This window comes from Novosphingobium sp. ERW19, assembly GCF_012641315.1.
In the GTDB taxonomy this organism is placed as follows: Bacteria; Pseudomonadota; Alphaproteobacteria; order Sphingomonadales; family Sphingomonadaceae; genus Novosphingobium.
In genome coordinates this window covers 114,264-225,030 of record NZ_JABAIC010000001.1, presented here as the reverse complement: position 1 = coordinate 225,030, position 110,767 = coordinate 114,264, and the positions used below count along the sequence as shown (strand labels likewise).

At 64.1% G+C, this 110,767-nt stretch carries 112 protein-coding genes and 1 tRNA gene (2 of these 113 only partly in view); 53 read left to right on the top strand and 60 right to left on the bottom strand.

What is annotated here, in order from left to right:
- A protein-coding gene (locus HGI46_RS01075; protein WP_168903092.1) for a M16 family metallopeptidase crosses the window boundary here: on the top strand, positions 1–1,838 show its 3' portion. 1,054 nt of this gene lie to the left of the window's left edge; only the last 1,838 of its 2,892 coding nucleotides appear in the window; the start codon falls outside the window, past its left edge; the stop codon is at positions 1,836–1,838.
- Positions 1,839–1,858: 20 nt separating this feature from the next.
- Here the strand turns inward: HGI46_RS01075 and HGI46_RS01070 are convergent, their stop codons facing one another.
- The 3 genes from HGI46_RS01070 to HGI46_RS01060 are packed head-to-tail and all read right to left on the bottom strand — an operon-like array spanning position 1,859 to position 5,018.
- Positions 1,859–2,497: a pilus assembly protein TadE gene (locus HGI46_RS01070; protein WP_168902767.1), complete on the bottom strand. Its 639-nt coding sequence runs from the start codon at positions 2,495–2,497 to the stop codon at positions 1,859–1,861.
- On the bottom strand, positions 2,494–3,078 hold the full coding sequence (locus HGI46_RS01065; protein ID WP_118072196.1) for a TadE/TadG family type IV pilus assembly protein: 585 nt from the start codon (positions 3,076–3,078) through the stop codon (positions 2,494–2,496). The genes HGI46_RS01070 and HGI46_RS01065 overlap by 4 nt, the downstream gene beginning before the upstream one ends.
- Entirely contained in the window at positions 3,075–5,018 is a 1,944-nt protein-coding gene (locus HGI46_RS01060; protein WP_168903091.1) for a Tad domain-containing protein, read from the bottom strand. Before HGI46_RS01060 ends, HGI46_RS01065 begins: the two co-directional genes overlap by 4 nt.
- Positions 5,019–5,229: 211 nt before the next feature.
- Here HGI46_RS01060 and HGI46_RS01055 point away from each other — a divergent pair, with 211 nt between their 5' ends.
- On the top strand, positions 5,230–6,603 hold the full coding sequence (locus HGI46_RS01055) for a 3-deoxy-7-phosphoheptulonate synthase class II (protein WP_168902766.1): 1,374 nt from the start codon (positions 5,230–5,232) through the stop codon (positions 6,601–6,603).
- 62 nt (positions 6,604–6,665) lie between these two features.
- Here the strand turns inward: HGI46_RS01055 and HGI46_RS01050 are convergent, their stop codons facing one another.
- From HGI46_RS01050 to HGI46_RS01025, 6 genes are all read right to left on the bottom strand, one after another.
- Positions 6,666–7,055: a reverse transcriptase-like protein gene (locus HGI46_RS01050; RefSeq protein WP_168902765.1), complete on the bottom strand. Its 390-nt coding sequence runs from the start codon at positions 7,053–7,055 to the stop codon at positions 6,666–6,668.
- A 13-nt stretch (positions 7,056–7,068) separates the two neighbouring features.
- The gene (locus HGI46_RS01045; RefSeq protein ID WP_168902764.1) at positions 7,069–8,130 is read right to left on the bottom strand and encodes a phosphotransferase family protein; all 1,062 of its coding nucleotides are present in this window, start codon (positions 8,128–8,130) and stop codon (positions 7,069–7,071) included.
- An 11-nt stretch (positions 8,131–8,141) separates the two neighbouring features.
- Positions 8,142–9,230 carry a Zn-dependent alcohol dehydrogenase gene (locus HGI46_RS01040; protein ID WP_118072192.1) on the bottom strand — a complete coding sequence of 363 codons (1,089 nt, stop codon included), beginning with the start codon at positions 9,228–9,230 and terminating at the stop codon, positions 8,142–8,144.
- An 11-nt stretch (positions 9,231–9,241) separates the two neighbouring features.
- On the bottom strand, positions 9,242–10,534 hold the full coding sequence (locus tag HGI46_RS01035) for an acyl-CoA dehydrogenase family protein (RefSeq protein ID WP_168902763.1): 1,293 nt from the start codon (positions 10,532–10,534) through the stop codon (positions 9,242–9,244).
- A 105-nt stretch (positions 10,535–10,639) separates the two neighbouring features.
- Positions 10,640–12,067, bottom strand: a complete 1,428-nt coding sequence (locus tag HGI46_RS01030; RefSeq protein WP_168902762.1) for an MFS transporter — start codon at positions 12,065–12,067, stop codon at positions 10,640–10,642.
- Positions 12,064–12,912: an SDR family NAD(P)-dependent oxidoreductase gene (locus HGI46_RS01025; protein WP_168902761.1), complete on the bottom strand. Its 849-nt coding sequence runs from the start codon at positions 12,910–12,912 to the stop codon at positions 12,064–12,066. The genes HGI46_RS01030 and HGI46_RS01025 overlap by 4 nt, the downstream gene beginning before the upstream one ends.
- Positions 12,913–13,105: 193 nt before the next feature.
- Here HGI46_RS01025 and HGI46_RS01020 point away from each other — a divergent pair, with 193 nt between their 5' ends.
- From HGI46_RS01020 to HGI46_RS01010, 3 genes are all read left to right on the top strand, one after another.
- Positions 13,106–14,266, top strand: a complete 1,161-nt coding sequence (locus tag HGI46_RS01020) for an acyl-CoA dehydrogenase family protein (protein ID WP_168902760.1) — start codon at positions 13,106–13,108, stop codon at positions 14,264–14,266.
- 3 nt (positions 14,267–14,269) lie between these two features.
- Positions 14,270–15,409 carry an acyl-CoA dehydrogenase family protein gene (locus HGI46_RS01015; RefSeq protein WP_168902759.1) on the top strand — a complete coding sequence of 380 codons (1,140 nt, stop codon included), beginning with the start codon at positions 14,270–14,272 and terminating at the stop codon, positions 15,407–15,409.
- Positions 15,410–15,541: 132 nt separating this feature from the next.
- The gene (locus tag HGI46_RS01010; RefSeq protein WP_168902758.1) at positions 15,542–16,345 is read left to right on the top strand and encodes an SDR family oxidoreductase; all 804 of its coding nucleotides are present in this window, start codon (positions 15,542–15,544) and stop codon (positions 16,343–16,345) included.
- A 51-nt stretch (positions 16,346–16,396) separates the two neighbouring features.
- Here the strand turns inward: HGI46_RS01010 and gmk are convergent, their stop codons facing one another.
- Genes gmk through HGI46_RS00995 form a run of 3 tightly spaced genes read right to left on the bottom strand, consistent with a single transcriptional unit; the run spans position 16,397 to position 18,021 of the window.
- A complete protein-coding gene (gene gmk, locus HGI46_RS01005) occupies positions 16,397–17,047 on the bottom strand; it encodes a guanylate kinase (RefSeq protein ID WP_168902757.1) in 651 nt (216 codons plus the stop codon).
- A gap of 51 nt (positions 17,048–17,098) precedes the next feature.
- Positions 17,099–17,491 (bottom strand): hypothetical protein, encoded by a 393-nt coding sequence (locus HGI46_RS01000; RefSeq protein WP_168902756.1) that lies wholly within the window; start codon positions 17,489–17,491, stop codon positions 17,099–17,101.
- 32 nt (positions 17,492–17,523) lie between these two features.
- Positions 17,524–18,021, bottom strand: a complete 498-nt coding sequence (locus HGI46_RS00995; protein WP_062342268.1) for a ClpXP protease specificity-enhancing factor SspB — start codon at positions 18,019–18,021, stop codon at positions 17,524–17,526.
- Positions 18,022–18,107: 86 nt separating this feature from the next.
- Here HGI46_RS00995 and hisB point away from each other — a divergent pair, with 86 nt between their 5' ends.
- The 16 genes from hisB to HGI46_RS00915 all read left to right on the top strand — a co-directional run bounded on the left by hisB (position 18,108) and on the right by HGI46_RS00915 (position 29,368).
- Entirely contained in the window at positions 18,108–18,701 is a 594-nt protein-coding gene (gene hisB / locus HGI46_RS00990) for an imidazoleglycerol-phosphate dehydratase HisB (RefSeq protein ID WP_118072183.1), read from the top strand.
- Positions 18,694–19,323: an imidazole glycerol phosphate synthase subunit HisH gene (gene hisH, locus HGI46_RS00985; protein WP_346766654.1), complete on the top strand. Its 630-nt coding sequence runs from the start codon at positions 18,694–18,696 to the stop codon at positions 19,321–19,323. The genes hisB and hisH overlap by 8 nt, the downstream gene beginning before the upstream one ends.
- A 68-nt stretch (positions 19,324–19,391) precedes the next feature.
- Entirely contained in the window at positions 19,392–20,531 is a 1,140-nt protein-coding gene (locus tag HGI46_RS00980) for a glycosidase (protein ID WP_168902754.1), read from the top strand.
- Positions 20,532–20,553: 22 nt separating this feature from the next.
- On the top strand, positions 20,554–21,279 hold the full coding sequence (gene hisA / locus HGI46_RS00975) for a 1-(5-phosphoribosyl)-5-[(5-phosphoribosylamino)methylideneamino]imidazole-4-carboxamide isomerase (RefSeq protein ID WP_168902753.1): 726 nt from the start codon (positions 20,554–20,556) through the stop codon (positions 21,277–21,279).
- 141 nt (positions 21,280–21,420) lie between these two features.
- On the top strand, positions 21,421–22,182 hold the full coding sequence (gene hisF, locus HGI46_RS00970; RefSeq protein WP_168902752.1) for an imidazole glycerol phosphate synthase subunit HisF: 762 nt from the start codon (positions 21,421–21,423) through the stop codon (positions 22,180–22,182).
- 108 nt (positions 22,183–22,290) lie between these two features.
- On the top strand, positions 22,291–22,455 hold the full coding sequence (locus HGI46_RS00965) for a hypothetical protein (protein WP_168902751.1): 165 nt from the start codon (positions 22,291–22,293) through the stop codon (positions 22,453–22,455).
- A gap of 33 nt (positions 22,456–22,488) precedes the next feature.
- On the top strand, positions 22,489–22,812 hold the full coding sequence (locus HGI46_RS00960; RefSeq protein WP_168902750.1) for a phosphoribosyl-ATP diphosphatase: 324 nt from the start codon (positions 22,489–22,491) through the stop codon (positions 22,810–22,812).
- 1 nt (position 22,813) lies between these two features.
- Positions 22,814–23,191, top strand: a complete 378-nt coding sequence (locus HGI46_RS00955) for a histidine triad nucleotide-binding protein (protein ID WP_118072178.1) — start codon at positions 22,814–22,816, stop codon at positions 23,189–23,191.
- 75 nt (positions 23,192–23,266) lie between these two features.
- The gene (locus HGI46_RS00950; RefSeq protein WP_118072177.1) at positions 23,267–23,731 is read left to right on the top strand and encodes a YbgC/FadM family acyl-CoA thioesterase; all 465 of its coding nucleotides are present in this window, start codon (positions 23,267–23,269) and stop codon (positions 23,729–23,731) included.
- A complete protein-coding gene (tolQ, locus tag HGI46_RS00945; protein WP_168902749.1) occupies positions 23,728–24,429 on the top strand; it encodes a protein TolQ in 702 nt (233 codons plus the stop codon). Before HGI46_RS00950 ends, tolQ begins: the two co-directional genes overlap by 4 nt.
- A 3-nt stretch (positions 24,430–24,432) precedes the next feature.
- Positions 24,433–24,885 carry an ExbD/TolR family protein gene (locus HGI46_RS00940; protein ID WP_206065463.1) on the top strand — a complete coding sequence of 151 codons (453 nt, stop codon included), beginning with the start codon at positions 24,433–24,435 and terminating at the stop codon, positions 24,883–24,885.
- A 10-nt stretch (positions 24,886–24,895) separates the two neighbouring features.
- The gene (locus tag HGI46_RS00935) at positions 24,896–25,861 is read left to right on the top strand and encodes a hypothetical protein (RefSeq protein ID WP_168902748.1); all 966 of its coding nucleotides are present in this window, start codon (positions 24,896–24,898) and stop codon (positions 25,859–25,861) included.
- On the top strand, positions 25,858–27,237 hold the full coding sequence (gene tolB / locus HGI46_RS00930; protein WP_168902747.1) for a Tol-Pal system beta propeller repeat protein TolB: 1,380 nt from the start codon (positions 25,858–25,860) through the stop codon (positions 27,235–27,237). The genes HGI46_RS00935 and tolB overlap by 4 nt, the downstream gene beginning before the upstream one ends.
- An 82-nt stretch (positions 27,238–27,319) precedes the next feature.
- Positions 27,320–27,838: a peptidoglycan-associated lipoprotein Pal gene (gene pal / locus HGI46_RS00925; protein ID WP_118072175.1), complete on the top strand. Its 519-nt coding sequence runs from the start codon at positions 27,320–27,322 to the stop codon at positions 27,836–27,838.
- A 109-nt stretch (positions 27,839–27,947) separates the two neighbouring features.
- A complete protein-coding gene (locus tag HGI46_RS00920; protein ID WP_168902746.1) occupies positions 27,948–28,481 on the top strand; it encodes a J domain-containing protein in 534 nt (177 codons plus the stop codon).
- Positions 28,469–29,368 carry a phytanoyl-CoA dioxygenase family protein gene (locus tag HGI46_RS00915; RefSeq protein ID WP_168902745.1) on the top strand — a complete coding sequence of 300 codons (900 nt, stop codon included), beginning with the start codon at positions 28,469–28,471 and terminating at the stop codon, positions 29,366–29,368. The genes HGI46_RS00920 and HGI46_RS00915 overlap by 13 nt, the downstream gene beginning before the upstream one ends.
- On the opposite strand, the gene HGI46_RS00910 is transcribed toward HGI46_RS00915, so the two are convergent.
- From HGI46_RS00910 to HGI46_RS00895, 4 genes are read right to left on the bottom strand one after another with little or no spacing between them, the layout of a single operon-like run.
- A complete protein-coding gene (locus HGI46_RS00910; RefSeq protein WP_168902744.1) occupies positions 29,295–30,488 on the bottom strand; it encodes a CCA tRNA nucleotidyltransferase in 1,194 nt (397 codons plus the stop codon). The two genes, HGI46_RS00915 and HGI46_RS00910, sit on opposite strands and share 74 nt — an antisense overlap.
- Positions 30,481–31,083, bottom strand: coding sequence for a CoA pyrophosphatase (locus HGI46_RS00905; RefSeq protein WP_168902743.1), 603 nt, complete (start codon positions 31,081–31,083; stop codon positions 30,481–30,483). Before HGI46_RS00905 ends, HGI46_RS00910 begins: the two co-directional genes overlap by 8 nt.
- Positions 31,080–31,649, bottom strand: a complete 570-nt coding sequence (locus HGI46_RS00900; RefSeq protein WP_168902742.1) for a DUF1285 domain-containing protein — start codon at positions 31,647–31,649, stop codon at positions 31,080–31,082. Before HGI46_RS00900 ends, HGI46_RS00905 begins: the two co-directional genes overlap by 4 nt.
- A gap of 22 nt (positions 31,650–31,671) precedes the next feature.
- Positions 31,672–32,181, bottom strand: coding sequence for an N-acetyltransferase (locus tag HGI46_RS00895; protein ID WP_168902741.1), 510 nt, complete (start codon positions 32,179–32,181; stop codon positions 31,672–31,674).
- A 251-nt stretch (positions 32,182–32,432) separates the two neighbouring features.
- Between HGI46_RS00895 and HGI46_RS00890 the strand changes: the two genes are divergently transcribed.
- Genes HGI46_RS00890 through HGI46_RS00880 form a run of 3 tightly spaced genes read left to right on the top strand, consistent with a single transcriptional unit; the run spans position 32,433 to position 34,988 of the window.
- Entirely contained in the window at positions 32,433–33,845 is a 1,413-nt protein-coding gene (locus tag HGI46_RS00890) for a cytochrome ubiquinol oxidase subunit I (protein ID WP_168903089.1), read from the top strand.
- The gene (gene cydB, locus HGI46_RS00885; RefSeq protein WP_168902740.1) at positions 33,842–34,840 is read left to right on the top strand and encodes a cytochrome d ubiquinol oxidase subunit II; all 999 of its coding nucleotides are present in this window, start codon (positions 33,842–33,844) and stop codon (positions 34,838–34,840) included. Before HGI46_RS00890 ends, cydB begins: the two co-directional genes overlap by 4 nt.
- A complete protein-coding gene (locus tag HGI46_RS00880; protein ID WP_168902739.1) occupies positions 34,827–34,988 on the top strand; it encodes a DUF2474 domain-containing protein in 162 nt (53 codons plus the stop codon). The genes cydB and HGI46_RS00880 overlap by 14 nt, the downstream gene beginning before the upstream one ends.
- On the opposite strand, the gene HGI46_RS00875 is transcribed toward HGI46_RS00880, so the two are convergent.
- Positions 34,969–36,363, bottom strand: coding sequence for a helix-turn-helix transcriptional regulator (locus HGI46_RS00875; RefSeq protein ID WP_168902738.1), 1,395 nt, complete (start codon positions 36,361–36,363; stop codon positions 34,969–34,971). The two genes, HGI46_RS00880 and HGI46_RS00875, sit on opposite strands and share 20 nt — an antisense overlap.
- A gap of 146 nt (positions 36,364–36,509) precedes the next feature.
- Between HGI46_RS00875 and HGI46_RS00870 the strand changes: the two genes are divergently transcribed.
- From HGI46_RS00870 to HGI46_RS00860, 3 genes are all read left to right on the top strand, one after another.
- Positions 36,510–38,105 carry an isocitrate lyase gene (locus tag HGI46_RS00870; RefSeq protein WP_118072169.1) on the top strand — a complete coding sequence of 532 codons (1,596 nt, stop codon included), beginning with the start codon at positions 36,510–36,512 and terminating at the stop codon, positions 38,103–38,105.
- A gap of 64 nt (positions 38,106–38,169) precedes the next feature.
- Complete coding sequence (locus HGI46_RS00865) at positions 38,170–38,328, top strand: hypothetical protein (protein WP_011444689.1); 159 nt, start codon at positions 38,170–38,172, stop codon at positions 38,326–38,328.
- A gap of 155 nt (positions 38,329–38,483) precedes the next feature.
- Positions 38,484–40,847 (top strand): EAL domain-containing protein, encoded by a 2,364-nt coding sequence (locus HGI46_RS00860; protein ID WP_346766653.1) that lies wholly within the window; start codon positions 38,484–38,486, stop codon positions 40,845–40,847.
- Here the strand turns inward: HGI46_RS00860 and purQ are convergent.
- Together purQ and purS are read right to left on the bottom strand one after the other, a co-directional pair.
- Positions 40,844–41,521, bottom strand: coding sequence for a phosphoribosylformylglycinamidine synthase subunit PurQ (gene purQ / locus HGI46_RS00855; protein ID WP_168902737.1), 678 nt, complete (start codon positions 41,519–41,521; stop codon positions 40,844–40,846). The two genes, HGI46_RS00860 and purQ, sit on opposite strands and share 4 nt — an antisense overlap.
- A 17-nt stretch (positions 41,522–41,538) precedes the next feature.
- On the bottom strand, positions 41,539–41,772 hold the full coding sequence (gene purS, locus HGI46_RS00850; protein WP_168902736.1) for a phosphoribosylformylglycinamidine synthase subunit PurS: 234 nt from the start codon (positions 41,770–41,772) through the stop codon (positions 41,539–41,541).
- 385 nt (positions 41,773–42,157) lie between these two features.
- Between purS and HGI46_RS00845 the strand changes: the two genes are divergently transcribed.
- The 4 genes from HGI46_RS00845 to HGI46_RS00830 are packed head-to-tail and all read left to right on the top strand — an operon-like array spanning position 42,158 to position 45,796.
- The gene (locus HGI46_RS00845) at positions 42,158–42,772 is read left to right on the top strand and encodes a TetR/AcrR family transcriptional regulator (protein WP_168902735.1); all 615 of its coding nucleotides are present in this window, start codon (positions 42,158–42,160) and stop codon (positions 42,770–42,772) included.
- Positions 42,769–43,743: an HlyD family secretion protein gene (locus tag HGI46_RS00840; RefSeq protein ID WP_168902734.1), complete on the top strand. Its 975-nt coding sequence runs from the start codon at positions 42,769–42,771 to the stop codon at positions 43,741–43,743. Before HGI46_RS00845 ends, HGI46_RS00840 begins: the two co-directional genes overlap by 4 nt.
- Entirely contained in the window at positions 43,740–44,663 is a 924-nt protein-coding gene (locus HGI46_RS00835; protein WP_168902733.1) for an ABC transporter ATP-binding protein, read from the top strand. Before HGI46_RS00840 ends, HGI46_RS00835 begins: the two co-directional genes overlap by 4 nt.
- Positions 44,660–45,796: an ABC transporter permease gene (locus tag HGI46_RS00830; protein WP_168902732.1), complete on the top strand. Its 1,137-nt coding sequence runs from the start codon at positions 44,660–44,662 to the stop codon at positions 45,794–45,796. The genes HGI46_RS00835 and HGI46_RS00830 overlap by 4 nt, the downstream gene beginning before the upstream one ends.
- Before the next feature lie 128 nt (positions 45,797–45,924).
- Here the strand turns inward: HGI46_RS00830 and HGI46_RS00825 are convergent, their stop codons facing one another.
- Positions 45,925–48,771: an insulinase family protein gene (locus tag HGI46_RS00825; RefSeq protein WP_168902731.1), complete on the bottom strand. Its 2,847-nt coding sequence runs from the start codon at positions 48,769–48,771 to the stop codon at positions 45,925–45,927.
- Positions 48,772–48,942: 171 nt separating this feature from the next.
- Positions 48,943–49,728: a phosphoribosylaminoimidazolesuccinocarboxamide synthase gene (gene purC, locus HGI46_RS00820; RefSeq protein ID WP_039332937.1), complete on the bottom strand. Its 786-nt coding sequence runs from the start codon at positions 49,726–49,728 to the stop codon at positions 48,943–48,945.
- 225 nt (positions 49,729–49,953) lie between these two features.
- On the opposite strand from purC, the gene HGI46_RS00815 reads away from it, so the two are divergent.
- The 6 genes from HGI46_RS00815 to HGI46_RS00790 all read left to right on the top strand — a co-directional run bounded on the left by HGI46_RS00815 (position 49,954) and on the right by HGI46_RS00790 (position 55,883).
- Positions 49,954–50,379: a ketosteroid isomerase-related protein gene (locus HGI46_RS00815; RefSeq protein ID WP_168902730.1), complete on the top strand. Its 426-nt coding sequence runs from the start codon at positions 49,954–49,956 to the stop codon at positions 50,377–50,379.
- Positions 50,376–50,963, top strand: coding sequence for a GNAT family N-acetyltransferase (locus HGI46_RS00810; RefSeq protein ID WP_168902729.1), 588 nt, complete (start codon positions 50,376–50,378; stop codon positions 50,961–50,963). The genes HGI46_RS00815 and HGI46_RS00810 overlap by 4 nt, the downstream gene beginning before the upstream one ends.
- A gap of 64 nt (positions 50,964–51,027) precedes the next feature.
- A complete protein-coding gene (locus HGI46_RS00805; protein WP_168902728.1) occupies positions 51,028–51,924 on the top strand; it encodes a carbon-nitrogen hydrolase family protein in 897 nt (298 codons plus the stop codon).
- A 287-nt stretch (positions 51,925–52,211) separates the two neighbouring features.
- Positions 52,212–54,416, top strand: coding sequence for an alpha-ketoacid dehydrogenase subunit alpha/beta (locus tag HGI46_RS00800; protein ID WP_168902727.1), 2,205 nt, complete (start codon positions 52,212–52,214; stop codon positions 54,414–54,416).
- Positions 54,409–55,422 (top strand): ACP S-malonyltransferase, encoded by a 1,014-nt coding sequence (locus HGI46_RS00795; RefSeq protein WP_346766652.1) that lies wholly within the window; start codon positions 54,409–54,411, stop codon positions 55,420–55,422. The genes HGI46_RS00800 and HGI46_RS00795 overlap by 8 nt, the downstream gene beginning before the upstream one ends.
- Entirely contained in the window at positions 55,419–55,883 is a 465-nt protein-coding gene (locus HGI46_RS00790) for a low molecular weight protein-tyrosine-phosphatase (RefSeq protein WP_118072160.1), read from the top strand. Before HGI46_RS00795 ends, HGI46_RS00790 begins: the two co-directional genes overlap by 4 nt.
- Before the next feature lie 3 nt (positions 55,884–55,886).
- Here HGI46_RS00790 and HGI46_RS00785 read toward each other — a convergent pair whose 3' ends face one another.
- Positions 55,887–56,129, bottom strand: a complete 243-nt coding sequence (locus HGI46_RS00785) for a helix-turn-helix domain-containing protein (RefSeq protein WP_168902725.1) — start codon at positions 56,127–56,129, stop codon at positions 55,887–55,889.
- Positions 56,130–56,189: 60 nt separating this feature from the next.
- Between HGI46_RS00785 and HGI46_RS00780 the strand changes: the two genes are divergently transcribed.
- On the top strand, positions 56,190–56,426 hold the full coding sequence (locus tag HGI46_RS00780; protein WP_168902724.1) for a hypothetical protein: 237 nt from the start codon (positions 56,190–56,192) through the stop codon (positions 56,424–56,426).
- A 136-nt stretch (positions 56,427–56,562) separates the two neighbouring features.
- On the opposite strand, the gene HGI46_RS00775 is transcribed toward HGI46_RS00780, so the two are convergent.
- The 10 genes from HGI46_RS00775 to infA all read right to left on the bottom strand — a co-directional run bounded on the left by HGI46_RS00775 (position 56,563) and on the right by infA (position 64,317).
- Complete coding sequence (locus HGI46_RS00775; RefSeq protein WP_118072157.1) at positions 56,563–57,336, bottom strand: DeoR/GlpR family DNA-binding transcription regulator; 774 nt, start codon at positions 57,334–57,336, stop codon at positions 56,563–56,565.
- Between the two features lie 26 nt (positions 57,337–57,362).
- On the bottom strand, positions 57,363–58,436 hold the full coding sequence (rhaT, locus tag HGI46_RS00770) for an L-rhamnose/proton symporter RhaT (RefSeq protein WP_168902723.1): 1,074 nt from the start codon (positions 58,434–58,436) through the stop codon (positions 57,363–57,365).
- A 19-nt stretch (positions 58,437–58,455) separates the two neighbouring features.
- Entirely contained in the window at positions 58,456–59,601 is a 1,146-nt protein-coding gene (gene lldD / locus HGI46_RS00765; protein WP_168902722.1) for an FMN-dependent L-lactate dehydrogenase LldD, read from the bottom strand.
- Positions 59,598–61,037: an FGGY family carbohydrate kinase gene (locus tag HGI46_RS00760; protein ID WP_240946515.1), complete on the bottom strand. Its 1,440-nt coding sequence runs from the start codon at positions 61,035–61,037 to the stop codon at positions 59,598–59,600. Before HGI46_RS00760 ends, lldD begins: the two co-directional genes overlap by 4 nt.
- Before the next feature lie 44 nt (positions 61,038–61,081).
- Positions 61,082–62,017 carry an NAD(P)H-binding protein gene (locus HGI46_RS00755; protein WP_346766651.1) on the bottom strand — a complete coding sequence of 312 codons (936 nt, stop codon included), beginning with the start codon at positions 62,015–62,017 and terminating at the stop codon, positions 61,082–61,084.
- 109 nt (positions 62,018–62,126) lie between these two features.
- Positions 62,127–62,202, bottom strand: a tRNA-Phe gene (locus HGI46_RS00750).
- 109 nt (positions 62,203–62,311) lie between these two features.
- Entirely contained in the window at positions 62,312–62,488 is a 177-nt protein-coding gene (gene yacG / locus HGI46_RS00745) for a DNA gyrase inhibitor YacG (protein ID WP_168902719.1), read from the bottom strand.
- Positions 62,485–63,477, bottom strand: coding sequence for a ribonuclease E/G (locus tag HGI46_RS00740; RefSeq protein WP_168902718.1), 993 nt, complete (start codon positions 63,475–63,477; stop codon positions 62,485–62,487). The genes yacG and HGI46_RS00740 overlap by 4 nt, the downstream gene beginning before the upstream one ends.
- Positions 63,467–64,072, bottom strand: coding sequence for a Maf family nucleotide pyrophosphatase (locus HGI46_RS00735; RefSeq protein ID WP_168902717.1), 606 nt, complete (start codon positions 64,070–64,072; stop codon positions 63,467–63,469). The genes HGI46_RS00740 and HGI46_RS00735 overlap by 11 nt, the downstream gene beginning before the upstream one ends.
- The gene (gene infA, locus HGI46_RS00730) at positions 64,072–64,317 is read right to left on the bottom strand and encodes a translation initiation factor IF-1 (protein ID WP_039338683.1); all 246 of its coding nucleotides are present in this window, start codon (positions 64,315–64,317) and stop codon (positions 64,072–64,074) included. The genes HGI46_RS00735 and infA overlap by 1 nt, the downstream gene beginning before the upstream one ends.
- A gap of 293 nt (positions 64,318–64,610) precedes the next feature.
- Between infA and HGI46_RS00725 the strand changes: the two genes are divergently transcribed.
- Positions 64,611–67,160, top strand: coding sequence for a TonB-dependent receptor (locus HGI46_RS00725; RefSeq protein ID WP_206065461.1), 2,550 nt, complete (start codon positions 64,611–64,613; stop codon positions 67,158–67,160).
- Between the two features lie 4 nt (positions 67,161–67,164).
- Here HGI46_RS00725 and HGI46_RS00720 read toward each other — a convergent pair whose 3' ends face one another.
- Positions 67,165–67,572, bottom strand: a complete 408-nt coding sequence (locus tag HGI46_RS00720) for a PilZ domain-containing protein (protein ID WP_168902716.1) — start codon at positions 67,570–67,572, stop codon at positions 67,165–67,167.
- Positions 67,573–67,702: 130 nt separating this feature from the next.
- Here HGI46_RS00720 and uvrC point away from each other — a divergent pair, with 130 nt between their 5' ends.
- The 4 genes from uvrC to HGI46_RS00700 all read left to right on the top strand — a co-directional run bounded on the left by uvrC (position 67,703) and on the right by HGI46_RS00700 (position 72,176).
- Complete coding sequence (gene uvrC / locus HGI46_RS00715) at positions 67,703–69,640, top strand: excinuclease ABC subunit UvrC (RefSeq protein WP_168902715.1); 1,938 nt, start codon at positions 67,703–67,705, stop codon at positions 69,638–69,640.
- 15 nt (positions 69,641–69,655) lie between these two features.
- The gene (locus HGI46_RS00710; RefSeq protein ID WP_168902714.1) at positions 69,656–70,714 is read left to right on the top strand and encodes a PLP-dependent cysteine synthase family protein; all 1,059 of its coding nucleotides are present in this window, start codon (positions 69,656–69,658) and stop codon (positions 70,712–70,714) included.
- Between the two features lie 128 nt (positions 70,715–70,842).
- Positions 70,843–71,727, top strand: a complete 885-nt coding sequence (locus HGI46_RS00705) for a hypothetical protein (protein ID WP_168902713.1) — start codon at positions 70,843–70,845, stop codon at positions 71,725–71,727.
- Positions 71,724–72,176 carry a hypothetical protein gene (locus HGI46_RS00700; RefSeq protein WP_118072148.1) on the top strand — a complete coding sequence of 151 codons (453 nt, stop codon included), beginning with the start codon at positions 71,724–71,726 and terminating at the stop codon, positions 72,174–72,176. Before HGI46_RS00705 ends, HGI46_RS00700 begins: the two co-directional genes overlap by 4 nt.
- On the opposite strand, the gene HGI46_RS00695 is transcribed toward HGI46_RS00700, so the two are convergent.
- From HGI46_RS00695 to thiL, 5 genes are all read right to left on the bottom strand, one after another.
- Complete coding sequence (locus HGI46_RS00695) at positions 72,177–73,079, bottom strand: acyl-CoA thioesterase II (protein WP_168902712.1); 903 nt, start codon at positions 73,077–73,079, stop codon at positions 72,177–72,179.
- 45 nt (positions 73,080–73,124) lie between these two features.
- Entirely contained in the window at positions 73,125–74,006 is an 882-nt protein-coding gene (locus tag HGI46_RS00690) for a transcriptional regulator (protein ID WP_168902711.1), read from the bottom strand.
- Positions 74,003–75,136: a GNAT family N-acetyltransferase gene (locus HGI46_RS00685; RefSeq protein ID WP_168903087.1), complete on the bottom strand. Its 1,134-nt coding sequence runs from the start codon at positions 75,134–75,136 to the stop codon at positions 74,003–74,005. Before HGI46_RS00685 ends, HGI46_RS00690 begins: the two co-directional genes overlap by 4 nt.
- Before the next feature lie 163 nt (positions 75,137–75,299).
- The gene (locus HGI46_RS00680) at positions 75,300–77,423 is read right to left on the bottom strand and encodes a sodium-translocating pyrophosphatase (protein WP_168902710.1); all 2,124 of its coding nucleotides are present in this window, start codon (positions 77,421–77,423) and stop codon (positions 75,300–75,302) included.
- 121 nt (positions 77,424–77,544) lie between these two features.
- Entirely contained in the window at positions 77,545–78,420 is an 876-nt protein-coding gene (gene thiL / locus HGI46_RS00675; RefSeq protein ID WP_346766650.1) for a thiamine-phosphate kinase, read from the bottom strand.
- Between the two features lie 106 nt (positions 78,421–78,526).
- Here thiL and HGI46_RS00670 point away from each other — a divergent pair, with 106 nt between their 5' ends.
- From HGI46_RS00670 to HGI46_RS00645, 6 genes are all read left to right on the top strand, one after another.
- A complete protein-coding gene (locus tag HGI46_RS00670) occupies positions 78,527–79,699 on the top strand; it encodes an acetyl-CoA C-acetyltransferase (protein ID WP_118072144.1) in 1,173 nt (390 codons plus the stop codon).
- 31 nt (positions 79,700–79,730) lie between these two features.
- The gene (locus tag HGI46_RS00665; RefSeq protein WP_168902708.1) at positions 79,731–80,516 is read left to right on the top strand and encodes an SDR family NAD(P)-dependent oxidoreductase; all 786 of its coding nucleotides are present in this window, start codon (positions 79,731–79,733) and stop codon (positions 80,514–80,516) included.
- 60 nt (positions 80,517–80,576) lie between these two features.
- Entirely contained in the window at positions 80,577–81,449 is an 873-nt protein-coding gene (locus HGI46_RS00660) for a crotonase/enoyl-CoA hydratase family protein (protein WP_168902707.1), read from the top strand.
- Positions 81,446–82,084, top strand: a complete 639-nt coding sequence (locus HGI46_RS00655) for a TetR family transcriptional regulator (protein ID WP_118072141.1) — start codon at positions 81,446–81,448, stop codon at positions 82,082–82,084. Before HGI46_RS00660 ends, HGI46_RS00655 begins: the two co-directional genes overlap by 4 nt.
- Positions 82,085–82,287: 203 nt before the next feature.
- Positions 82,288–82,746 (top strand): MarR family winged helix-turn-helix transcriptional regulator, encoded by a 459-nt coding sequence (locus tag HGI46_RS00650; RefSeq protein ID WP_118072140.1) that lies wholly within the window; start codon positions 82,288–82,290, stop codon positions 82,744–82,746.
- The gene (locus HGI46_RS00645; protein ID WP_168902706.1) at positions 82,743–83,750 is read left to right on the top strand and encodes a fumarylacetoacetate hydrolase family protein; all 1,008 of its coding nucleotides are present in this window, start codon (positions 82,743–82,745) and stop codon (positions 83,748–83,750) included. Before HGI46_RS00650 ends, HGI46_RS00645 begins: the two co-directional genes overlap by 4 nt.
- Positions 83,751–83,824: 74 nt before the next feature.
- On the opposite strand, the gene HGI46_RS00640 is transcribed toward HGI46_RS00645, so the two are convergent.
- The 7 genes from HGI46_RS00640 to HGI46_RS00610 form a co-directional block, all read right to left on the bottom strand.
- Positions 83,825–84,835 carry a type II secretion system F family protein gene (locus HGI46_RS00640; RefSeq protein ID WP_118072139.1) on the bottom strand — a complete coding sequence of 337 codons (1,011 nt, stop codon included), beginning with the start codon at positions 84,833–84,835 and terminating at the stop codon, positions 83,825–83,827.
- Between the two features lie 16 nt (positions 84,836–84,851).
- Entirely contained in the window at positions 84,852–85,826 is a 975-nt protein-coding gene (locus tag HGI46_RS00635; protein WP_118072138.1) for a type II secretion system F family protein, read from the bottom strand.
- A 39-nt stretch (positions 85,827–85,865) separates the two neighbouring features.
- Positions 85,866–87,131 (bottom strand): pilus assembly protein CpaE, encoded by a 1,266-nt coding sequence (locus tag HGI46_RS00630; RefSeq protein ID WP_168902705.1) that lies wholly within the window; start codon positions 87,129–87,131, stop codon positions 85,866–85,868.
- Position 87,132: 1 nt separating this feature from the next.
- Positions 87,133–87,810, bottom strand: a complete 678-nt coding sequence (locus HGI46_RS00625; protein ID WP_168902704.1) for a CpaD family pilus assembly protein — start codon at positions 87,808–87,810, stop codon at positions 87,133–87,135.
- Between the two features lie 14 nt (positions 87,811–87,824).
- Positions 87,825–89,423, bottom strand: coding sequence for a type II and III secretion system protein family protein (locus tag HGI46_RS00620; protein ID WP_206065493.1), 1,599 nt, complete (start codon positions 89,421–89,423; stop codon positions 87,825–87,827).
- Between the two features lie 59 nt (positions 89,424–89,482).
- Positions 89,483–90,514 carry a Flp pilus assembly protein CpaB gene (gene cpaB / locus HGI46_RS00615; protein WP_168902703.1) on the bottom strand — a complete coding sequence of 344 codons (1,032 nt, stop codon included), beginning with the start codon at positions 90,512–90,514 and terminating at the stop codon, positions 89,483–89,485.
- 72 nt (positions 90,515–90,586) lie between these two features.
- Complete coding sequence (locus tag HGI46_RS00610; RefSeq protein WP_240344745.1) at positions 90,587–91,075, bottom strand: prepilin peptidase; 489 nt, start codon at positions 91,073–91,075, stop codon at positions 90,587–90,589.
- Positions 91,076–91,157: 82 nt separating this feature from the next.
- Here HGI46_RS00610 and HGI46_RS00605 point away from each other — a divergent pair, with 82 nt between their 5' ends.
- On the top strand, positions 91,158–92,147 hold the full coding sequence (locus HGI46_RS00605; RefSeq protein WP_168902702.1) for an alpha/beta hydrolase: 990 nt from the start codon (positions 91,158–91,160) through the stop codon (positions 92,145–92,147).
- A complete protein-coding gene (locus HGI46_RS00600; protein WP_168902701.1) occupies positions 92,144–93,259 on the top strand; it encodes an FAD-binding oxidoreductase in 1,116 nt (371 codons plus the stop codon). The genes HGI46_RS00605 and HGI46_RS00600 overlap by 4 nt, the downstream gene beginning before the upstream one ends.
- On the opposite strand, the gene HGI46_RS00595 is transcribed toward HGI46_RS00600, so the two are convergent.
- Both HGI46_RS00595 and HGI46_RS00590 read right to left on the bottom strand, forming a co-directional pair.
- On the bottom strand, positions 93,250–94,173 hold the full coding sequence (locus HGI46_RS00595) for a sugar phosphate isomerase/epimerase (RefSeq protein ID WP_168902700.1): 924 nt from the start codon (positions 94,171–94,173) through the stop codon (positions 93,250–93,252). The genes HGI46_RS00600 and HGI46_RS00595 overlap by 10 nt on opposite strands.
- Before the next feature lie 18 nt (positions 94,174–94,191).
- Positions 94,192–95,142 carry a sugar phosphate isomerase/epimerase gene (locus tag HGI46_RS00590; protein WP_168902699.1) on the bottom strand — a complete coding sequence of 317 codons (951 nt, stop codon included), beginning with the start codon at positions 95,140–95,142 and terminating at the stop codon, positions 94,192–94,194.
- Positions 95,143–95,517: 375 nt separating this feature from the next.
- Here HGI46_RS00590 and HGI46_RS00585 point away from each other — a divergent pair, with 375 nt between their 5' ends.
- Entirely contained in the window at positions 95,518–95,700 is a 183-nt protein-coding gene (locus HGI46_RS00585; protein WP_118074489.1) for a DUF1508 domain-containing protein, read from the top strand.
- Between the two features lie 23 nt (positions 95,701–95,723).
- Here the strand turns inward: HGI46_RS00585 and HGI46_RS00580 are convergent, their stop codons facing one another.
- From HGI46_RS00580 to HGI46_RS00535, 10 genes are all read right to left on the bottom strand, one after another.
- A complete protein-coding gene (locus HGI46_RS00580; protein ID WP_168902698.1) occupies positions 95,724–97,436 on the bottom strand; it encodes a hypothetical protein in 1,713 nt (570 codons plus the stop codon).
- Positions 97,437–97,439: 3 nt separating this feature from the next.
- The gene (locus HGI46_RS00575) at positions 97,440–98,525 is read right to left on the bottom strand and encodes a chemotaxis response regulator protein-glutamate methylesterase (RefSeq protein WP_206065459.1); all 1,086 of its coding nucleotides are present in this window, start codon (positions 98,523–98,525) and stop codon (positions 97,440–97,442) included.
- Positions 98,525–99,388: a CheR family methyltransferase gene (locus HGI46_RS00570; RefSeq protein ID WP_168902696.1), complete on the bottom strand. Its 864-nt coding sequence runs from the start codon at positions 99,386–99,388 to the stop codon at positions 98,525–98,527. Before HGI46_RS00570 ends, HGI46_RS00575 begins: the two co-directional genes overlap by 1 nt.
- A gap of 41 nt (positions 99,389–99,429) precedes the next feature.
- Positions 99,430–101,349, bottom strand: coding sequence for a methyl-accepting chemotaxis protein (locus tag HGI46_RS00565; protein ID WP_168902695.1), 1,920 nt, complete (start codon positions 101,347–101,349; stop codon positions 99,430–99,432).
- A gap of 71 nt (positions 101,350–101,420) precedes the next feature.
- Positions 101,421–101,909 (bottom strand): chemotaxis protein CheW, encoded by a 489-nt coding sequence (locus HGI46_RS00560; RefSeq protein WP_168902694.1) that lies wholly within the window; start codon positions 101,907–101,909, stop codon positions 101,421–101,423.
- Complete coding sequence (locus HGI46_RS00555) at positions 101,906–103,933, bottom strand: methyl-accepting chemotaxis protein (protein WP_277346237.1); 2,028 nt, start codon at positions 103,931–103,933, stop codon at positions 101,906–101,908. Before HGI46_RS00555 ends, HGI46_RS00560 begins: the two co-directional genes overlap by 4 nt.
- 281 nt (positions 103,934–104,214) lie before the next feature.
- Positions 104,215–104,706, bottom strand: a complete 492-nt coding sequence (locus HGI46_RS00550) for a chemotaxis protein CheW (RefSeq protein ID WP_168902693.1) — start codon at positions 104,704–104,706, stop codon at positions 104,215–104,217.
- Between the two features lie 4 nt (positions 104,707–104,710).
- Complete coding sequence (locus HGI46_RS00545; RefSeq protein WP_168902692.1) at positions 104,711–106,768, bottom strand: chemotaxis protein CheA; 2,058 nt, start codon at positions 106,766–106,768, stop codon at positions 104,711–104,713.
- Positions 106,765–107,130, bottom strand: coding sequence for a response regulator (locus HGI46_RS00540; protein WP_039336573.1), 366 nt, complete (start codon positions 107,128–107,130; stop codon positions 106,765–106,767). The genes HGI46_RS00545 and HGI46_RS00540 overlap by 4 nt, the downstream gene beginning before the upstream one ends.
- Positions 107,127–107,432, bottom strand: a complete 306-nt coding sequence (locus HGI46_RS00535) for an STAS domain-containing protein (protein ID WP_168902691.1) — start codon at positions 107,430–107,432, stop codon at positions 107,127–107,129. Before HGI46_RS00535 ends, HGI46_RS00540 begins: the two co-directional genes overlap by 4 nt.
- Positions 107,433–107,836: 404 nt before the next feature.
- Between HGI46_RS00535 and HGI46_RS00530 the strand changes: the two genes are divergently transcribed.
- The gene (locus HGI46_RS00530) at positions 107,837–108,355 is read left to right on the top strand and encodes a cytochrome c family protein (protein WP_118072126.1); all 519 of its coding nucleotides are present in this window, start codon (positions 107,837–107,839) and stop codon (positions 108,353–108,355) included.
- Positions 108,356–108,462: 107 nt separating this feature from the next.
- Here the strand turns inward: HGI46_RS00530 and hemA are convergent, their stop codons facing one another.
- The 3 genes in view from hemA to acsF are tightly spaced (at most 35 nt apart) and all read right to left on the bottom strand, a layout consistent with a single transcriptional unit that may run on beyond the window.
- Positions 108,463–109,683, bottom strand: coding sequence for a 5-aminolevulinate synthase (gene hemA / locus HGI46_RS00525; protein ID WP_118072125.1), 1,221 nt, complete (start codon positions 109,681–109,683; stop codon positions 108,463–108,465).
- A gap of 35 nt (positions 109,684–109,718) precedes the next feature.
- Complete coding sequence (gene puhE, locus HGI46_RS00520) at positions 109,719–110,498, bottom strand: putative photosynthetic complex assembly protein PuhE (protein ID WP_168902690.1); 780 nt, start codon at positions 110,496–110,498, stop codon at positions 109,719–109,721.
- Positions 110,492–110,767, bottom strand: the 3' end of a protein-coding gene (acsF, locus tag HGI46_RS00515) for a magnesium-protoporphyrin IX monomethyl ester (oxidative) cyclase (protein WP_168902689.1). It continues 813 nt past the right edge of the window; only the last 276 of its 1,089 coding nucleotides appear in the window; the start codon falls outside the window, past its right edge; it ends in the stop codon at positions 110,492–110,494. The genes puhE and acsF overlap by 7 nt, the downstream gene beginning before the upstream one ends.

Sequence of the window (110,767 nt, the reverse complement as noted above, 5' to 3'; positions counted from 1 at the left end):
CGCGCGGTGGCGGGAGCTACTTGGTGGCATCCGTGGACGAGATGAAGCAGGAGCTTTCGCGATCGGCCGACGCCACGATCGTGACGGTCACGCCATTGAGCGAGGACTGGAAATCTGCGGTAACAGACGTGCGTGCAGTCATTGCCGATGCCTTGGCCACGCCGCCGTCCCAGGCAGAGATTGATCGCGAAGTTGCGGAATTTGAAGTCGCCTTCAAGGTCTCGGTCGAAACGCAGTCCACCATTGCCGGGTCCAAGGCGGCTGACGATATCGTCAACGCCGTCGATATTCGCGAGACGGTGGCCAACCCGGACACCGTCTACGACATTTTCAGGCGTTCCATCCCCTTGTTCAAGCCGCAAGCCGTGCTTGATCATACCCGGGCCCTGTTCAAGGGAACCGTGGTCCGCCCGATGATGATCACGCCCAAGGCAGGGGAGGCTGACGAGGCCTCCCTGCGCGCCGCATTGACTGCACCTGTCAAGGCAGCCTCGGAAAGCCGCGTGGCGGCAAATGCCCTCAAGTTTTCGGACCTTCCGCCAGTCGGCACACCCGGAACCGTCGCCAGCGCGCGACCCATCGGGTTGCTCGGCATCGAGCAGGTAGAACTCTCCAACGGTGTCCGCGTTCTGCTGTGGCCCAACGATGCCGAGCCCGGTCGGATCATCATCAAGGCCCGGTTTGGCGGCGGGTACTCCGCGATCCAACCTCAGGATGCGGTTTATGGCCCGATCGGCGAGATGGCGCTGATGGACAGCGGCATTGGCGCGCTCGGGCGGGATGATCTGGACCGTCTGGCAACGGGCCGCAAGCTGAGCCTCGATTTCAACATCGACGACACGGCATTCGTGCTCTCGGCCGACACGCGCCCGGCGGACCTTGCCGATCAGCTCTATCTCATGGCCGCCAAGCTGGGCATGCCGCGTTGGGACGCCAATCCGGTGTTGCGAGCCAAGGCTGCGGCAAAGCTCCAATACGAAAGCTACAATTCGGCTCCCAATGCGGTGCTCAATCGTGATCTCAACTGGCTGTTGCGCGATGGAGACCCGCGCTACGCCACGCCAAACCCGGCCGAACTGGAGAAGGTAACTCCGGAGGGCTTCCGCAAGACATGGGAGCCGCTGCTTTCGGAAGGACCGATCGAGATCGACATGTTCGGCGATTTCACGCGCGAACAGGCATTGGCCGCTCTGGAAAAGACTTTCGGCGCTTTGCCCGTCCGCACTCCGACAGTGGCGCCGACACTTGCTCCGAATATCCCGGCACATAACCCCGAACCGCTGGTTCTGACCCATCGCGGCGATCCCTCGCAGGCCGCAGCCGTGGTGGCATGGCCAACCGGGGGCGGGCAGGCCGGGGTGCGCGAAAGTCGCCAGCTCGAAATCCTGGCGCAGATCTTCAACAACCGCCTGTTCGACGCGATGCGCGAAAAGGTGGGAGCGAGCTATGCGCCACAGGTCGGCTCAAGCTGGCCTCTGGACCTGCCATCGGGCGGGTACGTCTCGGCGATGGTCCAGTTGCGACCGGGAGATTTCGACACCTTCTTTGCGTCTGTCGACAAGATCGCGGCTGAACTTGCTGCCACGCCGCCTTCAGCAGACGAGATCAGCCGGGTCACCGAGCCGCTCAAGCAATTGATTACGCGCGCCAGTACCGGCAACGGCTTCTACATGTTCCAGCTGGAAGGGGCGGCCTACGATCCGCGCAAGATCGCTGCAATCCGCACGATCCTCAACGATTACAGCCAGACAACGCCTGAGCGAATGCAAGCTCTGGCGCAGAAATACCTGCGAGCGGACAAGAGCTGGCGCCTGGAGGTCGTCCCGGAAAAGCGCTGAGGAAAAGTCTCCGGACGGCCTCAGCAATCGATCTTGTTGTTCGTACCGCTGAGGCCAGGGCCGACATTTCGGTCGTCGCGAACGATGATGGCTGCCTGTTCGTGTATCGTGATCGGCTGGACGAACATCGTTCCGAACAGGCCATGGTATTCGTACCAGACTTCGGCTGACATGACTGCGCTATTGCTGGATGACGTGATCTTTCTCCCGCCCAGGGAGATGCCCGATGCTATTTCAGACAAGGCGCTTCCGGTCTGATCGGGCTTTCCATGGGCAGAGGCCTGCTTGCCCTGACCCATGCACTTTTGCCAGTGGATGTATTGTTTGCCAGTCACCGGATGGACTTCAAGGCTCGACAGGATCACCCGGCCGTTCTCGGCGAGACCGATGTCAGAGCCTTCCTCCAGCGCGCCTGTAAGGACCGACTGCACATCGTTGCTGGTAATGGTGGGAGTCACGCCGCTGTTGTCGGTCTGGCCGAGACGCGAAGCATTGTCAGCAAGTGCCAGAGCAACCTGGCTTGCCTCCATCGAGGCGGCGTTGAGCCAAGCAATTTCGGCCCCGTACATTCCCAGAATCATGAATACTGGCACAACCAGAGCGAACTCGATGGTCGATACCCCATCTTGTCGGTTGAGCAGTCTTTCCAGCAGCTTCATGGGCAGCTCCCGGCCGTGGCACCATAGCCCGTCTGGTTGCCGAACGGCTGGTTCTTTGTCACTGCAGTCGCCGAAAGGGTTCGTTCCGACCACAGTTTCGGCATGAAGGGCACCTGGAACACGGGTTTGAATGTTGCTGTCACCTTGTAGACGACGACGTCATTGGCCGAACCGGCGCTTTCCTTCTGCCCGACATCCTGGTCCCACTGACCATTGCGGTTTTCGTCGGTAAATGTCTCGCCGGCGTCGCACACGCCATTGGCATTATTGTCATTCCATTTTTCAGCCCGGCCGACGTCGGCAAAGTCGTAGTAGCTGGTCCGGCTCGTCTTGATGTTTACACCAGGAAGGACTGGGCGGATCGCATCGAGTACCGACGCGTCGGCTTCGCTGGTATTGCGGGTTTCCAACGAGGAATCGCGTGCGGCACGGTGGACGGCGCCGGTGAGGACCGACTTGCCATAGACCATCTGCCCGATGTCCATGATGCCGATGAGCAGCAACAGGAAAAGGGGCACGACAATCGCGAATTCGACGATTGTTGCGCCATCTTCATTTTTGCAGAGCTGCGCGAATGTCATTGCACTACCCGCAGTTCGCCGACCTGCTTGGCGATAGACTGGAAAGCCGCGTCCAACTGGTTTGCGTTGGCTGCCGTGAAGGCACTCGAACTTGAGGCGCATGTCTGGAGTTCGGTCGTCATGGCCTGTGCAAACGCGATGACCCAAATGCGGATGCCTTTCGCCTTCACGGCTTCGCAAAGGGCGAGAAACCGTGAATTATGGCGCGCAGCGTCTTCGTTGTAGCCGTCGTCCGTTACGCGACGATCATGGTATTCGATGCCCCAGGCCGACTGGATGGAGTAGCTGGGAGCCATTTCACCATCGGTCATGAAGATCAGATGGCGAGAGACTTCGCCGCCGTTTGTGGGCGCGTCGCGAACAAGGTTTGACCAGAGACCATCGGGCGAGGCGAGGCGGGCGCCCCAGACCAGACCGATATCGTGATAGGTCGCCCCCTCCGGCACAAGTGAATCGGCGTATTGGGCGAACGCCGCCTTGCTCATCGTGGAGAGGAGCTTTGCAGCGGTCGGACAGTAGGACGACGCCTTCAGACCGGTGGGAGATGGCACCGTGCTGTTCATGTAATCGACGCCGTTGTAGTTCACCGTGCGTATGTAGGCGACATCGGGCCACATGGGCGCCCACTTGGTGGAAGCCGTACTGTCAGGGGCGGAATCGATTTCGAGGTCGAGAGCGCCGGCCGGGTTGAAGCCTCCCAGCGATGACCACGTGAAGCTTGGCTCGGATACGGTTGCGCGTTCCTCGATGCACCCTTTCCACGTTGACGAAACGGACGCGCCGTTCTCGCCAGTTGGTGTGGAGACTGCTTCGAAATACTTGAACCGGCTCGTGTCATAATTCCACGGGCGATATTCCCAATGATCAAAGACTTGCGAGCTTGTATAGATGGGGTCGGCCGTTGTGGTCGTCGTTGTCACGGAGTTGCGTGAGCCCGTGCGTGACTGGATCCTGAAATTCAGGATCTGCCAGGCGCATTGATAGAACGTCGCCGTCTGTGGCTGGGTCACGACGGTCGTCACGACCTGTTGGCCGGATGAGTTCGTGGTCGTCGTCGAGGTGGAGGTGGCACTGCCCGAATTGGTCCAAGCGGTATCAGCCGGCTTGGCGCTGTTGCACGACGTTGACAGCAGATAGACGTTGGAGCCGTAGTTTGCCCATAATGAGTAGGTTGGCAGGGTCGTCGTGGTTGTCGGACTCCCGCTGACCGGCGTGCCGTAGCCGCTCAATGTCTGCACGGTTCGGTAGATCGCCTTGCGAGACTGGATCGTCCAGTTGTCGACGAGATATGACGGGTCCAGGTCGAGTAGCAGCCTTCCGACATTGACTGAAGAACTGTACGGCACAAATCCATAGCGCACGCGAGCGTTTGTGCCTGACAGGGCGTTCTCGACCGTGGCGTAGAAGTTCTTCATTGCAGCGCGCAGCGCTTCGATTCGCGTCTGCGTGCTGCCTGCCAGAAGCGAACTCATGGACCCGGTGGTATCCAGGACCATCATGATGTCGCTGTTGCCCACGCCCATCGAGGCCGTGCAACTGACGCTCAGATCGAAACCCTGAAAGCCGAAGATCTGCATCATCAGGGGCGGAAGTGTAGTTGTCGCCACGGCGTCGATGGTGCCGCCTTTGTCCGCTGACGTTGGTTCGAAGCTCGTGTCCCGCGAACCTTGGTGGGTCTCGTCGAAGTTCGCGAAGAAGTAATTGTCCGCCTGCGCCTTTGCTGTGGCATCGAAACCGTTGGTGGTGACGGCGCGGCGACCGGCCAGCACTCCTGCGTCGCAAGCCGCCTGCAGTCTGGTCTGGGTGCGCCAGGCGCGGCTTATGTCGATGGCGCCGCCGATCAGTGCAGCCACGGCAAAGATTGCCATGGCCGAGAGAGGCAGGATGTTCCCTCCGCGGCTTCGGGCCAGTAGAATCAGAAGGCGGCGAAGGGCAAGCATGGGAAAACGAACGACCTTTGGTGGGATCTGCACGGTTAACCGCCCGTCCACCAAGACATCCTGATGAGGTGACTAAGGTAAATTCCCTATGCGCCTGCCCCTGGCGATGGCCTTGCGCGTGATCGCGATGATCGATTGCTGTGAGAGCAAGCCTTCCTTTGCTTTTCTTGCGCAGGGGGCGTATGGGCGCGCCTCTTGAAAGGAATGGAAAGTGGCACAGAACTGGACTGCGGATTCGTGGCGCGGGTTTGAAGGTCGGCATCTGCCGGTCTATCCCGATGCCGAAAAGCTGAACGAGGTCGAGAAGACCCTGACGAGCTTTCCGCCGCTGGTCTTTGCTGGCGAAGCGCGCGCACTGAAGGCCGACCTCGCGCAAGTGGCCGCAGGCAAGGGTTTCCTGCTGCAGGGCGGCGACTGCGCCGAGAGCTTTGCCGAGTTCCATCCGAACAACATTCGCGACACGTTCCGCGTGCTGCTGCAGATGGCGGTCGTGCTGACTTTCGCCAGCAAGCAGCCGGTGGTGAAGGTCGGTCGCATGGCCGGACAGTTCGCCAAGCCGCGCTCCTCTCCGGTCGAGAAAATCGGTGACGTGGAACTGCCGAGCTACCTTGGCGACAACATCAACGGCATCGACTTCACGCCGGAATCGCGCATTCCCGATCCCGAGCGCATGCTGCGGGCCTACAGCCAGGCGGCGGCAACGCTCAACCTGCTGCGAGCCTTTGCCGGCGGCGGTTACGCCAACCTGCGCCAGGTCCACCAATGGACGTTGGACCACATCGGCAAGAGCCCGTGGGGCACCAAGTTCCGCGAGATGGCCGACAAGATCGGCGAAGCGCTGGACTTCATGGAAGCCTGCGGTGTCGATCCGCGCACCGTGCCCCAGCTTCAGGGCACCAGCTTCTACACCAGCCACGAAGCGCTGCTGCTGGCTTACGAAGAGGCGATGACCCGGCAGGATTCGCTGACTGGCGAATGGTATGACACCAGCGCCCACATGCTGTGGATCGGCGATCGCACGCGTTTCGAAGGTTCGGCTCACGTCGAGTACCTGCGCGGCGTCAACAATCCGATCGGCATGAAGTGCGGTCCTTCGCTCAGCGCCGATGCGCTCCTGCGCATGCTCGATACGCTCAATCCCTCGCGCGAAGCTGGCCGGATGACGCTGATCAGCCGCTTCGGCCACGACAAGGTCGAGGCAGGGCTCGCTCCGTTGGTGCGCGCCGTGAAGCGCGAAGGCCATCCGGTGGTGTGGTCGTGCGATCCGATGCATGGCAACGTCATCAAGGCCGACAACGGCTACAAGACCCGCCCGTTCGACCGCATCCTGACCGAGGTGAAGGGCTTCTTTGCCGTCCACCGCGCCGAAGGCACCCATGCGGGCGGCATCCACATCGAGATGACCGGGCAGGACGTGACCGAGTGCACCGGTGGTGCCGTGGCGATCACGCAGGAAGGCCTTGCCGATCGCTATCACACCCACTGCGATCCGCGTCTGAATGCAGCACAGTCGATCGAACTGGCATTCCTGCTGGCCGAGGCACTGAATGCCGAGCGGGAAGGGGCGAAGGCCGAAGCAGCCTGACGTTCTTGCCAAGCTAGAAGATCACGGCCCCGGAGGTACTGCCTCCGGGGCTTTTTCTTTGCCTAGCGCGGGTGCCTGGCATTCAAGGCGATGCCTGCAAGGTTTTGCTCACGCTTGACCCATCGAACGCGGGCGGGGGGATCCGCTTCAGCCAATTGCCGGAAGCGCTCCAGATGCTTCCGGTCCGCAGGCGACGCCGCTTTCGCGCGGCCATTGGCCTGTTCGATCACCGAACGGCTGTCTCCCAACAGATCAAACGGAGTGTCGCCGCTGGCCTGCGCCACTTCAAGCGCATGGATAAGCGCCAGCCATTCGGCATCGCCATTCGTCCCGCTGCCCAAGTCAGTCCGCACATGGGCCGTTCCGCGCAACACCGCAGCCACCTCGATCGGGCCTGGATTAGGCCGGCATCCGCCATCGAAATAGACCTTGAGACGCTTCTGATCTGCCATGGACGGGCCGGTATCAGGCCCCGGCCTTCACCGCAAAGCTCAAGGCCAGTTCTGCCAGCGGGCGAACTCTTTCCGACATCGCCTTGGCGTGAGCGCTTGAGGCCGTACCGTCGATCACCCGCTTCTTGATTCCCTGGATGATGCCGGCCAGCCTGAAGAAGTTGTAGGCAACATACCAGTCGAGCCCGGGCAAACCGTCACGCCCGGTTTTTTCGCAATACCGTGCCACCACTTCATCAAGTTCGGGTATGCCCAGCGCCTTGCGATCGAGGTCCTGCACGCCCGATCGCCCGCCGTTGTCCTGCACCCAGGCCGTGCAGAAATAGGTGAAGTCGGCGAGCGGATCCCCCAGCGTGGAAAGCTCCCAATCGAGCACCGCGACGACCTTGGCTTGTGTGGGATGGAAGATCATGTTGTCGATGCGGTAATCGCCATGGACAACGCTGGTTCGCGTCTGCTCGGGGAGCGTAGCGGGCAGCCATTCGATCAGCCGCTCCATCTCGGGCATCGTCTCGGTTTCCGAGAGGCGATACTGCTTGGTCCAGCGATCGACTTGCCGACCGAAGTAATTGCCCGGCTTGCCGAAGTCGGAAAGGCCGGCCTTCTCGATATCGACCGAATGCAGTGCGGCAAGCGTATCGACCATGGCGTCGTAAGTCGCGCGCCGGAACTCGGGCGTGGCGCTTGGCATTGCGCCGTCCCAGATCGTCCGTCCGTCAACGCAGCCCATGACATAGAACCACGACCCGATGACGCTGTCGTCAGTGCATAGCCCGTACTGGCGAGCGACCGGGAAGCCGGTTCCTGAAAGTCCCGCCTGAACCTTGTATTCGCGGTCCACCGCATGGGCGGAAGGCAGCAGCTTGCCGAAGGGCTTGCGCCGAAGCACGTAGGGTCCAGAAGGACTGTCGATCTTATAGGTCGGGTTCGATTGCCCGCCCTTGAATTTCGAGACCGTAAGCGGGCCTTGAAAGCCCGCCACGCTTTCCTCGAACCAGCGGGTCAGGCTCGCCTCGTCCAGCTTGTCGGCGCCCTCGGGCACAACCGTCCCCGTAAACGCTGCCTGCGCGTCCATCACCGCCCCGCTCATTGGTCGAACACGATGACCGAGCGGGCGGAATGACCCTGCTTCATCTTCTCGAACCCGTCGTTGATGCCTTCCAGCGGAATGCGTTCGGCAATGATGGTGTCGAGATCGAGAAGCCCGCGCATGTAGAAATCAACAAGACGCGGCAGATCCACCGGGAAGTGATTGCCGCCCATGATGGCGCCCTGCAGCTTCTTATCCGACAGCAGGTCCATCGCCGAAAGGCCGACCTTGTGATTGAGTGGCATCATGCCGAGGATCGTCGCCGTCCCGCCGCGCCGCAACGCCGCAACCGCAAGGTCGCCAGAGGCCGGGCGCCCAACCGCTTCAATCGCATGGTGAACGCCGCCCTTGGTCATCTCGACGATTTCCTTGGCCGCGTCGGGTCCGGCATCGAGCGCGTCCGTCGCGCCGAGCTTTTTCGCCAGCTCGCGCTTCTCCGGCATCGGATCGACCGCAATGATACGCCCGGCACCGGCGATCTTGGCCGCGTTGATGGTGGCCAGACCCACGCCGCCACAGCCGACCACGCAAATCGTCTCGCCCGGCGTGAGCTTTGCCGCATTGAACACCGCGCCAGCCCCAGTCGTCACCGCGCAACCGATTACCGCCGCCCGATCGAGCGGCATCTCCGGGTTGATCGCAACGCAGGCGTGTTCGTGCACCAGCATCTGCTCGGCAAATGCCGAGAGGTTCAGCATCTGGTTCACAGTGCTGCCATCGTCGGTCCGGGTGAGGCGCGGGGGCGCGCCAGCCCCGCGCCGGGTGTCGGCCCCAAGGCACAGCGACATTCGCCCGGTCACGCAGAACTCGCAATGGCCGCAGAAGGCCGAGAGGCAGGTGACGACTGCGTCACCCACCTTCACGGTCCGCACTTCCGAACCGACCGCCTCGACGATGCCCGCCGCCTCATGTCCCGGTACGGCCGGGAGCGGATGCGGATAGGCGCCCTCGATGAAGTGCAGGTCCGAATGACACAGCCCGCAGGCCGCCGTGCGGATCAGCACTTCATGCGGACCCGGCTTGGAAACAGTCAGGTCCTGGATTTCGAGCGGTTTGCCCGGTTCGACGAGTACGGCGGCTTTCATCTTCTCTCTCCTTACCGAGCCACGCCCAGATCGCCCGAGCTGAAGCCTCGGTCGCCTGAGGGCAATTCCGAATGGCGGGCAAACTCGATACGGGCGATGGCGCGGGCATGAACTTCGTCGGGTCCGTCGGCCAGTCGCAAGGTGCGCTGGTGGGCATAGGCTTCTGCAAGACCGAAGTCTTCCGAGACGCCGCCGCCACCATGGGCCTGGATCGCATCGTCAATGATCCGCAATGCCATGTTCGGTGCCTGGACCTTGATCATCGCAATTTCCAGCGCCGCCGACTTGTTGCCGACCTTGTCCATCATGTCCGCCGCCTTGAGGCAGAGCAGGCGGGTCATCTCGATGTCGATGCGAGCCTGCGCGATGCGCCATTCCCAGATCGATTGATCAGCCACGCGCTTGCCGAACGCCACGCGCGATTGCAGGCGCTTGGCCATCTTGGCAATCGCCTCCTCGGCCACGCCGATGGTGCGCATGCAGTGATGGATGCGGCCCGGCCCGAGGCGCCCTTGCGCAATTTCGAAGCCTCGTCCTTCGCCAAGGAGAATGTTGGACGCCGGCACACGCACGTCCTTCATCACCACCTCCATGTGGCCATGCGGCGCGTCGTCATAGCCGAAGACGGGCAGGTGACGAACGATCTCAACGCCGGGCGCATCGAGCGGCATCAAAATCATTGACTGCTGCTGGTGACGCTTGGCCTCGAAGTCGGTCTTCCCCATGACGATCGCGATCTTGCACCGCGGATCGCCCACGCCCGACGACCACCACTTGCGGCCATTGATCACATATTCGTCGCCCTCGCGGCGGATCGAGGTTTCGATATTGGTCGCATCCGACGAGGCCACTGCCGGCTCGGTCATCAGGAAGGCGGAGCGAATCTCGCCGTTCATCAATGGGCGCAGCCACCGCTCCTTCTGCTCCAGCGTGCCGTAGCGATGGAACACTTCCATATTCCCGGTATCGGGTGCCGAGCAGTTGAACACTTCGCTGGCCCAGCCGATGCGGCCCATTTCTTCGGCGCAGAGCGCATATTCAAGGTTGGTCAAGCCCGGGCCTTCGAACTCGAAGCTTTCCTCGACGTGATGGTGACCGCCATTGCGCGGCGGCATGAACAGATTCCAGATTCCGGCAGCCTTGGCCTTGGCCTTCTCCTGCTCGACCGTCTGCAGCACCTTCCAGCGGTCACCCGTCGCCTGTTCGGCCTTGTAGTCTTTATAGCGCGGGCGGACGTTGTCCTCGATGAACTGGCGGACGCGGTCACGCCAGTACTTCTGGCGGTCGGTCGGTTCGAAATCCATGAGCCTCTCCTTGGTTGCCCGGCACTGTCCATCGGGCCATGTGCGAATTCAAGCGAAAATTAAGTGACCGATTAAGTCATGTCGTTGATCAAGGTCATTTCATCGTCAGGGGTGAAGGCCCGCCGCATCGGGGTCGGCCTTTGCCACCTGATCGAGCCGCGCCAGACGCGCCTCATGCGCTGCGCGGTCGATCGGGAAGTGCCGCACGACGAAAGCTGTGAGCCCGGCGAGAGCCGCAATGCTCGCGACATAGGCGAGGCTCAGGCGGTGGGTGACTTCCGGCAGGACGGCATCCGGCGCTGTGTTCGCCTCAAGCCCGGCATAGCTGAGCAATAGGCCGGTGATGAACACGCCCAGTCCGCCCGCACACTTCGAGGCAAGGAACGCGCCCGCCGAAAGCGTCCCTTCGGATCGTCGCCCGGTCTGCTCCTCGGATGCCTCCACCACGTCGGCGACCATCGACCACAAGGTCATCGTGCCGGTCACGGTGAAGGTGTTGGACAGCAAGGTACAGGCGAACATCATGCCAAGCGATGCGGTCGTTCCATCAGGTGCCCAAAGGCCGAGCCAGCGCAACATCAGTGGTCCGGCCCAGAACACCATGCCGATCGGGGCCATCCGCATCACCGTTCCGGCCTTGCCCCAGCGCTTCTGTGCCCGCCCGACCAGCATCGAGGCACCCACGACGCTGGCGAAAAGCAGAAATGGAAATGCCTGCAATGCAGTGGGGGTAAATTTCCAGACGTATAGGTAGAGGTAGTTTGATAGCGCAAAGGTGATGCCTTGCGCTGTAAGTGCAGCGGCAATCCCGGCCATCACGATGAGGCATGCAGGGTGGGAAAAGCTTTCCCGGATCTCCCCCAACGAGGCGAAGGCGCTCTTGCCGCTGGCCTCACGCTCAGGCGGCCACGCTGCCACCGCGCGATGCTGCCCGATTGCCGAGACGAGGACGCAGGTGACCATAAGTCCTGCGCCGAACAGCCCGTAATTGCGGTAGCCCTCCCGAGCCAGCATCGCATCTGGCAGGAATACCCCGTAGGCAAGCAGCAGCATCAGCAGCCCGCCGCCCCACGAGAACAGGAAGCGGAAGCGCGTTAGGCGCGTGCGCTCGTCATAGTCCCGGCTGATCTCCGCCACCAGCGCTGCCGAAGGCACTTCGCACATGGCAACCAGCGCCCGGACCATGATTGCCGAGAGCAGCAGCATCAGGAAGCTCGGCTCGCCAATGGGTGACCACAGGAAGATCCATGCGAACCCGAGAGGGATCGGGGCGATGTAGAGAAACGGAAGGCGACGCCCCCAGGCCGTGCGCGTACGGTCGCTGAAATGCCCGACGATCGGGTCGATCAGTCCGTCGAAGACCAGCGCTATCAGCAGGGCAAGGCTGACCAGCCTCGCATCCATGCCGAGCACTTGGTTATAGAAGAGCAAGAGGAACGTGGCGAAGCCGTTGTCCTTCACGCCATAGGCGACACTGCCCAACCCGTTCGCCAAGGCGAGCCGGGTCGGCACGCGACCTTCGATCGGGATCATGCAGCCTTTCCGCTGTCGACCATCTGCTGAAGCGCGTCGAACAGGCCCGGCATATTCGGGTCCCAGCTATGACGCGGCCCGATGGTGATCCCGCCGTCGACAATCAGCGATGTGCCTGTAACAAATCCCGCCGCCTCACTGGCAAGGAACAGCACGGCCTGCGCAATGTCGTCAGGCTGCCCGCCCCGCGCCACGGGCTGCGCCTGCTGCGACATTGCGGCAATCGCGCCCTTGGCCTGCGCCTCCATCTCGGCCGGCATCTCCAGCGAAGCGGTGAAGATATTGGTGTTGATGAAGCCCGGCTGGACTGCGTTCACCCGGATCTGGTGTTTGGCGAGGTCTGCCGCGGCGACCTTGGTCAGGTGCAGGACGCCAGCCTTGGCGACTGCATAGGCGGTGGGAGAGTAGCCCGGGCCGACCGCGGCCACGCTGGACGTGTTGACGAACGACGCGCCCTTGCGTCCGATCATGTGTGGTACGGCGTAGCGGATGCCGAACGCGACGGAGCGAAGCAGCAGGTCCATCGTCCGGTCCCAGCCTTCGGGCTCGATCTCGTCGATCGGGGCGCGGTCTCCGCCAGCGCCGGCATTATTGAAGACCGAGTCGATGCCGCCAGTTTCTGCGGCAGCACGGTCCATCAGGGCCTTGATGTCCTCGCAACGCGTGACGTCGCAGCGGGCAGTCACGACTTTGCCATTGGATGCGCTCGCCGTCGCCAGGAGGCCGGCCTCGTCGATGTCCGCCGCGTAGACCGTCGCCCCCTCGGCCGCGAAGGCGATGGTGGTCGCCCGTCCGATTCCCGAAGCTGCGCCGGTCACGACGACCGTCTTGCCGTTGAATCGCATCCCTCTCTCCAGCGTTTTTATGTCGTTTTACGTTTACGTCAGCTTAGGCGCGAAAGACCGTCCGTCAATGGCGATGGGGTTTACGCTACGGCATGCACGATTTGCCCCAAAGCGCAGGAAAGGTGCCGCAAATCCGCGCTTGCCAGACCATCGCGACTCGCCTTAACCTTCCGATTAAGAGAGGAGCATAACCATGTCAGACCTTGATGCTTTCCGCGCGGAAATCCGCGCATGGCTTGAAGAGAACTGCCCTGCCGAAATGCGTGAACCCGCCCGTGACGAGGGCGACGTCTGCTGGGGCGGACGCAACTTCAAGTTCAAGAACGAAGCGCAGAAGACCTGGATGGAGCGCTGCGCCGCCAAGGGCTATACCGTGCCCGACTGGCCCAAGCCCTATGGCGGCGCCGGCATGTCTCCGGCCGAAGCGAAGATCTGGCGCGAGGAATGCGCCCGCATCGGCGCGCGTCCGCCGCTGTCCAGCTTCGGCATCTGGATGCTCGGCCCCGCGCTGCTGAAGTTCGGCACGGAAGAGCAGAAGGTTCACTACCTCAACCAGATCGCCCGCGGTGAAATCCGCTGGTGCCAGGGCTACTCCGAACCCGGCTCGGGCTCGGACCTCGTCAGCTTGCAGACTTTCGGCGAGGACAAGGGCGATCACTGGGTCGTCAACGGCCAGAAGATCTGGACGTCCTACGCGGACAAGGCCGACTGGATCTTCTGCCTCGTCCGGACCGACAAGACCAACAAGTACCAGGGCATCAGCTTCCTGCTGTTCGACATGACCACCCCGGGCGTGACGACCAAGCCGATCAAGCTGATCAGCGGCAACTCGCCGTTCTGCGAAACCTTCTTCGATAACGTCGTCGTGCCGAAGAACCAGATTGTCGGCGAGCTGAACCGCGGCTGGGATGTCGCAAAGTATCTGCTCGGTCACGAGCGCGAGATGATCTCGGGCGCCGGCGGCGGTGACCGCCTCAACGCCATTGGCGCTGTCGTTGCCCGCAATGGTCTCGAAGACCCGATCCTGCGCGCAGACCTCGCCATGTTCGACGTCGATGCGCTGGCCTATGCCTGCATGGGCGAGAAGTTCCTCGATGAGGCCAAGGTCGGCCGTGCCCATCCCGCACAGCCCAACATGATGAAGTACGCCGGCACGGAACTGAACAAGCGTCGCCACGAACTGCTGATGTCGGCAGGCGGGGCAACCGCGCTTGAATGGGAGAGCGAGCGTACCAATGGCGGTTCGCCGTCGCGCTCGTGGCTGCGCACCAAGGCCAACTCGATCGAGGGCGGCACCAGCGAAGTCATGCTCAACGTTGTCGCCAAACGCATCCTCGAACTGCCGGGAGCCTGATCTATGCCCCTTTACCACACCGAAGATCAGGCCATGCTGGCCGAGAGCGTCACCGGCTTCATGGCCGATGAAGGCGGCATCAAGAAGCAGCTGCGCCACTATCGCGACATGAACTGCCAGGATGGCTTCGGCCACGCCCTCTGGAAGCAGTTTGCCGAAATGGGCCTCACCGGCATGCTTGCCACCGAGGCTGATGGTGGCCTTGCCATGGGCCACGTCGAGGCGGGCATCGTCCTGCGCGAAATCGGTCGCAACCTTACGCCGTCGCCGTTCCTGACCACCTCGGTCATGGGCGTGACCGCGCTTTCGGGAGGCTCGGAGGAACTGCGCGGCCGCTGGCTCCCCGGTGTGATCGCAGGTGACAGCGTGCTGGCCGTGGCGGTCGATGAAGGCCCGAAGCACCGCCCCGAACGCATTGCCTGCAAGGCCGAGAAGGCCGGCAACGGTTTCCGCCTGCAGGGGCGCAAGGCGTTCGTGGTGCAGGGCGCATCGGCTGACGCAATCATCGTCGCTGCGCGCACCTCGGGCAGCGATACCGACAACGACGGCATCACGCTGTTCGCGGTGCCGAAGGATGCCGCAGGCGTGACTCACGAGAACCTGCGTCTGGTCGACAGCGCGATGGCCAGCAACGTCACGTTCGACAATGTCGAGCTCGACGGCGATTGCGTGATCGGCGAAGTCGATGGTGGGCGCGAATTGCTGAACAAGGTTATCCGCGCCGGCCGCATCGGCGCTGCCGCTGAACTGACCGGCGTAGGGCAGGGCGCATTCGACATCACCACCGCCTACCTCAAGACGCGCAAGCAGTTCGGCCAGCTGATCGGTGAGTTCCAGGCGCTGCAGCACCGCGCCGCGCACCTCTATTCCGAACTGGAGATCGCCGAAGCCGCGGTCATCAAGGCGCAGCAGCTGCTCGATGGCAATTCGGAGAAAGCAGACCTCATGGTTTCCGTCGCCAAGGCGAAGGCTGCCAAGGCCTGCAACCTCTCGGTGCGCGAAGGCGTGCAGATGCACGGCGGCGTAGGCATGACCGACGAATACGACATCGGCCTATACATGAAGCGCGACCGTTCGCTCGCCGAGTTCATGGGCGACCAGTACTACCACGCCGAACGCGTGGCCCAGCTCAGCGGCTATTGATCTGATGTAGTGCGTGATGCTTCGACAAGCTCAGCATGAGCGGAATCGGGTAGAATTCCAGATCCGCTCGTCCTGAGCCTGTCGAAGGACACAGGCAGAACGGCCCCCGAACAGGCCGGAAGGGAACAATACATGGATTTCAGCAAGCTCTTCAGCCTTGAGGGCCGCGTCGCGGTCGTCACCGGTGGTTCGCGCGGGATCGGCGAGATGATTGCCGAAGGCTTCATCGCTGCCGGGTGCGAGCGCGTCTACATCACCGCCCGCAAGGCCGCCGTGGTCGAGGAAACTGCCGCCCGCCTCGGCGAGAAGTGCATCGCGCTTCCCGGTGACATCTCGAATGTCGCCGGCATCGAGCAGCTCGCGGCCGACCTCGCCGCCCGCGAAAGCAAGCTCGACATCCTCGTAAACAACGCCGGTGCTGCGTGGGGCGCGGACTTCGAGGACTTTCCGGAAGTGGGCTGGGACAAGGTCATGGACCTCAACGTCAAGACCCCGTTCTTCCTGACGCAGAAGCTGCACGGTCTGCTCAAGGCTGCCGCCAGCAAGGAGCAGCCAGCGAAAGTCATCAATATCGCCTCAGTCGATGGCCTGCGTGTCAATCCGTGGGAGACCTACAGCTATCAGGCTTCGAAGTCGGCGCTGATCCATCTGACCCGCCGCATGGCCGCCCGCCTGATCAAGGACCAGATCGTCGCGAGCTGCATTTGCCCCGGCGCATTCCCGTCGGAAATGAACAAGGCCGCGGCCAAGAACCCCGAAGCCTCCGCCAAGGGCATTCCCTCCAAACGGATCGGCACGATCGAAGATATGGCAGGTGGCGCAATCTTCCTCGCCAGCCGCGCGGGCGACTATGTCGTTGGAACGCCGCTGCCGATCGATGGCGGCATCGTCAACGGCTGGATCCCGGACAATGCAATCGATCCGTCAGGTCACTGATCGGGCAAATTTCTGGGGTGCCCTCGTACATGCGGGGGCACCGTTACCAGTTCAGCCGCGCATGAGTCCGCGCACAAAGTCGATCAGTCCGGTCTGGCGCGTCCGCTTCATGCGCTCGGCGGCCAGGATCTCGCGGACCTTGTCAAAGCAGCCTTCGACATCGTCGTTGATCACCACGTAGTCGTAACCGTCCCAGTGGCTGATCTCGGCCTGGGCCCGGTCCATCCGCGCCGCGATCACTTCGGCCGTGTCGGTACCGCGCCCGGTCAGGCGGCGGCGCAGCTCTTCAAGGCTCGGCGGCAGGATGAACACGCGCACCACATCTGCTTGCGCCTTCTGGTAAAGCTGCTGGGTGCCTTGCCAGTCGATATCGAACAGCACGTCTCCTCCGGCTTTTAGCCGGTCACGAATATGTGCCTTGGGCGTGCCGTAGCAGTTGCCGAAGACCACCGCCCATTCGTAGAACTCGTTGGCCTCGACCATGCGGTCGAACTCGACCTTGTCGACGAAGTAGTAGTCCTTGCCCTCGACTTCCCCGGGACGCATCGGGCGCGTAGTGACCGAGACCGACGCAGCGATCTCGTTGTCCTCGGCCAGAAGCTTGCGCGCGATCGTCGTCTTGCCGGCGCCGGAGGGCGAGGACAGGATGAGCATGAGGCCCCGGCGGTGCAGGGTGTCGTCGTCTTGGGACTCGTGAACCATGTGCGCTAGTGGCGCATCGCTTCCCGCATGGTCAAGTGGGGATGGTTCCGCTCAGCTCTTCTTGCCGCGCTCGGCCTGTTCCTCGATTGCAGCTTCGCCTGCTGCCTCGGCGGTTCTGCTGCGACGGCGGTCATAGAGGGTCTTGGCCAGCAGGCCGCCACCGACAACGATCGCGCCGGGCACAGAGCGTGTGGCGACGCGGGCAATGGCAGTGCCGACCAGGGTTTGCATCATCGTGCGTCCCTGGATAACGCGGCCCGCTTTTTTCGAACCCATCTTCGTCCCGATCAGGCCTTTCTCGACGCCACGGCGCAGCAGCGAACCACCGGCACGCAGGGCGATATCCGCCAGAATCAGGTTGGTCATCGGGTTGGGGCTGGGAGCAGGCACCTTGTCAGCGGCGTCCTTTGCCGCATCGGCCAGTTTCTTGCCCTTCTTCGCCATGCCCTTGCCCTCTGTCAGCGGGGCAGAGCCCCTTACTTCTTCTTGCCGAAATCCACCGTGACGACGTTCGACCCGTCCTCGGTCCGCTCAACGGCAGGCGTGTCGGCTTGTTCCGGCGAATCATTCTCGGCCGGCTCAACCGGTTCGGCCTCGTCATCGACAACAGCCTGGAATTGCAGGCCGAAATCGACTGCCGGATCAACGAATGCGGTGATGGCCGAGAACGGAATCACCAGGGTCGAAGGAATCTGGTTGAACGAAAGGCCAACGCTGAACTGATCTGCCTCGACCTTGAGGTCCCAGAACTTGTTCTGCAGCACGATCGTCATCTCGTCGGGGAAACGCTCGCGCAGACGCTGCGGAATGTCCACGCCGGGAGCGCCGGTCTTGAAGGTGATGTAGAAGTGGTGGGTGCCCGGCAGCATCCCGCCGCCGGCAGCAACTTCGCCCAGCACCCTGCCGACCACGGCGCGCAGCGCCTCCTGCACGATTTCGTCGTAGGGGATCAGGCTGTCAGGTGCATCGCTCATGCCGCCACAACTGACCTCCCCGGCCGTTCGGGTCAAGTGGGGACGGACATTGATTCTAAACCGGAGCGGCGTATAGGCGCTTTCCCATGCGCACCGGATCGATCACGCGAAAGACCGAGGAAACCGACATTGCCGTGTCGGTGAACCTCGATGGCACCGGCACCTACAAGGTGGAAACGGGCATCGGCTTCCTCGATCACATGATCGAGCAGTTCAGCCGCCACTCGCTGATCGACATCGAATGCCGGGTGAAGGGCGATCTCCACGTCGACCAGCACCACACCACCGAGGACAGCGCCATTGCGCTGGGCCAGGCCATCTCCCAGGCACTGGGCGACAAGAAGGGCATCACCCGCTACGGCCACACTTATTCGCCGATGGACGAGGCACTGAGCCGCGTCGCGCTCGACATTTCGGGCCGTCCGGTGCTGATCTGGAAGGCTGCCTTTACGCAGCCTCGCTTGGGCGAGATGGACACCGAGCTGTTCGAGCACTGGTTCCAGTCGATCAGCCAGGCGGCCGGCATCACGCTGCACATCGAAAGCCTCTACGGCTCGAACAACCACCACATCATCGAAGGCATCTACAAGGGCTTTGCCCGCGCCATGCGCCAGGCGATCACCATCGATCCGCGCAAGGCCGATGCCGTGCCTTCGACCAAGGGCATCCTCGGTGGCTGATACCCTCGCGCTGGTCGATTACGGCGCGGGCAATCTCCGCTCGGTTGCCAATGCGCTGAAGGCTGCGGGTGCAGAAGGCGTCGTGGTGACGTCCGATCCCAGCGTCATCCGCGCTGCGGACCGAATCGTGCTTCCCGGCGTCGGTGCATTCCGTGCCTGTATCTCGGCGTTGTCCTCCGTACCCGGCCTGGTCGAAGCGATGGAAGAGCGCGTCCTCGTCGGCGGCGCCCCCTTCCTCGGCATCTGCGTCGGCATGCAGCTTCTCGCCGATCGCGGCATCGAGTTCGGCACGACCGACGGCCTTGGCTGGATCGGCGGCGAAGTGCGCGTGATCGAGCCGGCCGACCCGTCGATCAAGGTGCCGCACATGGGCTGGAACGACGTCGCTCCGATGGCGCATCAGGGCGGTGCCGAACTGCTCGAACCGGGCGAGGCCTATTTCCTCCACTCCTACCACTTCGTCCCCGAGGAGGGCGCGCACATAGCGGCAATGAGCGATCACGGCGGCGGTATCGTCGCGGCGGTGGCGCGCGACAATATCCTTGGCGTGCAGTTCCACCCGGAAAAGAGCCAGTCCTACGGCCTCTCGCTGCTCGCCCGCTTCCTTGAATGGAAGCCTTGACCGGTTAGCCTGAGGGAACTGTAACGCGCACCCGGGCCTTTTCTTCCTCTGAAGGAGGCTCTTGCCGCATGACCACGTTTCCGTTCGACCGTCTGGTGTTCACGCCCTTCATGGTGGACCTCGCGCAATCCCCCTTGCGCGGTCGCTTCGATGCCGAGACGTATGTACTGGGAGCCTTCAACCCCGGGATGACGGTGCTGCCGAACGGCAACCTGCTCTTCATGGTGCGCATTGCCGAGGCGCTGCGCCAGCCGATCCGCGATGGCAAGGTCCACGCGATTCGCTGGCACGAGGGCGGCTATGTCCTTGATGGCTGGCCGCTGGAGCTCGCCGACACTTCGGACCCGCGCAAGTTCCTGCTCCACGGCGGCGGCTGGAAGATCATGGCGCTGACCTCGCTGTCGTGGCTTCTCCCGGTCGAAATGTCGCCCGACGGTCTGAACGTGGTCGCAATACACTACGACAAGGCGATTGCGCCCCAAGGCTCGTTCCAGTGCTACGGCACCGAGGACGCCCGCATCTCACGCATGGGGGAGGGCGCCTACCTGATGACCACCTGTTCGGTCAGCCCGGAGCGCCATTCGACCACGCTCTATTCGTCCGAGAACGGCCTCGATTGGCACTTCGAAGGCATCGTGCTCGATCACCAGAACAAGGACATGCTTATCTTCGAGGGGCTAGTCCATGGCGAGTACTGGGCGCAGACCCGGCCATTGGGCGATCTGTATTTCGCCTATCCACCGGGCAGCGAGTGGCGCTCCGGTCCCTCGATCAACCTCGCCACATCTCCTGACGCACTGCACTGGAGGCCACGGGTCGAGCCGGGCATTCGCCCTCACGCCGGCACCGCGGCCACCGCTCGCATGGGTGGCGGCACGCCTCCCATCCTGACCGAGGTCGACGGCAAGCGTGGCTGGCTTACTCTCTGGCATGGCGTCGAACCGAAGGAGATCGTCGGCATCTACCGCACCTATTGGACCCTGCTCGATTCGGACGAGCCGTGGCAGACGATCGGCGGGAGTCATACCCCACTTCTCGAACCCAATGCCGAATTGACTCACCCCATGGAAGACCTGCTCTATCTGCGTGACGTGGTCTTCACCACCGGCATCGCCGAGCTTGACGACCGTTACATCGTCGCCTCGGGCGAGGCCGATCTTGCCTGCCGCATCACCCATGTGCCCAAGGAAGCCTTCCGTTCGGCGTAAAGCGCTGCTAGGCGCGCGCTCCATGATCGTCTTTCCCGCCATTGACCTGAAAGCTGGCCAGGTCGTTCGCCTCGCCGAAGGAGACATGGACCGCGCCACGGTCTACGGGGACAACCCCGCCCATCAGGCGAGCCTCTTCGCCGAGGCCGGATCACAGTACCTCCACGTGGTCGACCTCGACGGTTCGTTCGCCGGCCGTGCAGAGAACCGGGAGGCCGTGGAAGGCATCCTCAAGTCGTTCCCCGGCCACGTCCAATTGGGCGGCGGCATCCGCACGCGTGAGGCGGTCTCGGGCTGGTTCGACTTGGGCGTCAGCCGCGTCGTCATGGGCACCGCTGCGCTCAAGGACCCGCAGTTCGTCAAGGACATGGCAAAAGAGTTCCCCGGCGGCATCGTCGTCGCGGTTGACGCGCGCGACGGCATGGTTGCCACCGAGGGCTGGGCCGACGTCTCGGACGTCTCGGTCGTCGATCTCGCCCGCCGCTTCGAGGACGCAGGCGTCGCCAGCCTGTTGTTCACTGACATTGGCCGCGATGGCCTGCTAAAGGGCGTGAACCTCGACGCTACCGTCGAACTCGCCCGCCGCGTCGACATCCCGGTTATCGCCAGCGGCGGTGTCAAGGGCATCGACGACATCCGCATGCTCAAGATCCACGAGGTCGACGGCATCGAAGGCGTCATCACCGGCCGCGCGCTGTTTGAAGGCAAGCTTGATCTGAAAGCCGCGATCGCGATGGCCGAGGCTTAAGGTCTTGCTCTCTCCCCTTCAGGGGAGAGATACGAAGGCTTGTCAGCTTGCTGACTAGCCGAAGTTGAGAGGGGCATGTTGCGCCAGCCCCTCTCCCAACCCTCTCCCCTGAAGGTGAGAGGGCTTACGAAGGATTGAGCCATGACCGTCCGCGTCCGCGTCATCCCCTGCCTCGATGTCCGCGATGGCCGCGTGGTCAAGGGCGTCAACTTCGTCGACTTGCGCGATGCCGGCGATCCGGTCGAGCAGGCCCGTGCGTACGACAAGGCTGGCGCGGACGAGCTGTGTTTTCTCGATATTTCTGCCAGCCACGAAGGTCGCGGCACGCTGCTCGATGTCGTCGCGCGCACGGCTGAAGTCTGCTTCATGCCGCTCACCGTCGGTGGCGGGGTCAGGGCAGTCGAAGACGCCCGCGCCCTCCTCCTCGCCGGGGCGGACAAGGTCGCGGTCAATTCCGCCGCAGTCGCCCGGCCCGAATTGGTGCGCGACATTGCCGAGAAGTTCGGCGCGCAGTGCGTGGTCGGTTCGGTTGATGCGCGGCGGGTGTCTCCCGGCAAGTGGGAGATCTTCACACACGGCGGGCGCAAGGCCACCGGCATCGACGCGCTGGCCCACGCGGTCAACCTCGCCACGCTTGGCGCGGGCGAATTGCTCGTCACCTCGATGGACGGTGACGGCACGCAAAAGGGCTACGACCTCGAACTTACCCGCGCCATCGCCGATGCCGTACCGGTCCCGGTCATCGCCAGCGGCGGCGTCGGCAGCCTCGATCACCTTGTCGAAGGCGTGACCCAAGGCCATGCCAGCGCCGTCTTGGCGGCCTCGATCTTCCACTTCGGCACGCACTCGATTGCAGAGGCGCATGCCGCGCTTCGGGCCGCAGGACTGCCAGCGCGTTCCTGACTCCGGGCGCGAGTCCCAAGATGGGGCATTAACCATCTGAACTAAGGGATTTTACGCAAACCTCCGATCTGGCAAGAGCTTGGCGTTAACAATCAAGGTCGCTTGCTCGTGCTTCGTATCGGAACGTCCCTCCTTGGAGTCCTGCTGTCGGTCGCGCCAGCCATGGCGCAGTCGAGTGGCATCTCGATCCCCGAACCCACTGATGGCGCCCTGTTCGGCATGGGCCTCGTGGGCCTGATCGTCGGCCGCCACATCGCCAAGCGCCGGGGTTGACCGGCACGCCTGTTCCGCGCCATTGCGGGGCTCATGGAACACGGTGAAATCCTTGGGCGGCTCGAAGCCACGATAGCCCAGCGTCGCGCGGGCGACCCTTCCGCCAGCTATGTTGCCAAACTCAACGCCAAAGGTCTGGCCAAGATCGCCCAGAAGGTGGGTGAGGAAGGCACCGAGACCGTAATCGCCGCGCTCACCGGAGACCGCAAGGAACTCATCGGCGAAGCGGCGGACCTCATCTTCCACCTGATGGTGCTGCTCTCTGCCAAGGACGTGCCGATCGCTGAAGTTCTGGCCGAGCTTGAGCGGCGCGAGGGCACCTCGGGGATCGCCGAAAAAGCCAGCCGGAGCAACTGAGATGGCCGTTGACGCAACGCTCCCCTACGATGACCAGAACATCTTCGCCAAGATCCTGCGCGGGGAAATCCCCAATCGCACGGTCTACGAAGATGACTATGCGCTGGCGTTTCACGACATCAACCCGCAGGCACCGACCCACGTCCTCGTGATCCCCAAGGGGGCCTACGTGTGCTGGGACGATTTCTCCGAAAAGGCGTCCGAAGCGGAAATTGCTGGCTTTGTCCGCGCCGTGGGCAAGGTCGCGCGTGATCTCGGCTTGGTGGCTCCGGGCTATCGGCTGCTGGCCAACACCGGCACCAACAGCCATCAGGAAGTGCCGCATCTTCACGTTCACCTCTTCGCCGGGCAGCCGCTTGGCCCGATGCTGGTGCGCTGAACGGGGTGAACACGGGGGTAAGGCGTTAACCACCCCTTGCCCTTCGACTCGTCGCAAGGGTAGGGTTGCCAACGAATGTCCCTGCCGCTTGCCCCCTCTGGCCAGTTCGATGGCTCCCAGCACCTTTACCCGGTCCGCGTCTACTTCGAGGACACGGACCTTTCGGCTGTCGTCTATCACGCCAACTACCTGCGCTGGTTCGAACGCGCCCGGTCAGACATGCTGCGTTTGCTCGGCATAGACCAGCGTGCCGCCCACGAAGCGGGCGAGGGCGCCTACGCCGTCAGCGAAATGAACCTGCGCTACCTGCGGCCTGCCAAGCTCGATGACGAAGTGCTCATCCGCAGCCACGTGGACGAACTTTCTCCTGCCACCTGCTGGATCGTGCAGCGTGCGTTCAGGAACGAGACGCTTCTGTGCGAAGCGAGGGTGCGCGTCGCCTTCGTCGCGCCGAATGGCCGCCCCCGTCGCCAACCGCGCGAATGGATGGCCGCTTTCCAGACAATTGCAACTGCTCCCGAAGGACAGGAAACCGCATGATTCTCCCGATGCTCGCCAATGGCGTTGCCTTCGCGCCGACTTCGCTCAACCCCGTGCAGCTATTCCTCGATGCCGACTATGTCGTGCAGGCGGTGATGATCGGCCTGGTGCTTGCCAGCATCTGGACATGGACCATCATCATCGGCTTTTCGCTGAAGATGGGTAGCGTCCAGCGCGGGTGCGACAAGTATGAGAAGGAGTTCTGGGAAGCGCGCGACATCGATCAGTTCCAGAAGGAGAACAAGGGCCGCGACCTGCCCTCGGCCCGCGTGGTCAACGCGGCGCTGATGGAATGGCGCCGGTCCACGTCGGGCAAGGCCATCGATCGCGAAGGCACGCGCCAGCGCCTGAACACGGCACTTGATGGCGCAGTCATTACAGAGACGGACGCGCTCGCCAGCCGCCTCAACTTCCTGGCGACCGTCGGCTCGGTGGCGCCATTCGTTGGCCTGTTCGGCACGGTGTGGGGCATCATGGACAGCTTCTTCAACATCGGCGCACAGCAGAACTCCTCGCTGGCCGTGGTCGCACCTGGCATTTCCGAAGCGCTGTTCGCCACCGCCATTGGTCTGTTCGCGGCCATTCCGGCGGTCATCGCCTACAACCGCTTTTCACACCGCGTGAACCGCTTCGAAACCCGGCTCTATCGCTTCGCCGACCGCTTCCACGCCTCGCTCAGCCGCGAACTGGAGGCCTGAGGCATGGCGATGTCCATGGGTTCGGGCGGCGGAGGCGGTCGCGGTCGCAGAGGCCGTGGCGGGCGCGCCGCGATGAGCGAGATTAACGTCACCCCGCTTGTCGACGTCATGCTCGTGCTGCTGATCATCTTCATGGTCACCGCACCAATGCTGGCGGCGGGTGTGCCGGTCGACCTGCCCGACAGCAAGGCAGATCCGCTCGACCAGCAGCAGGACCATATCACCGTTACCATTGACGCGCAGGGCGCAGTTTTCCTTGACGACCAGCAGCTTGCTCCCGGCGAACTGACTGACCGCCTTGCCGGCCTGCAGAAAGGCCCGAAGCCCCCGCTCGTCACCTTGCGCGCCGATCGCGTGCTCGATTGGGGCCGCGTCGCCGCCGTGATGGGCGAGTTGAACGCCGCGGGCTTCAAATCGATCTCGCTGGTCACCAACAGTTCATCCGCACCGCAATAGGCCTGAAGCGATGCGCGATCCCACCGCAGGAGGACTTTCGAAGCAGGAAGGGGCAGGGCTGGCCATTGCCGCCTTGGCTCACGCCGGCCTGCTCGGCTTCCTGATGCTCTCCCCGCCGGGCAAGACGGTGAAGCCACCGCCGCAGCGCATGGAAGTGACCTTCTCCGAAGAGATTGCCGATCAGTCGACCTCGCCCGATCCCATGGCCGAGGCCGCGCCCGACGTTGCGCCCGAATTGGGTGAGCCTGAACCCGAACCCGTCGCGCAACCGCAACCCTTGCCCGAGCCGCCCAAGCCGGCTCCTGCGCCCCCGCAGCCCAAGCCGGTGCCCGTACCGCCCAAGCCCGCGCCCAGGCCGCAGCCGCAACCGAAGCCGGTGCCGCCTAAACCGGCCCCTCCCAAACCTGCGCCGCCAAGGCCCGTTCCTCCGAAGCCTGCTCCTGCAAGGGCGACACCGGCCAAGCCCGCGCCCGCGAAACCTGCGGCGAAGCCCGCACCAGCGGCAACCACGCCAAAGTCCGGTTCGGGCGATACCAGCCCGCGCCGCAGGCCGGACGCTCCCGCGGGCGGGTCACGCATTGGCTCCGACTTCCTGAAGGGCATTCCTGGCTCGACCAAGCCCGGCACGGCAAAGGCGGCCCCCGCAGCAACGATAGGACCTGAGGTCCGGTCGTCTCTCGCGGGCGCGATTTCGCGCCAGATCAAGCCGCATTGGGCCGCACCGCAAGGTGTCGACGCCGACAAGCTGGTGACGATCCTGGCCTGGGATCTCAACCCGGACGGTAGCCTCGCCGGTCGCCCTCGCGTCGTCGATCAACAGGGCATCACCCCTGCCAACGAAGCGCAGGCCAAACGACATGCCGAGCAGGCGATTCGCGCTGTGCAATTGGCCGCACCGTTTGATCTGCCCGATACCTACTATTCCGGTTGGAAGCGCGTCACCGCCTTCCGCTTTGACAGGAAGTTGTCCCAATGAAGATGCGTTTCCTCGTTCTTGCCGCAGGGCTTGTCTCGATGCCTGCGCTTGTCGCGGCCCAGCAGGCCACGCTCCCTTCATCGACTGCGGCGCAGACCCCAGCAGATGAAGGGCTGACCGGTTCCGTGTCCGACGAGAACGAGTGGCAGGACCTCGGCATCGCCATCCCGTCCTTCCCCACCAACGCCTCGGTTGCGACCGCAGCCGAGGGCGGCAATACCGAAGCGCTTGGCCGCAACGTCGCCCGCATTGTCTTCAACGACTTGCGCAACAACGGCCTGTTCAAGCCTGTCGGCCCCGACCAACTCCCCGAAGTCGCCTTCCCGCAAGTCGCAGCCCCCACCTTCGATACCTGGCGCGGACGTTCTGCTGAAATGCTGGTGCAGGGCTTCGTCAAGGCCAACGACGATGGCCGCCTGACTGTCGGCTGCTATCTCTATGACGTCGCCCTTGGCAGCGAACTTGCGCGTCAGGGGTACGTCGTGAAGCCCGAGGAATGGCGCCGCGCCGCGCACAAGTGCGCCGACATGGTCTATTCGCGCCTCTCCGGCGAAAGCCCGTTCTTCGACAGCAAGATCGCCTACATTGCCGAGACCGGCCCCAAGGATCGCCGCCGCAAGCAGCTGGCGATCATGGATTCCGATGGCGCCAATCACCGCTTCATCACCAATGGCCAGGCCACCGCGCTGACCCCGCGCTATTCGCCGGATTACAGCCGGATCGTCTACCTCAGCTACCTCAACGGTGCGCCGCGCATCTACGTCTATAACGTCGGCACCGGCCAGCAGACGCTGGTGACGTCCAGCACAAACCCCACCTTCGCCCCGCGCTGGTCGCCCGATGGCAAGTGGATTCTCTATTCGATGGCCATTGCCGGCAACACCGACATCTATCGCGTCCCCGCCACCGGCGGCCAGTCCACCCGCCTCACGGATAGCCCCGGCATCGACGTCGGTGGCTCATACTCGCCAGATGGCAGCAAGATCGTGTTCGAAAGCGACCGCTCGGGTAGCCAGCAACTCTACGTCATGGACGCCGACGGTTCGAACCAGAAACGCATCAGCTTTTTCGGCGGTCGCGCCGCCACGCCCGAATGGTCACCGCGCGGAGACCAGATCGCCTTCACCCACATCGGCGGCAACTTCCGCATTGCCGTGACCGATCCGTACGGCAAGGGCATGCGCTTCCTCACCGATTCGTGGCAGGACGAAGCTCCGACCTGGTCGCCCAACGGCCGCATCGTGCAGTTCTTCCGCACCGAACGCGGCAGCGGAAAGACCGGAATCTGGCAGGTTGACCTGACCGGGCGCAACGAGCGGAAACTCAATACGCCGGTCGATGGTTCAGACCCTGCATGGGGCCCTGTCCTGCCCTGAACAAGGAAGGATCAGCGCCCTTGTCAATTCATCGCCGAAATTGCACCTTGCGTCGCCATCTCTCCCCTCTCTCCAAAGGAGAATGCCCATGAACCGCTCGATCCTGATTGCCGGCGTTGCCGCTGTCACCCTTGGCCTCGGTGCCTGTGCGTCGAAGCCCAAGCAGCTTCCGCCTGAGCCGGGTACCACCACTACCACGCAGACCACCCCTCAGACGACCCAGCCGACCGGACCCGTGCCCGGCAGTCAGGCCGATTTCGTGGCGTCGGTCATCTCAGACACCGTGAACTTCGACACCGACCGCTACAACATCGACGCATCGGATCAGGGCATCCTGCAAAGCCAGGCCTCTTGGCTGGCGCGCTATCCGGCCAAGTCGATCACCATCGAAGGCCACTGCGACGAGCGCGGCACGCGTGATTACAACATCGCGCTGGGCGAACGCCGCGCCAATGCGGCCAAGAACTACCTGGTCAGCCTCGGCGTCGATCCCTCGCGCGTCACCGTCGTCAGCTATGGCAAGGAGCGCCCGCTGGCGCTTGGTTCGGATGAAGATTCGTGGGCACGCAACCGCCGCGCGGTCACCGTCACGGTCAACTGATCCCCTTACAATGCAGGCAAGGCCCGGACCCGAAAGGTTCGGGCCTTTCGCATTCCCGGCACCACACCCATCTTGACCTTTCCTGCGGGTTTGGCTTGGGATTGAGGCAATGGCACGCAACACACGATCGTCTGACTGGGGCTTTCCCCGCTGGCGCGGCTACGGCAGCGCCTTCGAGGCTGCGCCCGTGCGCCTGTGCGATCGTGCCGGATGCGACCAGAAGGGCGATTGCCCGGCCCCCAAATCACCCAACAACCCTGATCGCTGGTATTTCTGCCAGCAGCACGCCGCAGAATACAACCAGGGCTGGAACTACTTCGAAGGGCTCGACAAGGAAGAGGCCGAGCGTCGCGAAGCCGAAGAGCGCGGCGAGGCCTCGGGCTTCAAGCAGGCCGCATGGGCCGAATGGGGCGGTTCCGGCGATGGCACCCGCAGCCGGGACGAACTGCGCGCCCTCGAAACGCTAGGCCTTGATCCGGACGCTGATTTCGATGCGGTGAAGAAGGCTTGGCGTTCCAAGGCGAAGGAAGTCCACCCCGATGTCCGGCCGGGCGACAAGGCCGCGGCGGAGCAGTTCCAGAAGCTGCAGGTCTCCTACGAGGTGCTCCGTGCTGCCGAAGAGCGTCGCGAGTGGAAGGGGTAGCAGTGGATCAGATCGGCCGCTTCGGCCCGCATCAGGCCAGCGAAGCCGCAATCCGCCTTGCCCGCGATGGTGTCATCGTGTTCGAGCGTCTGTTCGATCCGGCTGTCGTCCTGTCCATTGCTGACCATGTTCGCCGCCGCGTTCCCGGCGCCTATGATCCAGACGCACCCCGGCCCGAAGACTATCTCAGCGTCGGCACCAAGCGCATGAACGGTCTGGTTCCGATTGATCGCAGCATGGCCCCAGCCATTGATATGCTGCTCAATCCGGCGCTGGATATCCTGTTCAGCGCAGCGCTGGGCAGAGACTGGGTCTATGAATCGTTCGGCGTGATCAGTTCCTTTCCCGGAGCAACCACGCAAGGGTATCACGCCGACGACGCGCATCTGTTTCCGGGCAGCGCCTTTGCCGGCAGTCTTCCCGCCTATGCGCTGACCATTTCGATCCCCCTGATCGAAGTGAATGGAATCAACGGTGGCACCGAGTTTCTTCTCGGCACCCATCTCTCGAGCACTGGCGAAGGCGCGAATGACACGCCTGTAACCAGCCCGCTGCTCCCCGGCGACTGCATGATCTGGGACTACATGGTCCGCCATCGCGGTCAGGCCAATAACAGCGATAAGGCCCGGCCTATGCTCTATCTCACCGCGTGCCGTTCCTTCTGGTCTGATTCCAAGAACTTCCGTCCGGATGCGCGCAAGCTTGTGATCGAGCGAGACCTCGTTTGGTCCTTGCCCGCTGCAAGTCGCAAGCGGCTCAAGCGGTTCAAGCCGCTTCCCGGCTTAGGCACGGGATTGCGCAGCATCAGTCGCGTTATTGGCTGGTACGCGCCAGGGCTTCATCAAGGATTGCTGAAACTCTTGCGTCGTCCGGGAAGCCTTCGCTGATCCACCGATCCTCAACCGCGCGCAGCAGCCTCGCAACTTCAGGGCCCGCCGTAATACCACGAGCCACGATCGCGCCGCCTTTCAGCGGGAAGATCGGGACTGTCCAGCCCTCCAGCGCGGCAACGGACGAGCCGCCGATCAGCAGCCGGTCGCGCGCTTCCTCGATGCCGAGGCGATAGGCCAGCGCCCGGCCGTCTGCTTCTCCGGCTTTGCGCGCCGCGGCACTGGCGAGCCGCTTGCGCTGTGCCACCGAAAGCCGCAGCCGCGCGGCGACCTGTTCGGCCAGCGGCGGGTCGGGCGGCAGGAGCGCGGCCAAGCGCCGCAACGCCACGGCCTGCACCCCAGCCGCGCGCTCGTTAGCAATTAGCGCGGCAAGAACAGCCAGCCCTTCACTCCCGGCCTCGGGCAGCACTTGCTCCAGCACGCCAAGCTCAGCCATCCGGCGTACTGTCGGGGCCGGATCGGGAAGGCCCAACAGGTTCATCATTTCCCAGCCAACGCGCTCGCGCGAAAGGCCTTTCATCCCGGCGGCGAGTTCTGCCACCGCCTGTTCGGCAGCGGCGTCGGCAGGAAGCGAACCGAACCGTGCCTGAAACCGGAAATAGCGCAGGATGCGCAGGTAATCCTCGCGGATGCGCTCGCGGGCATCGCCGATGAAGCGCACGCGCCGGGCGGCGAGGTCGGCCAGCCCGCCATGGTAATCGAACACCTCCAGCTTGCGAGGATCGGCGTAGAGCGCGTTGATCGTGAAATCGCGTCGCGCCGCATCGTCGCGCCAGTCGGTCGAGAACGCTACGGTCGCATGGCGGCCATCGGTAGACACGTCGCGGCGCAGCGTCGTGATCTCGACCGTGCCCCCTGCAAGGACCGCAGTCACCGTCCCGTGGGCAATGCCGGTCGGCACCGCCTTGATCCCCGCCTGGCTCAGCCGAGCCACGGTTTCCTCCGGCAGAAGCGTCGTCGCCATGTCCACGTCTTTCGGCGAAAGCCCAAGGATCGTGTCTCGCACAACTCCGCCGACCCAGCGGCAATTGCCCTCACCCTGCGGATCGAGCGCAGTGACCAGCGCCGCAAGGTCCTCGCGCCCGGTCCATGCTGCTGGGGGCAGGCGTTCAGTCATGCCAGCTCATCCGCTTTGCCAGATTGGAGATGATCGCCGCCGTCACGCCCCATATGCGATGCTCGTTCCACAGAATCTCGATGAAGCGCCCCTTGCGCCCATTCCATTCTGCCGATTGCCAGACATGCTGCATCGGGTCGAGCAGGAAGCCCAACGGCGGCTCGAACCAGTCCGCCACTTCTGCCGGATTGGGTTGCAGCGGCAGGTCGGGCGGGACCATCGCCAGCACCGGCGTAATGTCATACCCCGTGCCCGTGCGGAACCGGTCGGTTTCGCCGATCACTGACACGTCTTCTGGCCGGATGCCCAGTTCCTCGTTCGCTTCGCGCAGGGCGGCCTCGATTGGGGTCTCACCGGGGTCGAGCTTGCCTCCCGGGAATGCCGCTTGCCCCGGATGCGCGCGCATGTGCGAGGGCCGATGAATCAGGAGCACTCCGGGGCCATCCGGATGGTTCTGTCGCTCGGTCACGGCAATCAGCACAGCCGCGGGCCGCAAACCGTGCTCGGGCAGGGGGCGCCAGTCTTCGTAAAGCTCCTTGGCAGGCTCCCGGTGTCCCTCGGCATAGAGCTGCGCAAGCCTTGTCAGCAGGCTCATGTGCCGGGCACCAGCGCGAAGCGCTGGCCAAGACTTTCCACGGCAAGGTCATCGCTGCCCCGCGACAGGGCATGCTCGATCAACTGTCCGTAGGTGCTGCGGTTGAGCCGGGCCTCCGTGCCGTTTCGGACGGCGAGGTAAAACGCCGGGATCTCGGCCGTGCCTGCGATCCGCAGCGGATGGTCCGGCCCGCAGATCACAAGGTCGTCGCTGTTGAGCCGGAAGGCCAAAGCCGTGCGTCCCTCCGGATCCAGCTTCACCTGCATATCGGTCGCCAGGAAAGCGGCGTCCTCCACAGCGATGGCCAGCTTCTGGAACGGCGTCACCAGCCAGTGTTGGCCTTGCTCGTCCCGCGTCAGCAACGAGGAAAACGCTCGCACCATCGCCGGACGCCGAATCTCGCCACCCTGATGAAACCATCGCCCATCTGCGGCAATGCGCATCTCGCTGTCGCCCAGTTCCTGTGGGCTCCATTGGTCGATTGGCGGCAGCTTGCGCGCAGCCACCTGCGCGGCCAGTTCGGCGAGGCTCAGGGATGCGAGTTCGGGCGGGGGAGTGTAGGGCACCGTTTGCCGATGCCAGATCGGATCAGCGCCGCCAAGGCCCCAACATGCCCTCTTGCGGCAGGACGGCAGGATTGGCGGTGCGGCACAGCAGGCGATGCTGCTCGTACGGTCCCGGCAGGCGCCATCCGCCTGTCTGGGCGTTGCTGAAGCCAAAGAAGCGTTCGTAGTACTCGGGATCGCCGATCAGCACCTGTGGCAGCGGCGCGCGCGGGTCGATGGCGGTAAGCGCCGCCGTCATCAGCGCCTTGCCAAAGCCTTCGCCCTGCAGATGCGGCATCACCGCCACCGGGCCGACCATGATCATCGGATGCATGCGGCCGCTTTCGTCGGTCAGCGCCACCGGCCAGCACTGGATCGTGCCCGCCAGCAAGTCCTCGTCGTCAAGCGCCGCGAACGACAGGTTGCCGAGTGGCTCCATGCCCTCGCGCACCTTGTAGGCAGTTCGCTGGTGCCGCGTCGGCTCAAACGCTGCATCGAGCAACTGCTCGACCAGCGCGGGATCGACATCGGCAAGCGGGATGATCTTGGACAACGGCGGTGCTTTCTTCGGCCCTGCGAACTCGGGCGGGAAGCGCGCCGATAGCCCCCAAGGCCACATGCTGCAAGTTTGGAGGAACGTCGCTTCCGCACAGCGGTTCTCTGGATGCAGAAACTGCAAGCGTTGCATCGGTAATATCACTTTAGCTTATGCTCATATACGGCTAGGAAGTCATTGAGGCGCCACAAGAAGACGCCCGATCCCGTGCAGGGGAGATAAACGTGTTCGCAGGTATGGACAGCCAAATGGCGGCGCTGGTTCTGGCGCGTATGCAGTTCGCCTTCACGGTGAGCTTCCACTTCATTTTCCCGGCCTTTTCGATCGGCCTCGCCAGCTATCTCGCCGTGCTTGAAGGGCTCTGGCTGAAAACCGGCAAGCAACTCTACCTCGACCTGTTCCGCTACTGGCTGAAGATCTTCTCGGTCGCATTCGCGATGGGCGTGGTCTCGGGCCTGGTCATGTCCTATCAGTTCGGCACCAACTGGTCGGTGTTTTCCGACAAGGTCGGCGGCGTGATCGGCCCGCTCATGGCCTATGAGGTGCTGACTGCCTTCTTCCTCGAGGCTGGCTTCCTCGGCGTGATGCTGTTCGGCATGAACCGGGTGGGCAGGGGGCTGCACTTCGCCGCCACGCTGATGGTGGCCATCGGCACCTTCATCTCGGCCTTCTGGATTCTGTCGGTCAATTCCTGGATGCAGACGCCTACCGGCTTCGAGATTGGCGCAAACGGCGAATTTCTCCCAGGTCCAAGCTGGGCCGCGATCATCTTCAATCCCAGCTTCCCCTATCGCCTCGTCCACACCGTCATCGCCGCATATCTGACCACGGCCTTTGTCGTCGGCGCAGTCGGCGCGTGGCACTTGCTCAAGGGCCGTGCCAACCTCCACGCCCGCAAGATGTTCTCGATGGCCATGTGGATGGCCGCTGTTGTCGCGCCGATCCAGATATTCGTGGGCGACATGCACGGCCTCAACACGCTCGAGCACCAGCCCGCCAAGGTCATGGCGATGGAGGGGCACTACCAGTCCCACCCGCAAGGCGCGCCGCTCTATCTGTTCGGCATTCCCGACGACAAGGCGCAGAAGCTCGATTACGCCATCGCCATCCCCAAGGCTTCGAGCCTGATCCTGAAGCACGATCCGAACGCCCCGCTCGCCGGCCTCGACACGGTTGCGCCGGACAAGCGCCCGCCGGTGTGGATCGTGTTCTGGTCGTTCCGCGTCATGGTCGGCCTCGGCTTCCTCATGCTCGGCCTTGGCCTGTGGAGCCTCGTCGCTCGGATGCGCAAAAGGCTCTACGACTGGCCGATGCTGCACCGCCTCGCCGTGCTGATGGGGCCATCTGGCTTCATCGCGGTGATCGCCGGTTGGGTGACGACCGAAGTCGGCCGCCAGCCCTATACCGTCTATGGCCTGCTCACCACGGCAGACTCGGTCAGTCCCATCGCCGCACCCGCCGTCGCCGCCTCGCTGGCCGCCTTCGTCGTGGTGTATTTCGCGGTCTTCGGCATCGGTACCTGGTACATCCTCCACCTGATGAAGGACGCGCCGCATCCGCACGAACCTGCGCTGGAAGAGGAAGAGCGCGCCCCCATCCGCTCGGCCGGCATCACGCCTGCCCAGCACATGGATGCTCAAGCCGACGGAGCCGCATCATGATCGACCTGACCACGATCTGGGCCCTGATCATCGCTTTCGCCGTGCTGATGTACGTGGTGATGGATGGCTTTGACCTCGGTATCGGCATCCTCTTCCCGTGGTTTGAAGAAGGGGCCGAGCGCGATCAGGCGATGAACGCCATCGCGCCGGTCTGGGACGGCAACGAGACCTGGCTGGTGCTCGGAGGGGGCGGATTGCTTGCGGCCTTCCCGCTGGCCTATGCGATCATCCTGCCAGCGACCTATCCGCTGATCATCGCCATGCTGCTCGGCCTCGTCTTCCGCGGCGTCGCCTTCGAATTCCGCTGGCGTGATCCCCGCCACCGCGCTTTCTGGGACCGTGCCTTCTTTGCCGGGTCGCTCGTCGCCGCGTTGGCGCAAGGCATCACTCTCGGCGCATTGCTGCAGGGCATTCACGTCGAGGGGAGGGCCTATGCCGGAGGCTGGCTCGACTGGCTGTCACCCTATTCGCTGCTGACCGGCGCGGGCGTCGTTGCCGGGTACGCGCTGCTCGGCGCCTGCTGGCTGGCGATTAAGGTCGAAGGCAGCGCCGAGGACAAGGCCTTCCGCTTCGCCAAGCTTGCCGCCTTTGCCACGCTCGCCCTGATGGCCGCCGTCAGCCTCGCCACCCCATTCCTCGCCCACCAGTACTTCCAGCGCTGGTTCACCGAACCGATGGTGTTCTGGCTCACCCCAGTCCCTTTGGTGACGGCGGCGCTCGCCATCTCCCTGCTGCGCTCGCTGCAGCAGCGCCAGTCAGTTCGGCCTTTCCTCTACGCGCTCGGCCTGTTCCTGCTCGGCATGATCGGCCTTGGCGTTTCGATGTGGCCATGGGTCGTGCCGCAGAGCATCTCCATCTGGGACGCCGCCGCGCCCGAGCGCAGTCAGGTGTTCATGCTGATCGGCGTCGGCCTGATCATGCCGCTGATCCTCGCCTACACCGGTTGGGCCTACTGGGTGTTCCGGGGGAAGGTGGGCGAACATGGCTATCATTGATCCCCGCCTCGACGGCGCGGAGCGGGCCGAGGCAAGGCCCCTGTGGCAACGCCTTGGCTGGATGGCTGCGATCTGGCTCGGCAGCGTCCTCGCGCTAGGTGCTTTGGCGATGATAATCCGCTTCTGGCTCAACTCTCCGCAAAGCTGAACGGCTCGGCCCCGCGCCGGTAGTCGTCGGGCAGGATCTCGCGCCCGATCGGCGGCTCGGCCCGCGCCGTGCACTGCGCGCGGTGGCACAGGCGGCAGGTCACCCCGATCGGCGTCGCCTCCACAGCCTTGGGATCGGCGCCCGCCGCATAGACCAGCCGCGGCGCATGTTCCGCCGCACAGGCCAGCGCAATCGCCCGCGTCCAGCGAGGCCGCCCGAAGCCGCCGCCGCCCGAGGTCACCGTCCGCGCCAGCGAGAAGAAGCGCTGCCCGTCGGGCAGTTCCAGCCACTGCGTCACGATCTCGCCCGGTGTGCGGAAGCATTCGTGCACGCTCCACAGCGGGCACCCGCCGCCATGCGCGGCAAAGGGAAAGCCCGCGCCGTCCAGCCGCTTCGAGACATTGCCTGCGGTATCGACGCGGATGAAGAAGAACGGCACGCGCTCCTGCCCCGGCCGATTGAGCGTGGTCAGCCGGTGGGCCACCTGCTCGAAGCTCGCCCCGAATTGGCCGGACAGCGCCTCGATGTCATAGCGCCGCGCATCCACCGCCCGCGCAAACCGGTCATAGGGCATGACCAGTGCCGCCGCCGCGTATCCGGCCAGCGCCCGCCGCACCAGTTGCGCCGCCGTCTCGCTGGCAAAGCTCTCGCCCCGGATCACGCCCGCGATCTCGCTGCGCAACGCGGTGTAGGCAATGTGCTGCATCAGTTGCCACGCGCGGCCCGATGGCGAGAGCGTATCGTCGATCAGCAGCTGTTCGTTGTGCCGGTCGTAACGCCGCACCGCGTCCATCATCACATCGGGTGGCAGGAAACGCACCCGTACCCCGCGCAGCCGTAACCACTCCGCCGCGCCGCCCGCCTTGGCGATCTCGTCGGAGAGTTCCTCGGCCTTCGAATCGATCGCCGGGAAGTAGTTGCGCCGCGCCGCCACGAACCGCCGCGCCTCGCCCACCGGATCGCTTGCCCCGGTTCCCGGCACCGCACTGCGCTGCTCCGCCAGGGCCTGCTGCTCTCGCTGCCACGCACCATAGAGCCGCAGCATCGCCTCGGTCACCCCCGGAAAGCTCGCTGCTACGTCGGACACTTCCAGCGCCGGCAGGTCGATGTCGTTGAAGAGGGGATCGCGCAGCGCATCCGCCAGCCGCCGCGCATAGTCGTCGCGTTCGTCGCTAGCGAGGTCGGCCATGTCGAGCTTGTAGGCCCGCGCCAGTCGCAGCAGGAGGTCCGCTGTCAGCGGTCGCTGGTTCCGCTCAATCAGCGCAATGTAGCTGGGAGATATGCCCAGCTCGTCCGCCATCGCCTGCTGTGTCAGCCCCAGTTCTCGGCGAATGCGCTTCAGGCGAGGTCCCAGATAAAGCGGCCTTGTCGACATCTTACAGGTCTCTTGTAGCGACTGCACAACTTTACAAGCATATCCTGTAAAGTTTGACAACATCACTTCGCGCGCCGTTCCGCGAATGCGATTCGCGCGTTACCCCGATCTCACACAGACGCACACCACGTGAGGGAACACGGGAAATGACCTACCACAGCAAGATCGTCGAAGCAGGCAAGGCCATCGCGCCTTTCGCCCAGACCTGGGATGGCATCGAGCCCGAGAGCGTGGCCCGCATGCGCCTGCAGAACCGCTTCCACACCGGCCTCGATATCGCCCGCTATACCGCCAAGATCATGCGCCGCGACATGGAAGCCTATGACGCCGATCCGGCGAACTACACCCAGTCGCTCGGCTGCTGGCACGGGTTCATCGGCCAGCAGAAGATGATCTCCATCAAGAAGCACTTCGGTACCACCAAGGGCCGCTACCTTTACCTGTCGGGCTGGATGGTCGCCGCGCTGCGCAGCGAATTCGGCCCGCTGCCCGACCAATCGATGCACGAAAAGACCAGCGTTTCGGACCTGATCGAGGAACTCTACACCTTCCTCAAGCAGGCTGATGCCCGCGAACTCGGCATGCTGTTCCGCGATCTTGATGCGGCCAAAAAGGCTGGTGATGCGGTCAACACCCACCGCCTGCTGCACAAGATCGACGAGTTTGAAACGCACATCGTTCCGATCATCGCCGACATCGACGCGGGCTTCGGCAACGCCGAGGCGACCTACCTGCTCGCCAAGAAGTTCATCGAAGCCGGTGCCTGCTGCATCCAGATCGAGAACCAGGTCTCGGATGAAAAGCAGTGCGGCCATCAGGACGGCAAGGTCACCGTTCCGCACGAGGACTTCCTCGCGAAGATCCGCGCGGTCCGCTACGCCTTCATGGAACTCGGCGTCGATGACGGCGTGATCGTTGCCCGCACCGACAGCCTCGGCGCCGGCCTGACCAAGCAGATCGCCTATACCCGTGAGGCGGGCGACCTGGGTGACCAGTACAACAGCTTCCTCGATTGCGATGAAGTCGATGCCTCGAACCTAGGCCACGGCGACGTGTTGATTGCCCGCGATGGCAAGCTGATGCGCCCGAAGCGCCTGCCTTCGAACCTCTACCAGTTCCGCACCGGAACCGGCGAGGACCGCTGCGTGCTCGATTGCATCACCTCGCTGCAGAACGGCGCGGACCTGCTGTGGATCGAAACCGAAAAGCCGCACATCGGCCAGATCGGTGGGATGGTCAGCCGCATTCGCGAAGTGATCCCGAACGCCAAGCTGGTCTACAACAACAGCCCGTCGTTCAACTGGACGCTGAATTTCCGCCAGCAAGTCTATGATGCGATGGTCGAAGCAGGCAAGGACGTCTCGGCCTACGATCGTTCGAAGCTGATGAGCGTGGACTATGATAGCACCGAGCTTGGCATCGAAGCTGACGAGCGCATCCGCACGTTCCAGCGCGATGCTGCGGCCCAAGCGGGCATCTTCCATCACCTGATCACGCTGCCGACCTACCACACCGCTGCGCTCAGCACCGACAACCTCGCCAAGCGCTACTTTGGCGAAGAAGGCATGCTCGGCTACGTCAAGCAGGTCCAGCGCGAGGAAATCCGCCAGGGCATCGCCTGCGTGAAGCATCAGAACATGTCCGGCTCGGACATCGGCGACGATCACAAGGAATACTTCTCGGGCGAAGCCGCTCTCAAGGCTGGCGGCGTCCATAACACGATGAACCAGTTCGCCGCCTGAAATCCGGCAGCACAGCAAATCCTCGCGGCAATCACGCCTCGAAGATCCAAGAAGGAGACCCACCATGGCTGAACCTGCACGTGCCCGCGCGGTCCTCTCGACCGAGGACTTCAAGCTGATCCGCGAAGCCGTACTGCACTACCTGAAGGCAATCGAGGACCAGCCGGAGTCGGTGAAGTTCTCGAACCTCTACCATCGGCTTGGCAGCGCCTTGGGACGTTAATTTCCCGGCACTGCCCCACTGGACCTTTCCTGGGGAGGAAAGTCCGGCCCGTCGCGCCTCATGCCAGGCGCGGCGGGCTTTTTTCGCGCTCGGCAGCGCCGCAAAGTTTCGGGATGCTTACGATTGGATAATGAATTCCTTGTAATTCAACCATCGTGACGAACCCCAACGCGCCTGAACCCGACGCTTTACCGGTGAAACTGCCGATCCTTGCCGTGGTCGGATTGTGTGATCCGGCCGAGGGCGATTGGGGCCGGTTGCGCGGCTTGCAGTACTCAAGCCTTGCGAAGCTCACGTTCGCCCGGCTTGTCGCCCATGCGATGGCGGCACTGCTGGTTCTGCAGACTTACGCTGGCGACGTCCATGTCGCGTTTCTGGTCGGTTGGATGGCGCTGCTGGTCGGCGTGCTTATTTCCGGCGCAAGGTTCGACCGCACACTGATCGATGCCGACCGGCGTCGGGTGAGCCGTCAGGAGATGCACCGGCAAACGATCAGTTCGCTGTTCGTGGCATTGATCTGGGCCATCCCCATGCTGGTCTTTTCGCCATTCGGAGATCAGTCGCAGCGCATGACGCTGTGGACGGTCCTCGCCATGCTGATGACCGGCATGGCCGTGACATTTGCCGCCATGCCAATGGCTACGGTGATGTTCGGAGGGATTGTCGGCCTGTCGGGCGTCGCTGCCTTCCTGTTCTGGGGGGAATACATCGCGGCCGCTGTTGCGGTCGCTTTCGTGCTGATCGTCAGCATCGGCGGCATTGAGGCTGCGCGCACTTTCCTCGGCGCGCGGGTCGCCGAAGCAGGCATGGCGGAAAAGGCCGAAGTCGTTTCGCTGCTGTTGCGCGAATTCGAGGAAGGCGATGCAGATTGGCTGTGGCAGGTTGATGCCACCCGCCGGGTCCGCTCGGTCAGCCCGCGCTTTGCCTTTGCACTCGGCCAGGACCCCGAGGATGTCGATGGCAAGCCTCTGATCCAGCTGATTGCCGGACCTGCCTGGGATAGCGGCCATTTCCACTCCAGCCTGCATGACCTGGCCGAGCGGCTCAAGCGTCGCGAAAGCTTCTCGAACCTGCTGGTGCGCGTTTCTCTGCATGGCGGCCACCGCTGGTGGGAGCTTTCGGCTTCTCCCAAGTTTGATGAGAACGGCACTTTCGTCGGCTTCCGCGGTGTCGGCTCGGATGTCACCGAACAGCGTGAAAGCGCCGAGAAGATCGCCTACCTCGCCCGCTACGATACGCTTACCGGGCTTCCCAACCGCCTGATGCTTACGGAGTCATTGGGTGCAGCCATGGGCTATGCCGAAAAGTGGCGCACGCGCTGCGCCCTGATGATGATCGATCTCGACCGCTTCAAGGCGATCAACGATACACTCGGCCACCTCGTCGGTGACCAGTTGCTCGCGCTCGTTTCTGAGCGGCTCAAGCTGATCATGCGCGAAGGTGAGGTGTGCGGCCGCTTGGGTGGAGACGAATTTGCGATCGTGATCCGCGATGCGGCTGACGTTGAGCGGGTCACCGAACTCGCCGCTGGCATCATCAGCACACTTTCGCAGCCCTACGAGATCGACCACCACATGCTCTATGTTGGGGCCAGCGTCGGTTCCGCCATCGGCCCACGCGATGGCTCGACGGTCGAGACCTTGCTGCGCAATGCCGACCTTGCGCTCTACCGTGCCAAGGATGAGGGCGGCGGGCGGCACTGCGTGTACGAGCCCTCGCTCCATGCCCATGCCGAGGAGCGCCGAAAACTGGAGTTCTCGCTGCGCCACGCGCTTGAGCGCAACGAGTTCTCGCTGATGTACCAGCCGGTGGTAAACGCCACCACCGAGGAGGTGTTGAGCTTCGAGGCGCTGATCCGCTGGAACAGCACCGAGCATGGCTTCGTCAGCCCGGCAAAGTTCATCCCGTTGGCCGAGGACACGCGCCTGATCGTGCCAATCGGCGAATGGGTGCTGCGCACCGCATGCCTCGAGGCGATGAACTGGCCCGAACACGTCAAGATCGCGGTCAATGTCTCGGGCGAACAGCTGCTCGATCCCTACTTCGCCGAGACCGTGGTCGGCGCACTTGCATCAACCGGTCTGGCGCCGAACCGGCTCGAGATCGAGGTGACCGAGAGCATCTTCGTGCGCGATGGCACGACTGCGCAGATGACCCTCGAGAACCTGATGGGCATTGGCTGCGGCGTTGCGCTTGACGATTTCGGCACCGGCTATTCGTCGCTGGGCTACCTCAGGAAAATGCGCTTCTCGACGATCAAGGTCGATCGCAGCTTCGTGCAGGGTGCGGCCAAGGATAACCCGGAAAGCCTTGCCATCATTCGCGCAGTGGTCGCCATGGCCGACGCGCTGGAGATGTCGACGACGGCAGAGGGCGTGGAAACCGAGGCCGAGTTGGAGTGCATCCGCCGCCTGGGCTGCAAGAAGATCCAGGGGTACTACTTCGGCCGTCCGATGAACCGGACCGATGCTCTCGCGCTGTTCGGCCAGACCCGCTTCCGCGAGCGGGCCGCCGGTTAGGCGGTGACCAGCCCGCGCATGACGCTTTCGAACAGCGCGCGGCCGTCCGAACCACCCTGCGCCGCCTCGATCATGCGCTCCGGGTGCGGCATCATGCCAAGTACGTTGCCGCGATCATTGAGCACGCCCGCGATGTTGCGCGCCGAGCCGTTGACGCCTTCTGCGTAGCGGAACGCCACGCGGCCTTCGCCTTCGAGCCGGTCAAGCGTGGCATCGTCGGCAAAGAAGTTGCCGTCGTGGTGCGCGACGGGGATCGTGATTTGCTGGCCAGCGTCATAGTCCGCCGTGAACAGCGACTGGTTGTTCTCGACGGTGAGCTTCACGTCGCGGCAGACGAAGCGGATGCCGGCGTTGCGCATCAGCGCGCCAGGCAGGAGTCCAGCCTCGGTCAGGACCTGGAAGCCGTTGCAAACGCCGAGCACGGTCACCCCGCGCTCTGCCGCGCGGACGACCGCCTGCATCACCGGCGAGCGGGCGGCCATTGCCCCCGAGCGCAGGTAGTCGCCGTAGGAGAAGCCGCCGGGCAGGGCGATGAAATCGAGATTGTCGGGCAGGTCGGCATCGCCGTGCCAGACGCGATGGACCGTGCCGCCGCAGACCTGCTCGATCGCCACCGCCATGTCGCGATCGCAATTCGAGCCGGGGAAGGTGATGACGGCGGAGGTGAAAGCCATGGCGCGGGTTCCTAAGCTCAGGCTGCCTTTTCGATGCGGTAGTTCTCGATCACCATGTTGGCGAGGAGCTTGCTGCACATCTCGTCGAGCGCTGCGTCTGAAGTGGAGTCTGCGACGTCGAGTTCAATGACCCGGCCTGCGCGCACGTCGTTCACGCCCTCGAAGCCAAGGCCTTCGAGCGCGTGGTGAATGGCGCGGCCCTGGGGATCGAGCACGCCGTTCTTGAGGGTGACAATGACGCGGACCTTCATCGGGCGGGGCCTTTCGGACACTGAAAGTGGAGAATCTTGCGGGCGCCTATGCAACCTCAAGGCGGGAAGAGCAAGGCCGAGGGAGTTTACACGGTTTACACTGTGCAGAGAAATTCCGCGAAGCCGGTTCAGACGCAGATCGGGACGCGCTGCAGCTTGAGATGAACTGCCAGTTTCCGCAGGCCTAGCACAAAACGCGTAAGTAGGAAAACGCCGAGACGAAGCTCAGCAAAAGTGGCATCAAGACATTACTCCGCAAGGAGAAAACAGCCTTCGGTGGCAGGCCGGTCCGGTCAACATCACTGCACCCCACGCAACGCAAACCGGCCCCTGCCACCGATCTTTTCCCGCTTTACATGACTGACGCGTCAGTTATTCTGGCGTCATGCCACGGATCACTCCACCGGACCGGCGCGAGCGTATTCTTGACTCTGCGCGCGAGGAATTTGCCGAGCGGGGCTTTGCCGCCGCGCGGATGGAGGATGTTGCCAAGCGGGTCGGCATCAGCCGCGCCGCTCTCTACCTTGCATTCGACAGCAAGGAGGCATTGTTTCGCGCGCTGGTTTCCGAGGTCATCACCGAACTGATGCCAAAGCTGCTGCCGAGCGATTATGGCAGTCTGCCAGCACCGGCGCTGATGCGCGCTTTCGTCAAGAACGCGATGAAACGGATGGCCAGCCCGGACATGGCGTTCCTGCCGCGACTGATCGTGGGAGAGGGCCGCAACTTCCCCGAACTTGCCCGGTTCTACCATGAAACCGCGATGATCTGCGTGCTGGGGGCAATCGAGCGGTTGATTGCACACGGCATCGCCAGAGGCGAATTTGCCTGTCCCGATCCGAAGATTGCCGCGCGCAGCGTGGCGGGCGGGATCATCTTCGCTGCATTGTGGCGCAACGTGTTCGAACCGGTGGGGGCCGAACCACTCGATATCGACTGGATGGCCGAGAACCATGTCGGGATGGTTCTTTACGGGTTGTGCAAGGAGCTTCCGGCATGAAGGCGCCGCCAAGACCGGCAATCGTGCTTGCGGTGCTGGCGCTTGGCATTGGCGGATATGCGCTGTTTGGCGCGAAGGCTGAACCGGACCGCTGGCTGGGATATGTCGAGGGCGAACCGTTGATGATTGCAGCGCCCGTGCCGGGTACGCTGGCAACCCGGCCGGTGTCGCGCGGGCAGGCGGTACTGCCCGGTGCACCGTTGTTCACGCTCGATCCACAGACGGCAGATGCCGATAGCGCCCAGCTTGCCGCGCAAGTTGCCGCAGCAAAGGCGCAGGCCGCCGATCTTTTGCAGGGCCGCAATCGGGCACCCGAACAGGCTGCGGCGCAAGCGGCGCTGGCTGCGGCACGCGCACAGGCGGTGCGGGCCGGGGCGGATTTTGAGCGGATTGCAGCACTGGCGGGCAAGGGCTTTGCCAGCCGAACGCAGCTGGATGCCGCGCGGGCGGCGCGCGATTCTGCCAGCGCGGCCGTCCAGCAGGCGCAGGCAGTGGTGGCCAGCGGCGCCTTGAGCGCCGGTCGGCCCGAACAGCAGGTGGCAGCACAAGCAAGCGTCGGCGCGGCAGAAGCCGCCTTGCGCGCTCAGAAGCGCCGGCGCGAGGAAATTGCACCGGTCGCGCCAGCCAAGGGCGTGGTCGAGCAGACGTTCTACGATCCGGGCGAGTGGGTTCCGGCAAACCAGCCAGTACTGTCGGTGCTCCCTGACGACCAGCGCAAGCTGCGCTTCTTCGTGCCGCAGGATCGGGTGGCTGGGCTCAAGGTGGGTGCGGCAGTGCGCTTCGGCTGCGACGGCTGCGGTGCCGGCGAACGGACCGCGAAGATCAGCTACATTTCGCCGCGCGCCGAGTTCACGCCGCCGGTAATCTATTCCGAGCGGGCCCGGGCCAAGCTGGTGTTCATGGTGGAAGCGACGTTGCCGCCAGCGCAGTCCCTGCCGTTGGGATTGCCGGTGGCCGTGGTGCCGGAGTGACCGATCCGGTCATCGACGTGCGGGGGCTGACCAAGCGATTTGGCGGGCGGACCGTGGTCGATGATGTCAACCTGCAGGTGGCGCGCGGATCAATCTGCGGGTTTCTGGGGCCGAACGGGTCGGGCAAGACGACGACATTGCGCATGATCTGCGGGTTGCTGATCCCAGATGCCGGGGAGGGCGAGGTGCTCGGTCTGGACTTGCGCCGGCGGCGCGGCGCCATCAAGGGCCGTGTCGGCTACATGACGCAGAAGTTCGGGCTGTTTTCCGACCTGACGATTGCCGAGAACCTGGAGTTCTTCGCGCGGGTGCATGGGCTTGACCGGCGCCGCGAGCGCGTTGCCGAAGCGCTGGAGGCACTCGGCCTCGCTACTCGATCCAGCCAGCTTGCCGGCAAGCTTTCGGGCGGTTGGAAGCAGCGGCTGGCACTGGCGGCGGCAGTGCTGCACGAGCCCGAGATCCTGCTGCTCGACGAGCCAACCGCAGGTGTCGACCCGCAGGCACGCCGCGAGTTCTGGGACCAGATCCACGAACTGGCGCAGGGCGGGATGACCGTGCTGGTTTCGACCCATTACATGGACGAGGCCGAGCGTTGCCACGAGATCGCCTATATCGCCTATGGCAGGATGCTGGCGCGCGGGACCATGGCCGAGGTGATTGCCGGTTCTGGCCTTCAGGCGCTGCTGGGCGAAGGGCCGGGGGCGGATCGGCTGGCATCGCAAATCGAGGGTCGGCCGGGCGTGGCCATGGCGGCACCGTTCGGCACCGCAATCCATGTCTGCGGGCCGGACCTTGCGGCGCTGCGGGCGGCGGTGGCGGAGTTCGACGGGATCGCCTGGCGCGAGGCGCGGCCGAGCCTTGAGGACGTGTTCATCCACCTGATGCGCGGGGCCGAGGATAACTCGGTGGTGGTGGGATGAAATGGCGCGCAGCCTTTGCGCGGATTGCCGCGATGGTGTTCAAGGAAGTGCGGCAGATGCTGCGCGATCCCGGCACGATCGGCATGATGCTGATGATGCCGATCGTGCAGCTGACAATCTTCGGATTTGCCATCAACAACGACCCCCGCCAGCTGCCCATGGCGCTGGAGATCAACGACACTTCGCAATTCGCGCGCAGCATCGATGCCGCCCTGCGCAACACCACCTACTTCAGAGTGACGCATGTGGTTTCCGCGCCGGGCGAGGGGGACCGGCTCATCAAGGACGGCGAGGTGCAGTTCCTCGTCACTGTGCCCGTGGACTTCGGTCGCAATCTGGTGCGGGGTGAACGGCCACAATTGCTGGTGACTGCCGATGCCACCGATCCCGCTTCCACCGGCAATGCCATCGGCGCGATCCAGCAGGCGGTGGACGGTGCGTTGACGCATGACCTGATCGGGCCGCTGGCGGCGCGGGCGCAGGGACCGGCGCCGGTCGATCTGGTGATCCACCGCAGCTACAATCCTGAAGGCATCACCAGCCACAATACCGTGCCGGGGCTGCTCGCCATCGTGCTGTCGATGACCATGGTCATGCTCACTGCGCTGTCTGTCACGCGCGAGGTGGAGCAGGGGACGATGGAGAACCTGCTGGCGACCCCGCTGCGCCCGTTCGAGGTGATGGTCGGCAAGATCGTGCCCTATCTGGTCATCGGCATAGTCCAGATGGTGGTGATCCTGATTGCCGCGCAGGTGGTGTTCCACGTGCCGTTCGAAGGTTCGGTCTGGCTCGCGCTGTTCTCGACGCTGCTGTTCATGGTGACCAGCCTGGCGCTGGGCTTCATGCTTTCGACCGTGGCGACCAGCCAGCTTCAGGCGATGCAGATGAGCTTCTTCTACATGCTGCCCTCGATCCTGCTTTCGGGCTTTGCCTTTCCGTTCCGCGGCATGCCGGTGTGGGCGCAGTGGCTGGCCGAGCTGCTGCCGACCACGCACTACATCCGGCTGGTGCGCGGGATCATGCTGAAGGGCTGGACCTTTGCCGATGCAGCGGGACAGCTGGGCGTGCTGGCACTGATGCTGGCAGTGCTGGGGACAGTGGCGGTGCGGCGGTATCAGGATACCGTGGCTTGATCGCGTGGCCCTCTCCTCTTCTGGGGAGAGGGTTGGGAGAGGGAAATGTCCCGACTTCTGCCCCTCTCAACTTCGGCTAGTCAGCAAGCTGCCAAGCCTTCGTACCTCTCCCCTGATGGTGAGAGTGACTAGGTTGGTGGCGCCGCTGCGCCCTCGGGCAGGACCAGCACCTGCACCGCCTTGTCGGGCGAGAGATAGCGCCGGGCGATGGCTTGCAGGTCTGCGGCCGTCAGCTTTTCCAGCCGGGCGCGGGCGGATCTGGCGCGAGCGAGGCGATCGGGCTGGGTCTGGGCGCGTTCGGCAAGGGCGCTCCAGCCGCCGTTGGTCTTGAGCGAATTGTCGATGCGTTCGAGCATAGGGGCGCGGGCGCGTTGGAGGACGTCGTCGTCTACGGGCGAGGCGATCAGGCTGCGGGTGGTTTCCTGAAGCGCGGCGCGGGTTGCGGCAACGTCGGACAGATCGACCGAGGCGCTCATCGTGAAGGTGCCGTAGCCGGTCCAGACGCGGCTGAGGGCGCTGGACGCACCGGGGCTGTAGGCCTTGCCGAGCTTTTCGCGCACGCTGTCGAGCACCTCGATCCCGGCGACTTCGGCGAGCAGGGAGAGCGCCATCGCCTCGTCCGGATCGCGATCGTCGCGGGTGGGCCAGGTGGTGCGGACCACGGCCTGATTGGCCTCGCCGGTGTGGCGGATGACCTGGAGGCCGCGCTTGGCGGTGAAGCTGCGCTGGCGTTCGGCGGTGTAGGGGCGGAAGTCGGCTTCGCGCGGGGCAAGGGCGCCGAAAGTGCGGGCTACGGCGCCGATGGCGGCGGCCTCGTCGATATCGCCGACGATCGAGATCTCGATGGCGCCGTGGGTGAGGCGGTCCGAGATCGCCTGCCTCAACTTGTCGTAGCTCAGCGCGGTGTAGGCGGATTGCGGCTGCAGGGTAAAGCGCGGGTCGTTGTCCGACAGGATGCCGCCGATGGCGTTGGACAGGGCTGCTTGCGGGCTGGAGCGCAGGCGGGCGAAGAAATTGGCGATGTTCTGGCGGTAGAGCACTTCGCCTTCCGCGCGGTAGCCGGGGTCGGTCAGCAGCGCGGCGAAGAGCTGGAGCTGCAGCGTCAGGTCGCGCGGGGTGGTGGTGGCGTCGGCGGAGAAGGTGTCTCCCGATGCGCCGAGGCCGAATGCGACCGAGCGGCCGGCGAGCAGCGTCTGGAGGTCGTCCTCGCTATGCTTGCCCAAACCGCCGCGCGCCAGCACGCCGGTCATTTCGGTGGCGAGGGGGTCGGCCCGGGTATCGAGCATCTCGCCGCCATCGAGATTGAGGCGAACGTCGATGCGGTCCTTGGCAAGATCGGTGCGCTTGAGGTTGAGGCGGACGTTGTTGGCAAAGCGGATCTGGCGGATGCCGTAGAGCGGTTCGGTGGTGTCGCTGGCGATCGTGCCGACTGGGCCGAAGTCGGTGTAGGCGAACGGGATGGGCGCGGGGACTTCGCCCGCCGGAGCCTTGGCACGGGTGGCCTTGGCCCATGTGTTCCGCAGCGCGTCTTCGCCGCCCTTGGGTGCGGTTCGGCCCTGGAAGCGGAGCAGCGGGTCCTTCAGCGGGACGGCTTCCTCTTTCAGCGCGGCGAGCACGGTCCTGGGCGTGATCGTCGGGGCGAACTGGTTGAAGCGGGCGAGGCCGGACTCGGGCGTGGTCGGCACCTGGTCGTCGCGGATCAGGGCGAGGGCGGCGCCGACGAGAGTGCCGTGGCTGCGGGTGTCGGCCCCGGCGGCGGCGTTCTCGAGGCCGGTGCGGATGCTGGCGAGCTGTTCGTCCACTTCGGCCCGGGTGAAGCCGGAGGCGAGGGCGCGCGCGTAGACCCCGGCTGCGGCGGCAAGACCGCGCTGCCAGCCGCCGTCCACCGTATCGACGATGACGTTGGTGGTGCGGCCGATGCGGAACACCTCGCTGGTGCCGAAGCCCGCGCCACGGAAGGGCGGGTCCATGGCGCGGCTGAGGCGGGCGAGGCGTCGGTTGATCACGCCGTAACCGATCTGGCGCAAGAGGTTGCGGCGGCGGTTGGCGATGGTGTCGGGCTCTGGCAGCCATGGTCCGTGGCGCGAGGCGGTGACGCGCTCGGACAGCGAGGGATCGAGGTGGATATCGACCCCGGCCTTTTGCTTAGGATCGACCTTGCCCTGATCGGGGCGCGGGGTTTCTTGCCTTTCCTGCCAGTCGGCAAAGCGGGTGCGGATGGCTTGCTCGACCACATCGGGATCGAAATCGCCGACGACGATCAGCGTGGTCTTCGACGGCACGTATTCGCGCGCCCAGAAGGCCTTGAGCGCATCGGCGGTGGCAGCGTTCAGCGTTTCGACCGTGCCGATGGGCAGGCGCTTGGGGTACGTCGCGTCGGGGTAGAAGAAGGCGAGCTGGTCTTCGAGGTTGGTGCGGCTCCAGCCCTGCCCGTCGCGCAGTTCGGACAGGACAACGCCGCGTTCGCGGGCCACGGCGTCAGGGTCGAAGGTCAGCTCGCTTGCTGTCTCGCGCATCAGCATCAGTGTTGTGTCGAGCAGCTTGGCATCGTTGCGCGGCAGGTCGAGCATGTAGAGCGTCTGCTCGAACGAGGTCTGGGCGTTGGTGTCAGCGCCGAACGACAGGCCGTTGCGTTCCAGCAGCCTGATCATCTCGCCTTCGGGCACGCGGGTCGAGCCGTTGAACGCCATGTGCTCGACGAAGTGGGCAAAGCCGCGCTCGCCCTCGCGCTCGTCAAGTGAGCCGGTGGCGATGTCCATGCGGACCTGCGCGGTGCCGATGGGCGTGGCGTTGCGGCGGATGATGAAGCGCATGCCGTTGGGCAGCTGGCCGTAGCGGTAGGTCGGGTCGGGGGGGAGGTCGCTCTGCTGGAAGGCCCATGTCGGCTTGGGAGCGCTGGCGATCTGCGCAGGCTGCGCGGCGCAGGCGGCGAGGGCGAGGGCGGCGGCGAGGGGAAGCAGGCGGCGCAGGATCATCACCGAGTGGTGTGCCCGGTTGGGCGTGAACGCGCAACGAGGAGTTAGGACAAGCAAAAACCCCCTCCGTTGCCGAAGGGGGACTTAGGGCAAGCACTGCCCCTCCGTCAGCCGCTTTGCGGCTGACACCTCCCCATTTGCCCTGCGGGAAAACGGGGAGGATCGGATGGGTTACTTCTTCCCGCGCAGCTTGCGGTGGGCGCCGAGGTCGAAAACCTCACTCGGGCCGCCGTCGTTTTCGAGCAGGCCGAGGCGGCGGGCGACTTCCTGGTAGGCTTCTTCCTCGCCGCCGAGATCGCGGCGGAAGCGGTCCTTGTCGAGCTTTTCGCCGGTGGTCATGTCCCACAGGCGGCAGCCGTCGGGGCTGATTTCGTCGGCGAGGATCACGCGGCTGTAATCGCCATCCCAGATGCGGCCGAATTCGAGCTTGAAATCAACCAGGCTGATGTTGATCGCCGCGAACATGCCGCAGAGGAAATCGTTCACGCGGATGGCCATCGAGGAGATGTCCTGCATTTCCTCGTTCGATGCCCAGCCGAAGCAGGCGATGTGCTCTTCTGCGATCATCGGATCGCCCAGCGCATCGTCCTTGTAGTAGTATTCGATCAGGGTGTGCGGCAGCGGCTCACCCTCTTCGATGCCGAGGCGCTTGGAGATCGAACCTGCGGCGATGTTGCGCACGACCACTTCGATCGGGATGATCTCTGCCTGGCGCACGAGCTGTTCGCGCATGTTGAGGCGGCGGATGAAGTGGGTTGGGATGCCGATGTGGGCGAGGCGCGTGAACACGTACTCGCTGATGCGGTTGTTGATCACGCCCTTGCCGTTGATCGTGCCGCGCTTCTGCGCGTTGAAGGCGGTGGCATCATCCTTGAAATACTGGATGATCGTGCCCGGTTCGGGGCCTTCATAAAGGATCTTGGCCTTGCCTTCGTAGATCTGGCGGCGACGGGACATGATGACGTCTTCCTGCACGGCGCCGGGCAGCGGCCCGGCCAGAATACAAAACCCCGGCATCGCGTTGGAGGCGAATCCATCGCAAGCGCCGGGGCGTTCTTGCCGCCCATAGGCCAACATGCGTCAAAGTGCAATTGGATGCGCCTGTGCAATGGAGCCTTGCAGGGCGGGGCGCTGGAATGGTGCGGCGGGGGGCGCTAGGCTGCGGGCAAAGGAGACCGACGCATGACCAGTCCTGCTGCCCGAACTGACGCGATTGCCCTGCTCGCCCGCTATTACGCCGCGTTCAATGCGGGGCACTGGGAGGGCATGCTGGAATGCCTGAGTGATGATGTGGCGCATGACATCAATCAGGGGGAGCGGGTTGTCGGCAAGGCGGCATTTGCGCAATTCCTGGGCCATATGGAGCGGTGCTACAAGGAGCGTCTGGAAGACATCGTGCTGATGGCCAGCGAGGATGGCGCGCGGGCCGCGGCGGAGTTCGTGGTGCATGGGCAATACCTCGCGACCGACGAGGGCCTGCCAGAGGCAAACGGGCAGACTTACGTGCTGCCGGCGGGGGCTTTTCTGGCGATCGAAGGCGGGAAGATCACTCGGCTGACGATGTACTACAACCTTGCCGACTGGACGAAGCAGGTGGTGGGAAGTTGAGCATCGCGGTCCGTCCGCTGACCGGAGCGGAGATTGCGGCGGCGCTGGATGATCTGGCGCAGCTGCGGATCACCGTCTTTGCGGCCTATCCTTACCTTTATGATGGCGATGCGACGTATGAGGCGGAATATCTGGCCGAATATGCGGCGGCGCCAGATGCCGTGCTGGTGGCGGCGTTCGACGGGGCGCGGGTTGTCGGCGCGGCGACGGCCGCTCCGATGATGCACCAGAAGGCGGAGTTTCGGGCGCCGTTCGAGGCGCGCGGCATTGACACTTCGCGGCTATTTTATTTCGGCGAGAGCGTGCTGCTGCCGGACTATCGCGGGCACGGAATTGGCCACGCCTTCTTCGACCACCGCGAGGCGCAGGCGGTGCGCTGCGGTGCCAATGCGGCGTGCTTTGCGGCAGTGGTGCGGGCTGACGACCATCCGGCCAAGCCGCAAGACTATTCGCCCCTCGATGCCTTCTGGGCGCGGCGCGGCTATGCCGTGGTTCCGGACCTGACCGCCGAGCTTGCGTGGAAGGAGCATGGCGACGAGGCCGAGAAGGTGAACGTGATGCAGTACTGGATGCGGACGTGGTGAGGGGCTCTGGTTCGCCTTTAGGCGAATGCCCACCCCCAACCCCTCCCGCCTGCGGGAGGGGGGAATGATGCGGTTTGTTGTTGCTGCCGCGCAGTATCCGATTGACCGGCTGGAGGGCTGGGAGGCGTATGAGGCCAAGCTGACGCGGTGGGTGGAAGAGGCGGCAGCGGCGGGGGCTTCGTTGGCCGTGTTTCCCGAATATGGGGCGATGGAACTGGCGAGCCTTGTTCCTGCGACGATGGGCGATCTGGCGGGGTCGATCGAGACGGTTTCGGCGCTGCTGCCGCGCGTCGATGCGCTTCATGGTGAGCTGGCGGCGCGGACGGGGATGCATGTTCTGGCTGCATCAGCGCCGCGCAAGGATGCGGACGGGCGCTTTCGCAATGCGGCGCGGCTGTTTGCGCCCAATGGCAAGGCGTCGGTTCAGGACAAGCTGGTGATGACGCGGTTCGAGCGCGAGGAGTGGGATATTGCTCCGGGCGCTGCGCTGCGGGTGTTCGATACGGCTCTAGGAAGGCTGGCCGTTTCGATCTGCTATGACAGCGAGTTTCCCCTGCTGGCGCGGGCCTGCGTTGAGGCAGGGGCCGAGGTGCTGCTGGTGCCTTCCTGCACGGACAGCCTGCACGGTTACTGGCGCGTGCGGATCGGGGCGCAAGGCCGCGCGCTGGAGGGGCAGTGCTTTGTGGTGCAATCGCCGACGGTGGGCGAGGCGGCGTGGTCTCCGGCGGTGGATGTGAACCGGGGGGCGGCTGCGGTCTACGGGCCGCCGGATCGCGGGATGCCGGAGGATGGCGTGCTGGCGATCGGGGTTGAAGGTGCGCCGCAGTGGGTTTTTGCCGAGGTGGATACGGCGCTGGTGTCTGAACTGCGTGCCGATGGCGGGGTGCTCAATGTGCGGCATTGGGGCGAGCAGCCGGGGGCGGTGGCCTTGCCGCGGGTGGAGGTCGTGGATTTGAGGTAGATTGGTTCACGCAGAGACGCGGAGGAGAAGGGAGGCGCGGAGTTTTGCAGATTTGACTCACGCAAAGGCGCAAAGACGCGAAGATGTCGTGAGCGCCGCAGGCCTTGCTCCTCAACTGAAACCAAAGATCGGTGACTGAAGCGGCTTAGCGTGAGAAAAATCCTTGTTCTTTTCTCCGCGTCTCCCTTTCTTCTCCGCGTCTCTGCGTGAAACAGAATAAGACGGGGTTCCCATCCGGCACACGCTCCGGCTATGACCGGGTTTCGTTACGAGGGAAACCATCCGCAATGTCGCTTGATGCCGCCGAGCAGGTCCACCGGCAGTTCCTTGATGCGCTGGAGAGCGGCACGGCGCGCAGGCGCTCGAACCTTGGGCTCAAGGATGTGGGGCTGGCGCCGGAGCGGGCGGCGGCGCTGTTCCGCTCGCAGGCATTGTCGCGCCAGCTCGACCGGATGAGCCGCAAGCTGCAGGCGCGGGGCGAGGGGTTCTATACGATCGGCTCCTCGGGCCACGAGGGCAACGCGGTGCTGGCCGAAGTGCTGCGCGTGGATGACATGGCGTTCCTGCACTATCGCGATGCCGCGTTCCAGATCCACCGCGCGCACCGCGTGCCCGGCGAGAACCCGGCGTGGGACATGCTGTTGAGCTTTGCTGCGAGCATGGAGGACCCGATTTCGGGCGGGCGGCACAAGGTGCTGGGATCGAAGGGCCTGTTCATTCCTCCGCAGACTTCGACCATCGCCAGTCATCTGCCCAAGGCGGTGGGGGCGGCGTTCTCCATCGGCATCGCACGAAAGATGGGCTTCACCGAGACGGTGCTGTCCAGGGACGGCGTGGTGCTGTGCAGCTTTGGCGATGCCAGTGCCAACCATTCGACGGCGCTGGGCGCGATCAACACGGCTTGCTGGGCGGCGTTTCAGGGCACACCGATGCCGATCGTATTCCTGTGCGAGGACAACGGCATCGGCATTTCCACGCGCACGCCGCCGGGGTGGATCGAGGCGAATTTCTCTGGGCGCGCGGGATTGCACTACATCGCCTGCGATGGCTCCGATCTTGTCGACACGATGCGGGCGGCGCGGGAAGCGGAAGCGATGGCGCGGCGGCAGCGGAAGCCCGTGTTCCTGCATATGAAGACGGTGCGGCTCTACGGCCATGCCGGGAACGACGTGCAGCTGGCCTATCGCACCAAGGAGGAAGTGCGCGCCGAGGAGGAACGCGACCCGCTGCTGGCGAGCGCTGCGCTGCTGATCGAGGAAGGGGTGATGTCTGCCGCCGAGGTCCGCGCCGTCTATGACGAGATCGAGGCGACGCTCGAACGGCAGGTGGAACTCGCGATCCGGCGGCCCAAGCTGCCCGATGCCAAGGCGGTGATGGCGAGCATCGTGCCGCCGAGGTGTGAGGGTGTGGCGCGGCCATTGGCCTCGGCGGAGGACCGCAGCGCGTTGTTTGCCGATGATGCGGCCGCGATGGACAAGCCACAGCACATGGCCAAGCTGATCAGCTGGGCGATGGCCGATTTGCTGCTGCAGTATCCCAACGCCATCGTCTGCGGCGAGGACGTGGGGCCGAAGGGCGGGGTCTATGCCGCGACGCAGAAGCTGCATGCGCGGTTCGGGTCGGCGCGGGTGATCAATACCCTGCTGGACGAGCAGGCGATTCTGGGGCTGGCGATCGGGGCGGCGCACAACGGGTTGCTGCCGATGCCGGAGATCCAGTTCCTCGCCTATGTCCACAATGCCGAGGACCAGATCCGGGGCGAGGCGGCGACGCTGTCGTTCTTTTCGAACGGGCAGTTTACCAACCCGATGGTCGTTCGCATCGCCGGGTTGCCCTACCAGAAGGGGTTCGGCGGGCACTTCCATAACGACAATTCGCTGGCCGTCTTCCGCGACATTCCGGGCGTTGTCCTGGCGGTGCCGTCCTCTGGCCGCGATGCCGTGGCAATGCTGCGCGAATGCGTGCGGCTGGCGCATGAGGAGAGCCGCGTGGTCGTGTTTGTCGAGCCGATTGCGCTCTACATGACGCGCGACTTACATGAGCCAGGCGATGGGCTGTGGGCGAGCCTTTACCAGCCGCCCGGTGAGGGCGAGATTGCGTTTGGCGAGATCGGCGTTGCGGGCGAAGGCAGCGACCTTGCGATCGTGACGTATGGCAACGGGTTCTACCTTTCGCTGCAGGCGCAGAAGCTGTTGGCCGAGCAGGGCGCTGCGGTGCGGGTCATCGACTTGCGCTGGTTGGGGCCGGTGAATGACGATGCGGTGATCGAAGCGGTCGCGCCGTGCTCGCGGGTTCTGGTGGTGGACGAGTGCCGCATTACCGGTGGGCAGAACGAGGCGCTGATGGCGCTGCTGGCCGAACGTGCGCCGGGCAAGGCGATTGCGCGCATGGCGGCGACCGACAGCTTCATCCCGCTCGCCCGGGCTGCGACGCACACGCTGCCGAGCCGCGATGGGATCGTGGCCAAGGTGCTGGAGATGGTGCGTGGCTAAGGAGACGGTCCTTGTCGTCTGCCCGGGGCGCGGGACATACAACGCGCCGGAACTGGGGTATCTGCGGCAGCAGCACGCCGAATCCGACTGGCTGGCGCGGTTCGATGCCATGCGGGCCGAGGCGGGGAAGGAGACCTTGTCGGCGCTGGATGGGGCGGCGAAGTTTACCGCAGCGCACCTGCGGGGTGACAATGCCGCACCCTTGATCCACGCTTGCGCTTACCTCGATTTCCTCAGGATCGACCGTCAGCGGTTCGAGATCGTCGCGGTCACCGGCAATTCGATGGGTTGGTACACCGCGCTCGCTTGCGCCGGGGCGGTCTCGCCAAGCCATGGCTTTGCCATTGCCGATGGCATGGGGATCAATTCGCAGCGCCATGAGCCGGGCGGGCAGGCGGTGCTGGTACTGGCCGGGGAGGACTGGACGGTCGATCCCGCGCTGCTGGCCGAGGTGGAAGCGGCGATGGCGCGCAACGGGGTGCTGCCCTCGATCCGGCTGGGCGGGATGCTGGTTGTTGCGGGGCCGGTGGCGGCGCTCGATGCGTTCGAGAAGGACTTGCCGACGCTATCGCGCCCGCCAATGCGGCTTGCCGGGCATGGGCCGTTCCATACCCCGCTGATGCAGCCGAGCAGCGATTCGGCGCGGGCGCAGTTCCCGGTAGACTGGTTCGGCCAGCCGCAGGTTCCGCTGATTGATGGGCGGGGCAAGGTGTGGCGACGGTTCGAGAGCAACCGTGATGAGCTGTGGGACTATACCTTCGGCCACCAGATCCTGCAGCCCTATGACTTTACTGCCGCGATGACCGTGGGCATCCGCGAATTCGCGCCTGACCGCGTGGTGCTGCTCGGACCCGGCGAGACGCTCGGCGGGGCGATCGGGCAGGTGCTGATTGCTCGAAAATGGATGGACATTGCGTCCCGAAGCATGTTCACTGCGCGGCAGGGAGAGGATCCGTTTCTGATTGGCCTGGGGCGACCCAGCCAGCGGAGTATCGTGATCCCGTGAGCCAACCTTCGATTTTGTTCGTCTGCCTTGGAAACATCTGCCGCTCGCCTCTCGCCGAGGCGGCGCTGCGCGCGCAATCCGTGGCGGCAGGCGTGGCGATGACCATCGATTCTGCCGGCATCGGGGACTGGCATGTCGGTCGCCCGCCCGATCCGCGTGCGCAGGAAACCGCGCGCCGGCACGGTCTCGATATCTCGAGCTATCGCGCCCGGCAGGTCACCACGGAAGACTTCACACGCTTCGGACACATCTTCGCGCTCGACCAGCAGAATTTGAAGGACCTGCGCCGGATCGAGCCATCGCGCCACATCGCCGAAGTCGCGCTTTTGATGGACCTCGTGCCGGGTCGCAAGGGCACCGCGGTGATCGATCCCTACTATGGCGACGAGGAAGATTTCGAGCAGGCCTGGGCCGACGTCAGCGCGGCGGCCGAGCGGCTGGTCAGGCGCTACCTGCGCTGAGATTCAAGTGCCGAGTGCAGTGGTGATGCGCGCTTCGGCAGCGGAAGCTTCTTCGATCAGCGCGCGCAGGGCAGACGCGGTGTCCTGCATCAAGCGCGGAGAAACGGGCTTTTCACCGTTGACGAAGCGCCGGATCGCGCGCTCATCAATGCCCAGTCGCCGGCTGGCCGTTGTCGTCCCGCCGAGCACCTGGATGCAGTGGGCAAAATGCTCGCCCAGCTCGGTCTGCGTGAATGCTCCGCTCATTCTTTCTCCTTTGCCCGATTGAATTGGCGGGCGCCGCTGCTCTGCCCTATAGGCCCTGAAATGGACATTGAAACGGGCCTTGAAGCGGAACTCGAAACGGAATCCGGAGAAGCCGAAGCATCGCTGACCAGACCGCAACGCCGATTGCTGCGGCGGATCTACAATGGCCGTACGGTGCCGATCGTCGTCGATGAAAAGCCGTTCCTGACGTTCAGGGAAGCCAGCCGATACCTTCTCACCCTTGCGCCGGAAGAGCGTGAAGCGGCCTATCTGGAGATGCGAAAACAGGCGGAGTAACCTTGCTGCCTGTTCACCGAATTTCCCAAGTCCGCTCATGCTGAGCTTGTCGAAGCATCTGGCGTGGTGCTTGCGTCCTTCGACAGGCCCAGGACGAGCGGGGCTCGCGCGTGAGTAATGGGTCCTGACCCTAGGGTCAGACGACGACCAGCTTCACGCCCGCGTCCCGCAGGGCTGCGGCTGCTGCGGGCGCGATGCCGCTGTCGGTGATCACGGTGTCGATCTCGCCCAGCCCGCAGACGATGGTGCCGGACTGGCTGCGGAACTTGCTGCTGTCGACGAGCAGGATCACCTCCTCGGCCCGGTCGATGAGGCGGCGTTCGGCGGCGACCAGCACAGGATCGGCCTGCATCGCGCCTTGCGGCCCGATCGCGGCGGCGCCCATGAACAGGCGCGGGGCGTGGAAGCGGGGCATCGATTCTTCGCCGGCAGGGGCGAGGATGATGTTCTGTTCACGAAATACGGCGCCCGAAGGCAGCAGGATGCGCGTGCCCTGCTGCGGGAGCAGGGCGTTGACGATGTGCAGCGAGTTGGTCAGCACCTGAAGCCCGAGACCGTCGAGATGCGGGCACATCTGCAGCGTGGTGGTGCCACCATCGATCATAACCCCTTCGCCCGGCTGGCACAGCGCCGCCGCTGCCTTGCCGATGGCCTGCTTTGGCCCCAGGTTCTGGGTGATGTTCTGGTCGAACGAGGTGCCGAGCAGGCGCGGGCCGCTCGCATCGTCGCCCTCCGGCAGCTTGGCGCCACCGTGGACTCGGATGATCTGCCCAGTCTCTTCCAGCCGTGTCAGGTCACGCCGGATCGTGGCGGGCGAGGCATCGAGCAGGACCTCGAGATCGCGGTAGCTGACAAAGCCCGTCGGCCGCAGCGCCTCGAAGATGCGTCTTTCCCGTTCTGCCGCGTGCATGCGCCTACCGTCCCCTTGGCCTGCGCTTATGCACTCGCCTGCAGCATGTTGCCAGCGCCGATCACGATGGTCGAGCCGACCAGCAGGCCGATGCCGGTCCACACCAGCGCGCGGGTGCGCGGGGAGGCGCCCTTCCATTCCTTGAGCGCGAAGCCCCAGAGCGTGGAAAACAGGATGATCGAGGCCATGTGCAGGGTCCACGAGGAGAAGCCATATTCGCCCATCTGGCTCTCGCCCATCGTGTAGAAGAAGAACTGGCCGTACCACAGCGTGCCGCCGAGCGCCGCGAGCAGCCAGTTGGCGAGCAGGTTGGGGCGCTCGCCGGGTTGCGCTTCAGCCGAGGGCGCGCCGAAGAACTGGCCGAAGCTCTTGTTTCTGGCGATCAGATACGCGCACCACAGGGCATTCGTGGTGAGGCCGCCGGCAAGGACGACGCACAGCACGGGAAGGCCCTGGCTCAGCGGGTCGGTCCCGGCTGCCAGCGTGAGGTCGCGGATCGGCTGTCCGGCGGCAAGACCCCAGGCAAAGCAGCCCGACATCACGCCCGAGAAGGTCGCAATCAACAGCCCTTTGCGCAAGTTGAACTCGGCCACGCCTTCCGATGCCGCGCCGCCAAGATCGGCTTCCTTTGCGTTGCCCGCGCGGGCAACGACGATAATGCCCGCCAGCGTGATCACGATGCCGAGCAGGGTGAGCTTGCCGCTGGTGGTGGCTGCGATTGCGCCAAGGGTGCCGTCAAAGATCGGCGGTCCCATCGTGCCGATCACGGTCGTGAGCCCAAGCGCCACGGCCATGCCGAGCGAGAGGCCGAGGTAGCGCATGGTCAGGCCGAAGGTCAGCCCGCCGAAGCCCCACATCGCGCCCCAGAACCAGCACCACATGAGGGTTTCGCGTGGCGTGGCGGAGAGCACGCCGATGAGGTCGTTCGTCTGGATCGAGGCGAACAGCCATGGCGCGATCAACCACGAGAATATGCCGCCCGCGAGCCAGAACACTTCCCACGACCACAGCCTGATGCGCTTGTACGGCACATAGAAGCTGGCCGAGGAGAAGCCCCCGATCCAGTGAAAGATTACGCCCAATAGCGGGTTCGCGCCCATCGGTTCCTGTCCCTTGTTCTTATGATTTGACGAGTATCGAGCGATCAATCTCGGTGATGTTCTTCACGCCGGTCAGCGTCATGGCGACGCGCATTTCGGCCTCGATCAGGCGGAGCATGTGCTCCACGCCCTGTTGCCCCTGCGCTGCCAGCGCGAAGACCCAGGCCCGGCCGAGCAGCACGCCCTTGGCGCCGAGCGCAAGCAGGCGCACGACATCGAGGCCCGAGCGCACGCCGCCATCGGCCAGCACGGTGATCCGGTCCCCCACGGCATCGGCTATGGCGGGCAGGGCGCGCGCGGTGGAGGGCACGCCATCGAGCTGGCGGCCGCCGTGGTTGGAGACGACGATGCCGTCCGCGCCAAGGTTGGCCGCTTCCACCGCGTCCTCGGCATCGAGCAGGCCCTTGATGACCAGCGGTCCGTTCCATTCGGAGCGGATGAAATCGAGATCCTTCCACGAGATCGAGCTATCGAAGTTCTCGCGCATCCAGGCGAAGAAGTCCTCGATCCCGGTCTTGCCCTGAAGCTTGCGGACCACATTGCCCAGCCCATGGGGTCGGCCCATCACGCCGACGTCCCACGCCCATGACGGCTTCATCGCGCCTTGCAGCGTGCGGCGCAGCGCGCCCTTCAGCCCCGAGGCTCCGGCAAGGCCTGAATGGTAATCGCGGTAGCGGCTGCCCGGCACCGGCATGTCGACGGTGAACACCAGCGTCGAGCAGTTCAATTCGACCGCTTCCTGCAGCAGTTCGCGCATGAAACCGCGGTCGCGGGTCATGTAGAGCTGGAACCAGAACGGCTTGCTCGCGGCATTGGCGACTTCTGAGAGCGAGCAGGCCGAGACGGTCGAGAGCGTGAAGGGAACTCCCGCCGTCTCAGCCGCGCGCACGGCCTGGCATTCGCCGCGCCGCGCGTTCATCCCGGCAAGGCCGATCGGGGCAAGGGCGACGGGCAGCTTGAGCTTCTGGCCAAACAGTTCGGTCGAGAGGTCCAGCCCCGAAACGTCACGCAGCACGCGCTGGCGCAGGGCAATGTCGCGCAAGTCCTCGACATTCCGCCTGAGCGTCGTCTCGCTATAGGACCCGCCGTCGATGTATTCGAACAGGAAGTGCGGCAGGCGGCGGCGCGCCAGTTCGCGGAAGTCCGGTATGGAGGCGGCGATCATGCGGCGGTTCTCTTCGAAACGGCGTCGATTTCGGCGTGCCAGCGGTTGCGATAGGTGTCGAGGTCACCGTCCAGCGGTTCGACACGAACAAGTTCGCCGCGGGGCTTGAGCGAAGGATCGATCAGGCGGAGCGCGCCGAACGACACGTCGTTGTGCGCGTTGGCGGTATAGACGGCGGTGTCGGGGCGAAGGGCTGCAAGCGCGCGGACAAAGACTTCGGCCTCGGCAAAGCGCCCTTCGACCAGAAGTCGTTCGGTGGATCCGATCAGGTCCAGCGCGGTGTCCGTGACCAGCGCGGCATAGAGGCAGGCCGCCGCGCGGCGCTCGTACCAGTCTTCGGGGCGGTTGACCCAGTCGAACGTGCCTCGAGGATAGGGTCCGAAGCCGCGCATCAGTGTTGGCAGGACCATTCGCGGTGCGCGCAACACCTCTGGCACGGCGGCAAGCAACGCGGGCTGGTCGGGCTTGATATCGACACGGCGGGTGTCGATCTCGATCAGCGTCTCGATCTCGCGCCCGCCCATGAAACGGGCCGAGGGCACTGCGCGGCCATGGACGTCGACATTGACGAGGCAGTCGCGCGCTTCGGGAAGGTCGGCGGTGTTCACGGGTGTTGCCGGAAGCCGCATGCCGATGAACCAGGTGCCGGTGGACAGGACGGTCGCCTCGTTGTCGGCAATCTCGGCAAAGCCCCGAGCGGCGAGCAGGGCGGCGTTGGAATCGTGCAGGCCTGCCAGCACGCGCACGTTTTGAGAAAGGCCGGTCTGCGCGGCGATCTCCGGGCGCAAGTTGCCAACGGTATCCCCGGCGCGGACCAGCGGCGCGAATCGCTCTGCCCAGCCGAGGCGCTTTGCCATGGGCGAGAAATCGGCCTCATGCGGGCACCACAAGTCCGAATGGCAACCAAGGCTGGTCACCTCGCTGGCAGCATTGCCGGTGAGGAACCAGGCCCAGTATTGTGCCCAAGGCAGAAGCGTGGCGCGGGCCATGGCTTCAGGGGCAAGACGCTCCATCCACCACAGCTGGCTGCCGAAATTGAGCCCGTCGGGCAGGGCGGGGGAGCCAGTCACGGCAAAGGGGTCGCGCTGCGCGCGGTACTCGGCCAGCATTGTCGCCGGGATCGGCTGCTCGTAATCGAACGGAGGGAATGCCATTGCCTCGTCGACCAACGCCACCACGCCTGCGCCGTGGCCGACCGGCACGATCGTCTCCACCGGCGCATGGGCATAGCTGGCCAGCGTCTCGATCAGCCACTTGCCCGTTGCGGGGGCATCGAGGCGGCGGATACCGTCGACTTCCAGCGGCACGTTGGGGCGCACCTGACGGTCGAGCATCGTCCCGCCTGCGTCCCACAGGCTGACCTTGCTCAGCGTCTTGCCGAGATCGATGACGATGGTTGCGCCTGACGGCACTGCGCTCTCCCGCAGAATTTTCAATAAACGATCAATAGCAATCAAATATGATCGTTTCCAGCGGAAACTCAAAAGACCGCGTGATCGCCGCGATCGACGCTGGCGCGACCGTCCAGCACGGCGCGGTAATGGTCAAACAGGGTATCGCTGCCGGTCGAAGGTGTCGCCTCGGCATCGTATCGGCCAGTTGCCGGATCGAGCACAAGCATCGATTCGCTGGCATAGTATCGCCCGATCCGGGCCAGTTCCGCTTTGGCGGCTAGGCCCGGGATCACCTTGCCAGCCAGCCCGAGCATCCCGGCAATCGCGCCCAGAAACCCCAGCGGCACCGACCGGAAGCGGGGCTCCTGACCCAGCATTGCGAACAATGCTTCCCCCTGCGCGCGCGGGGTGAGAGCAGGGCCGGGGCCGCCGATCGGCAGCACGCGGTTCCAGCGGTCCTCATGATCGAGGCAGTCGGCAATGTAGGCGGCAAGATCGCCATCGCTGATCGGCTTGCACGCGGTCAAGTCGCCATTCCCGAAGACGAGGAACGGCTTGCCGGCCCTGACCCTCTCGATCTGTCCGGACAGTGATTTGAAGAACGCGGTCGGGCGGACGATCGAATAGCGCAGACCGGATGATGCAAGCGCAGCTTCGAACGCCAGCTTGGCATGCTGGAACGCCAGCAGCGGCCTTTGCACGCAGATCGCCGAAAGCAGCACGAATTGCCCGATGCCTGCTTCCCTGGCGGCGCCGAGCAGATTGAGGTTGGCCCGGTGGTCGATCGCCCAGGCATCGTCGGGCACCCCAGTGCGCGAAGCCACACACGAGATGACCGCATCAAACCGGCCCTCGGCGAAAATTCGCCCCAACGCTTTCGTATCGGCAAGGTCGGCGAGAGCGACTTGCGCAATTGCCGCCAGACCATCGTCCGGCCGCCGCGACAGGCAAGTGACCACATGCCCGCGCTTAACCATTTCGCGAACCACCGCGCGCCCGATCGTCCCCGTCCCCCCGGCCACGCAGACCCGCATCGCTTCCTCCCCCCGCCTGTCAACAAGCAGACGTCAGGCGGGAACAGTCAAGCAGATCGCAAGGGCGATCAAGTGATGATGTGGAGACCAGTGAAAATGGTGCCCGGGGACGGATTCGAACCGCCGACACGCGGATTTTCAATCCGCTGCTCTACCAACTGAGCTACCCGGGCATCGTCCTTTGCCGCGTCCTTCGGAAGGACCTGCAGGCGATGGGAAGCGCGCCTATGGCGAAGCGGCGCGGGCTTGGCAAGCCCCATCGCGCGAAAATTTTGGAGTGGGCTAGTCTTCCGGATCCTCGTCGGCCGGTCGGCCCGGGATAGCGTATCCGCCATCCAGCCACTGCACCAGATCGCGGTCCTTGCAGCGGGTCGAACAGAACGGGGTGTGGGCTTCGCTGCGGGGCTTGCCGCAGATCGGGCAGCGCTTCTGGGTGGGCCGGGCGGCAGGCGTATTCATAGCGGCACGCCTTGGGCAAATCCGCCGGAAAGGGCAAGGGCCGGGTCGGCCTTGCGGCGGATCGTGCGACCGGTGCGTCGGGCCAGTTCGGCCTCCCACTCTGGCAGGATGGCTTCGATCACGCGCGGGTGCGCGCGCAGGAGCAGGGCGCCGGGTTCGCTCACCCGCTCGCCCTGTCGCAGCAGCGCCCGTGCTGAGGCGCCCGCCGGAAAACGCGCGTAGCGCGCCACCAGCGAAGGGCGCTCCAGCCGGGAGACGAGGTGCACGAAGCCGAAGCCGTTCATCGCGGTACGCTCGCCCTGCCAGTCGATCAGCGCATCGCCAAGGACCTTGTCGACGTGCTGCCGGTCCTTCTTCTCGTGCAGGGTCGGGAAATCGATGCCGACCGAACCGCCGATGTCGAGCCGGTGCAGGGCATCGGCAATCGCATCGACGGCGCCGAGGGCGAGCTTGAGCGGTGGCAAGGCGCCATCGACGTCGACAAGGGTCATGGCCGGCGTCGGGCTGACGATGATGGCGCCGCCGGCGAATGCGACTTCGCCCGTTGCGGCCTGTTCGAGCAGTTCGTCCCAGCCGTTGTCGGCAAAGGCCCGGCCGGAGATCGCGACGGTCTTGACCGATGCACCCATGGCCTCGAGTTCCTCTCGCAAGCCGGGAGCAGGACGAGGGTCTTCGCCGGGGGCGGGGCGGACGACAGGGAGTTTGGTCCGGCCGCGTTCGGCGATGGCCGCGCGGGTTACGCGCACGGTCAGGCTCACGCCTTCGGTAGCCTCGCGGGGGAGTTGGTCGACCAGCGCTTCCGCGCCATCATCGAAGCGCACGACCCCGCGCCTGCTGCCGGCGTGGCGGGTGACGAGGCGGGCCTGCGCGACCAGACCGGGGCGCACCTTCTCTCCCCAGCAGACCCGGGCAGAGAGAATGCGGCCGCCCGAGACCAGGATCGCGCGTTCTTCGCCGATCCCTGCTTCATGGAGCCAATCAGCGGACATCGATGCCTGCGGCCCGCAGAAGCCTGCGGGTTTCGAAAAGGGGAAGGCCGATCACGCCGGAATGACTGCCCGACAGCCAGTCGCAAAAGCCTTCGGCGCTGCCCTGTATGGCGTAGCCTCCGGCCTTGCCGTGCCATTCGCCACCGGCGATGTAGCTTTCCACTTCCTCATCGGAGAGGCGCTTGAACCGAACGATGGTCTCGGACAGGGCCTCGCGCAGTTTGCCGTCCGGGGTGACCAGCGCAATGGCGGAAAATACGCGGTGACGGCGGCCTGACAGCAGGGCCAGGCAGTGGCGTGCCGTGGCCTCGTCTTCCGCCTTGGGCAGGATGCGTGCTCCCGCACCAACGACAGTATCGCCCGCGAGGATCACGCTGCCGGGCGCAAGAGCGGCAGCAGCGCGAGCCTTTTCTGCAGCAAGGCGTGACGCATGGGCGCGGGGACGCTCACCCTTTTGCGGCGTCTCGTCGATGTCGGTGGCGAGGACGCGCGAGGGCGTGACGCCGATGCGCCGCAGCAGTTCAAGCCGGCGCGGGCTGGCCGATGCCAGAACGAGTTGGTGAGGTGATGACGCGGGCGAAAGCTCGCCCGTCATCAAAAGCCGCCGGGACCGCCGCGACCGGGCATGAAGCGGTAGGTAATGCGACCCTTGGTGAGGTCGTAAGGGGTGAGTTCGACCAGCACTTCGTCGCCCACCAGCACGCGGATGCGGTTCTTGCGCATCTTGCCGGCGGTGTGGCCGAGGATTTCGTGGTCGTTTTCGAGGCGGACGCGGAACATTGCGTTGGGCAGGAGTTCCACCACCTGTCCGCGCATTTCGAGGAGTTCTTCTTTCGCCATCGGCGGGCTCGGATGCCTTTGTATAGAGGTATGCAAAAGGAACGCGCAGGTCATCGAAAATGATCCACGCGCAGAGGAATTGGGCGGCCCATAGCCTTGCCGGGCGAAAAAGGGAAGAGGCGCGCGGGCAGTGACCAGCTTTGGTTCAGGTTTCGCTGCCGATGTAACCATGCATGCTGCAGTGCGACAAACTGATACCAAATGCGCATAGCCACTGCGGGACCGTCTCGGCAGGTGTGACGTTGAAGAGCCGACGCTTGCCCGGCAACCTCTGAGTTCAAGGATTTCCAGACGTGAGATTTTCCGCCGCGCCCTCGCTGGCTGCCATTGCCTTTTGCCTCCTGGTGGCCAATCCCGCCGTGGCGCAGGACGTGATCGCCGGAACCGACGATCCTGCGCAGGACGTGCTGCAGGATCTTGAAGGCAACCCGATTACAGCCGAGGACGACGAGATTCTCGTCGTCGCGACCCGCATCAAGGGCCAGGTCGATACCGCCCAGCCGCCGATTGCAGTGCTCGACGAAAACGCGATCGCTTCTTACGGGGCCGGCTCGCTGCAGGAACTCCTTGCCGCGCTTTCGCCACAGACCTCGTCAGGGCGTGGCCGGGGCGGCGGGATGCCGGTGGTGCTGCTGAACGGCATGCGCATTTCGGGCTTTCGCGAGATGCGCGGCCTGCCGCCCGAAGCCATCCGCCGAGTGGAGGTGCTGCCCGAGGAAGTCGCGCTCAAGTATGGCTACCGGCCCGACCAGCGCGTGGTGAACTTCATCCTCAAGGACAACTTCAGCAGCTTCGGCAGCGACAGCGAGCTGCGCCTGCCGAGTGGCGGAGGCTTTACCGAGTGGGAGCAGGAATTCACTCTGACGCAGATTGCCGGCGGCAACCGCATCAATGTCACGGGCAAGCTCGAGGATGCAAGCCCGCTGACCGAGGCGGAGCGCGGGATCGTCCAGCCCGGCACTTCGGCGACGCGCGTCGCGGGGGACCCGGATCCTGCCGCATACCGGACGCTGATTGCGGATTCGAAGTCTGCGCAATTGAACGCGACGCTGGCCCGCGCGCTTGGCGGCGGGGCGGGGCTCAGCGTCAACCTGCTCGCCCAGCGTGACGACTCGCGCTCGCTCAACGGCCTCAATGGGGTGACGCTGACAGATGCGAGCGGCAGCTTCTCGCGCTTCACACTCGATCCGCAGCCGCTGACGACGCGGCGTCGCACCACGACGCTGCAGGCGAGCGCGGCGCTGAACAAGCCGCTGGGGGACTGGAACCTGGCCGTTACCGCAGATGGCGGGCACGTCGAGACGAAAAGCACGATCGACCGCCGGGCAGACCTCTCAGGCCTGCAGGCGCTGGTGACTTCGGGCGCGCTGGCCGCTTCGGGCGCCTTGCCGTCGGCAGCGATCATTCCCGGTGCGGCTGACCGTGCGCTGTCAAAGACGGACTCGCTGACCAGTCTAGCTACGCTGTCAGGCCGTCCGCTGCGCTTGCCGGGCGGTGAAGTGGCGCTGACCGTCAAGGCCGGGTTCGATTATTCTGGCATCGAAAGCAGCGATACCCGCACCAGCACGGGGCAGCTCAATCTCAAGCGTGGCGATGCGCAAGCGGGCTTCAGCATCGATCTGCCGATTACCAGCCGCAGGGAAGGCTTCGGTGCCGGCGTGGGCGACCTCTCGCTTAACGCCAATGCCGAAGTGCACCGGCTTTCGGACTTCGGCACGCTTTATAATTGGGGCGGCGGGCTGACCTACAGCCCCACCGAAAAGCTGACCCTGCAGGCGAGCTATGTTGCCGCGGACAAGGCGCCGACACTGACCGAACTGGGCGGTCCGTCGATCCTGACCGAGAACGTCTCGATCTATGACTTTTCGCGCGGCGAGACGGTGCTGGCGCGGGTGATCTCGGGCGGCAATCCCAACCTCGTGAAGGAACGCCAGCGCGACTGGAAGTTCGGTCTCAACTGGACGCTGCCGTTCCTGAAGGATTCGACTTTCGTCGCTGAATACTTCCGCAACCGCTCGACCAATACCACCAACAGTTTCCCGTTGCTGACATCCGAAGTCGAAGCGGCGTTTCCGGGGCGCGTCATTCGCGATGCCTCGGGGCGGATCGTGTCGGTTGACCAGAGCCCGGTTACCTTCGCCGAAGAGAAGGGCTCGCGCCTGCGCTACGGCATCAATCTCTCCGGCAATTTCGGCAAGCCTGACCCGAACATGCAGCGTGGCCCCTTCGGTGCCGCGCGCGGTGGTGGCGGAGGCGGCGGTCCTCGCGCCGGGGCTGGTGGTCCTCCGGCGGGCGGTCCTCCTCCCGGCGCAGGCCCGCGCATGGGCGGCGGCGGCGGACGCGGCGGGTTCAACTCCGACGGCCGGGGGCGGTGGAACCTCTCCGTGTTCCATACCGTGCGTTTCCAGCAATCCGTGCAGATCGCACCCGGTGGCACCGTGCTCAACCTTCTGGATGGTGAGGCCATCAGCGGGAGCGTGGCGCGTCATTCGCTCGAGATGGAAGGCGGCGGGTTCTACCGCGGGTTCGGCTTGCGGTTCAGTGGAAACTACACGGGCGGCTCGCGCATCGATGCGAGCGGACTTCCGGGCTCGACCACGCTGCGCTTTGATCCGATCGCGACGTTCAACCTGCGCCTCTTCGCCGATCTTGGGCGCAAGGAAAAGCTGGTCGAGAAGGTGCCCTTCCTCAAAGGGTCACGCCTCTCGCTCTCGGTCGACAACGTGCTCAACGCCCAGCAGCGCGTGACCGACGACACCGGCAGCGTCCCGCTGCGCTATCAGCCCGGTTACCTCGATCCGCGCGGGCGGGTATTCGAGATCGAGTTCCGCAAGCAGTTCTGACGGTTCAGACGATGCGGCTTTTGCCCTGGACCCAGGCGCGGGCGCGCTCCATGTGGCGGTCGCGTTCGGTTTGCTCGTAGTTATCGGAGAAGTGCCTGAGAGCGATGACCTGCGACAGCGGCAGCTTTTCCTCGAACATCACGCCGCAACGCCCATAGCGCGCCCACCGGATCACGCCGAAGGCTTCGATATGTTCACACTGCAGGATCGCCGATGCCCCAACCGGGGGCAGGCCGTCCTCGGGGATCAGGGCTGCTCCGGTAGCCGAAAGATCCTCGAGAATGCAGGATTGCACGTTCGTCAGGAGGATCAGGCGCGCGGGAAGATGCAGGCGAACGCGGGCATCGCCACGACGTCCTTGAGGAATGGCGCTTGCGCTCGTCCCAGCCTTTCCGAATGGTTGCCCGATCATGTGCGGATTGTGGCGCAACGGCCCTAAAACCGCCGAAATGGATCATCAGGGAAAACCCTGATGACTTTGGGAAAACCGGCCACCTTGCCATTGCGCGGCGCGCTTCAGCGACTATTTGCAAGGTTACGCCATGGCCCGCACGCCCGCCCCTCCACCCGACCGCGATACCGAGCGCTTCCACGAAGATCGCGCGTCCACGACCGTGCGCGGCGCGGACAAGCCTGATATCGAGCTGGGGGTCTCGGTCATCCGTGACACGGTGAACACCTTGCGACCCAAGCCGGGTGTCTACCGCATGCTCGATGCGCGCGGAGATGTGCTTTACGTGGGCAAGGCAAGGGCGCTGAAGAACCGCGTCGCCAACTACACCCAGGTCGATCGCCTGCCCAACCGCCTGCGGCGCATGGTCAGCCAGACGCGCAGCATGACGATCGTCACGACGAATTCGGAAGCCGAGGCGCTGCTGCTGGAAGCACAGCTGATCAAGCGCTTCCGCCCGCCGTACAACGTGTTGCTGCGCGACGACAAATCATTCCCGTTCATCCTGTTGCGCGGCGATCATGCGTTCCCTCGCATCCAGAAGCATCGCGGCGCGCGCAAGGCCAAGGGCAACTACTACGGCCCCTTTGCCAGCGCGGGGAGCGTCAACACCACGATCAACGCGCTGCAGAAGCTGTTCCTGCTGCGCAGCTGCAACGACGGTTTCATGTCGCGGCGTGACCGGCCCTGCCTGCTGTATCAGATCCGCCGCTGCTCGGCCCCTTGCGTCGACAGGATCAGCCCCGAGGACTATGGCGAGCTGGTGCGGCAGGCCAAGGATTTCCTCGGCGGCAAGTCGAGCGCGGTCCAGCGCGAGATCGAGGCGCAGATGCAGGAGGCGGCGGAGAACCTCGACTTCGAGCGTGCCGCGATGCTGCGCGATCGCCTGCGCGCCGCCACTTTCATCCAAGGGAGCCAGGCGATCAACGCCGAGGGCGTCGGCAATGCCGATGTCTTTGCGATGGCAGTTAAGAGCGGGCAGGTGGCGGTGCAGGCTTTCTTCATTCGCGGGGGCCAGAACTGGGGCCATCGCGCCTTTTTCCCAAGCCACACCGAAGGGCTTTCGGAAGAGGAGGTGATGACCAGCTTCCTCGCCCAGTTCTACGAGGAAGTCCCGCCTGCTCGGCTGATCCTGGTTGACCGCGAACTGCCCGAGGCCGCGCTGCTGGCCGAGGCGCTGTGCGAAGGCGCGGGCGGCAAGGTCGAGATCTCGGTGCCGCAGCGCGGTGACCGGCGCAGGCTGATGGAGCAGGCGCAGCGCAACGCGGTGGAATCGCTTGACCGGCGGATGGCCGAAAGCGGCACCAAGGCGCGGGTCATGCGCGAACTCGCCGAATTCCTCGAACTGCCGGACGTTCCGCAGCGGATCGAGGTTTACGACAACAGCCATATCCAGGGCACCAACGCGCTGGGTGCGATGATCGTCGCGGGGCCGGAAGGCTTCGTGAAGGGCCAGTACCGCAAGTGGAATATCAAGACCGCGCAGACCAACGACGACTTCGGCATGATGCGCGAAGTGATGACCCGGCGCTTCGGGAAAGCGCAGGAGGAAGACCCCGATCGCGAAAGCGGCATGTGGCCGGACCTTGTGCTGATCGACGGCGGCAAGGGGCAGATGTCGGCGGTGAAGGAGGCCTTGGGCGAACTCGGCATCGAGGACGTGCCGCTGATTGCGATTGCCAAGGGGCCGCACCACGGACGCGAGGGGCGCGAGGTGTTCCACTTCCCCGACGGGCGCGAGAAGATGCTGCCGGTCAACTCGCCGGTGCTGTTCCACCTGCAGAACATGCGCGACGAGGTTCACCGCTTTGCCATCGGCGCACACCGCGCCAAGCGCAGCCGGGCCATCACCGCCAGCCCGCTGGACGAGATTCCCGGCATCGGTCCGGCACGCAAGCGTGCGCTGCTCCTGCACTTTGGCACGGCGGGCAAGGTCCGGGCCGCCAGCCTTGATGATCTGCAGCGCGCACCGGGCGTGAGCGCGGCAGTGGCGCAAACCGTCTACGACTTCTATCATCCGAACGGGTAGAGCATGGAGAGCGTGATGGCAGACCAGCGCAGGGCATGGAGCGACGAGGCCGTGCGCCGGATCGAGGCGGACTTCAACCGCTCTGCCGATACGCACCTGATCCGCGTGGAGCTGCCCAAGTTTCCGGGGATCACGCTCTACCTCAAAGACGAGAGCGTCCATCCGACCGGCAGCCTCAAGCACCGTCTGGCGCGCTCGCTGATCCTCTATGGCTTGTGCAACAACCGCATCGGCCCCGATACCTTGCTGGTCGATGCCACCAGCGGATCAACCGCTGTTTCCGAGGCCTATTTCGCCAAGTTGATTGGCCTGAAATTCGTCGCGGTGATCCCGCGCAGCACTTCGCCTGCGAAGATCGAGGCGATCCGCTTTCACGGTGGCGACGTGCACATGGTCGACAGCGCGGGCGAGATGTACCCTGCGGCCGAACGCCTTGCGGCCGAAGCGGGCGGCCTGTTCCTCGACCAGTTCACTTACGCCGAGCGCGCGACCGACTGGCGCGGCAACAACAACATCGCGCAATCGATCTTCCAGCAGATGGCGCGCGAGGATCATCCGGTGCCGTCGTGGCTTGTCTGCGGGGCGGGGACGGGCGGCACGTCTGCCACGCTTGGCCGCTTCATCCGCTATGGCCGCTACCCGACTCGGCTGTGCGTTGCCGATCCCGAAGGCTCGGTGTTCCACCGCCACCATGCCGACCGCAACGTCACTGCCCCGCCGCCGGGGACGTGCTGCCTGATCGAAGGCATCGGCCGCCCGCGCGTCGAACCGTCGTTCGTGCCGGAGGTGATCGATCGCATGATCGCCGTGCCCGATGCGGCATCGATCGGGGCGATGCGCGCCATTGCCGCGCGGATCGGCAGACCGGTGGGCGGTTCGACCGGAACGAATATCCATGCCTGCCTGCAGCTTGTCGAAGAAATGGCGGCTGCGGGTGAGGTGGGATCGATTGTAACGATCCTGTGTGATTCAGGGCTGCGCTATGCCCAGACCTATTACGATGACGGCTGGCTGGAAGCGCAGGGACTGAACTGGCGCGATTTTGGCGAAAGAGCGACACACTTGCTTAATTAGGGCAAGGTATACGCAAAAATACTATTGACGCGACGGTAACCTATTCTGTTTGGAGCGGTTTCAGGCTGCTGCTGTCTGTTGTCTACAGAAGTTGCATCGAATTTGGATTGAGCCGGGGGGCTAATGGTATGGTGGGGCTGACAATGCGCATGGCGGCACTTCCGCTGGCAGCAGGTCTGCTTCTGGGCCTGTCCGCGCCTGTGCATGCCCAATCCGCCAATGGCGTCGGCTCGCCGTTTGAGCTTGCGTTCTGGCAATCGGTTGCCGGGAGCGACGATCCGGCGGTCTATGATGCCTATCTGCAGCAGTACCCTGCCGGCACATTTGCCGGATTGGCGCGAGCGAAACTGGCCACCTTGCGCAAGGCTTTGTCCCTGCCTGCACCAGTCGCGCCAACGCCCGCTCCCGTTGTTGCGCCGGCTGCTGCCACTGCGGCCATGGCGCCGGCCGTTGCGACAGTGATTTCGCCGCCACCTGCCGCCGCGCCGCCGTCGTCGCCGCTCCTTGCGGAACCAAAGCCGGCAGTGGTTGCAGCGCCAAAGGCCGCCGTTGCGGAAGCCTCTGACGCGACCAGCGATGCAAATCTCCTGCTTGAACTCGCACGTTCGCAGGAAGTTGGTAGCGGCACGGACCGGGTCGTGGCTGCTAATGGTTTTGCGCTGCCCCAGCGGCCGGTTCTGGCCGACATTGCCGACCTGCCATTGCCGACCTCTTTCTGCTCGGCCGAACAACGCAATGCGTTCTACGAGACTCGCTACAAGCCGTATCTTGATCTAGCTCGTGCCAACAACGATGCGGCAATTGCCCATATGCAGAAGCTGCAGCAGGCCTATGACAGCTACCAGCTCTCCCGCGATCCCTCACCGATGAACGCGCTGGCTGCCGAGGCCAGTTCCTATCAGCAGCAAGTTGCCGCCGGCACTTATGCGCGGCAGGCGGCGGTGGTTCGCCAGTTTGACCAGATCATGGCCTTGCCGGTCACGACTTGCCAGATCGCGACGGCAACGAAATGAGGCGCGCAGTGGAACTGGTGATGGCGTGCGTGCTGCTGGCAGCGAATCCGGCTCACGCAGAAACGTGCCTTGATCGAGAGACGATCACCGCCGCGCGCGTGCACGAATTCGAGACGATGATGATGGCGGTCACCCTGCGCTGCAAGGCGATCGGGACCGACATCGGCCCGGTCATGGAAGCCATGATGGGCACGCATCGCCCGATCTTTGCGGCGGCGGACCGGCGCATGCGTGCATTCTTCGCGCCGCAGAAGCGTGCGTACGAAAGCTATTCCACGCAACTGGGCAACCGCTATGGCGGCGGCGCGACCGATGCTGCTAATTGCCACCGTTTCGAGAAGGTGGCGAGGGAGCTTGCCGGCCAACCGGGCGTGACGTCGCTTGGCCGGGTGGTCTTCGCGATGATCGACAAGCCCCGCATCGCCGGGGCCGTCTGTTCGAAGCCTTGATCAGTAGGAAGACTTTTTTGGTTCGATCGGTCGGATCAGGCCTTCCTGCGCCACGCTGGCCACCAGCCGACCGTCCTGCGTGTAGATCCGCCCGCGATTGAAACCGCGCGCGCGGCCCGCCCAAGGGCTGTCGCAGGCATAGAGCAGCCATTCGTCCGCGCGGAAATCGTCGTGGAACCAAATCGCATGATCCAGGCTTGCCCCCATCAGGTTGCCTTTTGACCAGCTGATGTCGTGCGGAAGAGTGGAAGTACCAAGCAAGGTCATGTCGCTGGCATAGGCCAGGACCGCACGGTGGATGCGGGGATCGTCGGGCAGCGCTCCGACCGAGCGGAACCAGGTATGGGCACGCGGCTCCTGCGGGCCATTGTTCATCCAGTGCCGGGCCTCGATCGGGCGTAGCTCTATCGGCCGTGGTTGCAGCATTTGCTGGCGCTGCCTCTCGGGCATCTTCGCGGCATAGCGCAGGCGCAACTCGCTTTCGCTGGCAAGGTCGTCCGGCCCGACAACCTGGGGCATCGGTTCTGCATGGTGCCGCCCGTCTTCGCGCCTGTGGAACGAAGCGACCATGTTGAGAATCGGCTTGCCCAGCTGGCTGGCCACGACGCGGCGATTGGAAAAGCTGCCCCCATCCAGATCGCGCTCGACCTTGAAGTCGATCTCGTGATCCTCGTTCCCCCCACGCAGAAAATAGGCGTGGAGCGAATGGACGGGCCGGTCGGCCGGCACGGTGCGTTCTGCACTCGCCAAGGCCTGCCCGATCACCTGGCCGCCGAACACGCGGCCGACGCCGCCGATCTTGCGACGGCCCTCGAAGCGGTCGCCGCCGTGGTCCTTCACGTCGAGAAGGTCGAGCAGCCTTTCGACCAGTTCCTGCGGAGTCGGTTTATCAGAGTCGGTCATGCCAGCGCGATGGACGTGGCTGCCGTTTACGTCAACGGGATCAATTCAGCGCAGGCCACGCGCCTTGGCGTAGAGCCGCCAGCACAGCGCCTTGGCGCGGTTGCCGTCCGGCCAGCGCCCGGGTGGGCGCGGCTTCATGCCAAACTTGCGCAGCAACCCGTTGAAGGCGCGCGCGTCTGCTTCGGCAAAGCTCCATTCGGATCGCCACGTGATCGACAGGGATACCGACGGCTGTGGGCCGTTGCGGACAAAATGGGGCGACATGACCGGCACGTAGAGCGCTTCGCCCGGGGACAGCGGCCAGTCCTTGCCGCTGGCGAGCAGCTCATCGCGCCAGAAAAGTTCGCGCCCGCCGCCGGTGTGATAGGTTTCGTGGGTTTCGTCCGGGGCGAAGCGGGCATCGCCTGCGGGAAACATCGTCATGACCTTTGATCCCATGACTTGCAGGAGGATGTTGTGCTCGGGGTCGAAGTGATAGGGTGTCACGCCGCCCGGGCTGGTGACGAAGATGAAGCCTTGCGGCTTGAGCATTGCGCCGGTGCGCTGCTCGATCACCGGGCGCAGTTCGTCGAGAAGGCTGGCGAGAAGTTCCGCATAGGCTGGGTTCTGCTCGATGTTCTTGAGGGCGGCCCAGCTGCCGGTGGATGCGATGTTGCGGATCGTCTCGCCGATGCCGATGCCGTTGGCAGGCGCCTTTTCACCGTTGAGGCCCAATGGCAAAGCCGCGCGATTGTATTCGACCGAGCGTTCCGGCAGGGCCTCGCCCAGGATCGCAAGGGAATCGAGCTGCATCAGCGGGTGCATGCCCAGCCGGTGGACCAGCTTGTGCGGCACTTCGGGGTAGGACGCGGCGAAAGCGGCGCGGGACGTCTCGTCAAACGCATCGAGAGGCGCAGATCCATCTGCAAAGGCAGTCTGTTCGTTCATCGGCCAAGTCCGACAGGATTGCGCCCCAGTTCGAGCGACAGGAGAGTTTCGAAGAGCTTGCGCCGGACGCCACCGCCGATTGCTACCGAAATCCGGCCAATCGGGCGGCGCTCGGTCCACAGGCTGTCGATCATCGGATGATCGGGTGCGGCGCAACTGTCGCACCAGGCGATGTCCGGTCGCGAGAGGAGCGCGAGGTTTTCACGCTGCAACAAGACGCCGGGAGAGTAGCGCGAAAAGTTCTCGTCGAAGGCCGTCTTGTAGGAAAAGCTGCCTGGCGGCGTCAGGAAGTTCGCTAGCATGGCGATGGGGTGGCCGTCGAGCGTGAGGGCGAGGCGTTCGAGCCTGCCGATGGCTGCCGCGCCTTCGAGAGCCTTGCGGAACAAGGTCTCTGTCTCCCGCGCGCAGGCCATGGCGCTGTTGCTGGCGCCCTTCCAGCCGCGCTTCTCAAGCTCCAGAAAGGCGGCAATCCAGCCGTCCAGTTCGACGCCGTCCTGATGGCGCTGCACGTCCAGCTCGCCTTGTTCGGCGAGCCGAGCATGCTGGCGACGCAGCTCCTTGCGCTTCTTCCCTGTCAGCGCCCGCTCCAGATAGAGTTCCGGGTTGAGGGGGGAATGCAGCAGCGCGCGTTGCTCGCGCATGACCAGCGAGGCCTTTCGGCCCTGTGCCTCCGCAAGATCGAACAGAGCTTCGGTAAGCGGTTGCTCCAGCGGCATGGCGGCAAGATGAAGAAACAGCGCCTGTTCGCTCGCCGCCTGCTTGTCGGCCCATTGCAGCAGTGCCTGCCAGAACAGAGCCTCGCACCCTGCCCGCACCAGGGGCGCGCCCAGAAAAGCGTTGGGATGAAGCCATATCGTGAGGTGCGGAAGCGGCCAGCGGCCATAGCGGCGCGGTTTGGCAAGCGGCATCAATCCGACCAGTTCGCCACCGGATTCAACTGTAAGCAGCCGCCTGTTTCCGTCGGTGTCGAATGCCTCCAAGGAGGGGATCAGATACCACGGTTCGAGGAACGGATTGGGTGTTGAGGCACTGTCGGCCAAGGCCTGCCACTGCGCGCGCCGTCCTGCCTCGGTCCACTCGCGCCACGCCCGCACCGACGCGACCGCCGCGCCCGGTTGTGTAAGCGGCATGGGCAGACTTGCCGTGGTGAATGTCGCGACGTTCAAGGTTCCGGGTCTCCGCTCCCGGCCTTAGGGGGAATGCGCGAAAACTCGGTTAACAAGCCAGCAAAGAAACACCCCGCCCGGATTGCTCCGGACGGGGTGTCCTCTCCCCAACTTGGGCGTTGGTTGCTTATCCCACAGCGTTGCTGGCAAGTGCCGCGAGCAGCAGCAGCGCAACGATGTTGGTGATCTTGATCATCGGGTTCACGGCGGGGCCAGCGGTGTCCTTGTAGGGATCGCCCACGGTGTCACCCGTGACTGCGGCCTTGTGTGCGTCAGAGCCCTTGCCGCCGTGGTTGCCGTCTTCGATGTACTTCTTCGCATTGTCCCATGCGCCGCCGCCCGAGGTCATCGAGATGGCGACGAATAGACCGCCGACGATCACGCCGAGCAGCAGTGCGCCAAGCGCGGCAAAGCCGTTGGCCTGGCCTGCTACGGCGGCGATCACGAAGTAGACCGCAATCGGGGCCAGCACCGGCAGCAGCGAAGGCACGATCATTTCCTTGATCGCGGCCTTGGTCACGAGGTCCACGGTGCGGGCATAGTCGGGCTTGCTGGTGCCTTCCATGATGCCCTTGTTGCTGGCGAACTGCTCGCGCACGTCGACCACCACGTCGCCTGCCGCGCGGCCCACTGCCGTCATGCCCATCGCACCGAACAGGTACGGCAGGAGCGCGCCGAGCAGCAGCCCGACGATGACATAGGGATTTTCGAGGCTGAAGCTGACCGCAAGGTTCGGGAAGAACTCCTTGAGGTCGGTGGTGTAGGCGGCGAACAGCACCAGCGCGGCAAGGCCGGCCGAGCCGATGGCATAGCCCTTGGTCACGGCCTTGGTGGTGTTGCCCACCGCGTCCAGAGCGTCGGTCTTGTCACGCACCGAATCGTCGAGGCCGGCCATTTCGGCAATGCCGCCGGCGTTGTCGGTGACAGGGCCATAGGCGTCCAATGCCACGACCATGCCGGCAAGCGCCAACATTGCGGTTGCCGCATAGGCAATGCCGATCAGCCCGGCGAGCTGGTAGGCAATGATGATGCCGGCGCAGATCACGACCGTGGGCATCGCAGTCGATTCAAGGCTGATGGCCAGACCCTGGATGACGTTGGTGCCGTGGCCGGTTTCCGACGACTTGGCGATCGAGCGCACCGGGCGGTAGTTGGTGCCGGTGTAGTACTCGGTGATCCAGATGATCAGGCCGGTGATGACCAGGCCGAGCAGCGAGCAGTAGAACAGCACGCGGCCGGTGAACGTCACCGTATTGTCGAGGATGGTGTAGCTCATCGGCGTTTCCATGTCCCCGAGGGCATAGGAAATCGCCCACCAGATCGCACCGACGGACAGGACGGCGGTGACAAGGAAGCCCTTGTACATCGCGCCCATGATGTTGTTGGAGGAGCCGAGCTTGACGAAATAGGTGCCGATGATCGAGGTGACGATGCAGACACCGCCGATCAGCAGCGGCAGGGCCATCATCGCGCCGAGCGCATCGCCGAGGCCCTTGAGCAGCAGCGCGGTCAGCACCATGGTTGCGCCCACGGTCACGACATAGGTCTCGAACAGGTCGGCGGCCATGCCGGCGCAGTCGCCGACATTGTCGCCCACGTTGTCGGCGATCACGGCCGGGTTGCGCGGATCGTCTTCGGGGATGCCTGCTTCCACCTTGCCGACGAGGTCGGCGCCGACGTCTGCGGCCTTGGTGAAGATGCCGCCGCCAAGGCGCGCGAAGATCGAGATCAGCGAGGCACCGAACGCGAGGGCGACGAGGCCATCGACCACCGTGCGGTCATCGCCACCCACGGTGTAACCGGCGATGTCGGTGAGGTAGTGGTAGAACACTGCGATCGCGAGCAAGGCGAGGCCCGCCACCAGCATGCCGGTGATGGCGCCAGCGCGGAAGGCAAGGGTCAGCCCGGCCTGCAGGCCGTTCTGTGCAGCGGCTGCCGTGCGCACGTTTGAGCGCACCGAGATGTTCATCCCGATGAAGCCCGCGACGCCCGACAGCACCGCGCCGATCACGAAGCCCGTGGCGGAGATCGCTCCGAGGGTGGCTGCGATGATGACGGCGACGACCACGCCGACGATCGCAATGGTGGTGTACTGGCGCTTGAGATAGGCCTGCGCGCCTTCCTGGATGGCGGCGGCGATTTCCTGCATCTTGGCGTTGCCCGCTGGTGCGCCGAGCACCTGGCGGCTGGTTACGAAGCCATAAACGACGGCAAGCAACCCGAGTATTATCGATAATACGACTAGGTTCACGTTGGCATCCCCCTTTATGTCCGGTGCCACGAATGGCCCGTCCCCGTCGTTGCGGGTGGGCGAGAAGCTATCGTTTTATTTCTGACCCGCAAGCCCTTCCATGACCTTGGTCAAAGGGTTTTTAATCGTGCATATAACCCAGATTGCCATGCGGCACTGCACCATCGACGATAACAGGTGATGACGTCAGCGCCTGCGCGACCCCTATGCGATGGGCGGCGACAGGCGGGGAAATTCCGGCGGGCAGCGTGAACAGCAGTTCGTAGTCATCGCCCCAGCGCATAGCTTCGTCCCGGCGAACGTCGGGCAGGGCGACAGGGAAGGGCACTGCGTCGCCAGCAAGGGCAAAGGTCACGCCGCTGGCCTGCGCCATGCGCGCGGCGTCGATCAGCAGGCCGTCGGAAACGTCCATCATTGCGGTTGCCAGCGGAGCAAGTGCCCGGCCTTCGGCAAGGCGCGGCAAGGGCCTTCGGAAGGCGATGCTGTCACGGCCGGTCCCGTCCCGCAGTGCCTCGAACCCCAGCATCGCCGCACCAACCGGCCCGGTCAGCCAGAGGGTATCGCCCGCCTTCGCCCCGCTGCGCGAAGGCACGGGTGAAAAGGTCGCGCGTCCCAGCGCTGTCAGTCCCAGGCTGCGCGGCCCTGTGCCGCTGACGGTGTCGCCACCGAGCAGGGGCACGCCGAATGCCTGCAACGCCTCGCCAAGCCCGGCAACGAAGCGCGTATCCTCCTCGCCCAGCGTGAAGCCCAGCAAGACGCCGACCGGTTCCGCTCCCTTTGCCGCAAGGTCGGACAAGTTGGTCGCCAACAGTTTCCACGCGACGTCGGCCATGTCCTGCCCCGGCAGCCAGTGCACGCCCTCGACCATCATGTCGTGAGTCAGCACCAGCGTCTCGCCCCCGAATGGCAGCACAGCGCAGTCGTCGGCCAGCCCGCGCGCCGCGGGGTGCAGGGCCAGCGCGCGCATCGCCGCGATCAGGTCGGATTCCTTGCTCACGCCCCGGTCTATGGGGCGCGCTGCCGAACCGCACAAGCCCGCTTGACCAGCGCTATATCGCCCCTTAATCGTTCGATTAAAGAAGTATCGAGAGGAGTCGGAACACATGGCTACAGCCTATATCGTCGACGCAGTGCGCACGGCCGGAGGACGCCGTGGTGGACGGCTTGCGGGCGTTCACCCGGTCGATCTCGCCGCGCGCAGCCTCGATGCCATCATCGCTCGCACCGGCATCGATCCGACAGCGGTTGACGACGTGATCATGGGCTGCGTCACCCAGGCCGGGCAGCAGGCGATGCAGGTCGGCCGTAACGCGGTGCTCGCATCGAAGCTCTTGCCGCAATCGACGCCTGCGGTGACCATCGACCGCCAGTGCGGCTCATCGCAGCAGGCGATCCAGTTCGCCGCGCAGGCGGTGATGTCGGGCGTGCAGGACGTGGTCATCGCCTCGGGCGTGGAAAGCATGAGCCGCGTGCCGATGGGCTCGAACGCCACGTTCCACATGAAGGAGGGCCTCGGCCACTACAAGTCGCCCGGCCTGGACGAGAAGTATCCTGGCATCATGTTCTCGCAGTTCATGGGCGCGGAAATGATCGTCAAGAAGCACGGCTTCACCAAGGACGACCTCGACCGCTTCTCGCTGAACAGCCACCAGAAGGCCATCGCCGCAACGAATGCCCAGGCTTTTGCGGGCGAGATCGTGCCGGTTGAAATCGAGACTCCCGAAGGCCCCGCGATGCACACCGTGGACGAAGGCATCCGCTTCGATGCGACGCTCGAAGGCATTGCCGGGGTCAAGTTGCTCAGCCCCGAAGGATCGCTCACCGCTGCCAGCTCCAGCCAGATCTGCGACGGATCGAGCGCCGTGCTGGTCGTCTCCGAAGCCGCCCTGAAGGCGCATGGCCTTACGCCGTTGGCGCGCATCCACAATTTGACGGTGACAGCAGGTGATCCGGTGATCATGCTCGAGGAACCGCTTTTCGCCACGGACCGAGCGTTGCAGCGGGCCGGCATGAAGATCTCGGACATTGACCTGTACGAGGTAAACGAGGCCTTCGCTTCAGTGCCGATGGCCTGGCTCAAGCACACCGGCGCGGACCCCGAAAAGCTCAACGTCAACGGCGGCGCGATTGCGCTCGGTCACCCGCTCGGCGCGTCGGGCACGAAGCTCATGGCCACGTTGGTTCATGCCTTGCGCGCGCGTGGCGGGAAGTATGGCCTGCAGACGATGTGCGAAGGTGGCGGCGTTGCCAACGTCACCATCATCGAAGCTCTTTGATTTTTCAGCCCTTTAGAGAGGATAACTCGCAATGAAGCTCGACAATACCGTTGCTGCCGTGGTTACCGGCGGCGCTTCCGGCCTCGGCGCTGCCACCGCTCGTGCCCTTGCTGCCAAGGGCGTCAAGGTCGCCATCTTCGATCTGCAGAAGGAAAAGGGCGAAGCCATGGCTGCCGAGATCGGCGGCGTGTTCTGCGAAGTGAACGTGACCAGCGACGAGAGCGTCGATGCCGGCTTCGTCAAGGCTCGCGCTGCGCATGGCCAGGAGCGCATCCTCGTCAACTGCGCCGGGACCGGCAACGCGATCAAGACTGCCAGCCGATCGAAGGAAACCGGCGAAATCAAGCACTTCCCGATGGATGCGTTCAACTGGATCATCCAGATCAACCTCGTCGGCACCTTCCGCTGCATCGCCAAGTCGGCCGCCGGTATGATGACGCTCGATCCCTGCGACGAGTTCGGTGAGCGTGGCGCCATCGTCAACACCGCCTCGGTCGCTGCCGAAGACGGCCAGATGGGCCAGGCTGCATACTCGGCCTCAAAGGGCGGCGTTGTCGGCATGACCCTGCCGATCGCACGCGACCTGATGAGCGAGGGCATCCGCGTCAACACGATCCTGCCGGGCATCTTCAACACCCCGCTGCTGCAGGGTGCGCCCCAGAACGTGAAGGATGCGCTCGCCGCATCCGTGCCGTTCCCCAAGCGCCTCGGCATGCCGGAAGAGTATGCCAACCTCGCCATGTGCATGATCGAAACCGGCTACTTCAACGGCGAGGACGTTCGCCTTGATGGCGCCATTCGCATGGCACCGCGCTGATGTGAATTGAATGTGAGGGGCGGGGCACGAACCCCGCCTCCATCGTCTCGGGAGAGTTTTGTGGCCGACTACACGCAGATCAAGCTCGACATCGCCGATGGCATCGCAACAATCACGCTGCACCGCCCGGAAAAGATGAACGCCTATACCGGCACGATGATGAACGAGATGATCGACGCGTTCGATCGCACCGATGCCGATGACAGCGTCCGCGCGGTCATCGTCACCGGGGCAGGGGACCGTGCGTTCTGTGCCGGGGCTGATCTCACACCCAGTGACGGCAAGCACGTTTTCTCCAGCGGCGATACGGTGGAAGACCTGTCCGATCCCCGCGTGCGAGACGGCGGCGGCATGATCACCTTGCGCATCTATCAGTCCAAGAAGCCCGTGATCGGCGCGATCAACGGCGCGGCGGTGGGCGTCGGCGTAACCATGCAATTGCCGATGGACATCCGCCTCGCCTCGACCAAGGCGCGCTTTGGCCTTGTCTTTGCCCGTCGCGGCATCGTGCCCGAAGCGGCCTCGAGCTGGTTCCTGCCGCGCATCGTCGGCCTGCCTCAGGCGCTGGAATGGTGCATGACCGGCCGTGTTTTCGATGCTGAGGAAGCCCTGCGTGGCGGCCTTGTCCGCTCGCTGCATGAACCCGATGACCTGATGCCGGCCGCAATCGCGCTCGCACGCGAGATTGCCGACAACACCAGCGCGGTCTCGGTCGCGATGACCCGCGCGATGCTGTGGCACAACCCGTCGCTGTCGCACCCGATGGAGGCGCACCGGGTCGACAGCAGGGCAATCTATACCCTTTCGCGGGGTGCCGATGCCGCTGAAGGCATCGCGAGTTTCCTTGAAAAACGCGCTCCCCGCTACCCCGGACGCGTTTCTTCGGATATGCCTGCGTTTTATCCGTTTTGGAATGAGCCGGGTTGGGAATGAATACGGAAGTGTCAAAGGGGGAAAGCCTGGAAACGCCGGGCGCACGCGAGCAGCTTCTGCAGACCGCGTCGACCATCATGCGCGAGGGGGACGTGGTCGATATCTCCCTCTCGGAACTGAGCCTTCGGTCCGGGCTGAACTCCGCGTTGGTGAAGTACTACTTCGGCAACAAGGCGGGCATGCTCAAGGCCTTGCTCGACCGCGACATGGAAAACATCGTCAAGTCGGTCGACGCGTTGCTTGCCAAGGACGACATGAGCCCCGAGGCAAAGCTGAGGCTGCACATCTCCAAGTGCATCGATACCTACTTCGATTACCCGTACCTCAATCGCTTGCTGATGCGGCTGGTTCGCGACAGCGACGAAGCTGAAGCGAAGCGAATCGCTGACCAGTATCTGCTGCCGCTGCATCGCGCCTACAACCGGTTCATCGGCGATGGCGTGAAGGCTGGCGTGTTCCGGCCGATCAACCCGCAACTGTTCTACTTCACCGTTACCGGTGCGGCCGATCGCTTCTTCTCGGCACGTCTGGTGCTGAAGCACTGCTTCGATCAGGACACTCTGACCGAGGAACTGCGCGACAGCTACCGCGAGCACACGGTCGATTTCATCATGGCCGGTATCCTCGCACACTGAACGGAATTGCATTGTCGAACGGGTGCAGCATGAAACCATGCTGCACCCTTGGTGCTGCTCTGCGCGCTAAAGCTGGAGGCATGGCAGCATAAAGAAAATGTCGTCTAGCGTCTCTGAGCGCATTGATCTAACGCGCACGCCGCCGCTTGGTGTCATAATATTTCGCTCTTGCGCATCAGGCTGGTTTCATGTGATACGAAATCATGCCCGGAACACAAACGCGCCTCACCGACTTCATGCCCTACCGTATGGCCATCACCTCGAATGCGGTGAGTGGGCTTATCGCGGGCGAGTATCGCAGCGAATTCGGCCTGAAGATTCCCGAATGGCGGATCATGGCCGTATTGGGTGACGCTGGGGCCCTGACCCAACGCGATCTGGTCCGAGCTACGTTGATGGACAAGGTCGCCGTCAATCGCGCGTGCAAGGTGCTTGAGGAGCGGGGACTGGTCCAGCGCAGCCCGAACGAGCAGGACGGGCGCTCTCATCATCTTGAACTGACGACGTCGGGATGCGAGCTGCACGGCAGGATCTGGCCGCAGGCGTTCGAGATGTACCAGAAGATTTTCTCGGCCATATCGCCGCGTGAACAGGAAAAGCTGCGCGCCATCCTCGAGAAGCTGCTGAAAGCTGCCCGCACGCTCGAAGGCGACGAGAAGTGAAGCTCGCATCGCTGCCGCAGGGACGCGACGGTCGGCTGATCGTCGTGTCGAACGACCTTGCCTGGTATGCCGACGCCGATCACATCGTACCGACGATGCAGGCCCTGCTGGATGACTGGGACCGCTACTTCCCCTTGGTCGAAGCGCTATCCATCGAGCTTGCGCACGAAGCCATTCCGCGCAAGCGGTTCCACGAGCGCGAAGCGTGCGCCCCGTTGCCCCGCGCCTACCAGTGGGCCGATGGCAGCGCCTACGTCAACCACGTCGAACTCGTCCGCAAGGCACGGGGGGCGGAACTGCCGGAAAGCTTCTGGACCGATCCACTGATGTATCAGGGTGGAAGCGACGATCTGCGTGGTGGCCGCGAACCGCTTGTCCTGGCGGACGAAGCATGGGGTTGCGACTTCGAGGCCGAGATCGTCGTCGTAACCGGTGACGTTCCCCAGGGCGTTGCCCCGGACGAAGCTCTCAAGCACATTCGTCTCGTCGGCCTGGTGAACGACGTATCCTTGCGCAATCTTATTCCGGGCGAACTCGCCAAGGGGTTCGGCTTTGTTCAGTCGAAACCTGCCAGCCACTTTTCGCCAGCGTTCGTGACGCCCGCCAGCCTTGGTGAGGCGTGGAACAGCGGCAAGCTGTCAAGGACCCTGGCAGTCGATCTCAATGGCCAGCCATTCGGGCGGGTCGAGGCAGGCGAGGAATGCACCTTCGATTTTGGCGTGCTGATCGCGCATCTTGCAAAGACCCGCAGTCTGGGGGCAGGGACGATCATCGGCTCAGGCACGGTGTCCAATCGCGATCCCGATGGCTCGCCCGGCCGCCCTGTTTCGCAAGGCGGCAAGGGGTACGCCTGCATTGCCGAACAGCGCATGGTCGAAACGATTAGCACTGGCCAGCCTTCGACACCGTTCCTGAAGTGGGGCGATACGGTGCGCATCGAAGTGCGCGATGCGAAGGGCAAGAGCATTTTCGGCGCAATCGACCAGACCGTCACCCGCGCCTGATAGAATTATGCTGAGAAATGAAAAGCCCCGCCGGGTTGTCCGGCGGGGCCTTCTTCATGCCATGGCTGGTCCGATCAGCTTCCTGGCTTCTTGTTGATCAGGGTGTCGCTGATCGAGCAGGCAGCAGGGCCGAGGATCACGACAAACAGCACAGGCAGGATGAACAGGATCAGCGGGATGGTCATGATCGCGGGTAGTCTTGCCGCCTTTTCCTCGGCACGCATCATGCGCTCGTTGCGGAATTCGGCAGAGAGCACGCGCAGCGCCGAGGCAAGGGGCGTACCATAACGCTCGGTCTGGATCATCGTGGTCACCACGCCTTTGACGGACTCCAGATCGACACGATAGGCGAGGTTCTCGAACGCCTGTCGGCGATCGGTAAGGAACGACAGCTCGATGGCGGTGAGGGAGAATTCGTCCCCGAGTTCCGGATAGGCACGGCCCAGCTCGCGTGCGACGCGGCTGAAGGCAGCGTCGACGGTCAGGCCGGCCTCGGCGCAGATGACCAGCAGGTCGAGCGCATCAGGCAGGCCCTTGCGGATTGCGTTGGTCCGCTTGGAAACCATGTTCTGGATGAAGACGTCGGGCCCCTTGTACCCTGCGATGAGCATGAACATGAAGGCGCCCATCCGCTTCATGGGCCCCCAATCCCCGAAGGTGTTGGTCCAATAGAAGAGAACCGCGCCCAGAAGACCCAGCGTGATCGGGCCGACCAGGCGTCCAAGAATGACCGCGACAGCCCATTCCTTCTTGCGGATGCCGGCCTGCGCCAGCTTCTGCTGGATCACCGCCAGCTGGCTGTCCTGCAGAACCTTGAGCGATTCGAGGAAGCCACGGATCTGGTCGGTGGTCTGGTTGCGGCGGACAATGCTCTGGCGCTTGCGGGCATTGGCAGTGACGATGCCGGCTTTGAGCTGCTCGCGCCGTTCGTTCAGGACCTTGACCCGCTTGGCCATGGGGTCGCGGACGGTAACGGCAGCGTAGACTGCAAGCATGACGGCAGCGGCGGCGATCCCGATCAGGATCGAACCGACAAGGTAAACGTCAAAGCCGAGCAGCGTTGGTCCTGCGGGGTTGTTGATCATGGCCGGTCCCTCCCGCTCAGATTTCGAAGTTGACCATCTTGGCCATGATGAACGAGCCGATGCCAAGCCAGGTGAGGCCGCCCAAACCGGCAATGATCAGGCGCTCGTCCACGAAGAACTTGCTGAGATAGGCCGGGTTGATCGTATAGATCAGGGCAAACACGATGAAGGGCAACGAGCCGACGATATAGGCTGATGCCTTGGATTCCGAGCTCATTGCCTTGACCTTGAGCTTCATCTGCGCGCGTTTGCGCAGCACGTCCGACAGGTTCGAAAGCGTCTCGGCAAGGTTGCCGCCGGTCTCGCGCTGGATCGCCAGCGTGATGCAGAAGAAGTTGAACTCCGGCATGTTGAGGCGATCGGCGGTGTCCTGCAGCGCCTCTTCCATGGTGCGACCCACCTTGATGCGGTCGGTCACCAGCTTGAACTCTTCGCCCACGGGGCCGGGGAGTTCGCTGGCGACAACGCCGAGGGTTTCCGTGACCGGAAGACCGGAGCGAAGCCCGCGTACCAGCAGGTCGAGCGCATCGGGCAGGCGTGTCGTAAAGTTCTCGACGCGCTTGCCGATTGCCCGACCGACGATGAAATGCGGCAAGCCAATGCCGACGAACAGCCCGGCGACGAGCGACAGCAAGGGCGCTCCGGTCTTGACGAAGACCAGCAGCAGGACCGCCAGAGTCAGGCCGCCGCTGACATAGAGGTACTGCGACATTGTCCAGCCTTTGCCGGTCCGATGGAGCCGCAGTTCGAGCGCCTCCATGCGTGATCCCGAGCCGGCGATCTTCCCCGCGCGCGGTTTGCGGGCTGCCACGGTCTTGCGATATTGCGCTTCGACCTTGTCAACTGCGCTGTCCGAGTGGCGAAAGCGCACGGACTGGAGACGGCGGCCGCTTTCCTTGGACGCGGAAGGGCCGGACAGTGCGGCATAGCCAAGCACCATCGCCGCCATCATGCCGCCGGCCATCAGGATCAGCTGGATCGTATTCCCCATTGCAGGTCTCTTCCCGTCACCTCAAGCGAATGCGAGCCGTCAGGCGGGCACACCGGCCTTTGGCTTGTTGAGCATCTTCTTCAGATCGAACTTGCCCAGCAGCGAGGGCTTGCGCGCATTGGCTGCGGTGTCTGGCGCTGCTTCTTCCTCACCGGTTCCGATGATCGCGAAAGCGATGTCCCGGATCGTGGCCCCGACCTTGGAGGACCGATTGGCTGCAACGAACGACTGACCGAGCTTGGCCGCGTTCGACGCCCCCTTGATATCGTAGGGCAACATGAAGTTGATCTTGCGTTCGATCGAGGCTTCGAAATCGGCCTTGCTGATCTCGTTGGCGCCGGCCTGGACCTTGTTGGCCACCACGATCGGACGGGCGTGGGCGGCATTGGTCTTGAGCCACGAAAGCAGGCGGATGGCATCGCGCGCGCCAGCCAGCGTCAGTTCGGTCGCAACGATCACCACATTCACGTCACCGAGCAGGTGTGGGAAGTTGATCAGCATGTTGCGCGGCATGTCGATGACGGTCATCTCGAACGCCTGGCGGAATTCCTCCTCCAGTTGCACGAACGCGCTGCCATCGGTCATCAGGGGCGAACTGATCGGTGCTTCGGCCGACAGGATCGCCAGGTTGTCGTTTGCCCGGATCATGGCGCGTTCGATGAACAGGCCGTCGATGCGGCTTGGATTGTCGATCGCGTCGGTCAGCCCGCGGCCGGGCTCGAGATCCAGCGTCAGCGCGCCGGTGCCGAAATGCACGTCGAGATCGAGCAGCGCGGTGGGCAGCTTGTGATCGGTGCTGAACAGCCAGGCAAGCGATGTCGCCAGCGTCGATGCGCCTACCCCGCCGCGCGTGCCGACAATGGCCGTCGAGATGTGGCGCTTCGCCGCTGACGGATCATGGCTCTTGGGCGCAGTGAAGATCGCCTGCGCCTGAACCAGGGCATCGCGGATCTGGCCTGCGTTGAGCGGCTTGAGCAGGTAATCCTGAATGCCCGAGGCAATCAGATCGCGGTAGAGGCGCACGTCATTGACCTGCCCCACGGCGATGACCACGGTGCCGGGCTCGCAAACTTCGGCCAGGGCGTTGATGTCGTTCAGCGGGTCGCCGCTTTCCGACAGGTCGACCATGAGAATGTTCGGGCTGGCCGTGATCGAAAGCGACTGGATCGCGTTCCGCAGGCCACCGCGGTGGCACTTTTCCGGAGCCCAGCCCATGTCGACGACGACCGGGCGAAGGACGTCGAGCGCGGTCTCGTCGCACATGAAGGCGGCGAAGGCGTCGCGATTGGCATTCTTCCAGCTCATGTCAGTTTCCTCCTCCGCCGCTGCCGCCAGAGGCATTGGACGTCGCATTGCTCTTCAGGCCATCTTCGCCGGTGGGCTTGGCGGCGCGGAAGCTGTCGATCGCCTTGGTTCCGCTCATCACCACCGTCTCGCCGGTGGTGCTGGCGCCCTTCACGAGGTGTTCCTTGTCGGCGACCATCGCAGCCAGATTGCTGTTGATGGCGCAGCCGAAGTTCGACGTCGTCCGGTTGCTCATCGAGAAGTCGGACTTGGCGGTCCAGTCGGGGCAGCCAGGGACCGAGGCCGTGGCGCGGGTCACGACGATGCGCGCGCCGCCTGCCGGGACATAACCGGGCGTTACCGGGGCGGGGCCGTCGACGAACATGCCCCAGCGACCGGCCACCGTATCGACCGACGCGATCGTTGCCTTTGACTGCAACGGATCGTCTATCGCAATCTTGTCACCATACTTGAGGCCAAGGCTCTCGAACCATCCGGCGAGGCGCCGTTGTTCCGTGATCGAAATGCCGCCGCCCGGCAGCGTCTCGACATCGAAGACGTAGCGGTCACGCTCGACGATCGGCTGATGCACCGAATTGAGCATGCGGTTCTCGGGAGTATTGGCCGAACAGGCCGACAGGACTGTCGCCAGCGAAAGCAGCAGCGCGGCGGAAGCGCGGCGGGTGTGGTTGGTGCGCATGGGCTGTCCCTCGTTCACTGGATGCTGAAGCCGGGTTCGACGCTGGCGACCTTCTTGTCGCTGCGGCGATCGGCGGGCTGCGATGCCTTCGCGGGCTTGTCGAGGCTGCCGACCTTGGGGCCGGATTGAACCGTGCCTTCCTTCTCGGTCGGCTTGGGCCGATCGCCACCGGTGATGCCGTCGTGCTCCATGTTGCCAAGCAGGCGCTGGATATCGTTCGGGCTCTGGAAGCCGTCGGTCGGAAGCTTGATGTCGCTGGCGTTGACCGGGTTCACCAGATACGGCGTAACCACGATAACCAGCTCGGTTTCGCCCTTGCGATAGCGGGTCGAGCGGAACAGCGACCCGAGGATCGGCACGTCACCCACGCCCGGCATCTTGGTCAGGGCATTCTGCGCGCCGTTCTGCAGCAGGCCGGCGATCATGAAGGATTGGCCCGAACCGAGTTCGATCGTCGTTTCGGCACGGCGCACGGTCAGGGCGGGGATTTCGACGCTGTCGAGCTTCAGCGCGCCCGTGCTCGAAAGCTCGGAGACTTCCGGGCGCACGCGGATCGAGATGCGGCCATTGGCCAGGACCGTTGGCGTATAGGCAAGGCTGACGCCGTAGCGCTTGTATTCGATCGAGGTGGTGCCAAGCCCTTGCGAGACGGGGATCGGATATTCGCCGCCGGCAAGGAAATCGGCAGTCTCGCCCGAAAGCGCGGTCAGGTTCGGCTCGGACAGAGTGGTGACGAGGCCGATCGTCTCGGCGGCATCGAGCGCACCCAGCAGATCGAGGCCGAGAAACTTGCCCATTCCGGCAATGGTGGTGCCCGTAGCGGCGGCCGTCACCGAACTGCCTGGCTTTTCCACCAAGCCGAGTGGATTCGCCTCGGTCACCTTGGTCGGGTCGAAGGTAAAGCCGGTGGTGGCCGAAGTGCCGACGCCAAACGGCAGGTTGCGGTCCGTCGTGAAGACCGATCCGGCCGACCTGCCTTGACCAATGCCGAACTTGAAACCGCCAGTGCCATCGATGCTGGTGAGGTTCACGCCCAGGTCGCGTACCAGGGTGCGGCTGACTTCGGCGAACTTCACGTGCAGGCTGACCTGCAGCGGCGTTGCCATCTTCAGGCGGCTGATCACGTTGGTCTTGTCGCCGACAAAGGCGCGGACCAGGCGTTCGGCTTCGGCTGCGTCTTCGGGCGCGCCGACGGTGCCGGTCAGCAGGACCGTGTTGTTCATCGTCGCGACGTTGACGCGGGCCTCGGGCATGGCGAGGTGCAGCATCTGGTCGATCGAGTCGATGTTGTTGCCGACGCGGATGTTTGCCGACCACACGACATCGCCCTTGGCGTTGCTGGCGTAGACCGTGGTCTCACCGCCCGACTTGCCGAAGACGTAGAACTGGTTGGTCGACTTGACCTGGACGTCTGCCACCTTGTCGTCAGCGACGAATACGTCAGCCATCCGGCCCGGCACGGTGACCAGTTCGCCGCGCCCGATCGAAATCGTGACAGTGCGGGCAGGGCTCGTCAGGCTTTGTGCGTGGAGCATGCCGGAAGCGGGCATCATTGCCAGCGGGGCAGCGATCAGCGCAGCCGTGAGAAGCTTGGAGGAAAAACGGCGGTTCATGGTGCTGCCCTTCGAGGTCGGGATCTGTCGCATGATCTTGGTGTGGGGAGCGCAGCTCATCACTTCGCTCCTATCGAGACATTTTCGGTGTCCTTGCCGCGGGTCACGCGGACCACGGGGCCGGTCGGCACCGGTCGGCCGTTTGCTGCCATCTGCGGGGCAGAGCTTGCGGCGGGTGCGGAATATCCGCCGCCTGCGGGAGCAGTTGCCACTGGCACGGTCGTGCGCTGGAAGCGCGATACGTCGCCGCCGGTCACGAAGCTGGCCTTGGTGCTTTCGATCGGGCGGGCCATGGCCTGCTTGATCAGCGCCTCTTCCTGCTGCTTGCTGGCGCCGGCCGGGATCTTGACGTCACCCGAGGCAATCGCCTGCTCAAGCTCGGCCGAGTTGTCGGCCAGGGAGCGCAGCGAGAGGCTGATCGTGCCGATGGTCTGGGCCACGGCAATCTTTTCCGCAATCTTGGGCGTTACTTCGAGCGTGACGGTGCTGAAGGTGCGCACGCGGGTCTTGCCCTCGACCATTTCCTGCTCGGTCGACTGGTCCGTGGCGAGCACGCGCAGGTTCTTGAGGATGGTTTCCGAGGCCTTGAGCGCCATGCCGCTGTCGCCGCTGCCCTTTACGGTCTGGGTCAGCACCAGGTCGATATGATCGCCCGGGAAAACGAAGCCGGCAACGCCGGTGCGGGCCGAGACGGGAATGGTCACGGCGCGCATGCCTGGCCCGAGAGCAGCTGCCAGGAAGCCACGGTCGCCGGGGGCAACGAGATTGCCCTTGGTCACCGGCTCGCCGGCAGTCATCGGGTTGCGCACCACGGTGCCGAGCAGCTTCTGCATGTCAGCCTCGCCCTCGACGAAGTAGGCGTCCTGAACCATGTCCTTGGGCCATGCCTGGAAGTTGATTGAGTCGGCGGTAATGATCGTGCCGACGGGCAGGGCGCGCTGGGCTACCAGCACCTTCGGGCCCATCGGCATCTTTGCCGCAGCTTCTGCCTGGGGCGTGGACGCGCCAGCGAAAAGGCTCCTTGCCGCGAAGGCCGTGCCGATCGCAACGATCAGCGCCCCCACCAGCAACATCAGCTTCCTCTTGTCCATGCTACTTGTCCCGCCCTCTTAACTCAGGCCCGCATGTCTCGGGCAAAATGGTTAAAAATTGTGATATGGTGTTCATGCACCTGTAACGGAGCGCCAGCCGGCCTCGAGCATCGGGGCCAGGACGATCAGTCCGGCGCTGGCGATTGCCACGCCGTAAGGGATCTTTGCATCGCGCCGGCGCGTTACCGTGTAGTGCCACGCGGCGACGACTATGGTCAGCGCGCCGCCCAGCAGCGACATGATCACCAGCAGCTTGACGAAAGTCAGGGGCGGCAACCACAGTGCCAGCGCCGCCAGCAGCTTGACGTCTCCGCCACCCATGAGCTTCAGCGCAAAGAGGCCTGCGAGGACGACGAAGGCGATAAACGCCACACCCACCTGCATCGCCACGCCTGGCCACAGCGACAAGCCCGATGCCCACCAGTAGGCCGGCGCGGATAGCGCGATGGCAGCGTTCAGCCAGTTGTCGATCTGGCGGCGGCGGATATCGGTAAAGGCGGCAACCAGCAGCGCGATTGCCAATGCCCCGACCAGTCCGTAAACGAAGATGTTCCCCTGCATGTCTTGGGGCATACGGGACAATCACTTACCAAACGGTAACCAAACCTTGGCGCGCAACTGCGCCATTGGAGGCGTTTCAGGCATGGAGTTCGGTACCAGGAGTCGGATCGATCGCAGGGCGATTCCGGCGGATGCGAACGAAGGTTTCTGGACCGCCTCAGACGGCCATGTCATCCGCCGGATCGACTGGCCCGGCCACGCGGTTCCACCTGCCGAACACGGACCGCGCGGTTCGATCCTGTTCTTGCCAGGGCGTGGAGATTTTTACGAGAAGTATCTGGAATCTCTCGATTATTGGCATGAAGAAGGATGGCGCGTAACCGCACTCGACTGGCGCGGGCAGGCAGGCTCGGGACGCCTTTCGGCGCATCCTGCAATCGGGCACGTCGAGGACTTCTCCATCTGGATTGAGGACCTCGCCGCGTTCTGGTCGCAATGGGTCGACCAGACGCCTGGTCCCCATGTCGTGATCGGCCATTCGATGGGCGGTCATCTCGTGCTACGTGCTCTTGCGGAAAGGCGCATTAACCCTGTTGCGGTGGTCTTGAGTGCTCCCATGCTGGGCTTTCTCACTCCGGGACCGAATCGCGCGCTTCACAAGGTGGCCGAAGCGATGTGCCGATTCGGCGATCCCGCCCGCCCCGCCTGGAAGATCAGCGAAAAGCCCGGGACGACCGCCGCTGCCCGCAATACCTTGCTGACGCATGACGCCGAACGGTACGAGGACGAGGCGCAATGGAAGCTGCAGCGCTCCGTCCTCGGCATGGGGCCCGGCTCTTGGCGCTGGGTCGAGCGCGCCTATGCCTCGATGCTCGCACTGGATGCGCCGGGCACTCTCGAGGCGGTTGATGTGCCTGTCCTGCTGCTTGCCGCGCGTCACGATGCTCTGGTCAGCTGGAAAGCGATCGAGCGTGCCGCACGCCGCCTCCCGCGTGCGCAATTGATGACCTGGGGGCGGGAGGCCCGTCACGAATTGCTGCGCGAGGCCGATCCGGTAAGAGACAAGGTCATGGCCGCGATCGACGATTTCCTCGACCGCATGGCGCCCGGCGCGGAGGCAGACGCCGCGTGACCATCTTTGCCGGAGATTTTGACGTCGCCATCGTTGGCGCCGGGATGGCAGGCGCCAGTCTCGCCGCCGAATGCGCGCCCCATGCCCGCGTGTTGCTGGTCGAGGCGGAGGACACCCCCGGCTACCACACCACCGGCCGTTCCGCCGCGTTCTGGGAAGAGACCTACGGCGGCCCTGGCGTCTTTCCGCTGACGATGGCTTCGGGCCGGTACTTGCGGGAGGGGGGCTTCCTGTCCCAGCGTGGCGCTCTGAACATTGGGCAGGCGTCGGACCGCGACAAGGTTGAGGCTTTCATCGAAAAGTTCACCGCCTTGGGAGCCATCCTGCATCTGCAGGACCGGTCTGCGCTCGAAGCCCGCGTGCCCGGGCTCAAGCCCGAATGGGTTGTCGGCGCCTGGGAGCCCGGCTGCGCTGACATCGACGTTGCCGGCTTGCATCAGCACTACCTCGCAGCGTCGAAGCGCACCGGCACCGTGATGCGCGTGCGGTCCCGCGTCGAGCGGCTGGAGCGGGAAGGCGGACAGTGGCGGCTGGCCTGGGCTGGAGGCGAGGCACGCGCTCCGATCGTTGCCAATGCCGCCGGAGCATGGGCGGACTCGCTTGCGGGCCTTGCCGGCGCGCGCCCGCTCGGCGTCCAGCCGTTGCGCCGCACGATCGTGCAATTGCGCACCGATCCTGCCCCGGCAGATTCCCTGCCACTTACGCTGGGCATCAATGAGGACTTCTATTTCAAGCCTCAAGCCGGGCGTCTGTGGCTTTCGCCGCACGACGAAATTCCCGACGTCGCCGGCGATGCCGCGCCCGAGGAACTGGATGTCGCCATCGCCATCGACCGCTTTCAGCACGTGGTGGACTGGAACATCGCCGCCCTCGAGCGTCGCTGGGCCGGCCTTAGGTCCTTCTCGCCGGACCGCCTGCCGGTCTACGGCTTCGATCCGGCGGTGGAGAGTCTGTTCTGGTTTGCCGGGCAAGGCGGCTTCGGCATCCAGACCGCGCCTGCCGCGGCCCGGCTTGGCGCCCAACTGCTGCTCGGCCTGCCACGCGACGATCTCACCGCGGAAATCGACGCCGACGCCTATGCGCCGGCGCGATTCCGGCCAGATCAATCGTAGATCGGGCGCAGTTCGTTATCGAGGTAGTACCGGGTCATCGCCATCGATGCGAGCAGGTCCGGCGAGCCGTCGTACTCGATCGACATCCAGCCCTTGAACCCGTGCTTCTTGAGCAGGTGGTAAAGGCCCTTGAGATCGAGCGTGCCCATGCCCGGCTCCCAGAACCAGCGCGTGCCATCGTCGGTGATTTCCGGGTCCTGCGAATAGCGCAGGCTGTCGGGCTGAGCCGAAGACGCGGTGTCCTTCAGGTGGAACGTGCTGATGCGGTCGTGGTAGTCGTTGTAGAACGTCAACAGGTCCTCGCCCATGATTGAGATCTGGGCGGTGTCGATGCAATAGTGGACCAGCGCGGGATCGGTGGATTCGATCAGTTCTCGGTGGTTTTCGAGATTGATCGCGCAGAAGAACTCGTTGTGGAGGCCGATCTTCACGCCCTTGTCGGTGGCGTAGCGGCCAATCTCGTTCATCACCTTGGCGCAACTCTGCACCTCTTCGCGGCTCAAGGGGCCGCATCCGAAGTAGTTCTGGGTGGGGCAGGTGTTCATGTAGGTGCCGCCGAAGCGTACGATGGTGTCCACCGCCTCGCGGCCTGATTGCACGGCCTCATCGAAGTGGCTGGCATCGTGCGAGGCGTGGGCGCCATGGAACATGCCGATGACTTCGACGCCGCGCTCCTTGGCAAAGGCGGTGAAATTCTCAGGGGAGCCGAACAGCGGCAGGATGTCGGCCATGTCCCACGGCGCGATCTCGATGCCGTTGAAACCCAGTGCCGACTGGTATTTCAGGATGTTGTCCCAGTCGGAATAGTAGGCGCTGTTGGTCTTGTCCTCGTAGTAGAAGTCGCGGAAGTTATCGATCTGCTTGTAGGGGATCGACTTCCAGTGGCTCATGTTGGCGTATTGGATGTTGGGCATTTCGGATAACTCCGGAAATCAAAGCTGGTTGAGCAGGGCGCGCGTGCGCAGCAGGGCGCGGAACGGATCGCGCGTCTGGCGGGCGCTGCATGTCACGGGGCCGGCGTAGCCGAGCTTGTCGAGCGTTGCGGCAATCGCGGCGAAATCGACCGAACCGGTGCCGGGATCGCGGAACACTTGCGTGGCATGGCCCTGTGGGTGTTCGGGGTTGGGGGTCTTCCAGGTCTCGTTGCTGTCAACGAAGCTGGTGTCGGTCAGGTGGACGCAGCCGATGCGGGCGATGTTCGCAGTGATGAACTGCACAGGGTCGATGCCTGCGACGCTGAGGCTGGCGGTATCGACGTCAAGGCCGACGCTTTCGGGTAAGCGCGCAAGCAGTGGGAGCACGCGCTCTCCTCCGAACAGGCTCCAGTATTCGTTGCGCAGGACAAGCTTGACGCCGAGCTCCTCGGCCTTGGCGGCAAGGCCGTTCAGCAGTTCGACAGTGCGATCGGCGAACATTTCGGTCTGCGCGTCGATATCGGGGTGGTACTGCTTGATGCGCCCGTAATAGGGCGAGGGGCTGATGGCGAAATAGTCAGCGCCAAGGTCTGCCGCATGGGCCAGCGCTTCACCGGCGAAATGGCCCGATGCGCCGAAGTAGAAATGGATATTGTCGTTGCGCATGAACAGGTTGGGATCGAAAGTCACGCCGGTGACGCGCTCGATCCCGCTCTGCTTGAGAACTTCGCGGTACTGCGCGGCGCTGGCGTACTTGGTGTTGATGCAATAGCGGTTCATCGGCACGCCGCTGCGTCCGCCGAACTGCCATACCGGCTCATAGGGAATCTCGATGGCAAAGAAGCCTGCCGTGGCGATCAGGGGGTAAAGTTCCTCCCAGAAATACTTGCTTTCGAACCGGTTGCGGTTCGGCTCCTGGTAGTGGCGATTGATAAGATCGAGGCTTATCGCGAAGTCTTTGGGGTTCATGGTCAACCTTCTGGCGTTCCTGCCCCGGCAACGGGGCAATTGCGTTCGTGCATGTTCGGGACCTGGTCGCGTGCCGCGCAGGCGCAGAGACGCGCGCCTGCAGATGTGCTGGCGACGTTGCTATTGGCAGATGATGACTTTGCCGCCGCAGACACAGGATCCATTCCCATTCCACGGCCCCGACGCGCGCTGGCGCTCGTTTGCCTGGCGGGTCAAACGCCCGCTACTTTATGCTGGCGGGCATCTGCCATTCGCAGGCAAAAATCAACCCCGCGCGCGTGATTTGCCTGATGCGCTTCGCCTTTCCCGTGGTATCTAACGACCTGAGCCAAGGACAGGGGCCAAGGATAGGGGCCAAGGATAGGGAGAGTCATGATGGCGCACCGTTTCGAGATTCGCCGGAACAAGGCAGGCGAGTTTGTCGCCTACTTCTGCCACAACAGTGAAACCATCTTCTGGACCGAAGGCTACGCAAGCAAGGCCAGCGCCCGCAATGCCATTGAATCGATCCTCAAGAACGGGCCCGAGGCGCCGGTAGTGGATACGACCGTCGATTGAGACCGCCGGATGATCGGCCTGCTTCAGAACAGGCCATCATCCTCGTCATCGTCTTCGGCACCCGGCGCAATCTCAGGCGCCAGGGCGATTCCGGTCAGGCCAGCGACCAGCGCCTGATTGTGGATCAGCCGCTCGTCCGCCATCGTGTAGCTTCGCGCCAAGTCGTCCAGCATCGCCTGCAACAGCACCGCGCTGTCACCCCCGACCGGCTGGGCATCCGCTCCGGCGTCTTGCAAGGCCTTTGACAGGCTGTGCATCGACGCTTCCAGCATCCCGGCCTCCTCCAGCGCATCGATAGCCAGCGCAAGGCTTGACCCGAGCTGGTCGGACTCGGCGTCGACCACGGCCATCGCCTGTCGGCCCTTTTCGTTGCAATCACCGATCGTGGTGAGAAAGCGGGCTAAGAGTTCGCCAGATGCCGCACCGTTGTCTTGCGATTGGCTCTGCAGGCGATGGCAGGGCGCCGACAGGTTGTTCTGCGTCCGCTGGATGGCATCGGCTATCGCGTCAAGGCGTTCGGAATAGGTCCTGATCTCGTTGGCGATCACCATCACCGGACGACCGATCAGCTGCGCAGTGCGGCAGCTCAGGCCGATGTTGATCGCCATGTGTTGCACGTCGAGCCGCAACCGGGTGATGGCTTCTGCGCGCTCTGTCACTTCGTCGACCGTCTGCAGGATCAGATCGAGCGTCGCCATGCCTTCGCTGTTCGCGCGGTCCAATTGGCGAAGCATCAAGTGCGCCTCGGCAACGCTCGATTCGATGCGCCCCAGCATGTCGCCGTCGCCTTCGCTCGCTTGGTGGTCGCTCGGGCCCTGAAGGTTCTTGCACTGGCTTTGCAGTCGCGACAGCGACGCAGCGAGCTCGGCCCTGTCGCGCGCATAGTCGGTGATTGCCGTTTCGAACAATGCAGCATGAACGCGGAGCAATGGCGCCGCCGCAGCGCCAGTCATGCTGCCGTCCTGACGTCTCGCTTCAGCCACGCGCAAACTCGTCAGCACGTGCTCCAGCCGCTGGCGTACGCTGTCGCCAATCTGGATGGCCTGAATGGCGGCATGAAGCTCGGTCTGGATCGCCTGCGCCAGGTTGGCGATGGTCTTGGCCAGATTGCCAAGGCGCAGTTGGTGCTGCTGCAGGTTGCCGGCTTCGCGCATCAGCGCATCGGGCACTTGCGGAAAGACCTTTGCGCACTCGCGATCCAGCAAGCGGTCGTTCTGGCCCATCTCGCGTAGGCTCTCCAGCAGCACTCCGAGCATGTGGTCGAGGCCGCTCAGCTCCCTGTCGCCCTGATGCAGCTTTCCGCGCATGGCATCGGCAAATTCCATGAATTGCGGATGGCCCGACGCGGTAATCTTCACGTTCATGCCGTAGATATCGAGGACCTGCAGGCAGCGCATGACCTCGGCAGTGCTGGTACGCAAAGCCCGAGCGGCGTCGTGCATGGTCGTGATCTCGTGAGACCTGCCCTGTACCAGGCTGCGCACGTTGCGCAGGGATTCGGCAGCCATCCGCAACCCGTTGACGGCTTCGACGCCGACCCCGCCATCAAACATGCCGGTCACCTCGGTCAGCGCCGAGGTGATGTTCTGGATGCGTGCCACCGACTGGAACAGGTGTGTGCCTGCCATGTCGAAGCTTTCGTCCAGCCGCTTGAGCAGGGCCACCAGATCCTCGATCAGCGCTGCGTGACCAACGTCCACTGCGGGCGGAGTGACGACAAGTTTGAGGGCCGCCATCGTTCAGCGCGCCGTCGCCCGGAGGATTTCCCCGGCAATCGTGTCGAGTCCCAGCACGCGGTCAGCCGCACCGCGTGCGATTGCTTCCTTGGGCATCCCGAATACGACCGAGCTTGCCTCGTCCTGCGCGTAAGTGCGTGCGCCTGCCTCCTTCATCTCAAGCAATCCGCGCGCGCCATCATCTCCCATGCCGGTCATGATCACGCCCACCGCGTTTGAACCGGCGCACCGCGCGGCAGAGCGGAACAGCACGTCGACCGACGGCTTGTGCCGGGAAACCAGCGGCCCATCGCGGACCGAGACGAGGTAGCGCGCCCCCTGCCGCTCGAGCAGGGTATGCTTGCCCCCCGGCGCGATGAGCACATGGCCACGCATGACGGTGTCGCCCTGCTCGGCCTCCTTGACCGAAACCTCGCACAGGGAATCGAGACGGCTGGCGAATGCGCGCGTGAAACGCTCCGGCATGTGCTGGACCACGACGATGCCCGGCGAATTTGCGGGCAGGGCTTCGAGGACCTCGCGCAGGGCTTCGGTCCCGCCTGTCGACGCGCCGATGCAGACCACCATTTCGGTCGTCCGGCTCATGGCGCGGCCACTGGGCGGCGGCAGCACTGCGTCTGCGGTCAGCTTCTGCTCCGGCCTCATGCGCGGTGGCACAGGTTTGCGGGCCGAGACGCGAGCCTTGGCCGCGCCCTTCACAACCTCGCAGATGGCCGCGCGAGCTTCACTCAGGTGGTCAGCCACGCCCAGTCGGGGCTTGAGGATCACATCCACGGCCCCGGCCTCGAGCGCCTGCAGCAGTGTTTCGGAACCCTGCTCGGTCAATGAAGAGCACATGACCACGGGAACGGGGCACTGGCTCATCAGCTTGCGCAGGAAGGTGATGCCGTCCATCCGTGGCATTTCGACATCCAGGGTGATCACGTCGGGCACTTCGGTCTGGATGATGCGGGCTGCCGCAAAGGGATCGGCGGCAGTGCCGATGACTTCCAGTTCGGGGTCTTCCTCGAGGATCGCCTTCATGGTCTGGCGGACGCTTGCGCTGTCGTCGACCACCAGAACGCGGATACGTGCGGGACGCTTGTTCATCATGACCTCCGAAATACCGTGCCGGCAACCTGGGTGAGGTCATGCTTGAAGCCGGTGATGGACTCCGAGTGGCCGAGGAAAAGATATCCGCCGGGCAAAAGCTGCTCGCACAGGCGTTGCACGACCTGCTCCTGCGTTTGCTTGTCGAAATAGATCAGGACGTTGCGGCAGAAGATCAGATGCACCGGCTGATCGAGTGCATAGGTGTCATCGATAAGATTCAGCCTGCCGAAAGCCACGCGACGCCGAATTTCAGGAGCAATGCGGATCTCTTGCCGTTGCGGATCCCTGGATTCGAGAATGTAGCGTCGACGCAGCGGGGCAGGGACGGGCTCCACCTGTTCGCGAGGATAGATTCCCTTTATTGCCGTTCCCAGAACCTCGGTATCGATGTCCGTGGCGATAAGCCGATAGTCGATGCCGCGGTGCTGCGTCGTGAAGTCATCCAGCAGCATGGCGATCGTGTACGGTTCGGCGCCGGTCGAACATGCCGCGCTCCAGCATCGGATCTGGCGACAGCCTTCTTCTGCATAGAGCGGCAGGACGGTGCTCGTCAGATAGTCGAAGTGCCCCGGTTCGCGAAAGAAATCGGTCTTGTTGGTGGTAACCGCGTTGATCAGGTGCTCGATCTCGTCAGCATCGACTTGTCCGCCGAGCACCAGGTCGCAATACCCGCCCAGCGTATCGATGCCGAGCGCCCGGGCGCGCCGCCGCAGCCGCCCCTCCAACATGGTCTGCTTGCTGGACTTGATGTTGATGCCGGTTTCAAGCTGGATCAGTTCGGCAAGCGCCTTGAACTGCCTTGCGGAAATGCGATCGCTATCGGCTGCCAGACCAAAGGAGAGGGGGCTGAGATCGTTCAAGTGCGCACCATTTTCTTGAGGGTGTTACGGGCAGTCTTCAATCAGGCCGCCCGGCCGAAGTCGCTGTCCTCATGGTCCGCCCCACCACTGGTCAGGTCGAGTGCGAAGCCGTTGAGCCGCTCCTTCTGGTGGGCGACCGAGTTCGGCTTTACGGGCCGAGCCTTGGCGCGGACCTGAGGTGCCGGCTTCGGCTTGGCGGTGCGCTGCGTGCGCGGAGCCGCTGGTGCAAACGTGCGCTGTTCTTCCAACTGGAAGAATGCGGTGGTCTGTTGCAGCTCTTCGGCGCGCGCCGCCAGCGAGTCCGACGTCGAAGAAATCTGTTCCGAGGCGCTGGCGTTCTGCTGGGTCACCTTGTCGAGCTGCTGGATCGCTTCGTTGATCTGCGATGCGCCGATGTCCTGTTCGCGGCACGCGGCGCTGATTTCCGAAACAAGCTCTGCCGTGCGGCGGATGTCCGGAACCAGCTTGCCCAGCATCTCGCCGGCTTCGCTGGCTGCCTTCACCGTCTCGGCCGAAACCGAAACGATTTCGGCGGCTGCGCTCTGGCTGCGCTCGGCCAGTTTGCGCACTTCGGACGCAACGACAGCGAAGCCCTTGCCATGCTCTCCGGCGCGCGCGGCTTCGACTGCGGCATTCAAGGCCAGAAGATCGGTCTGACGCGCGATTTCCTGCACGATGCCGATCTTGTCCGCGATCGTGCGCATGGCGATGACCGCCTTGTCGACCGCAATTCCCGAACTCTCGGCGTCCTTTGAGGATTGCCGTGCAATCTTCTCGGTCTGCGCTGCATTGTCGGCGTTCTGTTTGATGTTCGCGGCCATCTGCTCCATCGAGGCCGAGGCCTCTTCTGCCGACGCGGCCTGTTCGGTCGCACCTTGCGACAGCTGCTGCGAGCTGGTTGCCATCTGTGAGCTGCCTTCGGCAACCTCGTTGGCGGCAAGGCTCACGTTGCTGGCAAAGGCGCGCAGGTTGTCGACCAGCACATTGATCGAATCCCGCATCTTCTGGTGATCGCCCTGGCAATCGATCTCGACCCGCTCACCAAGATCGCCTGCGCTGAGCTTGCTCAACACCCGATTGCCTTCTTCGATCGGCAGGATCGTGGCGTCGAGCATGCCGTTGATGCCACTGATCAGGCTGGCAAAATCCCCGACGAAACGCCGATCGTCACCGCGTTCGCCAAGGCGGCCGGCAGTGGCCGCGTTGATCAGCATCTGGATTTCCGAAGTGATCGCCCGAAGATTCTGACGGAGGCTTTCGATCGTGTCGTTGATAAAGGCCTTCTTGCCGGGCAGCTGTTCCATCGGAGCGCTGAAGTCACCTTCGCCAAAGGCCTTGACGCAGGCCATGGCCTTCTTTTTCACGGCAATATGGCCGGCGACCATGTCATTGATGCCCCGCGCCACGACACCGAAGTCCCCCGGGAAGCGGGCATGGTCAATGACGATGTCGATATCGCCCCGCTCGTGCTCGTCTGCCATGTGCTTCATCTCGGCGATCAATCCGGTCAGGCTATCGCGCAGCGTCTCGATCGTATGGTTGATGAAGGCCTTCTTGCCCGGCAGCGGATCGAGCCTGGCGTCGAAGTTGCCGAGGCTGAACTCGTGGATGACACCCATCGCCAGCTTCTTCACCGCGATATGGGCGTTCACGAGCTGATTGATGTCAGTGGCCATCTCCGCGATTTCGGACGGTAGGTTGTCCGATGGGATAACCACGTCGATATCGCCCCGCTCATGCTCGGCTGCCATGTGCTTGAGCTTGCGGCCCAGGTCGCGGACCGGAGCCTGCGAATGGTCGAGCAGCCCGTTGATCGCGTCGATCAGGGCGCTGGTCCGCATGTTGCATCCCGAGCCATGCAGCCGAGCGCCAAGGTCACCGTTCGCGATGGCGTCCTGCACGCGCGCAATCTCTTGCTGAACCTGGGCAGAAGAAACTGCCGTGAATGGATTGATGGCCATTGTTGTTCCCGTCCTTCTTGTTCTGTTCACCTCGGTCGCGTCAGCGCGTTCCGTTCGCTGCCGCGGGTGTTTCAGGCGTTGACCAATTGACCTTCGCTGCCGATCCCGATGGCATCTTCGGTCGTGAAAATCCGGGCCGCGTCGACGATGACCACGAAGCCCGTGTCCCGGCGCACCACACCGGTTATGTACTCGGAATTCCAGCTGATCCCGATGTCCGGGGCAGGTTCTATCTCTGCCTTCTCGAAGCTCGTGACGCTCAACACCCGGTCGATGACGACGCCCAGCGTCAGCAGGCGGTCTGGCAACCGCACGTCAAGGATCAGGATGCGTGTCGCCAGCGTGGGGTCGACAGACGGCAGGCCGAGACGCCGGCGAAAGTCGACCGTGGGCACGCCCTGGCCGCGAAGGTCCGTTAGGCCAATGAAGTGCGCGGGGCCATTCGGCAGGTAGGAAGGTGGCGTGTAATCAAGGATTTCGCGCACCAGGGCGACGGGGATGGCGAAGACTTCGTTGCCCAGGCCGAATTCCACGACCTGAAGTTCGCTCGCGCTGCTCATGCCGCGCGTCCGAAGTCTGCATCGTCGGCGTCTGCGCCACCGTCGGTAAGGTTCAGGGCGAAGCCGGCCAGTCGCTCCTTCTGTTCGGCAACGCTGTTGCGCTTTGCCGGTCTGGCTGCTGCGCGAGGTGTCACGCCGGCCTTGCGCGGCGGGCTTGCCTGGCGGCGGACCGGCGCACTCTGACGCGGTTCGACGTAGCTGTTGCCGGTCTGGAAGAAGGAAATGGCGCTCTGCAGTTCCTCGGCCTGAGAAGCCAGTTCCTCGGACGTGGACGAAATCTGGTCCGATGCGCTGGCGTTGATCTGGGTGACCTTGTCGAGCTGCTGGATGGCCTCGTTGATCTGTGACGCGCCGATGTCCTGCTCGCGGCACGCTGCGCTGATCTCGGTCACGAGTTCGGCGGTACGGCGGATGTCCGGAACCAGTCGTGCAAGCATTTCGCCTGCGTCTGTCGCCACCTTCACCGTCTCTGAGGAAACCGAGACGATTTCGGCCGCCGCGCTCTGGCTGCGTTCGGCCAGCTTGCGCACTTCGGAAGCGACAACCGCAAAGCCCTTGCCATGCTCGCCTGCGCGGGCTGCCTCGACAGCGGCGTTCAGGGCAAGCAGGTCGGTCTGGCGTGCGATTTCCTGAACAATGCTGATCTTCTCCGCGATCGTGCGCATGGCGTTGACCGCCTTCTCCACCGCCTGGCCGGAAACTTCAGCGTCCTTGGACGATTGGCGGGCAATCTTCTCGGTCTGCGCCGCATTGTCGGCGTTCTGTTTGATGTTCGCGGCCATCTGCTCCATCGACGCAGATGCTTCCTCGGCCGATGCGGCCTGCTCTGTCGCGCCCTGTGAGACCTGCTCCGAACTTGCCGCAAGCTGGCGGCTGCCGGCCGAGACGTTGTCGACCGCAGCAGTGGTCGTGCCGACGACAGTCCGCAGCTTGTCGATCATCGTGATCAACGCGCTGCCAAGCTGGTCGTCGTCCGAAAGCGCCCGGTATTCGACCGTGAGATCGCCATCGGCGATGCGGTCGGCCACGCCTGCGGTTTTCTTCAGGTTGGTCACCAGGGAATTGATGGCGTCACGCATGCGCTGATGATCGCCGTGGCAATCTATATCGACGGTTTCCTGCAGGTTGCCAGTGCTGACCAGCCGCAGCACGCGGTTGCCTTCCTCGATCGGCAGGATGATCGCGTCGAGCATGCCGTTGATGCCGCTGACGAGGCGGGCGAAGTCTCCCACGAAGCGCGAGGCAACGCCGCGCTCCGACAGGCGGCCCTCGGTCGCGGCCACGATCAGTCGCTGGATCTCTGCGGTAATCTCGCGCAGGTTCGTGCGCAGGGTTTCGATCGTATCGTTGATGAAGGCCTTCTTGCCCGGGAATTGTTCGAGCGGGGCGTCGAAATTGCCCTCGCCGAACGCCTTGACGCAGGCCATGGCCTTCTTCTTGACCGCGATGTGACCGGCGACCATCTCGTTGATGCCGCGCGCAACCAGTCCGAAGTCGCCCTCGAACCTGGTATCGTCGATTGCCACGTCGATATCGCCGCGGTCATGCTCGACCGCCATGTGCTTCATCTCTGCGATCAGGCCCGTAAGGTTGCCGCGCAGGGTTTCGATCGTATCGTTGATGAAGGCCTTCTTGCCCGGGAACTGTTCGAGGGGAGCCTCGAAGTTGCCGACGCCGAATTCCTTGACGCAGGCCATGGCCTTCTTCTTCACGGCGATATGGCCGGCAACCATGTCGTTGATGCCGCGTGCCACGATGCCGAAATCGCCGTGGAATTTCGCATGATCGATGACCACGTCGATATCGCCGCGATCATGCTCGCTCGACATGTGCTTCATTTCCGAGATCAGCCCGACAAGATTGCCGCGCAAGGTCTCGATCGTGTCGTTGATGAAGGCCTTCTTGCCAGGCAACTGCTCCATCGGCGCATCGAAGTTCCCGAGGCTGAACTCGCGCACGCAGGCCATGGCCTGCTTCTTCGTATTGATGTGTGCTGTAACGAGATCGTTGATCTGCGTCGCCATGATGCCAAGCTTGCCGGGCAGGGCATTGGCATCGATCACGACATCGATATCACCGGCTGCATGTTCGTCGGTCATCCGGGCGATCTGCGTGGACAGGTCCTGAACCGGATTGGTCACGGCATCGAGCAGCCGATTGAACGCCGCCATCACGGCGCGCGTCGGGGCATTGCCGTTGGTTTCGTCAAGCCGAAGCAGCAGGTTGCCACTGGACAGCGCCTGCTCGACCCGGCTTACCTCATCGAGAACCTGCTGTTCGGAAACTCTCGAAAAAACATTGCGCATCATGCGGCCTCCGCGAGGGACGTGAAGATTGTGGGCAAATCGGGAATGACGATGACCGAGCCCGGCTGGCGCACCAGTTCGCGCGCGAACTCGCGCTTCCAGCGCATGCCCAGCACGGGCGGCTCGCTGCTGTGCGCCTTGTCCAGGATCGTCACTTCGTGGACCTTGTCCGAGCGCAGCCCGATCTGGAGCGGCTCTCCGCCGATCTCGGTCTCGATCACGACGATGCGGTGATCGGAATTGGCCTCCTCGCCCGGATTGCGCGGCATGCCGAAGGCTACGCGCAGATCGGCGATCGGGATGATCTTGCCACGAAAGTTGACGACGCTGGCCACAAGGTCCGGCGCACCCGGTACGGGCGTTTCGGGCAAAAGGTCGAGTATCTCGCGGATGCTGACAGCCTCGATTGCCAGGCATTCATCGCCCACGTCGAAGGTGAGCACCTCCAGTTGCCCGTTATCATCCCATGGCGTTGTGCCTGTCGTGGTCATGGCGTCACCCTGCGGCACGGAGCCGCTCCTCATGGCTCTGGCCCAGCGCAACCAGCTGGACGACATCGAGAATGAGCGCGACCCCACCATCACCGAGTATGGTCGCGCCGGAGAAACTCGGGATCGAGCGGTGCAGGCTCGACATGGATTTGATAACGGTCTGGTGGCTGCCGATGATCTGGTCGACGACAAGGCCGACCCGCTCGCCGCCGGTTGCGATCACCACGATCTTCTGGAAGGGATCGGGCCGGGTGCCGGTCGCGAAAAGCTCGCGCAGGCGCAGGAAGGGCACCAGGCGCTCGCGCAACTGGATCATGCTCCTCCCGCGTGAGCGGATGTCCTCCTCCAGGCTCAGCTCGAGGCACTCTTCGACCGCCGCCAACGGGATCACGTAGTTGTTCTGCCCGACCCTCACCAGCAGCCCGTCGATAATCGCCAGGGTCAGCGGAATGCGCAGGGTTATGACCGAGCCCTTGCCGGGTTCGCTGGTCATGTCGATGTGTCCCCGCAGGCCCTCGATGGTGCGCTTGACCACGTCCATGCCGACGCCACGGCCTGACAGGTTGGTGATCTGGGCAGCGGTGGAAAAGCCGGGCTGGAAGATCAGCTGCAGCAGTTCGCCGTCGCTCAGCACCTGGCCCGGCTGGATCAGGCCATTGGCCTCCGCCTTGGCGCGGACGCGTTCGCGGCTGATGCCGCGGCCATCGTCCTCGATGGTGATCAGCACTTCGCCACCGGCCTGCTGGGCCGAAAGCCGGATGCGGCCGGACGCGGCCTTGCCCGCAGCAAGGCGTTCTTCCTCGGTCTCGAGCCCATGGTCGCAAGCGTTACGGATCAGATGGACAATCGGATCGGCCAGCCTTTCGGAAACTGTCTTGTCGATCTCGGTGCTTTCGCCATCGGTCGTCAGATCGATCGACTTGCCGGTCTCGCGGGCCAGGTCGTGGACCAGACGGCGGAACCGCCCGAACAACGAGGCAATCGGCACCATGCGCAAGACCATCATCGTGTCGCGCAGTTCGTTGGCAAGCCGCTCTACTTCTTCCGAGATCGAGCGCAGCGCAAGTTCGCCCGCCGGGCCGGAAATGCCGTTTCCGGCAAGCTGGGCGAGGCGGCTCTGCACGATCACGAGCTCGCCCACCCGATCCATCAGCAGATCGAGGCGCTCTGCCGGCACGCGCACGCTTTCGCTGGGGCCACGCGCGGCTTTTGCGCTGGCAGGTTCAGCGCTGGCCACTTCCGCGCTGCCCACTGCCGCATGCGGCAACGGTGAGGGCACGACTGCGACAGCCGTGTCTGACGGACCGTCTTCCGCCGTTGCACCGACTTCGTCATTCGAGCCCGCGATCGGCGTGATGGACAGCTCCATGTCGTCGAGCACGAACAGGAAAACATCTTCGATGACCTCGCGGGTCGCGCTGGCGGGCAGATCCATCGACCAGCCCGTCAGGCACTGCGTCGGGTCCAGCTCATCAAGTGGGGGAACCGCGTCGAACTCGGCGGCGACATTGGTGGCGCCCAGTTCCCGCAACTCGTCGAGCAAAAGCAGCGGGTTGGTTCCAGTGGCAAGCGCATTGGCCGGCAGGCGGAAGTGCAGATGCCACCCCTGACCAAGCCCGGTGTCTGCGCGCTCGGTTGTGTCATGAGCGGCATCGTCCCTGCAGTCCACCACTGCAGCGGCGCCTTCTCCATCCAGCAGGGCCTGGAGCCCGGCCAGCAGATCGGCGCTTTCGTTGTCGACGCCATCGCCGTTCGGCTGGTCGATGAGGGTGCGCATGTGGTCCATGGCAGAAAGCGTCAGGGCTACCAGTTCTGCCGAAGCGCGGGCCTGCCCCTTGCGCACCTTGTCGAATGCTGTTTCGCAATGATGGGTAAATGCTGCCAGGGCATCGAAGCCGAACATCGCGCCCGAGCCCTTGAGCGTGTGCATCCCGCGAAAGACGGTGTCGATGAGCTCCCGGCTGGTCAGGTCGTGGCTGAGATCGAGCAAGGCCTGCTCGGTCGCTTCGAGTAGCTCCCCGGCTTCGATCCGGAAGGCCTCGATCGGGTCCTGCCCGTTCATTGCCCCAGCACCTTGCGGGTTACCTTCAGCAAATTTTCGGCCACGAACGGCTTTACCAGCCAGCCGGTCGCGCCTGCTGCCTTGGCTTGCTGCTTCATGCCCTCATCCGATTCCGTCGTGAGGAATATGATCGGCGTACCGGCCTGAAGCGGCAGCTTGCGGATTTCCCGGATCATCTCCAGACCATTCATGTTCGGCATGTTGAGATCGGTGATGATCATGTCGAACTTCGATGACCTGGCCTGTTCCAGCCCTTCCTTGCCATCGGCTGCCTCCGCGACCTGATGTCCGGCTCCCGACAACGCAATCCGGATTGCCATCCGGACGCTCATGGAATCATCGACGGTGAGTATGGTGGTCATTGCTCGGTGGCTCCGGTCGCACAGAGATTGGTACAGGACGCAGCAAGCGGCCCGGTCAGCCCGGCGCGCTCGATCAGGCTGGCAATCGCCGGATCTGCGGCAGGAAGAATCGAGATGGTCTTGCTTTCCCGCTCGGCGAACTTGTGCGCCGCTACGAGGATCTGCAGGAAGGTGAGGTCGGCTTCGACCACGCTCGCGCAATCGATCTCGATCGAGGAGTTGATTTTCAGTTCATCGAGTATCGCCTCGCGGATGTCCGGGGCGGTGCTCAGGTTCGTAATGGTGCCAATCTGGATAGTCATGTTCCCCCCGCCCGTTCCGGCAGACGACATGACTGATGGCTTACGATCTGCTCTTTTTAGGTTTTCTGCTGCATAGCTGTTGTTACTAGGCAGAAGCTTCCGTTCAGGTAGCTATTGCTGCAGAAACTTTGTTAACCACGTGCTGTCGAGCGATGAGCGACGGCACTTCAGTGCTTCAGGTATGGCCCGTGCCTGCCTGACCGACAGATGCTCGGCGCCGGATCCCAGTGCCTGCCGCAGACCTGATTGCAAGCATCGGCACAGGCAAAAAAGTGTCAAAACAACACTTGCCAACGATCTTCGATCCGGCCCGAAATACCGTGTTGCGGAGAGCTGCAGAGAGTGTTCTACTTTCCCATCGTGTGGTCCGTTCGTGCGTCTACACGAAACAAGGGTGGATGCATATGAGGCAAGTTTTTCAATACCTTGCGCTGTCAACTGCGACCCTGCTCCTCGCATCTTGCGGTGGCGGTGGCAGCTCGGACAAAACCGCGGCCGACTCAGCGGCAAAGCCTGCTGAAACAACCGCTGCGGCAGCGCCCGCAGCGGCAACAAGCGCTGCTGCGCCAACTGCCGATTCGACAGACACGCTCGATGGCGCAACGCTCGCTTCGCTGACCGGCGATGCTGCACATGGCAAGACCGTTTTTGCCCAGTGCCAGGCCTGCCACTCGCTTGAAGCGGGCAAGAACATGATCGGTCCGTCGCTTGCCGGTGTCGTCGGTCGCAAGGCAGGTACGGAAGCGGGCTACACCTATTCTGCCGCCAACAAGAACAGCGGCATCACCTGGTCTGCGGAAAAGCTGTTCCAGTATCTCGAGAAGCCAGCACGTGTCGTGCCGGGCACCAAGATGTCGTTTGCCGGCCTGTCCAAGGCACAGGACCGCGCCGACGTCATCGCCTACCTCAAGGCTCCGAACTGAGCCAAGCCCCTTCGGGTCGCAAAGAAAGGGCGCGGACATCAACTGTCCGCGCCCTTTTTCATGTCAGCAAGCGTCAGGCGGCGGCCGAACGCCGCGCCAGTTCGGCTTCAGGCGGCGGCTGAACGTCGCGCCAGTTCGCACTGCGACCAAATGTCGCTCAACGCTTCGATCAGCTTGTCCACGTCGCCATCGCTGTGCACCGGCGATGGCGTGATGCGCAGCCGCTCGGTCCCGCGCGGCACGGTGGGATAGTTGATCGGCTGCACATAGATGCCGTGGTTGTCCATCAGCCAGTCGCTGATGCGTTTGCACTTGTGCGGGTCGCCCACCATCACCGGAATGATGTGGCTGGGGTTCGGCAGATGCGGAATGCCGATCGCGTCGAGACGGCGGCGCACCGTCGCCACGCGCTCCTTGTGCCGGGCCCGCTCCATCTCGCTCGTCTTGAGATGGCGGATGCTGGCAGCCGCGCCTGCGGCAAGGGCAGGGGGCAGGGCAGTCGTGAAGATGAACCCGCTGGCGAAGGTGCGGATGAAGTCGCACAGCGCCTCTGATGCTGCGATGTAACCACCCATCACGCCGAACGCCTTGCCCAGCGTACCCTCGATCACGGTGATCCGGTCCATCAGGCCTTCACGCTCGGCCACGCCGCCGCCGCGCGGGCCATAAAGCCCCACGGCATGGACTTCGTCGATGTAGCTCATCGCGCCGTGCTTTTCGCAGACGTCGAGGATCTCGGCGATTGGCCCGATGTCGCCGTCCATCGAATAGACGCTCTCGAACGCCACCAGCTTGGGCACGTCCGGTCCATATTCCGAAAGCAGCTCGTCGAGATGCGCCACGTCGTTGTGGCGCCACACCCGGCAGGTCGCGCGCGAATGGCGGATGCCCTCGATCATCGAGGCATGGTTCAGCGCGTCCGAGAACACCACGCAGCCCGGGATCTTCGCCGCCAGCGTGCCAAGGCCCGCCCAGTTCGAGACATAGCCCGAAGTGAACAGCAGCGCCGCTTCCTTGCCGTGCAGGTCGGCAAGTTCCTGTTCCAGCAGCACGTGGTGGTGGTTCGTGCCCGAGATATTCCGCGTGCCGCCCGCGCCCGCGCCGCATTCGTCGAGCGTGTTGTGCATGGCTTCAAGAACCGCGGGGTGCTGCCCCATGCCAAGGTAGTCGTTCGAGCACCACACCGTGACCTGCTCGGTCCGATCATCTACATAGCGCGTGGCGTGCGGAAACTTGCCGCACTTGCGCTCGAGCTCCGTAAAGATCCGATAGCGACCTTCACCCCGGACCGCGTCCAGTTCCCCCTTGAAGTAGCCCTCGTAGTCCATGGTCGTCGGTCCTCTTCGTGAATTCTTTTGTGCGGTCAGTTGGCAGGTCGGCGGCTGGGCAGGGCCCAACCCCACAGCGCCCCGTCGCGGATCGGCAGGGCCAGAAACAGGTGTTCGAGTGCGCCAAGGGCGGCCAGCGCGAAGAGCAGGCTCGCGCCCGATGCACTGGCGCTGCCCTCCGGCGCATTGATCGCGATCAAACCAAGCCATATCGCCAACGCGGAAGTGCCTGCAATCGCGAGAAAAAGTTCGGCTCCCATACGGCGCGGCCCGAAGTAGGTCTTCAGGTAAGCGAGGTGCGGTGGGAAGATCTCGGTGCTCATGTTCGGCACGCCGAAGAAGATCACCAGCTTGGTCGAAAGCCGCATCGCCAGCAGCAGCGTGAACGTCATCGCGCCGATCTGGTTGGCCGCGTTCCAGCTCAGCGAAATTAGTCCGATGGCGCTCAATGCCAGCGCAATTTCGTGCCAGGCCACGGCACTTACGGCATGGAAGAACCGCTCCAGCCCGCGCGCTTCCGCCGGGCAGGCTTCGCGCCGGGGTCCGGTCACTGCGCCTGTCAGGAAGCTGATCTCGTGCCACGACCAGATCAGGATCGCCCCGGCAAACGCCGCATAGACCCCGGTCAACGTCGGCTTGTTCATCGACCAGGCCACCACTGCCAGCCCGCCAACGCCCGCAATTCCCGCCAGCATCAGGCTGCGCGGGAAAGTGCGGCGCTCGCGGTTGTCCGCCCATGCGATCAGGCCGGTCGCAAGGAACCAGACCGCGATCGTGGCGATCACCGGCAGGACGTGGCCGGTCCAGCTTACCACGCGGGCTGCATCCTCACGCTTGCGGGCAGCTCGTTGCGGCGCGGACGCAGCAGGTACATTCGCGCAAAATTTGCACCCGCGCCCAGTGCGCCCGAGGCCCGCATCAGCGCACCCGCCACACCCCCACGCTTCTTGCCCGCTTCGATCCGCTGGCTCGCCACCAGCAGCCGCTTCATCGCCCGGCGGAAACGCGGATCATCGGTATCGAGCTCCACCGGAAAGACCTGACGGCTGATCGCGGTGCAGATCTCGAAGACCCGATAGTCGTA

Coding starts and splice junctions, on each gene's coding strand:
- HGI46_RS01070 (WP_168902767.1), bottom strand. CDS start 2,497: ATGAAGCTGCTGGAAAGACTGCTCAACCGACAAGATGGGGTATCGACC.
- HGI46_RS01065 (WP_118072196.1), bottom strand. CDS start 3,078: ATGACATTCGCGCAGCTCTGCAAAAATGAAGATGGCGCAACAATCGTC.
- HGI46_RS01060 (WP_168903091.1), bottom strand. CDS start 5,018: ATGCTTGCCCTTCGCCGCCTTCTGATTCTACTGGCCCGAAGCCGCGGA.
- HGI46_RS01050 (WP_168902765.1), bottom strand. CDS start 7,055: ATGGCAGATCAGAAGCGTCTCAAGGTCTATTTCGATGGCGGATGCCGG.
- HGI46_RS01045 (WP_168902764.1), bottom strand. CDS start 8,130: ATGGACGCGCAGGCAGCGTTTACGGGGACGGTTGTGCCCGAGGGCGCC.
- HGI46_RS01040 (WP_118072192.1), bottom strand. CDS start 9,230: ATGAAAGCCGCCGTACTCGTCGAACCGGGCAAACCGCTCGAAATCCAG.
- HGI46_RS01035 (WP_168902763.1), bottom strand. CDS start 10,534: ATGGATTTCGAACCGACCGACCGCCAGAAGTACTGGCGTGACCGCGTC.
- HGI46_RS01030 (WP_168902762.1), bottom strand. CDS start 12,067: ATGATCCCGATCGAAGGTCGCGTGCCGACCCGGCTCGCCTTGGCGAAC.
- HGI46_RS01025 (WP_168902761.1), bottom strand. CDS start 12,912: ATGCGATTCAACGGCAAGACGGTCGTCGTGACCGGCGCAGCTTCGGGA.
- HGI46_RS01020 (WP_168902760.1), top strand. CDS start 13,106: ATGTCAGACCTTGATGCTTTCCGCGCGGAAATCCGCGCATGGCTTGAA.
- HGI46_RS01015 (WP_168902759.1), top strand. CDS start 14,270: ATGCCCCTTTACCACACCGAAGATCAGGCCATGCTGGCCGAGAGCGTC.
- HGI46_RS01010 (WP_168902758.1), top strand. CDS start 15,542: ATGGATTTCAGCAAGCTCTTCAGCCTTGAGGGCCGCGTCGCGGTCGTC.
- gmk (WP_168902757.1), bottom strand. CDS start 17,047: ATGGTTCACGAGTCCCAAGACGACGACACCCTGCACCGCCGGGGCCTC.
- HGI46_RS01000 (WP_168902756.1), bottom strand. CDS start 17,491: ATGGCGAAGAAGGGCAAGAAACTGGCCGATGCGGCAAAGGACGCCGCT.
- HGI46_RS00995 (WP_062342268.1), bottom strand. CDS start 18,021: ATGAGCGATGCACCTGACAGCCTGATCCCCTACGACGAAATCGTGCAG.
- hisB (WP_118072183.1), top strand. CDS start 18,108: ATGCGCACCGGATCGATCACGCGAAAGACCGAGGAAACCGACATTGCC.
- HGI46_RS00980 (WP_168902754.1), top strand. CDS start 19,392: ATGACCACGTTTCCGTTCGACCGTCTGGTGTTCACGCCCTTCATGGTG.
- hisA (WP_168902753.1), top strand. CDS start 20,554: ATGATCGTCTTTCCCGCCATTGACCTGAAAGCTGGCCAGGTCGTTCGC.
- hisF (WP_168902752.1), top strand. CDS start 21,421: ATGACCGTCCGCGTCCGCGTCATCCCCTGCCTCGATGTCCGCGATGGC.
- HGI46_RS00960 (WP_168902750.1), top strand. CDS start 22,489: ATGGAACACGGTGAAATCCTTGGGCGGCTCGAAGCCACGATAGCCCAG.
- HGI46_RS00955 (WP_118072178.1), top strand. CDS start 22,814: ATGGCCGTTGACGCAACGCTCCCCTACGATGACCAGAACATCTTCGCC.
- HGI46_RS00950 (WP_118072177.1), top strand. CDS start 23,267: ATGTCCCTGCCGCTTGCCCCCTCTGGCCAGTTCGATGGCTCCCAGCAC.
- tolQ (WP_168902749.1), top strand. CDS start 23,728: ATGATTCTCCCGATGCTCGCCAATGGCGTTGCCTTCGCGCCGACTTCG.
- HGI46_RS00940 (WP_206065463.1), top strand. CDS start 24,433: ATGGCGATGTCCATGGGTTCGGGCGGCGGAGGCGGTCGCGGTCGCAGA.
- HGI46_RS00935 (WP_168902748.1), top strand. CDS start 24,896: ATGCGCGATCCCACCGCAGGAGGACTTTCGAAGCAGGAAGGGGCAGGG.
- tolB (WP_168902747.1), top strand. CDS start 25,858: ATGAAGATGCGTTTCCTCGTTCTTGCCGCAGGGCTTGTCTCGATGCCT.
- pal (WP_118072175.1), top strand. CDS start 27,320: ATGCCCATGAACCGCTCGATCCTGATTGCCGGCGTTGCCGCTGTCACC.
- HGI46_RS00920 (WP_168902746.1), top strand. CDS start 27,948: ATGGCACGCAACACACGATCGTCTGACTGGGGCTTTCCCCGCTGGCGC.
- HGI46_RS00910 (WP_168902744.1), bottom strand. CDS start 30,488: ATGACTGAACGCCTGCCCCCAGCAGCATGGACCGGGCGCGAGGACCTT.
- HGI46_RS00905 (WP_168902743.1), bottom strand. CDS start 31,083: ATGAGCCTGCTGACAAGGCTTGCGCAGCTCTATGCCGAGGGACACCGG.
- HGI46_RS00890 (WP_168903089.1), top strand. CDS start 32,433: ATGGCGGCGCTGGTTCTGGCGCGTATGCAGTTCGCCTTCACGGTGAGC.
- cydB (WP_168902740.1), top strand. CDS start 33,842: ATGATCGACCTGACCACGATCTGGGCCCTGATCATCGCTTTCGCCGTG.
- HGI46_RS00880 (WP_168902739.1), top strand. CDS start 34,827: ATGGCTATCATTGATCCCCGCCTCGACGGCGCGGAGCGGGCCGAGGCA.
- HGI46_RS00875 (WP_168902738.1), bottom strand. CDS start 36,363: ATGTCGACAAGGCCGCTTTATCTGGGACCTCGCCTGAAGCGCATTCGC.
- HGI46_RS00870 (WP_118072169.1), top strand. CDS start 36,510: ATGACCTACCACAGCAAGATCGTCGAAGCAGGCAAGGCCATCGCGCCT.
- HGI46_RS00865 (WP_011444689.1), top strand. CDS start 38,170: ATGGCTGAACCTGCACGTGCCCGCGCGGTCCTCTCGACCGAGGACTTC.
- purQ (WP_168902737.1), bottom strand. CDS start 41,521: ATGGCTTTCACCTCCGCCGTCATCACCTTCCCCGGCTCGAATTGCGAT.
- purS (WP_168902736.1), bottom strand. CDS start 41,772: ATGAAGGTCCGCGTCATTGTCACCCTCAAGAACGGCGTGCTCGATCCC.
- HGI46_RS00845 (WP_168902735.1), top strand. CDS start 42,158: ATGCCACGGATCACTCCACCGGACCGGCGCGAGCGTATTCTTGACTCT.
- HGI46_RS00840 (WP_168902734.1), top strand. CDS start 42,769: ATGAAGGCGCCGCCAAGACCGGCAATCGTGCTTGCGGTGCTGGCGCTT.
- HGI46_RS00830 (WP_168902732.1), top strand. CDS start 44,660: ATGAAATGGCGCGCAGCCTTTGCGCGGATTGCCGCGATGGTGTTCAAG.
- HGI46_RS00825 (WP_168902731.1), bottom strand. CDS start 48,771: ATGATCCTGCGCCGCCTGCTTCCCCTCGCCGCCGCCCTCGCCCTCGCC.
- purC (WP_039332937.1), bottom strand. CDS start 49,728: ATGTCCCGTCGCCGCCAGATCTACGAAGGCAAGGCCAAGATCCTTTAT.
- HGI46_RS00815 (WP_168902730.1), top strand. CDS start 49,954: ATGACCAGTCCTGCTGCCCGAACTGACGCGATTGCCCTGCTCGCCCGC.
- HGI46_RS00805 (WP_168902728.1), top strand. CDS start 51,028: ATGATGCGGTTTGTTGTTGCTGCCGCGCAGTATCCGATTGACCGGCTG.
- HGI46_RS00800 (WP_168902727.1), top strand. CDS start 52,212: ATGTCGCTTGATGCCGCCGAGCAGGTCCACCGGCAGTTCCTTGATGCG.
- HGI46_RS00785 (WP_168902725.1), bottom strand. CDS start 56,129: ATGAGCGGAGCATTCACGCAGACCGAGCTGGGCGAGCATTTTGCCCAC.
- HGI46_RS00780 (WP_168902724.1), top strand. CDS start 56,190: ATGGACATTGAAACGGGCCTTGAAGCGGAACTCGAAACGGAATCCGGA.
- HGI46_RS00775 (WP_118072157.1), bottom strand. CDS start 57,336: ATGCACGCGGCAGAACGGGAAAGACGCATCTTCGAGGCGCTGCGGCCG.
- rhaT (WP_168902723.1), bottom strand. CDS start 58,436: ATGGGCGCGAACCCGCTATTGGGCGTAATCTTTCACTGGATCGGGGGC.
- lldD (WP_168902722.1), bottom strand. CDS start 59,601: ATGATCGCCGCCTCCATACCGGACTTCCGCGAACTGGCGCGCCGCCGC.
- yacG (WP_168902719.1), bottom strand. CDS start 62,488: ATGAATACGCCTGCCGCCCGGCCCACCCAGAAGCGCTGCCCGATCTGC.
- HGI46_RS00740 (WP_168902718.1), bottom strand. CDS start 63,477: ATGTCCGCTGATTGGCTCCATGAAGCAGGGATCGGCGAAGAACGCGCG.
- HGI46_RS00735 (WP_168902717.1), bottom strand. CDS start 64,072: ATGACGGGCGAGCTTTCGCCCGCGTCATCACCTCACCAACTCGTTCTG.
- infA (WP_039338683.1), bottom strand. CDS start 64,317: ATGGCGAAAGAAGAACTCCTCGAAATGCGCGGACAGGTGGTGGAACTC.
- HGI46_RS00720 (WP_168902716.1), bottom strand. CDS start 67,572: ATGATCGGGCAACCATTCGGAAAGGCTGGGACGAGCGCAAGCGCCATT.
- uvrC (WP_168902715.1), top strand. CDS start 67,703: ATGGCCCGCACGCCCGCCCCTCCACCCGACCGCGATACCGAGCGCTTC.
- HGI46_RS00710 (WP_168902714.1), top strand. CDS start 69,656: ATGGCAGACCAGCGCAGGGCATGGAGCGACGAGGCCGTGCGCCGGATC.
- HGI46_RS00705 (WP_168902713.1), top strand. CDS start 70,843: ATGGTGGGGCTGACAATGCGCATGGCGGCACTTCCGCTGGCAGCAGGT.
- HGI46_RS00700 (WP_118072148.1), top strand. CDS start 71,724: ATGAGGCGCGCAGTGGAACTGGTGATGGCGTGCGTGCTGCTGGCAGCG.
- HGI46_RS00695 (WP_168902712.1), bottom strand. CDS start 73,079: ATGACCGACTCTGATAAACCGACTCCGCAGGAACTGGTCGAAAGGCTG.
- HGI46_RS00690 (WP_168902711.1), bottom strand. CDS start 74,006: ATGAACGAACAGACTGCCTTTGCAGATGGATCTGCGCCTCTCGATGCG.
- HGI46_RS00685 (WP_168903087.1), bottom strand. CDS start 75,136: ATGCCGCTTACACAACCGGGCGCGGCGGTCGCGTCGGTGCGGGCGTGG.
- HGI46_RS00670 (WP_118072144.1), top strand. CDS start 78,527: ATGGCTACAGCCTATATCGTCGACGCAGTGCGCACGGCCGGAGGACGC.
- HGI46_RS00665 (WP_168902708.1), top strand. CDS start 79,731: ATGAAGCTCGACAATACCGTTGCTGCCGTGGTTACCGGCGGCGCTTCC.
- HGI46_RS00655 (WP_118072141.1), top strand. CDS start 81,446: ATGAATACGGAAGTGTCAAAGGGGGAAAGCCTGGAAACGCCGGGCGCA.
- HGI46_RS00650 (WP_118072140.1), top strand. CDS start 82,288: ATGCCCGGAACACAAACGCGCCTCACCGACTTCATGCCCTACCGTATG.
- HGI46_RS00640 (WP_118072139.1), bottom strand. CDS start 84,835: ATGATCAACAACCCCGCAGGACCAACGCTGCTCGGCTTTGACGTTTAC.
- HGI46_RS00635 (WP_118072138.1), bottom strand. CDS start 85,826: ATGGGGAATACGATCCAGCTGATCCTGATGGCCGGCGGCATGATGGCG.
- HGI46_RS00630 (WP_168902705.1), bottom strand. CDS start 87,131: ATGAGCTGGAAGAATGCCAATCGCGACGCCTTCGCCGCCTTCATGTGC.
- HGI46_RS00625 (WP_168902704.1), bottom strand. CDS start 87,810: ATGCGCACCAACCACACCCGCCGCGCTTCCGCCGCGCTGCTGCTTTCG.
- HGI46_RS00620 (WP_206065493.1), bottom strand. CDS start 89,423: ATGAACCGCCGTTTTTCCTCCAAGCTTCTCACGGCTGCGCTGATCGCT.
- cpaB (WP_168902703.1), bottom strand. CDS start 90,514: ATGGACAAGAGGAAGCTGATGTTGCTGGTGGGGGCGCTGATCGTTGCG.
- HGI46_RS00610 (WP_240344745.1), bottom strand. CDS start 91,075: ATGCAGGGGAACATCTTCGTTTACGGACTGGTCGGGGCATTGGCAATC.
- HGI46_RS00605 (WP_168902702.1), top strand. CDS start 91,158: ATGGAGTTCGGTACCAGGAGTCGGATCGATCGCAGGGCGATTCCGGCG.
- HGI46_RS00595 (WP_168902700.1), bottom strand. CDS start 94,173: ATGCCCAACATCCAATACGCCAACATGAGCCACTGGAAGTCGATCCCC.
- HGI46_RS00590 (WP_168902699.1), bottom strand. CDS start 95,142: ATGAACCCCAAAGACTTCGCGATAAGCCTCGATCTTATCAATCGCCAC.
- HGI46_RS00585 (WP_118074489.1), top strand. CDS start 95,518: ATGGCGCACCGTTTCGAGATTCGCCGGAACAAGGCAGGCGAGTTTGTC.
- HGI46_RS00580 (WP_168902698.1), bottom strand. CDS start 97,436: ATGGCGGCCCTCAAACTTGTCGTCACTCCGCCCGCAGTGGACGTTGGT.
- HGI46_RS00575 (WP_206065459.1), bottom strand. CDS start 98,525: ATGAACAAGCGTCCCGCACGTATCCGCGTTCTGGTGGTCGACGACAGC.
- HGI46_RS00565 (WP_168902695.1), bottom strand. CDS start 101,349: ATGGCCATCAATCCATTCACGGCAGTTTCTTCTGCCCAGGTTCAGCAA.
- HGI46_RS00560 (WP_168902694.1), bottom strand. CDS start 101,909: ATGAGCAGCGCGAGCGAACTTCAGGTCGTGGAATTCGGCCTGGGCAAC.
- HGI46_RS00555 (WP_277346237.1), bottom strand. CDS start 103,933: ATGGCGACGCAGATCAACGATCTCGTTACAGCACACATCAATACGAAG.
- HGI46_RS00550 (WP_168902693.1), bottom strand. CDS start 104,706: ATGACCACGACAGGCACAACGCCATGGGATGATAACGGGCAACTGGAG.
- HGI46_RS00545 (WP_168902692.1), bottom strand. CDS start 106,768: ATGAACGGGCAGGACCCGATCGAGGCCTTCCGGATCGAAGCCGGGGAG.
- HGI46_RS00540 (WP_039336573.1), bottom strand. CDS start 107,130: ATGACCACCATACTCACCGTCGATGATTCCATGAGCGTCCGGATGGCA.
- HGI46_RS00535 (WP_168902691.1), bottom strand. CDS start 107,432: ATGACTATCCAGATTGGCACCATTACGAACCTGAGCACCGCCCCGGAC.
- HGI46_RS00530 (WP_118072126.1), top strand. CDS start 107,837: ATGAGGCAAGTTTTTCAATACCTTGCGCTGTCAACTGCGACCCTGCTC.
- hemA (WP_118072125.1), bottom strand. CDS start 109,683: ATGGACTACGAGGGCTACTTCAAGGGGGAACTGGACGCGGTCCGGGGT.